Genomic DNA, 114,241 nt, shown 5'->3' with positions numbered 1-114,241 from the left:
TTGTCCGGCAGGTCCCCCTTGCCGGCCCCGTTCCGTGGGGCCGGGGGGTCAGATGCGCGGCGGCCTGGCCTCGTACGGGGTGGAGAGGACGACGGTGGTGCGGCTGGAGACACCGGCCTGGGAGCGGATGCGGCTGAGCAGGTGCTCCAGCTCCAGGGGGGTGGCGACGCGGACCTTGAGGATGTAGTTCTCGTCACCGGCGACGCTGTGGCAGGCCTCGATCTCCGGGATGTCGGCGAGCCGGTCGGGGGTGTCGTCGGGGGCACTGGGGTCGAAGGGTTTGACCGAGATGAAGGCGGTCAGCGGCAGCCCGACGGCCTCCGGGTCGACCACGGCCGCGTAGCCGCGGATGACTCCGCGCTGCTCCAGACGGCGGACGCGCTGATGCACCGCCGACGTGGACAGGCCGGTGGCCTTGCCCAGGTCGGTGTAGCTCATGCGCCCGTCCTTGACGAGCAATTCTACGATCTGACGATCCAGCTCCTCCATGCGGTGACCCTATTGCTCCCGGAGAGGAGCGGCACCGCCGGGGTCGACCACTATCAGGCGGTATGGGGCATCACGGGGCACCTGCGCCGGGCATGTGACGAACGCCACAGGTTTGCGTCCGCCCTGAGGTGCTGCCACACGGTTATGCGGACGGCCGCATGGGAAGTGCTTGCTGTGGTCGAGGCCGTACAGATCCGGCCGACCCACCCGAGGGGGAGATTCTCCATGCAGGAGCCTGTTGATTCGGTCGACACGCCCGACGAGCTCGACGCGTACGACACCTTTGAGATGTTCCGGGTCATCTGCCCGGAGTGCGTGCAGCCCATCGCGCTGCTCGCGGACGAGGACGTGCTGCCGGAGCACGCGCTCTGCCCGACGCCGTGGAACCCCTTCGTCCTGACGGTCTGCTCGGGTACGGGCCTGTCGGCGAGCGAGGCCCGTCCGGCCGACGACACCCTGGAGGTCCAGGAGCAGGACACCGCGTTGCTCCTGACGCTTCCCCAGGGCCTCGACTGGCGCACGCAGCCCTTCTCGCACGTCGGCGGTCCGGGCTCGCGTCCGATGCGGGTACCGCAGATGCGGCGCGCGGCCTAGGGAAAGGCCCGCCGATCAGGCCGGGCTCGCCGAGTCAATGGCCGGCGGGGCCTCCGGGCCCCTCCGTTCACCAGTAGCTTCCCCGCACCATCGCCGCGAGCGTGGCGTGGTGCAGGATCAGGCCGTCGGGGTCCCCGGGCACCTCGACCTCGCCGAAGTGGGCCTGCCGGTACGCGATCCTGAGCATCACGATGGCGTGCCGCAGCGCCGCGTAGAGGGTGTGGAACTCCATGTCGCGCGGGGTGTGTCCGGTCAGTTCCGCGTAGCGCCGTTCGATCGCGTCGCGCCGCAGGAAGTCCGGCAGCCCGGGCTGGCCGAAGCTCACCGTCAGGTCCTGGAAGAAGCGGTGGAGGTAGACCGTCCAACCGAGGTCCACCTCGCGCGGGACGCAGGCCGCCATCTCCCAGTCGAGGACGGCGGCGGGGGTGAATCCGTCGTAGACGATGTTCCCGATGCGGGCGTCGCCCCAGCCGAGGACGGCCGGGCCCTCGTCGGCCGGCCAGTGCGCCTCCAGCCAGTCGAAGGCCGACTCGATGAGCGGTGAGGGCGCGAGTCCGTCCACCACCCATGCGTAGTACGCGCGCTGGGCGTCGACATGGCGGCGCAGCGGGGTCCCCGCACCGTCCGGCAGCAGGAATTCGGCCTCTTTCGCCGGGAACTGGTCGTGGAGCCGGGCGAGTACGGAGACGGATTCGGCTTCGAGCAGGGCGCGTTCGGCGTCGGTGGCGGCGTGCAGCCAGTTCCCCTCGTACGTGTAGGGCATGACGTCCGGCGGGACGCGGCCCTCGGCGCGGGCCATCACGAAGAAGGGCGCACCGAGTGGCTCGGGGTCCTCTTCGAGCCAGAGCACGCGCGGTACGGGAATGTCGGTGTGCTCGCCGACCAGGTGCATGACCCGGTGCTGGCGGGCCATGTCGTAGACGGGGAAGACGGTGTACGCGGCGGGGTCGGCGGCCAGCCGCAGGGCGCAGCCCCGTACCGGGGCGTCCGGGTGGTCGAGGTCGAAGAGCAGGGTCTCGCTGGACATGCCGTTGGAGCCGGGCACGGCGAGGCCGGTGACCCGGGCGCCGGGCAGGTGCCGGTCGAGCCAGGCGGTGAGCCTGCGCCCCAGCTCCTCGGGGTCGCGGGTGGTGGTGCGGGGGCGGGGCGCAGAGGTCAAGGGGAGCTCCTCGGAGGGCCGTTGACGTAGGAGGGTTCGGCGCACGGGACCGTGGAGGAAGGGAGCCGACGGTCCGCTCGACGCGGAGGGAGAAGGTTCCTCAGCGGGCGGTGGAGGTGTGGTCGGCGAAGCCGCTGGGGTCGTGGCGGCCGAAGGAGCCGTGCTCGAAGATGCCGTAGCCCGTACGGCCGTCGAGGGTGAAGCGGGCCGCGTGGTCGGTGACGCCGTAGGCCGCCATGGGGTGGGCGGCGGGGTCGGAGAGGTCGTACACGCGCCGGTCCGTCCAGCCGCGGCCCTGCCAGGTGCCGTGCTGCCAGTCGGTGGCGGGCGGATAGCCGGCGCCGACGGCCAGCGGGGAGGAGGCGAGGATCTCGACGCCGATCTCCAGGGGCTTGCCGGTCGGATCGGCGAGGTGGACGACGGCCCGTTCGGGGTGACGGCTTCCCGTGCGGTACGTGATCTCGGTGCGGGGCCAGCCGAGTTGGGTGTCGCGGTGGCCGTTCCGGACGAGCAGGGCCTCGTTGAGGGTGCGGTAGCCGTCGGCGTCCTCCTGGGCGATGACCATGAGGAAGCGGTCCTCGAAGCGCATCGGGATCCAGAGCCAGTGGAAGCCCTCGGGCCGGAACTCTGCGGCGCGGCCGGGCTCCTCGCCGGGGATGGGGCGGACTCCCCAGCTGCGGTCGCGGGTGCCGGTCCACTCCCCCGGGGTGACCGCGAACTCCTGGCCGGCGGCCCTGATCGTGCCCTCGCAGTGTCCGGCCTGGACGAAGCGGCGGCCTTCCAGGGTGAGCCGGCCGCCGTGGCGCTGGGTGTGGTGGGGTTCCCAGACGGCGGGGAAGTCGCCGGTCCAGGTGAGGTCGTACGACAGGCCCTCGGGGTCGTCGGGGTCGGCGGCGCAGCGCAGGGAGAGGCGCTTGAGGGGCTCGTCGACGGTGATGGCGAACGGCCCGACGGAGAGGTTCATCCGGTCGTCTCCGAGGGCGTCGGAGGCCCGGACGGCGTGCAGCCGGTCACCGACCCGCAGGGTGGCGTAGGCGTCGACGACGCCGGTGTTGGGGTAGACCCCGAGGCCGGCGATGAGCAGGGCGCGGCCGGTGTGGTCGAAGACATGGAAGATGCACCGGTCGTAGGCGTTGCGGTCGCCGCTGACGTGGTGCTTCATCGAGAGCGGGGCCTGGTGCACGGGGTATTCGTCGAGTGCGACGGGCCGGTCGTCGACGTGCCGGTGCACGGACATGGCTGACCTCCTGGTCGGCGAGCGCTTGTTCCGCGAAGGAACCTGACGGTACGTCAGGTCTGCGTCGGGAGGCCAGAGTCGTGCACCGGGTACCGGACGAACTGCCGCTCGAATCCGTTCGGCGGTGACCACGGCCGCCGGGGCGCGTTGGTCCGGGCATGACCACGCTGTACACGACACCCAGCGGAATCGGTCGGCACCGGCAGGCCGAACCCAGCGTTGAAGAATCGGTTCACCACGCGATGTCGGCGCCGACGTCGGGATCGGCACCGGCACCGGCACCGATGTCCGGCGCCCCCGGCTCCGGCCCCGTGCCCCTGCCCGCGCCCGTCCCCGTGCCCGTTCCGGCGCAGGCACCCGCCCCGGCTCCCCTCCCCGCCGACCCGCCCATCTACAAGGCCGTGCTCTCCCTCTGGGCCAGCCAGGGCCGCACCCTCCCGGGCCACCGCGACCAGGAGTGGGCGCGGCTCGCCGCCGGACCGGTCTGGGCGGACCGCACGGTGCGCGTCAGCGGGATTCTGGTCCGACCAGGTGACGCGCGATGACCACCCGCTGGATCTGATTGGTCCCCTCGACGATCTGGAGCATCTTCGCCTCCCGCAGATACCGCTCCGCGGGGAAGTCCGCCGTGTAGCCGTACCCGCCGAGCACCTGCACCGCGTCCGTCGTGATCCGCATGGCGGCGTCCGTGCAGAACAGCTTGGCCATCGCGGCGATCCGGCCGAAGGGTCGCCCCTCGTCCCGGAGCCGCGCCGCCTCCAGGTACAGCGCCCGGCCCGCCTCGACCCCGGTCGCCATGTCGGCGAGGAGGAAGCGGAGCCCCTGGAAGTCGGCGATCGGCCGGCCGAACTGGCGGCGCTCCTTGGCGTACCCGACGGCCTCGTCCAGGGCCGCCCGGCCGAGCCCGACCGCGCAGGCGGCGATGCCGAGCCGCCCCGAGTCCAGGGCGTCGAGCGCGATCGCGAAGCCCTGCCCCTCGGCACCGAGTCGCCGCTCGTCGGGGACCCTCACCCCGTCGAAGTGGAGCTGCGCGGTGGGAGAGCCCTTCATGCCCATCTTCCGCTCGGGCGGGGCCGCGCTCAGCCCCGGCGCGTCCCCCGGCACCAGGAAGGCGGTGATGCCCCGCGCGCCCGCGTCGCCGGTCCGGGCCATCACCGTGCAGAAGTCGGCGATGCCGCCGTGGGTGATCCACGCCTTGGTGCCGTCGATCACCCAGTCGCCGCCCTCGCCGGAGGAGCCGCCCTCCCCGGGAGACCGGACCGCCCGGGTGCGCAGCGCCGCCGCGTCCGATCCGGCGGAGGGTTCGGAGAGGCAGTACGCGCCGAGGAGACCGCCGCCCAGCATCGCGGGCAGATGGGTGGCGCGCTGCTCCTCGGTGCCGTAGCGGGCGAGCGCGTGGCAGGAGAGGCTGTGGACGCTGACGCCGAGCCCCACGGTGAGCCGGGCCGCGGCGAGCTCCTCCAGGACCTGGAGGTAGACCTCGTACGGCTGACCGCCCCCGCCGTACGCGGGGTCGTAGGGCAGTCCGAGCAGCCCGGAACGGGACAGCAGCGCGAAGAGCTCGCGGGGGAAGTGTCCGGCGGCCTCTTCCTCGGCGGCACGCGGGGCGATCTCCCGCCGGGCGATGTCCCGCGTCAGGGCGAGCAGCTCGCGGGCCTCGTCGGTGGGCAGGCGGCGTTCCACGCCGTCCGGGGTGCTGTCGGCCATGGCCGGGCGCTCCTCCCTGCCGGGCGCGGGCACGGCACGGGCGTGCGGGCCGCGCGCGGGGTCGCGGGGAGTATGCCCGTTCGGGGCGCCGGGATCACGTGGCCGACGGGAGATCACACGGACGCCGGGCCCCGGACCCCCGACTACATGAGGCCGGCCCCTGTGACGAAGACGGCCAGGAGGACGACCAGCGTCCAGCCGAGGACCTGCTCCAGGAGCTCGGCGCCCCGGTCGTCCTTGGGGCCGCCCGTACGGGCACGGAGGAAGAGGCGGGTGGCGGTGGTGGAGGTCATGGCGACCACCTTGCGGTACGGGGGCGGTCCCGGGGTAGAGACGTCGGTCACGTCCCCCGGGGCCGCGCGGTGACGCCGGCCGATGACGAGGGCCGCGAGGGCCTTGCGCCGTGCGGGCCAGGGCGGTCCGGGAGGTACGGGCGGCGGACGCTTCCTGTGCCGGAGACCACTGTCCCGGTCGCGTCGCAGCACTTCATGCGGAGCGAGGTTCTCCGGACCGAAGGGCGTCGCCCGTCTGCCACGAAATGGACCGGCCGCGACCGTTTGGAAAAGGCGGATTTCGGCCAGGGGCATAATTCTTCGACCCCGGCAAGTGAATTTTCGCGATTTGCGTGCACACGCCAAGGAACCTTGACGAGCCAGGATGATCTTTGCCTATCATCCCCTGTCGCTTTCGCGGCACACACAGGGGACCAAGGGGATTCAATGCGCAAGCTCCACATTCTCGGCATAGCCTCCGCCGTGCTCGGCATTACAGCATTCGCAGCACCGGCCCACGCGGCCTCGTACGACGGTGTCTGCAACTCTTCGAGCGGTGGGGAAATCTGTCTCTACCGCGACAAGGATGCGCAAGGGCCCATCTACGACACGCTCTACAGCAAGCCCTCGTACACGGGCACGTACTACGGAACAGGCACTTCGATCAACGACAGCGTGACGTCGATCAAGAACCTGGACCCCGACACCGACGCCATGGTCTTCACCAATGCCAATTACACGGGCGACGATTCGATGATCTGGTCGGGCGCCACGTTCCATGACATGGGCTACGGTTCGCCGTGGATGAACGACTCGATCTCCTCGCACTGCTTCATAAACAACTCGGCCTGCCCGTACTAGAGCACACCGACGCGGCGGATGCCATGGAAGGCTCTTCCATGGCATCCGCCGACGTTTCGTCCACACTCACCAGAGAGTGAATCAAGATGATTCCGCAGCGCCGAGCGGCCGCATTCAGTTCACTTGCCGTACTGGCAGTGCTCGGAATATCCGGCTGCACCGAAGGTGCCGTTCACGCCGGGGAGAAGAGCGGGGCAGGGACCGTGTCCGGCCCGACGCCGACGACCTCCACCACGCACACCTCGCGAACCCTGGAACTGCCGCTCGACTCGTACAAAATGAGCACCAAGGATCGGACGTCCCTCACGTGGGCGCAGTACGTCCTGGCGGAAAAGTGCATGCGGCAGCGCGGAATGAAGTGGCCGGCCCCGCTCACTCCTCGCGGAGAGAATCGCGATCCGAACCAGCGCCGCTACGGCATCAGCGACGCGACCGTCGCAGCCTCGTACGGGTACCAGCTGCCTCCGCCTCCCGGCGTCTCGCGTGCGGAGGAATTCACGTCGGAGCGGCGCGGCAAAGAGCGTCTCAAGACCGTGGACCGCGCCACGATGAACGCCTACACAGGCGAGGGTGGCAGCGGTCCCGGCTGCCAGGACCGGGCGCGCGAGACACTGCACATGCAGTGGATGTTCACGGCCGATCCGGTGTCGGCCGCGTCGCACACCGCTTGGGTCCGCTCGAAGAACGACGGCAGGGTGCGGACGCTGGACAGCGAATGGAGCGCCTGCATGCGGGCCTCCGGGCACACCCAGCCGGATCCCCTTTCCGCGGCCGAATCCTGGGCCGGATCCGGCACGGTCCCGGGAAAGGAGGGACCCCTCCGGGCTCCGAGTGCCGCAGAGGTGTCCATGGCGCGCGCGGATGTGACGTGCAAGGACAAGGTCGACTACATCGAGCGTCGGCAGGCGGTCGAAGCCGGCTACCAGACCGCGGAGATCACCGCCGGTTCGCAGAAACTCAAGGCCTACTGGTCCGCCTTGCAGCGCAGCCTCAGCACGGCGCGTGAGGTCACCCCTCGATGAGGATGCCGTAGTCGTGGTTCCGGGACCACGAGTTGACGCGTCCGACTGCTGCCTGCCCGGCTCGGGGGTCGGGCAGGCAGCAGTGTCTCGTGCCGTCCCTCAGTCCTCCATGAAGACGATGCGCCGCGGCCCGGCGCTGCCGGGTGTCGCCGCCGCCATCGCCGACCGGCCGGCCGGGACGGCCCTCTCCCGTCCCCATGCCCGGATCTCCTCGATCTGCTCCGGGTTGACCCTGCTCAGCGGGACGGTGTTGGCGAAGGTGTCCACGATGAACGAGGGCTTCAGGTTCTCCACGCCGCCGCTCAGGTGCGCCTCCGCGCCCACGTCGTGCAGGGCCGCGGCGATGTCGGAGCCCGCGAAGCCCTCGGACAGGTCGACCAGCCGGTCCAGCTGCTCGGGCTCGGGCCGCCGCTTCAGATAGAGGCCGTGGTACAACTCGATGATCTCCCTGCGGTCCTGGGAGTCGGGCAGGTCGACGAAGAACAGCTCGTCGAACCGGCCCTTGCGCAGCAGCTCGGGCGGCAGGCTGCGGACGTCGTTCGCGGTGGCGACCACGAACGCGCGGGAGTCCGACTCCTGAAGCCAGAAGAGGAACTGGCCGATGATCCGTTGCGGCACGCCCGAACCGTCATCGCGGCCGGCCAGCCCCTTCTCGATCTCGTCGATCCACAGGATGCAGGGGGCCACCCGGTCGGCCATGCCCAGCGCCTCCCGGAAGCGTCCTTCCGACTCGCCCAGGTACTTGCCGTGGATGCTGCCCATGTCCAGCCGGTAGAGCGGCAGCTGCCACTCGTGGGCGATCGCCTTGGCGGACAGCGACTTGCCGCAGCCCGGCACACCGACGAGCAGCACCCCACGGGGCGGCCGCAGCTTCGTGTCGCGCAGGTCCTCGTGCATCAGTCGGTGTTTGCGCTGGAGCCACTCGCGCAGGCTCGTCAGACCGCCGACGGTGTAGTCCTCGTCCTTCAGCTGGACGCGCTCCAGGCCGGTCAGATCGCTGAAGATCCGGTCCTTCGCCTGGGCGAGCCCCAGCACGTCCTCCTGCTCGATGGCGCCCTTGGCGGCCACGGTGGCCATCAGGTTGACCGCCTCCGCCTCGGTGACCCCGCGCAGGAACTCGGCGGCGCGGCGCGTGTCGCTCTCGTCCCATCGGATCGGAATGATCCCCTCGTGGTCGGAGAGGAAGGCCCTGAGGGTCTCGTACGTCTCCTCCGGATGGGGCAGGTCGAGGTGCAGGCTCATGCCGAGCCGCTGCAGACCGCTCCAGATGGGGCTGTCGGTGATGACGACGATGCTGCCCATGTTGTTGCCGGCCAGCCGGGCGAGCTCGGACATGTGCCGGGCGACCGGGGTGTCCGTTTCGAGGTCGGCGGGGTCGACGAAGACGACGGTGGCGTTGGCCCGGCTGGTGAACTGTGCGGCGGCGAAGTCCATCGCACCGGTCAGCGAACGGTCGTCGATGACCGTCGTGTTGGTGCGCAGGTCCCGCAGGCCCGTGGCCCTGGTGTAGATCCAGAAGGGCAGGCTGCTGCGGCGAGGCTGGGTGGCGGCCTCCCTGAGCAGCCGCAGCGCCCGCTCCTGCTCGATGGTGCGCATGCCGATGACCGGCACGCGCGCGGAGATATAGCTGTCGAGGTGCTTCAGACAATCTTCGTAGTTCGACATCGCGGACCTTCGGGACTCGGGAAGGGAACAGAACGTGAAGAGCGGGTCAGTCCCGTAGGACGCGCCGGCGGGGTGCCGCCGCCGGGTCGTAGGACCAAGCGTCCGCGCCCCCCGGGGGCGGCGCCGTCGCGGACGGCTGGGCCAGGACGGCGGTGAGGGCGTTGTCGCGCAGAGTGCGGCGGCGCTCCTCGACCCAGCGGGCCTCGGGTTCCTCGCGGGCCGCCTCCTCCAGGAGTCGCTCCAGCTGTGCCTGGAGCTCGGGGATCTGACGGTCCACCACCTCGGTCAGCCGCTCGCGCAGCCGCTCGGGCAGCCCGTGGTGGCCGGCCAGGTCCCGGATGGACCGCAGCCCGGTGCGGGCCTGGGCCAGCTCCCGGCCGGCCGAGAACTCGTCGGTGGCCGCGTCCACAGCCCGTACGAGCGTGTCGGCCCAGGCCTGCAGCCGGGTGTCCAGGGCCGCGGTGAGGTGCGTGGCGAGGCGGGCCACGGTGGCGCCGTCGTACGCCTCCGCCTCGATCGCGGGCAGCCGTGCCGGGTCCACGGGCTCGAACCCGGCCCAGCGGCGCAGGAACTCCACCCACTCCTCGTACGGGCCTCCGTGCCCCCAGAACCCGCTCATCGGTCGCTGCCGGGGCGGCGTACCAACGTCTCACCGGGGGGCAGCGGCTCCCAGTCGGGCAGGCCTTCGACGACTCGGCGCAGCCGGCTGGTCGCCCGCTCGGTGGCCGCGGGGCGGTGGGAGGCCCACGGCGAGTCGGTGACGGGTCTGCGGACGGTCGGCGGGACCGAGGCGGGCTGCAGTGGGGCCGTGGGCTGCGGGGGCACGGCCGACTGCCCCGGCGGGGTGGCGGGCTGCCGCGGGACGTACGGGGTGCTCACCGGTGGTCCTCCTTGAGTACGGTACGGCCCTCGAACGGCGAGGCGCCGTGGTTGGCGGTGGCGAGTGAGGTGATGAGCTCCCGGCACCGGGCCTCGACGGCGTCGGCCGCCCTGAACTTCTCGTACCAGTCCGTCAGTTCGGCGGCGGCTCCCCGGAGCTGGTGCAGCGAGTCGAGCCGGGCCTGCCCCAGGAGCCTGCCGGCGTTGTCCTGGTGGTTCTGCGCGGCCTTGGCCTGCTTGTCGAGGGCCAGACCCCAGATGCCACCGGTGATCAGGGCGGCGACGAACGCGAAGCCCAGGTCGATCTGGCCGATGACGAGCAGGATGCCGAGGACCACGAGCACGGGAGGCACCAGCTTCTTCACCATCGGGAAGGCGAGCGCGTCGATGAACGGTCTCATGTGCTGGTCCCAGTGACGGGCGAGCGAGGCCTCGTTGTCGGCCAGCGGCTGGGCGAAGGAGCCCTGCCAGGGGGGAAGCTGGAAGGTCTGCGCACCGACGGTGTGCGCCGTGCCGAACACCGCCCGCACGTCCTGGGGGACGGCGCCCCGCGCGTCGCGGGTGAAGCCGGTGTGCGCCTGGAAGAACCACTCGTGACAGGCGGCGACGGCCATCCGCTGGGTGGCGCCGGACGTGCCGATGGCGGCGGGGTTGAGCGCGGCGGCGCTCTGCACCGTCAGGTAGTCCAGGGTCTCCTCGTACGAGGCGGAGTCGGCGTCGGACTCCTTCCGGGCCGAGTCGAGGTCGCCGTCGTGCTCGACGATCTTCTTGTTGAAGGCGAGATCCCGGCGGAGCGGCAGCTCGTCGTTGTCGTACTCCGATACGAGCCGGTCGAGAATGTCGTCGACGGTGTCCTCAAGCCGCCCGGAGAGCTCGGGTTCGCGCTCCAGGATCGCCTGGTACTTGTCGAGCAGGTGCTGATGGGTGCGGGCAGCGGACAGGACGGCGTCGAGTTCCGGCCACTGCGGGGAGACCACCGACAGCCTGGGGAACTCGGCCTTGGCCGAGGGCGCGCGCAGGGACTCGATCTCGTCGCGCCAGCGCTGGACCTGGCGGGCCCGGGTGTCGGTGTCCGCCATCAGCACCTCGCGCCACTCGCGCAGGGTCCGGTCGAGCATCGCGCGCCCCTCGGGGCCGAAGGCGCCCTGCGCGATCGACTCCAGGATGACCGCGAACTCGCGTCCCAGACGGTTCGGGTCCTGTGCGAGGAGGTAGTGCCTGAGCCAGCGGGCGGCCGACTGCCTCCTGTTCTGCCGACGCAGGACGAGCGCGAAGAACAGGGACGTACGGTCCGGGGAGCGGCGGAACGCCTCTTCGACGGCGCGTTCGCACAGCTCCCGGTCGTCGGAGGACCAGGTGGCGAGCGCGACCAGGGCGGGCGCGAGCCAGTAGCGCGGGGTCTGCAGCATCAGCTGGTCGCTCACCGCGTGGAAGCTGTCCTCGGAGACGATGCCGACGTCGAAGGCCTGGAGCGTGCCGACCGCGGTGCGCCGCACCACCTTGTGGTGGCCGAACTCGTGGTCGAGCTCGTCCTGGAGGACGCCGATCCGGGTCTCGGCCCGCTGTACGTTGGCGATGAGCTGGGACTGCTGCATGAAGGCCTGGAAGTCGGCGCGCAGCTGCTGGAGTTCGTCGGTGGTCTGCTGCTGCCTGGCCTCGACGGAGTGGACCTGGCCGGACACCGATCCCACCTGTTCGCTGAGCCGGGCCACGAGGTTGCCCACCTCCCGCACCTTGTTGTGCAGGGCGATGTCCACGTCGACCATTGCGTCGTTCTCCGTTCGGGATAGTCGGGCCGGGGCCCGCACGCTGGTACGTGTGCGGCGGATCGCCCGGTCAGGGGTGTACGACGGTGCCGTCGGTGAGGACGGGGAGGATCAGTCCGCTGTCGTAGATCTCGATGTAGGCGTAGCCGTCCGAGCGCGCCAGCATGCGTGCCTTGGCGAAGGGTTCGGGCATCTGCTCGGCCGGCGAGAAGTGCTGGACGATCACCCGGAAGAGGTTGAGGATGTGGTCGACGTAGGGCGGGCCGAGGAAGCAGCGGGCGACGAAGCCAAGGGGCACGTCACCGTGGGCGCCCGCGTACTCCTCGCGGGCCCAGTCGGCCAACTGCCTGCGCGCGGCCTCGTCGAGACCGGCGTCGAGCCGTCCGACGGCCCCTCGCAGTCCGTCGGACCGGCGTTCGTACAGCTCGCGCGGCGTGCCCCGTCCGCCGGGCGTGGCGGCCGGGCGGACCGCCGGGCCGGTGGTCAGGCGCCGGGACGTGCCGATCCTGCGCGCCTGGCCGGGCGATTCGGTGCCGCCGGACTCCACGACGCGTCGTGGACGCTCGATGTGACCCATGTGTCCCCCGAGATGTGCTGTGTTCTGTCACCGCTGGTCACGAACCCGGCCGTGCCGTCGGCGGAATCGCATGACGCTTCATCAATAGTGGTCCGCGGAGGGCACATTGTGTCGGCGTCGGACAGGGTGCGCCCAGAACACGACCCGTTTCCAGCCGCCCTGAAGGTACGTCGTGCTCCGTGGTGCTGGAACACTCTCCCGTATGGGTTTGATCTACGCACTGCTGGTGGGGATCGACGACTACCCGTCGCGCATCGCTCCGCCGCTTCTCGGCTGTCGCAACGACATCGCGGAGGCCCGTCGTCTCCTGGTGGAGCGGATGTCCGCATCCGGCGAGGCGGTCGTCCGGGTGCTGCTCGACGCCGAGGCCACGCGCGAGTCGATCGAGGACGCCGTCGTGAACCATCTGGGCCGGGCGGGCGCCGGGGACACCGCGCTCTTCTGGTTCTCCGGGCACGGCACGCAGTCCCGTGCGGAGGAGGAGGCCCACCTTCGGATCGAGGCGACGGGCCGGAATCAGGCCCTCGTCTGCGTCGACGGCCCGCTGCTCGACAAGCGGCTCGGCCGGCTCCTCGACGGGGTGGCGGCGGGCGGCGCGCATGTCGCCGCCGTACTGGACTGCTGCTACTCGGGCGGCGCCACGCGCGGGGACGGGCCGACCGCCCGTTACGCGCCGCCCGCCGCGGACTGGGACCTGAGCGGCTCCGACGACGCTCCCCCGGCGGCCCGGGACGTCTCGGCCACCGGCGGGCAGGGCGCGCCCCGCCATGTCCTGCTGGCCGCCGCGCGGCTCGACCAGTACTCGTACGAGGGCGACTACGACGGGCGTCGACACGGCGCCTTCACCCACGCCCTGCTGGGCGCGGTGCGCGCCGCCGGGCCGGCGGCCACCTACCGAGAGCTGCTGTCCGCCGCCGACGCCCGGCTGCGGCGCTCGGGCGGACGGCAGCAGCCGGTGCTGTATCCGGCGGAGCCCGGAGGCCCGGCGGACACGCCGTTCCTCGGGGGGCGCGTGGCCCGGCCCGTGGGCCCGTATCTGCTGCGCCTCGGTGCGCACGGTTGGGAGGTGGACTGCGGCGCTGTCCACGGTCTCGCCGACGGCACGGGGCTCGACGGCACCACGTTCACGGTGGTGCCGGAGAACGGGCCGAGGCCCGGCCTCCCCATGCCCTCCGTCCGGGCCCGCGCGGTGCACGCGGCGCACACCCTCGTGGAGCCCGTCGACTGGGTGCCGTCGCCCACCCGTGTCTACCCGGTGGCGCTCTCCGCCCTGCCGCAGCCGCCGGCCACGGTGTCGCTGATCGCCTCGGGGCCGGGCGAAGGACTGCTCGGCCCGGTCCGGGAGGGCCTCGCCGCCGCCCCGCTGCTGCGGGTGCTCGACGATCCGCGCGAGGCGGCCGACCTCCACTTCCGGGTCGAGGTGGACGGCGGTCTGGCGCACGTACGGCGCCGCGACGGTACGCCGTTCACCGAACCCCTGCCGCTGAGCGGCCCCGGTGACGCCGGGCGGGTGGCCGACTGTCTGACCCATCTGGCGCGCTGGCATCAGATCCGCGATCTCACGCCGGGGCCTTCGCTGTTGGACGGTCTGGTGCGTGTGGAGATCTCGCCCTGGGGCGCTCCGGACGGCGAGACGCTGCCCCCGGACGGCAGCGGCGAGATCGTCTGCCCGTACACCCTCGGCCCCGGCGGGCTCCAGGAGCCGCGGGTCTCCATCCGGCTGCACAACCGCTCCGTCGACCGGACCCTGTGGTGCGCCCTGATCGATCTGACCGACAGCTACGCCAGTCATGCACTGCTCTACCCCGGGCACTTCATCGGCCCCGGCCGCACGGGTCACGCGCTCGACGGCGAGCCGGTGCAGCTGTCCCTGCCGCCGACCCGCCCCGCGGTCCCCGGAGCGAGCGCTCGGGATTGGCTGAAACTTATCGTTGCCGAGAGTGAACTGAACATCGTCCCGTACCAGTTGGACGCCTGGGAACCATGGGCTTCCGGTTCGCGGGTGATGAGCCGCGTGACCGGGCCGACGGGCCGGTGGACGGCCCGTACGATCCAGCTGCGCACGGTGGTGCCTACTGGCCCAGGTGCGTGAAACCCGCCCAGCTGCTCAGATCGCCGGGATCCACCCGCCGGGCCCGCTCGGCGATCAGCGGGGGGAGCCCCGCGGGCAGCTTCCGCGCCGGATCCAGCATCCACAGCTGGGCCCGGCGCAGAGCCTTCGCGGGTGGCTCCCCCTCACGGCGCAGATAGTGGTGCGTCAGGAACATGAGGACCGACGTCGCGTCGTCGGGCACCGGCCACAGCGAGCCGATCACCGAGCGTGCCCCGGCCACCAGGAAGGCTGTGGCGAGGCTGTACGCCTCGTTGTGGCCACGCCCCGACACATGGCTGCGGCAGGCGGCGAGCAGGACCAGGCCGAGCCGTCCCCGGCCGCCGCCGATCGCCTCGGTCAGCTCCTCGGCGGCCAGATCACCGTCGTGCAGCGACAGATAGGCGGTACGCCGGGCATCGCGCGCGATGCCCGCATGGCAGGCGAGATGCAGCAGCCCGCCCTCGTCGGCCCCGGCGTCGGCCAGCCACGACACCACCTCGCGGGGCGTGCCGGGCCCGTCGGCCGTGCCATCCGGCCGCCGCCCGAGGAAGGTGCCCTGCGGGTAGAAGGCCCGCTGTACGGCGTCTGCCTCCTCACCCGCATACTGCAGGCCGCCGGTGGGGTTGCCCACGACGAGCGCGCCGCCCGTGTGCTTCCCGGCGCTGCGGGCCGCCACCTCGCACAACAGCCGCGCCGACGCCGCGTACGAGATCTCCGCCTCCTCCAGGGCGTACCGGCGCCGCCCGTCGGCGTCCTCCCCCCAGGCCGCGTGCCAGGGGACGAGACCCAGCGCCCCCATCGGTACGAACACAAGACGCGGGACACGTCCGGCGGGGGCGTCGAAGGCGTCGAAGAGCGGTCTGACGCCCGCGTACCAGGCCCAGCCGCACAGCCGCTCCAGCTGCCGACGGAGGGGCTCCGCCCTCCGATCCGCGGCTGACGGACCACCGGGTACGGGCCCGAGGTCACGGCCGGATTCCGGCTCGGGCGGCCCGGGCTCGCGGCCGTCCCCCGGCTCGGCCCCGGGGTCCTCACGCCCGGCGCCCGGCTCGGGCGCGTAGTTCTTCAGCGGCGCGGCGTCCTCGGTGAGCCGGGGCAGGGGTACGACGTGGACGTCGCCGCCCGACGTGACGACGACGGCGGAGCCGCCCGCGTCGTCGGAAGCGGGCACCAGGTAGACCAGGGCGTCCTTGCGCAGCGAACGCAGCCCTGTGGCGATCTCGTCGACGGCGGGCGGGTCGAGCAGCCGGTCCTGGAGGCCGTCCGCTCCCGTCGTGAGGGCGGCGAGGACGCGGCGACGCAGCGTGCTGGGCACCGACAGCGGTGTCTGCGCGGCGGACAGCCCGTCGGCGGAAGGCTCGGCGGTGACCCCGGCCGCCCGCCACTCGTCGGCGAGGTCCTGGTGACCGGCCGCGATCAGCCGCTCGGGCACCTCGCGGGAGGTGACGGCGGCGTGCAGGACGAGGCCGCGGCAGGCGTCGAGGGCCTGGACCGCCTCCTCCAGGGCGTTGTCCCGGAGACACCAGGCGGCGACCTCCAGGGCGGTCGAGGTGGCCTGGACGGCGGCCATCGTGGCGTGGTCGGTGCCGGACTGCAACAGCGCGGCCCAGGCGTGACCGCGCAGGGCGTCGAGGCCGATGCGCCGCCCCTTCGCCCGGTCGTCGCGGCGGAGTTCGCCCCGGGTGCGGTAGGCGCGGGCGAGAGCGAGCGCCGCGCCGGCGTACAGGCGGTGCTCGGGGCCTCCCGCCGTGCCGAGCGCGGCCTCCAGGAGGGTGATGCCCTCGGCGAGTCCGCGCGAACGCGCGACCGGGTTGCGCTGCCCGGAGGCGAGCCCGCAGTGCGCGGAGCCGAGGGTGTAGGCGTACCGCAGTCTGCTGTCCGAGCCCTCGTCGACCATGTCATGGGCTTCCCTCATCAGCTCCATGGCCTCGTGGATCGCCCTCGCGTCACCGGTCGACGCGGCACGGTGGTAGCGGGCGATGCCGTTGTCCCCCAGGACCCAGGCCCGGTGGTCCCGGGGCAGCCGGCCCGCGGCGCGTCGCAGCACCGCCAGGGTGGGGCGGCCCACCAGGGGAGGGCCGGGCGGGGCGCCGAGCCGACGGGCGAGATCGTCGCGGGCCATCCGGGCATTCTCGATCGCCGTCCACACTTCGATACGGGAGGGGTCGTCGGGGTCGAAGGAGGCGTGTGCCTCCACCATCCGCGCGATATGGGTGTCCGCCGCACCGAGGTCGCCCAGCTGTGCGGCCCGGTGCGCGGCCAGGCTGGCCTGATGAGCTTCCATGGCCCGCCGCACGTACGGGGAGAGACCCGCGTCGTCGCGCAGGCGCCGCCAGGTCTCCCCGGCGTCCTCGACGTCGTCGGCCGCGCCCAGGGTCTGTCCGCGGTGTTGGGTGGCCATCATCCGGATGAGGTCGATGCTCGTGCCCATGGTTCGAGTCGTGCCGTCCGTGGCCTGCGCCCGGGTGAGGTGCTCCATCACGTCGTCGGTGCCCTTGCTGCCCAGGCCGGTCATCTCCTCCCAGAGCCGTACGTGGGCGATGGTGGCATGCACACGCCGCTGCCACGCCGGATCGTCGTTGTCGGCCTCCAGGACGCAGGTGGTCAGCGCGGCCTTCTGCTCGGCGGTGACGTGCGTGCCGTGGGCGTCGAAGAGCATCAGGTGCGTCAGCAGCGTGACGGCGAACTCGGCGCGCGGTCCCGCCGGTTCCGTGGCGAGCCAGCGTGCGTACGCCGCGTCGAAGACGCCCGTCAGCCGGGAGGGGTTCGAAGTGCCCCGGATGAGGCCGGGGAAGTCGTCGTCGGTCTCGCTGAAGTCGAGGAAGTTCCGCCCCTGGCCCAGGTTTTCGTAGATCCTGCGCCCCATCCGGCCCAGGTCGGCCATGCTCATGCGCGACGGACCGCCGTCCGCGGTCTCGGGCGTGAAGCCGTGCTCCTGCTCCAGCGTGATCCAGGCCCAGCCGCCGATGAGTTGCACCATCTCGCGTACGCCCGTGTCGAGTTCGTCGTCCTGGAGAACCAGGTCGGCCGCCCGGGTGATCTCGTGCAGCCGGTCGGGGTCCGGGTCGTCTTGGTAGCGGCCCTGCTGGAAGGCCGCGAGGAAGAAGGCGGTGGCGTTGACCTTGCCGTCCCTGGCGGGCCGCCACGCCTCGACGGCCCGCCGCATCAGACCGATCGCCCGGTCCTGTCCGGCGGTGTCGCCCCGGGCGCTCGACCGCTCGAACAGGAGCCGCCCGAAGGCGTCGAGATAGTGCGGCGGGAGCCGGTCGACGGCGTCCGGGGCGGCGAGCAGACCGCTCAGCTCCGCCTCCGCCGCGGCGGCGTGGGCCTGATCCTTCCAGTTGGACCAGATCACGGCGCGGATATAGGCGGCGCGGATCTCCGACTCCCAGGCCCAGGAGGGCTGTTCGCCGCTCCGCCCGGCTTCGTGGAGCGCGGCCCCGAGCTCGGCCCGCGCCTCCTCCAGTACGTCCCGGTCCCTGGTGGCCGTCCCCTGGATCATCAGCGCCAGGCCCACGCTGTGGCGTACCAGCGGCAGGTCGCTGGTCGGCAGCGCCGCGTCGAGGACCGCACGGTAGTGCCCGGCCGAGGCGACGGCGTCGTCGAGGTCGCCACCGTCCGAAGCTCGCACGAGATGCAGGTAGCCGAGGGATTCGCGCAGGTCGGTCTCCTCCTCGCTGCCCGGTTCGAGCAGCTGCCGGAACTCGTCGTGGAGCTCCAGCGACTCGGCGAGAAGCTCGGCCCGACGGCGGCCGCCGTCTCCCTGCTCCGGCAGGCTCATCACGCGGGCCTTGGAGCCGTTCGCCAGGAGGTGCCGGCCAAGGGCCCGCTCCTGGTCGTACTCCTCGTCCGCAGGAAGCTCCGCGAGCCCCTCGCAGACAAGGTCCAGAGCCTCCTCCAGGCGCTCGGGGTCCTCGCCCTCGTCGTACTGGCAGGCGCGTACGTACGCGTACCGGATGCGCCAGGCGTGCCACGGGCCGAGGTCCCCGGGCGGACGATAGGCCCGGTCGAAGGCGTCGAACGCCAACTGGAAGGCCTCGGCGGCCAGTTCCAGATCATCCTGCCGGCTCAGGCGCGCGAAGAGCACGGCGCTGAGCGCGCCGACGTGCGCGCAGAGCTCCGGCGCCTCGGGGTCGTCGGGTGCCGTCCGGGCAAGTACGTCGAGGAGCTCGTCCCGTTCGGCCCGCAGTTCGTCGTCGCTGGGTTCCGGCTGTCCGGTCATGTTCAGGTCGCGAGCCTCACGTGGTACGGCTGGAGTACGGAGTTGAGCCATTCCTCGCCCTCGGGCGTGCCGAAGTCCACGGACCCGTCCGGGACGGCCTCCAGGGCCGTGGGCGGGCAGCGGTCCCCGAAGAGGAGGACGGTACGGTCGCCAGGCTCCCGTTTGGACGACCAGATCAGGCCCTGTGCCCAGGGCTCGGTGTGCCGCCGGATCCAGTGCGCCCAGTCCCGGGTGTAGGCGTAGTCGTGCGCCTCGGTGTGGACGAGCCAGCTGTCCTGGTGCACGGCGGCCAGGTCGCGGGCGGAGACCAGGGGGACGATGTCCAGGTCGGCGGCGAGCCGGAGCCGGGACAGCTTGCGCCGGGCGACGCTCACCCGCGGCAGCAGCCGGGGACCGCCCGCGGGGTCGAACGGCAGCGAACGCAGCAGGGTCTCGCAGAGCGCGGCCTCGGCGCCGAGACCCGCGTACAGATAGCCGTACGGGTCGCATGCGGTGCCGTCGAACCGGCCGCCGCCGTACAGGCAGTGCGACGGCACCGGATTGAAGGCGGTGGCCTCACGGTGGGCCGCGTGGACACGGTAAAGGGCGGTGCCCCGCGGCAGGGTGACCTTGCCCGGGGATCCGGTCATCCGGGAGGGCGGCCGGTAGTGGGGCATGGCTACTCCCCCTCCATCAGCAGCAGGGCCACGTCGGCCAGTTGGCGCTCCCTGGGGCCCCCGAGGAGCTCGGCGGGCGTGGCGCCAAGCCAGGCGTTCGCGGACAGCCACCAGTCGGCGGCGCCCCACGGGTCACGGTCGGCCTCCAGGAGCCGGTTCACCTCGAGAACGGCCATCCAGGGCAGGCTGCCCTCGGAGAACTGGAACCGGGGCAGCCGAAGCACTCCCCCGGCGCCCCGCAGCCGGATCAGCTCGGGCGCGTACGGGTCGCCGCCGCGGCGCAGCACGGTGTCGGCGTTCAGCGCGGGCGCCGCGAGCAGTCTCTCGCGTACCGGCCCGAGGACCGGTCCGACCATGCGGTGCCCGTCGAGGAGCAGGACCGCGAGGTCCTCCATGCGGAAACCCAGGTAGGCGTCGTCGAGGACATCGGCGGAGAGCCGCGCCTGTGCCACGGCGCCGAACTCGTCCGGCAGGCCCTCCAGCAGGACCTGGGCGGCGGCTTCGACCGCGGTCCCGCGCCCCTCCTCGTCCTTCGCCCGGCGCACGGCGTCGAGTCGTCCGGCCAGGCGCTCGCGGAGCGGGCTGCCGAGGCGGTCGGCGACGTGTTCCCAGCGGGCCGCCGCGGCAGCGAGCACGGCGTACGGATTCATGCTGTCCCCCGGTCGTGGTCGGTCGTGTCGGCGAGTGGCGCGAGCATCCTCTCGATGAAGTCCGCGCGGGCGTGGGCGCGTACGACGAAGTGGATCTGCCAGTCGCGGCGCCGGGCGAGCTCGGCCTCCACGGCGGGCCAGAGGGCACCGAAACTCTCCAGCGGAGTGAGACCTCCCCGTCCGGCGCCGAGCAGCGGGAGACACACGGAGGTGAGGGGCGGGTCGTGCCGGGCGGACTCCTCGGCGAGCAGGGCGAAGGCGCGGGCCACGCCTCGGGTGACGTCGGCCGGCAGGACGTCGTAGTCGTTGGTACCGGGGCGGGGCTGGGCGACGGCCACGTGGTAGATCCGCCGTACCCCCTGGCCGGCGAGGGCTCCCGCCGAGGTGACGGCGACGGTGCCCGGAAGGGCCGCCCGGCCTTCTGTTCCCTGCCGGGCGGCCCATTCCCGTAACTCGTCGTGGAGGTGGTCCGCGACGAGTACCCCCGTGGGATCGAGGCGTGCCGCGGCGCGCCGCAGCGTCGCGGCGACGGACGACTTGTAGGCGGCGGGCAGCACGAAGTACGTGTTGGAGGGCGAGAGGACGACGTCGACGTCACGCAGCAGGTCCACCGAGTGGACGTGGATCCGCACGGTCGCGGGATCCGGCCGCCCGTGGATCCGCAACCGGAGGGCACGGTGTACAGGCGGCAGCGGGGCGGCGTCGTCCGACGGGTCCGCGGTGACGTCGGCCGGTTGCCGACCGGCGAGGACGATGATCTGCTCCGTGATCTGCCCCAGGACCATCAGCTCCTGGTTCTTGCGGAACCTCTCCACGCTGACGCCGTAGACCTGCGCCGCCCTTCGACGCCGGTCGGAGGCCGGCCAGTCGCGCGTGCCCTGCGCGAGGCCGAGGCTGTACTGGGCGGCGGTCTGGAGGCTGCCGCCGCCGATGCGGGAGACCGCCATCCGTAACAGCCGTTCAATGCCCACGACGGCTGTCAGCTCGCCCGTCGCGTCCGGTGCCGCGGCCAAGTCCTGTGCGATGAGGGAGAGTTCCGGAAGTCTCAGCTCTCGCAGTCTGACGAGACCGGCTCGCCTCACCTGTCTCACCTCCGCAAGGACCGATCCGTGTCTTGATGGGAGGGAGTGGGCTGGCATGGCGGCAAGGATCGCACCGCGCCCGCCGGGGTCACAAGCCAGGCTCCCCTGTCCATTGCACCGGACCCACCGGTCGGAGACCGGCCGGTTCCGGGTCGGAATCGGGTCGGAACGGAGACGGCCGCCGCCGCGTCGTACTGCGGCGGAGTCAAGAAGATCAGCTCAGGTTCCGGTTCGGTCGGGTTCGATCGAGGACGCTGGACCTGCACGCGAAGCTCGGCGAGCCCGAGATCAAGAGCACGCCGAGGGGCGACATCGAGGTGTGGCAGCTGTCCGACGATCCGAAGGCGACCGTCACGTACCGGTCGTTCAGCAAATCCGGTGGAACAACCATCGACTACAACGGTGTGGACGGTCCGGACATGAAGCGAATCCACATTCCGCAACACGGAGAAAACCGAGTGGTGGTGAACCAGGACGCATACCGAAGCGAGCTGGAGTACCTGACACGGTACGCGCACGACGACTGGATCGGCTTCTCGGTCGTCAGCGGTTCCGTGGGCAGCCTTCTCGGGCGCGGCGCCTCGTTCCAGGAGCAGCTGACTCTCCTGCTGCGCATCATCGGCGACCTGTACGACGCCGGAGTGCGGGCCGGCGAACTGACGGAGTCGGCGGCAGAGCCCTTCCTGCCGTGGCCCCTGGAGAAGGCCGACGCCCTCGGGCGGATCGCAGCGGAGGTGCGACACCTGTCCCAGTTGCCCGATTCCGGTGACATCTGTTGGTTCATGGTGCCGTGATGCCGCGAACGCCCCCGGGGGGAAGCTGCCTACCCGGCATGTCAGTCGGATGCGTGGCCGGTCCCGACCGATTGTCAGGTGCCCACCATCACCGTCGCGCAATTCGCTCCCCATTACGACGAGACCCATGCCCGTGGTCGGCTGGGCATCGGCTGTCCCATGGCGATCGCTGCGACCACACTCGTACCTGAGCCACGAGCAGTGACCGGCAAAGCCCAGTTCGACGCGGTGATGTCGGCCCAGGACCGGAACAGGCCGCACGGCAGCGGGGGCCAGCGGCGCAAACCGCGGAGAGCGTAGGCTCCAGCAGCCCGAGGGCGCTTCGACCGGCCCGCCGTGCCATCCGGCTACAGTGGGTGAGCCCGTTGAGTGGCATAGCGAATCCGTGCAGAGAGGGGCAGCGGGGAATGAGTGTGGTGGAGAGCTGGTCCCGCGTGATGAGTCTTCTTCGGGAGTGCGCCCCGGCCGATCACGCGGATCTGCCCGGTCCGGCCACGGAACAGATGATCGCGGCCGCCGAGGAGCGGATGGGAATCTCCTTTCCCCAAGACCTGCGGGCGTGGCTGCTTCTGAACAATCTGGATCTTCCTGAGGAAGACTTCGACGACGACGTGGCATGTTGCGGCTTCGACGGGTTCCCGGACGAGGGAATCTTCTTTCTGGGCATCCGGGCAATGGAGAAACTCCACGCGAACCGGTACATGCCCGGTGGATTCGATCCTCCGGACCAGCCGGAAAATCCGTTCTGGCGTAATGAGTGGATCCCGTTCCTGTCAAGCCAGGACGGCTGGAGAGGAAAGTTCATTGATGCGCGGGACGGGCGTGTCGGGCGCTGGTTCGTGGGTGCCCCTACGGTCACAGGCGAGTACGAATCCATGGCCCAGTATTTCGACTCCGTAGCGGAGATACTGACAAGTATCGCCGACGGAGACAATCCGATCTGCAAGGTCGCCGAAGGGCGCCTCGTCTGGTCGTGAAGCTGACCTATGAGAAAAATGCCCCCCGAGCTCACGGGGGGCATTTTTTGTTACTCGGCTACGGTGTGGGTGCGGTGAACCCGTCTAGGTCCATCCAGTAGTTGTCGTCCTCCAGCAGGCGCTGATTAGCGATGAAGGTGCCGAACGGTTGCATTGATTGGCCGTTTTGCCAATTCGACATCGAGGATCGCCCGCAGGGCTCCTTCCAGGTTGGCGCCGGAGCATCCGGGCGCAGGTGGAGGGTCATGGTGTCGTCGGGGTTGCGGCTGAGGTAGGTCTGCACACATTCCTTGCCGCTGTACGACACGAAGTTCGGCCCATTGGAATTTCCGGCACTCTGGAAGGAGTTGGCAAAAGCGAACTCGTCGCAGCTTCTCTGGTCGGTGCGTGGCGCCCCTGCATCCAAGCTCCACATGTCACTGAACAGGCCGGTACCCGGATAGGTTTTCCACCGCCTCTCGCAGATGATCTGGCGATTGCGATCCTGTTGCGTCTTGTCGGGATTTCGGGGATCGTCGGTGGAAAGCTTATTGGCCAGGTAAGTGAGAGGCTTTCCGCCGTTCTTGTTTCCCCACTTGATGTTGGTCTTGCGCCACATCATGTCGATGTGGGCCGCGGCTCCGGGGAATTTCTTGGAGTTCATGACGTAGGTCGGCGTGTATCCGGAGAATACGCAACCGGTACCGGCGGCTTCCTTGTCACAGCGGATGTCCAGCTTGGTGTTTTCGAACTCGGACGGATTCACGACCTTAGTGGTGTTGACCTTACCGCCGAGAGACAAGTACGGGGTGATCGTGTTCTTGGTCGCGCCGCTGGGCGCCCACTTGAACCGCGTGGTGACGGTCCGCAGGAGCGTGTCGCCCTTGGCGAAGGTCTTCGACCCGTTCCAGTCGACGCTGGTGATGTCGCAGTAGCCGCGGCACTTGGCCGCGTAGTCGAAGGTGGCGTTGTTCACCGTGCCGTCCATCGACTTCAGCCGGATCTCGGCGACCTGCGAGAATTCGGCGCTCTTCGGGTCGAGGTAGTAGGTGATGTAGAGGTCGAAAGCCGCGCTTCCGGTCGGGACGGTGTTCGTGTACTCCGTCATTGCGTAGTCGCTGTGGATACAGGCGGTGGTGCGCTTGCGGGTGAGGTTGTGGATGACCAGCGAGCATGTCGCGGTGCTCGTGGCGGCCATCGTCATCGCCCTCGGCGCCGCCGTGGCGGTGTTTGCCGAGGAGCTGCCGGCCGCGGAGAAGGTGCTGCCGGTGATGTCCTCGTCCGGCTCGACCGGCGCCGGATCCGGAGCGGTCGGGTTGGCCCTCATGTTGCCGGTCAGGGACAAGCCGTTGTACGTGCCCGGGACGAATGCCAGCGCGTCGAAGGCGATGTCCGCGCTGCCGTCGCCGCCGCTGAAGTTGTCGAGCCGCACCTCGGGGATCTGGTCACCGAAGGTGTAGGCGCCCAGGTCCACCCACTTGTTGGCCTGGTTCGCCGTCTGCGAGATCTCCGCCTCCTCTTCCCCTTCGGGCGTCTGGATCCGGTACACGGCGTTGGTGGTCTGCGCCCCGTGGTCGGGTATGTGCGCGAAGATCTTCGCCTGGCGCGTGGTGTTGGTCAGCGGAGCGTTCAGCTTCCACGTGCCGGTCACCTTCAGGCGCTCGGCGTTGGCCGGGGACGCCTCGGGCGAGCGGGTGTGCGTGAACCAGAAGTGGTTGCCGTAGCCCGCACCGATCTGATGCGTGTCGATCTTCCCCGGATACGTGGTGACGGTGGTCGGGTTGTCCGTACCGTCGTTGGTGAGATCCATCTGGGTGTCCCACGGGACATACGTGAAGTTGAACGTGCCGCTCGACTTCACCGCCCCGCACCCCCGCTTGGCGTCCACGCCGGCGGGTATGGTCCCGTCCGCCAGATCGTCGACCACGAGGGCGTTGGCGGGCAGAGGCGTGGTGGCGCAGTTCGGCGGGTAGGAGCCGGCATCCGGCTGCTCGCCGTAGGTCGTCGGGAAGCGGTGCACACCGTTGCCGCACTTGGCCCCCGTGGTGCAGTTCTTCCACTGCGCCTCGGTGACCGGCTGGTTCCACCAGCAGTGCAGCCAGTGCGGGTTGGTTTTGCTGTTGCCCGCGTCCAGGGTGCAGGCACCCTGGCCCTGGTCGTTGGAGTCGTTGTCGCCGATCTTGGCCGGGTTGCAGTTGTTCGACGCGTTGCAGAACAGGTCGACCGGAGGCTTGGCGCTCGCGCGGTCCGCGTTGGAGTTCCACCATGCGCCCTTATAGCCCGCCTGGAAGTCACCGGGAGCGAACAGCGCTGAGATCGGGCGCGCCGCCCAGCCGATCACCTTCTCCTGGTACGGCCAGTCCTGCGGGTGCGCGGCGTGGCTGTAGTCGTCCTTGGACGAGTCGGTGGCGTGCTGCAGGAACGGCACCCGGTTGGCCTTCCACAGCGGGTTGGCCGGGTTGTTCGTCCAGCCCACGCCCGAGTGCCCCGCGGAGTCGGCGGTGGCGTAGAAGCCGGAGTTGTACGCCCACAGGGCGAAGAACCAGTTCTCGATCCACTTGGGGTGGCCGCCGTTGATCTTCATGCCGGCGTTGTACGTCAGGTTCCACTTCTCCGACAGGATCCGCACGCCGGCCGCGACGTTCGCGGTGTAGTCCAGCGCGACCGCTTCCTGGGCGACCGTGGACAGGGCGGTCTCGCCCGGCTTGGTCTTGCCCGCCAGGCGCATGCCGTCGGTGGCCTGGGTGATGCCGTAACCGCAGTCGGCGTCCGCCCAGTCGATCCGCCAGGGGTCGAGCTGCTCGCCCGAGGCGGCGTAGTCGACACCGTAGTAGTTGCCGATCAGGGAGTTGGCGGTGACACCGGGCACGGCGAAGCGGGTGGCCTGCCACATGTTCGACTCCTGCGCGGTGATGCCGAGCATCACCTGCGCGGGAATGTGCCACTTGTCGGTGACGGCCGGGTCCTCGTTGTCGAGCTTGCCGTTGGGGTCACCCGCGAGGACGGTCGGCGGGAACAGGCCCTGGGGCTGGTAGCCGCCGGCGATGCCGGTGTTCTTCCAGTTGCTGTCGCGGTAGAAGTTCAGCTCACCGACGACGGCCTGGTCCACGGCCCATTCGACCTGGCGCGGTGTGGGCTGGAACGCCTGCTTCTTCACGTCGTTGCGGGCCACCGCGCAGTAGCGTTCCCCGGTGCCTTCGCTCGGGCTGTCGGCCTGCGCGGTGAGGGCCTGGGTACGGACGGTCTGTGTGGACAGGCCGTCTGTGCTCTTCTTGCCCATGTCCGGGCCGGAGTCGACCGGGCCGCCGGTGGGTAGAGCGGGGGAGAGAGCGTGCCCCTGTGCCTCGCCCCCCACGCGGTGCGCGCCGGGGCGCAGGTCGAGGGTGACGGACTTGCCCGAGTCCAGCATGCGCAGGGCCGTACGGGCGGAGCGCGGCTTGGCGGCGTCCTCCGGGTTGACCAGGGTGGTCTTCCCGTCGGACCAGGTGGTGGTCAGGGCCGCCTGGGCGTGGCTGGAGATCGCCGCGCCCTTGGGGAGCTTGCCGGGGTTGTGCACCCGCTTGGGCAGGGCCTTGGACGTGGCGTCACCGGTGACGAACACCTCGCCGCGTGCAGAGCGGGTCAGGTCCCAGGCGTACAGCCCGCCGGAGGCGACGGTGACGGGCTCGGTCTTCTTGCCCTGCCTCACCTTCGTACGGTCCAGGTGCTTGGCCCAGGCGGCCGGCTTGTCGGACGCCTTCTTGTCCAGCTCGCGGTCGATGAAGGTGATGCCGCCGTCGGCGTCGGCGGTGATCTGGAACGGCACCGTGGTGGTGGACGCCAGGGTCTTCTCGGCCGTGCCGTTGATCCGTACCAGCTTGTTGCCGTGGGCGGCGACGATGCCCGCGCCGGTGGGGATCGCCGCGGTGATCTGGCCGGCGAGCGTGACCGGCTTCGACTGCTTGCCGGTGGCCGCGTCGACGGTGATCAGACGGGTCTGCTGCTTGTCGTCGCCGTCATGGGTGAGCTGGGTGAACACCGCCTGGTCGCCCTGGCCGCAGCCGGGCGAGAAGTAGGCGAGCGACGACTGGAACGGCAGCTTGGTGACCTTGCCCGAGGTCAGGTCGACCACTGCGGTGAAGGCACCGCGCACCATCAGCTCGGGCTTGTTGGTGAACATCCGGGGCGCGTACGAGACGGCCGCGTACTTGCCGGACTCGGTGACGCAGTGGTTGCCGATCCAGGTGTCCGAGGCGAAACCGTCCTCGAACAGACTGGCCACCGTGCGGAGTTGGTAGCCGTCCTTCTCCTTGCCCGCAAGGAGGTGGAAGCCGGTGCCGTCACCGGTCGTGGTGACCGCAGTGTCCGCGGACTTCTCGTAGCCCTTGCCGAGCAGGCCGACGCGGTCCTTCGCGGGGATCGCGGAGGGCTCCAGGGAGGGCTTCTTCCGCTGCTGGGTGGTGTCGCTCCACCCCTGCGCCGCTCCCTTGGGCGGCTTTGGTTCCTTGGCCTGCGCGGGCAGGCTCAGCGGTATCGCCAGCGCGGTGGTCACCACAAGGGTGATCGGCACGCGCAGGCGACTACGTATCGGTCTCAACTGTGTTCCTTCTCTGGTTACTTGACTGCTTTCGCGGCCGCAAGGGCCTCGCCCATCCGCTTCTTGACGGCGGCAAGCTGGTCCTTGTTCTCCTCGATCAGCCGCTTCTGGACGGCCGACTCCTCCTTGAACCAGACCTCGATCAGACGGGTCTGCTCCTTGCAGTCGATGTCGTCCAGCGCGAGCTCGATCGCGTTCTTGGTGGTGCCGTCGCCGTCGGCGTAGCCCTGCTCCATCGCCCGGTACGGATCGGCGGCCTTGCGGCCCTTGCCCTTCATGCAGGCCGACCAGCTCTTGAGGGCCTTCTCGACCGGCTTCAGCGGCCGGGACTCGGAGATGCTTGTCGAGGCGAGCCCGGAGACGAAGCCCGCATCCGCCTCGTTCACATTGAGCCGCCGCTTCGACCAGCCGGCGCAGCCGCCCTCGTGCAGCTTCTTTCCGTTGTGCTCCGCGCGTGCGGGCTCCGGGACCCCGCCGAAATGGCCGTCGGCGCCCTTGGCACCCTTGGGCGGGGCGAACTCGGGCTTCTTCCGCCCGGTCAGAACCTCCACCTCGATGCCTGAAAGCCCCTCCTCGACGGATTCGAGGCTCCGGGTCAGCTCCTTCGGCAGCCCGTACCCGTACTTCTGTGCCTGTGCGCGGTCGCTGAGGCCGTAACGCCGCTCGATCGAGACGGCGTTGCTGTAGGGCGGCGGGTTCGCGCCGGGACGCGGCAGATCTACGGTCAGCCCGTACTCGGACATGCACCGCGTCTGCAGGGTGCGCAGCGCGGTGTCGACGGCGACCTGATCCGCGTAGGAGGGCAGGTAGGACTCAAGCGGCAGCTCCAGGCCCTTGACCAGTCCGGAAGTGGGCACCTCCGCAGGCCAGTTGGCTTGGTCGACCGGGGCCTTGTCCTTCGGGGCCTTGTCCTTCGCCGAGTCGGAGGCCGATCCGGACGAGGAGCAGGCACCGAGCGAGATTGCCGCGAGCATGACAGTAGTGGCGACGGTCGTTCGCCTGAGGACGTGCATGGGTTTTCCTTCTCTACGTGACGTGAGGTGGTCCACGTGCGTGGCGCATGCCGGCCACGCTCCTTACGCTCAGCGGCGCAGCGCCTCTACCGGCGTGATGCGGGAAGCTCTCCAAGCCGGATACAGGCCGGCCGGCAGACCAGTCGCCAGGCCGATGGCGGGAGTTGTCACCGTCATGGAATGGATGACGGGCGTCCAGTCCCGGGCGATCGCGACTCCAACGACAGTCGGCGCGCCAAGGGAGGTACCAACGAGGCCACCCAGGGCCCCCAAGGTCGCGGATTCCGTGAGGAACTGAGTGGTGATGTGCCGACCGCGTGCTTGCTCCCCATCAGCTGGGAATGCGAGATCCCCAAACTCGTTGTGGTCTCTTGCAACGTCCTCGATGGTCACTTCCGTCGCGCTCAGGGCGCTGAAACGCTTGTCGGTCTGCGACGAGGCTGTAGAAGTCAATCCCAGGACGGCCACGAAGGTGCCCACTCCCAGAACCGTCCCCATGGACGTGGGCAATGAGCGTGCGGGACGCTGCGGCATGCCGGCACTCGACTCCGCCGGCACGTCTCGTACGGAGAATCGCGTGACGGGTATGGACCGAGCATTGTGGCGACCTCGGCGCAGCCGCACCATTGACATGGGTCTGCGCCTCACCTCCTCACCTCTTCCGTGAGTCGTCCGTCGCCGATAGTGATCGTTCGTTCGCCTTGCTGGGCCACTGCCAGATCGTGCGTAATGACAAGAACGGTCATGCCGGCCCCGCGCAAACGGCTTCTTCCAATTTCACTCAAGCCGAGGGGGATCGTGCGCATCTGAGCGAAAGCTGCACGGCCAGCGTCAACACTCGCACGAGTTGCGATACAGGCCGCATGAGCCCCCCCGGCCTGCTGAAATCCAAGTGGATCCACCCTACACTCCGGGGCGACCAATTCAAGATATATAAAGCCGACCTGTCGTGCGATCAGGGGCATACGGGATGACTGCTGATCTTTGGCGCCGCTTTGATGGGCCCTCGACTACGGAATCCCGAATTCGCGGAAGTCTGGCACGAATTGTGCCGCAGCGGCCGCGGACCCGTTCGGACAAGGGATGGGGCGATACAAGGCCGCGTACGTGGTCAGGGCGACGCCGCACGCAGTCAGCGGTGCAGGGCTCCGTCGTTCTCGTGCTTGGCCCGACGTAGTCGGCATGGGCCCGGTGCGGCATTCGTGATGGTTCGGTAGATGCACGCGCAGGCACAGCCTCCAGCGATCACAGAGTGTCGAGTTCACTGATCACCACGACCGAGGACCGTGCCTGCCCGGTTCACACCCCTTGTCGCTGAGGTTGAAAGGGTGGGGTGACAGCGGACGTCGGCGGTGCTACGTCGTCGTCATGAGGTATGCGGATGGCGGCGGTCTGACCGCTGCGGGGCGGGCGAAGCGTGAAGCGCTGCGTTTCGAGGCCGCGGAGATGTTCGAGCAGGGGGTGCGGCCGCCGGAGGTGGCCCGCAGTTACGGGTGTCGCCGAAGTCGGCGCACGCCTGGCACGCCGTCTGGCGGGGACGGCGGCAGGCCGGCCCTGGCCTCCAAGGGGCCCGGCGGATCGGCGGTATCGACGCGACGAGCGGCTGGAGAGCGAGACTGTCGCGAGTGTTGGCCGCGGAGACGGCGACCGCGACGGGCAGGCCGGACCGGTCGGTGACGAGGTGGATCCTCGATCCGTTCTTGCCGCGGTCGGTCGGATTCGGTCCGGTCAGCAGCCCCCTTCGAGGGCCCGGACACTCACCGAGTCGATGGCGAAACGCGACCAGTCCAGGTCTCCCTGCGCGCCGAGTTCGTCCAGGATGACCCGGTGGAGACGGGCCCAGACCCTGTCCTTGCTCCAGCGGGCGAAACGCCGGTAGACCGTCGGCCAGGCCGGCCCGAACAGCGGCGGGATCCTCGCCCGGCTCACCTGGGGACCGGGGACCTGGAGGTCCGCCTCGCCTCGGCGGCCGACCTGGAGAGGGCGGCGCCGCTGATTCGGCGAGCGTTCGAGGCAGCCTGACGCAACGAGAAGGGCGGCCGGCGCATCGGTCATTCGATGCACCAACCGCCCTTGGGCGTCTGCGGCCCGCCCGCCCCGGGATCTCTCCGCTCTCATGATCACGCCTCCGGCCCGGCCAGGTCGAAGTCGTCCTTGGTCAGCTCGGCGAGGAGCGCAGGTCACCGCGGCGGACATCGAGGGTCTGTACGCACGTTGGAGCCGGGACGGGGCGGCCCTCGACACCATCGAGTCCCGGCACATAGCCCTCTCGGCGCTGTTCTCCCACGCTGTGCGCCGCAGGCGGATTCCCGTGAATCCCATGACGCAGGCCGAGAAGCTGGAGAACCCTGTCGTTCCTGTCGACGACAGGAAACTTCCCAGCTTCGACGAGATAACCGCCATCGCAAAGGAGATCGGACGTCGCCTGTCTCCGGCGACATGACTCATGACGTATTGTGGACTTCGTATAGGGGAATCTCTGGGAGTCTTCCCGGAGGACATGCGCGACGGAACCCTGCGAATCCGGCGGCAGGTTATTCGCTACGAGGACACCTCCGGAAAGTACACACCGAAATACGCCCCGTTGAAGCATCGGAAAGAGGGCGAGTGGCGCGACACACCCGTGCCTGCTTCCCTTGAGCCATTCATCGACCGGCTTCCGATCCGAGACGACCGTCGGGCCGCACATGCTCACACCAGGCCGAGCGACCGCAGCGCGCGGTGCCGGCCCGATACCGGCGTGGCCGGCCAGAAGATGTAGCAGACACCGCCCGTGCCGCTTCTGACCTTGCCGTTCGCGTCGTAGCGCTTGGTGCGGAGCCAGATGTTCTCCCATTCGCGTCGCTGGTAGACCCGGCGGACGGCCCCGTTGCTGGGCGAGGCGGGGTCGTTGGCGATGACGTCGCCGTCGGCGGTGAAGCCGATGACGGTCATGAGGTGGCCGGAGGTGCCGTATCCGGCGCCGGTCAGCTCCTCCTTGCGGAAGGACTGGGACGTTATGGCCGGGATGCCGGCCCGGATCAGGCTCTCCAGTTCGGTGAGGGAGTTGAGTCGGGTGACCACGGCGTTCATGTCCGGGTACGTGGCCGCGTAGGCGGCGTTGAAGGGCCAGTTCCCACAGCCCTCGTACTGGTGGTCGAAGGTGAAGCGGGCCGCGTGGCAGACCTGGGGGTCGTCGAAGGCCGGGTTCACCCAGGCCAGTTCCTCCGGCGACGGCCGGCGGCCCCAGTACTCGACGATCATCTGGGAGGAGGTCGGGCTGCACCACGCCTCGCCGCCGTTGTCGTACTCGGGGTACTGCCCGACGTGGGTGTTCTGCGAGTAGCGCGGCACGGTCAGCTCGCGGGCGAGGCCCGGCGTGGAGGCCGGGACCGTGAAGCGGTCCGGGACGTCGGAGGCCATCGCGCCGAGCCGCCACACCGTGGGCGTGAGGCCGCTGCCCGGGGTGCGGTACAGCGTCAGACGCAGCCGGTACGAGGCCAGCCGCAGCCCGCTCGTCGCGTCGTCGATCGCGAAGGTGTCCGTCCAGACGGTGCTTCTGCCGTCGGTCTGGTCGTCGACCGAGGTGCGCCGGATGTCGTCGTCGCCGGCGGCCCAGCGGCCCAGGACGTACCAGGGGGTGGCGGTGGCGTCGGAGTACGTGCCGGACAGCTCGACCTGGAGCCAGGTGCCCGGCGGGGTGTGGGCGTTCCAGGAGGCGATGACCTCGGTGGCGGGCACGGTCGGGGTGTGGACGGGCGAGGTCCAGCTCGCGTACTCCCAGGCGGAGGTCCGCCCGGTGTGCGGGTCGGTGTAGTCGGTGCGCCCGACGGGGGCGGCGAGGACGAGGCCGGGGCGGTGCCCGGCGACCGCCTTCGTGCCGGCCGCGCTGCCGCACCTCCAGTCCGTGTACGAGGACCAGAAGCGGTTGTCGACGAGGCCGGGCACGGGGGCGTGGCCCCGCCCGGCGCCGTCGACCGGGGCAGCAGGCGGACAGTCGGTGGCGCATTCGGGAACGGCGGCCACGGCGGGAGCGGCAGTGGCGGCGGCCGTTCCGGCGGCCGCGAGCGCCGCCGCGAGAACGGTTCTGCGCGGGGTGGAGCTGGTCATGGACGGTGACCCCCAGTCGAGAACGGTGGGCGTACGGACCTGTGGACGAGCGGCCGGCGGTACGCGCGCGTACCGCCGTGCGGGCGGACGATCCTGCGGGCGGACGGGGAGGACGTACGAGCGGGGGCGCACGCACAGGGGCGTACGCACCTGCCCGAGCGCACGGACGGGGCTTCGCGCGCCCCACTATCTCGGCTTCCGCCACGCCTCCGCCAGCACTTCGCCTCGCGTCGCCGCATCAATATTGGTCTCGACCACTGACGGCGGTACCTCCCTGACCTGCGACGGTCCCCCGCTCCCCTACCCTGGGCCCATGAACGACCTCGACCGCGCGGCCCACGCGCTGCTCCGGCTGCCGCCCTCTTGCGGGCCGGTCCGGCTGATCGCGGTCGACGGGCACGCGGGTTCCGGCAAGTCCACGCTCGCGGCCCGTCTCGCCGCCGCACTCGGCGACGCCCCCGTCCTCCACCTCGATGACCTCGCCACCCACGAGGAGCTGTTCGAGTGGACCGACCGGCTGTGGGAGCAGGTGCTCGACCCCTTCTCGCGGGGCGAGACCGCGTCCTACCGGCCGTACGACTGGCACCTCCGGCGCTTCGGCGAGGCACGGGAGCTCCCCGCGGCCCCGGTCGTCCTCGTCGAGGGCGTCGGCGCGGGCCGGGCGGCGGTGCGGCCGTTCCTGGCGTGGCTGCTGTGGATGGAGCGCGGGCCCGAGGAGTCCTGGGCGCGGGGCCGTCACCGGGACGGCCCGGACCAGGCAGCCTTCTGGGACGGCTGGACCGTGGCGGAGACTCGCCATTTCGCCGGGGACCCCTCCCGGCCCTTCGCCGACACCCTGGTACGGGAGTGCCGAGAGGGGTACGACTGGCTCCCCGGGCCGGGTGTGACAGCGGGCGCGCACCAGATCATCACGCACCGTGACGGCTTCATGTCCGTGAACTGAGGGGCTGAAAGTCCGCTTTCGCAAGTGCTTCAACTCCGCTTGACCCAAGGGGCGTACAGGTCTTACGTTCTGAATGTGCGGCTTTTCGGAGCCGCTGCGGACGCGAAGCCCCCGGTTGTTCCCCCGTGATCGGGGGCTTCGTTCTGCCGCTGACAGCCCTCTCCGGACCCCTCCGCGACCCCTGACGCTCACCCAGGGTCACCGCTTCCGGATCATGCGCTTCTCCTTAAGTACGCACCCCCTGCGCAGGTACGATGCCCCCAGGTGCGGTCAAATCCCGTCCATGCGAAGACGGTTGTGGGGGACCCGATGGACATCGGCACGCAGGGCGCGCAGGCCCCGGCCGAGCTCGCCTGGCTGCGCGGAATCGACGCCTACACGATGGGCGCGTATCCGCAGGCGGAGGACGAGTTCCGGACGGCGGTACGGATCGACCCCGGGATGGCGGACGCCTGGCTCGGGCTGCACGCGCTCCGGGTCGACACCACGACCGCGCTGCTGCGCATGTACCGCAACCGCGACCGCTTCGGCGAACAGCGGACCCGGTACCGGCGCACTCTCAACTCCTGGTACTGGCTGGGCTGGTGGGTCCAGCCGGTCCTGGAGAGCCCGCGCGACCTGCTGCTCGCGCACGCCTCCCACTGGCTCGACGGACGCCATGTGCCGGAGCTGGACCGGGCCCTCGCGGGGCTCCCCCCGGTCGACACCGACCCCCAGGTGCGCTTTCTGCACGCCTGCCGCGCCTATCTCGTCAAGGACTGGGACCAGTTGGTCCGGCACACCGAGACCCTCGTCGACGACCCGCTGCTCGGCATCGAGGCCGGGCTCTTCGGCGGCATGGCCCGGGTGCGTCTGGAGATGTACGGGCAGGCCGAGCCGCTGCTGTCGGCCTCGCTGATGCGCTGCCGCAGCGAGCAGCCCCAGCGCAAGGAGCTGCGGTACTGGCTGGCCCGCGCCCATGAGGGCACCGGGCGCAGCGCCGCCGCGCTTCCCCTCTACCGGGCCGTGCACCGGATCGACCCCACGTTCATGGACACGGCAGCACGGCTCGCGGCGATCGCCGAGTACGACGGCTTCGAGGGATACGACGGCGTGGACGACCCGGCCGGGCTGGCGACGGTCGCCCTGGGCACGGTCGGCGGGGGCCTCGGCCAGGACGCCGTGGACACCGTGCCGGGCGCCGACCCCGACGCCGGCGGCCCGCTGGGCGACGGACTGCGGCTGGCGCCCGAGCCCGTACCGCCGCCGGCCCCGGTCCCGCCGCCGGAGACCGTACGGCAGAAGGCCCCGCTGCCCTCCCAGCCCGTGCCACCGCGCTTCCCGGCGGGTCCCACCGATCCGGTCCTGCTCGCGGAGGCGCTCGCCGAACTGGAGGGCATGGTCGGCCTGGAACCGGTGAAGCGGCAGGTCAAGGCGTTGTCGGCACAGCTGGAGATGGCGCGGCTCCGCGCCGGGCAGGGCCTTCCGGTCCAGCCGCCCAAACGCCACTTCGTCTTCTCCGGCCCCTCGGGCACCGGGAAGACCACGGTCGCCCGGATCCTCGGCCGGGTCTTCTACGCCCTCGGACTGCTCGGCGGCGACCATCTCGTGGAGGCCCAACGGGCCGATCTGGTCGGCGAGTTCCTCGGTCAGACCGCGGTCAAGGCGAACGAGCTGATCGATTCGGCGGTCGGCGGGGTGCTCTTCGTGGACGAGGCCTACGCGCTCTCCAACACCGGCTACAGCAAGGGCGACGCCTACGGGGACGAGGCCCTCCAGGTGCTCCTGAAGCGGGCCGAGGACAACCGCGACCACCTCGTGGTGATCCTGGCCGGCTACCCCGAGGGCATGGACCGGCTCCTCAACACCAACCCCGGTCTCTCCTCCCGGTTCACCACCCGCGTCGACTTCCCCTCGTACCGGCCGCTGGAACTCACCGCCATAGGCGAGGTCCTCGCGGCGGCCAACGGCGACGGCTGGGACGACGAGGCCCGCGAGGAGCTGCGCTCGATCAGCGGGCACGTCGTCGAGCAGGGCTGGATCGACGAGCTGGGCAACGGCCGCTTCCTGCGCACCCTGTACGAGAAGTCCTGCGCCTACCGGGACCTGCGGCTCTCCGGCTACGCCACCACCCCGACCCGGGAGGATCTCGCCACCCTCCGGCTCGCCGACCTCATGCAGGCGTACGGCGAAGTCCTGTCGGGCCGCGGTCCGGTCGACCGCGGCCCCCAACAGGAGCCCCCGGGGTACTAGGGGGTGTCTGAGCCCCGTCGGGGCCGGACCCACTGCCCCCGGGGGCCGTCCTGTCGGTCAGGCCCCAGGGGGTGGCTTGCCCACCAGGCCGGGCTCGCCCTAGCTCTCCCACGCGGCGGCGCCGCGCAGGAGGTGGTGGTCCGCCACGCCCGAGCAGGCGACGGCGTCGCCGCGCACCGTCGTGGACCAGTGGTGGCTCAGGAAGATGTAGTCGATCTTCTTGTTCGACTTGGTGTGCTCCGAGCAGGCCGTGGTGGCAGTGGGTTCACCGCTGCGGCACCGGTCCGCGGTCTGGGGGCAGTCCGCGCCGGTGAACCGGTCCTTGTCGTTCTCGTCGACCTCCCGGAACACGCCGGTCGACCCCGTGCCGTGGTCGTAGAGGGGGTTCATGTCCGCGTGCTGGGGGGACTGGTTGAAGTCCCCGGCGAGCACCACGGGCTCCGCGGCGGCGAAACCGCGGGTGATCGCGGCGACCTGGGCGATCTGGGCCGTGGTGTTGTCCCTGTTGAAGTCGATGTGGGTGTTGCAGGCGCGGACGGAGCGCCCGGCCACCAGGGTCTTGGCGCAGAGGAGGATGCGGTTCTCGGCGTTGATGGGGCTGGGGGGCTTCGTGGGGTCGGGGCGGTAGTCGGGGTTGTTCGTGGGTTCGGGGAGGAAGGTGACGCTCCGGGTGGACCCGTCGATCGTGCCGGGGCCGCCCTTCGCGAAGATGGCGAGGCCGAAGCGCAGGTCGGGCGCGACGCCGTCGTTCGGGTCGGGGTCCCACCGGGCGCAGCCTGCGGCGGACGGGAGCGCCGCTCCCCAGACGGTGTCGTACCTGACGCCGGAACGGTTCGCCAGGTGGTCACGGAGCAGCTTCCACTGCTCGTAACAGACCTCCTGGAGCATGACCAGATCGGTCTCCCAGTAGTCGACGGCGTGGACGACGGCGTCCCGCCACTCCGCCTTCTCCGCGGGGCCCACCCGGTCCTCGCACGTGGAGGAGGCTCCGCACACGTTGTACGTGATGAAGCGCGGCTTGGGTGCGGTCTCCTCGTCGACGACGTCCGCCTGAGCGGGGACGGACACCGCCGCTATCAGGAGGCCGGCGGAGAAGACCGCGGCGAGCAGCGCTCTGAGTGTCGCGCGCACAACACGCCCTTTCATGATCGATTGTGAGGACGGGCATCGTCCCACAGCCCGTTCGTCCCACAGCCCGATCGCCCCACAGCCCGTTCATCCCGCTGCGCGAGGGCACACGGAGCGAGGGGGCCCATAGACCGACGGGGCGGGCCCCGGAGGACCCGCCCCGCTGTGCGCGGTTCCTACGCGGTGGGCACCCGGTCCGGCGCGATCCGGTGGGCGGGGTCGCGGACCTCGCCCACCAGCATCTCCAGGACGTCCTCCAGGGCGACCAGGCCGAGAACCCGGCCCGAGCCGTCGGCGACCTGCGCCAGATGCGTCGCGGCGCGGCGCATCACGGTGAGGGCGTCGTCGAGGGGCAGTTCGGCGCGGAGCGTCGCCATCGGCCGCCACAGCCGCTGGGGCACCGCCCGCTCCCGTTCCTCCAGGTCCAGGACGTCCTTCACGTGCACGAAGCCCATGAAGGCGGCGCCCGCCTCGGCGCGGACCGGGAAGCGCGAGTACCCGGTGCGTACGGTCAGCTCCTCGATCTCGCGCGGGGTGACCGTCGGCGGAACGGTGATCAGGGAGGCCGGGCCGATGAGGACGTCCGTCACCGGGCGGGTGCCCAGTTCGAGGGCGTCCTCCAGCCGCTCCTGCTCGGCCGGGTCCAGCAGACCCGCCTGCCCGGCGTCCTCGACGAGCCGGCCGAGCTGGGCGCTGGTGAAGACCGCCTCCACCTCGTCCTTGGGCTCGACCTTGAACGCCCGCAGGACCAGCCGGGCACACGCGCCGAGCGCGGCCGTCACCGGCCGGCAGACCCGGGCGAAGCCGACCAGGCCGGGGGCGAGCCAGAGCGCGGTCCGCTCGGGCGCGGCCATCGCCAGGTTCTTCGGGACCATCTCCCCGATGACCAGGTGGAGGAAGACGACCGCGGCGAGGGCGATGACATACCCGAGCGGGTGGATCAGCCCTTCCGGGACCCCGACCGTGTGGAAGACGGGTTCGAGGAGACGGGCGACGGTCGGCTCGGCGACGGCGCCGAGCGTCAGCGAGCAGATGGTGATGCCGAACTGCGCGGCCGCCATCATCTGCGGCAGGTTCTCCAGACCGTGCAGGACCTGCTTGGCACGGGCGCCGCCGAGCGGTTCGATCTGGCTGCGGCGGACGGAGACGAGCGCGAACTCCGCCCCGACGAAGAAGCCGTTGGCCAGGACGAGGAGGACGGCGAAGAGGAGTTGCAGGGTGCTCATCGGACGGCCTCCGCCGGGACGGGAGCCTGGGCGGGAGCCGGAGCCGCGGAGGCCGCGACCGGCTCGGGGGCCGGGGCGGCGGTGGCCGCCGCGGGGTCCGGGTCCGGGGCGGTACGGACGATCCGGACCCGCTCTGCGCGGTAGCGGTCGACCTGACGCACCGAGAGCCGCCAGCCGGGCAGTTCGGCCCGGTCGCCGGGGGCGGGGATGCGCCCGAGGAGATCGGCGACGAGCCCGGCGACGGTCTCGTACGGCCCGTCGGGTACGTCGAGGCCTATCCGGCGCAGGGTGTGGACCCGGCAGGAGCCGTCGGCCTCCCAGGCGGGCCGGCCGTCCTCGGCGGGAGCGGCGGCCAGCTCGGGGCGGCCGTCGGCCACGGTGTCGTGCTCGTCGCGGACCTCGCCGACGAGCTCCTCGACGATGTCCTCCAGGGTGACGACCCCGGCCGTACCGCCGTACTCGTCGACGACCACCGCGATCGGCTGCTCCCGGCGCAGCCGCTCCAGAAGGGTCTGGGCGGGCAGCGTCTCCGGCACGAGGAGCGGCGGAACCGCGATCCGGCCGACGGGAGTGCGCAGCCGGGCGTGCGGGGCGACGGCGAGCGCGTCCTTGAGGTGGACCATGCCGACGATCTCGTCGATGCGGTCGCGGTAGACGGGGAAGCGCGAGAGACCGGTGGCCCGGGTGAGGTTGAGGACGTCGGCCGCGGTGGCGTCCCACTGGAGGGCGCTCACCTTCACGCGCGGTGTCATGACCTGCTCGGCGGTGAGGCCGCCGAGGGACAGGGTCCGTACGAAGAGGTCGGCGGTGTCCTGTTCGAGTGCGCCGGCCAGGGCGGAGTGCCGGGCCAGGGAGACCAGTTCGCCGGGGGTGCGGACCGAGTCCAGCTCCTCGGTGGGCTCGACGCCCAGGAGCCGTACGAGCCGGTTCGCGACCCGGTTGAGCAGGGAGATCACCGGCCGGAAGAGGGCGGAGAAGCGGCGCTGCGGGGTGGCCACGAAGCGGGCCACCTGGAGCGGCCTGGAGACCGCCCAGTTCTTCGGCACGAGCTCGCCGACCACCATCTGGACGGCGGAGGCGAGCAGCATCCCGATCACCACCGAGATCCCGGAGACGGCCCCGGCGGGCAGTCCGGTCGCGGTGAGCGGTCCGTGCAGCAGTCCGGCGAGCGCGGGCTCGGCGAGCATGCCGACGACGAGGGAGGTGATCGTGATGCCCAGCTGGGTGCCGGAGAGCTGGAAGGACAGCTCGCGCAGGGCGGTGACGACGGTGCGGGCGCGCCGGTCGCCGGCGGCCGCGGCCCGCTCGGCCTCGGCGCGCTCGACGGTCACGAGACCGAACTCGGCGGCCACGAAGAAGCCGTTGGCGAGGATCAGGACGAAGGCCGCGAAGAGCAGCAGAAGGGAGATGATCATGCCGCCGCCTCCTGGGAGGGGGCGGCGCAGGTACTACCGGACGATCCGTCCATTGCTGGAGGGAGTCACTCCTCGGGTCGAAGGGTGGCCTCGCGGGCCGCGATTCCGCGGCCCTGCACATGCGAGGCGGTGGTGCCGCTCGGCACCACCGCCTCCAGAGTAGTCACGCGAAGGCCCCGAGGGGCAGGGGGTCGGCCCCGGATGGGGGACGGATCAGGGTCCACCCGGATCCCGACCGGGGGTCGGATCGCCCGCGTGTCAGGCCGACCGCCCGTTCCGGGCCCCGTTCGTCAGGCCGTCTGCTCCGGGACCGTGCCATGGCTGTCGACCAGGGCACGCAGCGCGCGGGCGTCGCGGATGGCCGCCTCCTTGGCGATGCCCGGCTGGATGCCGAGCGCGGGCAGGCTGGTGCCGTCGCTCAGGTCGAGGAAGACCCAGGGGTCGCCGGGGCGCAGGTTGACCTTGAGGATCTCCGCCCACGCCAGCCGCCGGGTGCGGGTGATGTTGACGACCGTGACGCCCTCGTCGTCGGCGACGACCTTGGGGCGGCTCAGCATCACGAGGCCACCGGAGATCAGCGCGGCGGTGAGGAAGAAACTGCTGCGCTCCCCCGGTCCCAGCCGCTCAAGCATCACCGCGACGACGCTGATGACGACGAAGATCGCGACGCTCATCGTGATCAGGACCGCACGGGTGCGCCCGGGACGGAAGGTGACCGGCAGAACGGGCGACTGCGCTTGGGACATCGGGGGTTCCTCGGGGCCTTCGGAGCGGACGGTCCGTGCCGTCAGAGGCGGCAGGCGTGGATGGCGGTGGTGAGGATGGCGCGGGCACCGATCTCGTACAGGTCGTCCATGATCCGCTGTGCTTCCTTGGCGGGGACCATCGCGCGGACCGCGACCCAGCCCTCGTTGTGCAGCGGGGAGACGGTCGGCGACTCCAGGCCCGGGGTGAGGGCGACGGCCTGCTCCAGGTGCTCGGCGCGGCAGTCGTAGTCCATCATCACGTACGAGCGGGCGACGAGGACGCCCTGGAGGCGGCGCATGAACTGCTGGACCTGCGGGTTGTCGTCCGTGGCGCCGTGGCGGCGGATCACGACGGCCTCGGAGGTCAGGATCGGCTCGCCGATGACCTCCAGACCGGCGTTGCGCAGGCTGGTGCCGGTCTCGACGACGTCCGCGATGATCTGGGCGACGCCCAGCTGGATCGCGGTCTCGACGGCGCCGTCCAGGTGGACGACGGAGGCGTCGATGCCCTGGTCGGCGAGGTGCTTGGCGACGATGCCCTCGTAGGAGGTGGCGATCGTCATGCCGCCGAAGTCCTCGGGGCCGTTCGCGGTGCCGGGACGCGTGGCGTACCGGAAGGTGGAGCGGCCGAAGTTCAGCGCGAGGATCTCCTCGGCGCTGGCGCCGGAGTCCAGGAGCAGGTCACGGCCGGTGATGCCGATGTCCAGCTTCCCGGAGGCGACGTAGATCGCGATGTCCTTCGGGCGCAGGTAGAAGAACTCGACCTCGTTGTCGGGGTCGATGACCACGAGCTCCTTGGACTCCTTGCGCTGCCGGTAGCCGGCCTCATGGAGCATTGCCGACGCAGGTCCGGAGAGGGAACCCTTGTTGGGAACGGCGATGCGCAGCATGAGGTGAGCTTCCTTTGCCTGGGAGTGGTGGGGAGTCCGGGTCGGTGGGTGCCCGGAGGGGTGTGCTCAGAGGTGGGCGTAGACGTCGTCGAGCGAGATCCCGCGGGCGACCATCATCACCTGGACGTGGTACAGCAGCTGCGAGATCTCCTCGGCGGCGGCTTCCTTGCCCTCGTACTCGGCGGCCATCCAGACCTCGGCGGCCTCCTCGACGACCTTCTTGCCGATGGCATGGACGCCCTTGTCCACCAGCTCCGCGGTGCGGGAGGTGGCCGGGTCGCCGGTCTCGGCCTTGAGCTTGAGCTCGGCGAAGAGCTCTTCGAAGGTTTTACGGGTTCCGTTCGCCATGATGGTCCTAAGAGTACGGGGTAAGGGTCGCGTCATCAGCGCCAGGGTTCGCTCACCGTGCGCAGCGTCGTCGCGGTGGCGACGGCGGCGGTGACGGCCTCGTGGCCCTTGTCCTCGCTGGATCCTTCGAGGCCGGCCCGGTCGAGGGCCTGCTCTTCGTTGTCGACGGTGAGGACGCCGAATCCGACGGGTACGCCGGTGTCGATCGAGACCTGGGTGAGGCCGTGGGTGACGCCCTGGCACACGTACTCGAAGTGCGGCGTTCCGCCGCGGATGACGACGCCGAGCGCCACGATGGCATCGTAGCCGCGACCCGCGAGGACCTTCGCCACGACCGGGAGCTCGAAGCTGCCGGGGACGCGGAGGAGGGTCGGCTCGTCGATGCCGAGCTCGCTCAGGGCGCGCAGGGCGCCGTCGACGAGACCGTCCATGATCTTCTCGTGCCACTGCGCCGCGATGACCGCGACCCGCAGGTCGCCGCAGTTCTTCACGCTGAGGACGGGTGCGCCCTTGCCGCTCATGTCTCTCCTTGAACCGTTTTGAAGCGTCTTGAACCGTACGAAAGGAAGGATTTACTGGTTGCCGCAGGTGGAGGCCGGGGAGCCGTCCAGCCAGGGCAGGTCGTGGCCCATCCGGTCCCGCTTGGTGGTCAGGTACCGGAGGTTGTGCTCGCCGGCCGTGACCGGCATGGGCTCGCGACCCAGGACCGTGAGGCCGTGCCGGGTCAGGGCGTCGATCTTGTCGGGGTTGTTGGTCATCAGGCGCAGGCTCCGAACGCCGAGGTCGGCGAGGATCTGCGCGCCGGCCGCGTAGTCGCGGGCGTCGGCGGGCAGCCCTAGTTCCAGGTTGGCGTCGAGGGTGTCGCGACCGCGCTCCTGGAGCTCGTACGCGCGGAGCTTGGACAGCAGGCCGATGCCCCGCCCCTCGTGGCCCCGGAGGTAGACGACGACGCCGCGGCCGGCCTCGGTGACGCGGTCCATGGACGCCTGGAGCTGGGGGCCGCAGTCGCAGCGCAGCGAGTGGAAGATGTCGCCGGTCAGGCACTCGGAGTGGACCCGGACCAGGACGTCCTCGCCGTCGCCGATCTCGCCGTGGACGAGGGCGACGTGCTCGACGCCGTCCACGGTGGAGCGGTAGCCGTACGCGGTGAAGTCGCCGTGCGCGGTGGGGAGCCGGACCTCGGCCTCGCGGCGGACGGTCGGTTCGGCGGAGCGCCGGTAGGCGATCAGGTCCTCGATGGAGATGATCGTGAGGCCGTGCTTGCGGGCGAAGGGGACCAGCTCGGGCAGGCGCAGCATGACGCCGTCCTCGCCGGCGATCTCGACGATCGCGCCGGCCGGGCGGAGGCCCGCGAGGCGGGCGAGGTCGACGGCGGCCTCGGTGTGACCGTTGCGGGCCAGGACGCCGCCGGGCTTGGCGCGGAGCGGGAAGATGTGGCCGGGCCGCACGAAGTCGGAGGGCTCGTGGCTGCCGCTCGCGAGCATCCGCAGGGTGGTGGCGCGGTCGGCGGCGGAGATGCCGGTGGTGACGCCGTGGGCGGGGGACGCGTCGACGGAGACGGTGAAGGCCGTGCGCATCGACTCGGTGTTGTGCGCGACCATCTGCGGGAGTTCGAGGCGCTCCAGCTCCTCGCCCTCCATGGGGGCGCAGATCAGGCCGCGGCACTCGCTCATCATGAAGGCGACGACCTCGGGCGTGGCCTTCTCGGCGGCGATGACGAGGTCGCCCTCGTTCTCGCGGTCCTCGTCGTCGACGACGACGACGGGGCGGCCTGCGGCGATGTCGCGGATGGCCTGCTCGACGGGGTCGAGAGCCAGGTCGGTGGCATCCCAGAGGGGAAGGGCGGCGCTCATGCGTGGGCTCCTTCCAGAGCAGCGGAGGTCGTACGCGTCCGGAGCCACCAGTCGCGCATGCCCCAGACGACGAGGGCGAAGTAGATGACGTAGACCAGGCCGGAGAAGGCGAGGCCGCTGTTGAAGGCGAGCGGGACGCCGACGAGGTCGACGAGGAGCCAGGCGAACCAGAACTCGACCAGGCCGCGGGCCTGGGCGACCATCGCGACGAGGGTGCCGACGAAGATGTACGCGTCGGCCCACGGGCTCCAGGAGAGCGACGGGTAGAGGGTGAAGAGGCCGCCGACCGCGAGGGTGCCGAGGACCGCGCCGGCGAGGAGCAGGCCGCGCTCCTTCCAGGTGGCGAAGCGGACGGCGATGGTGCCGTCCTGGGCCTGCTGCCTGCCCCGGTTCCACTGCCACCAGCCCCAGGCGGCGACGCCGATGACGAGGAGCTGCTTGCCGACGCCGCCGGAGAGGTTCGCGGAGGCGTAGGCGCCGACGAGGATCAGGCCGGAGAGCAGCTGGGCGGGCCAGGTGAGGATGGAGCGGCGCCAGCCGAGCGCGAGGGCTATGAGTCCGATCGTGTTGCCGATCATGTCGGACCACATGATGTGCTGACCGAAGGCGCTGAACGCCTCGGAGTTGAGCCAGCTCACTTGTCGCTCTCCTTGGCGTTCGGGCCGAGCAGCCGCTCGACGTACTTGGCGATGACGTCCACTTCGAGGTTGACCGGGTCGCCGGACTGCTTGATGCCGAGCGTGGTCAGGTCGAGGGTGGTGGGGATGAGGCTGATGGTGAACCAGTCGTCGGTGACCTCGACGACGGTGAGGCTGACGCCGTCGACCGTGATCGACCCCTTCTCGACGACGTAACGGGAGAGGTGGGCGGGCAGACCCACCTTGACGAGTTCCCAGTGCTCGGACGGGGTCCGCTCCAGGATCGTGCCGGTGCCGTCCACATGGCCCTGGACGATGTGACCGCCGAGGCGGCCGCCGACGGCCATGGGCCGCTCCAGGTTGACGCGGGTGCCGACCTCCAGTGCGCCGAGGCTGGACCGCTTGAGGGTCTCGGCCATGACGTCGGCGGTGAACTCGCCGTCGCCGAACTCGACGACCGTGAGACAGACACCGTTGACGGCGATGGAGTCGCCGTGCTGGGCGCCTTCCATGACCAGGGGGCCGCGCAGTCGGAAGCGGGAGGCGTCCTCCAGCTGCTCGACGGCGACGACCTCGCCCAGTTCTTCGACGATTCCGGTGAACACGGTCAGGCTCCCTTGGGGGTGACGGAGATCTTGGGGGTGGCGGTGACGCGAAGGTCGGATCCGATGCGGACGGTCTCGGTGACGTCGAGCCGCAACGCTTCGGTGATGGTGGAGATTCCGGCGTCGGCAAGGGCGTTCGGGCCCGCGCCGAGGAGGACGGGGGCGAGATAGCCGACGACCTCGTCGACGGCGCCCGCGGCGACGAAGGCGCCCGCGAGGGTGGGGCCGCCTTCGAGGAGGACGGAGCGGACTCCGCGTGTGTGGAGGGCGTCCAGGAGGGCGGGTACGGACAGGCCGCGCTCGGCCCTGGGAAGGCGTACGACCTCGGCGACCCCGTCGATGGGGTTCTCGGCGTCTTCGGCGATCGCGACGAGGGTCGGTGCGGCGTCGTCCAGAACCCGGGCGCCCGGCTTCACGGCGGTCGCCTCGGTGTCGACGACGACCCGGAGCGGCTGGACGGCACCCTCGATGCCGCGTACGGCCAGATGGGGGTCGTCGGCGCGGGCGGTGCCGGAGCCGACCACGACGGCGTCGGCCTCGGCGCGCAGCCGGTGGACGTCTGCGCGGGACTCGGCGGAGGTGATCCAGCGGGAGGTGCCGTCGGCGGCGGCGATGCGGCCGTCGAGGGTGGCGGCGTACTTCCAGCGGACGAAGGGGCGGCCGTGGCGTACGGAGGCGAGCCAGGCGATGTTGACCGCTTCGGCCTCGGCCTCCAGGAGGCCCTGCTCGACCTCCACACCCGCGGCGCGCAGGGTGTCGGCTCCGCCGGTGGCCTGCGGGTTCGGGTCACCGACCGCGTACACGACCCGACTGACGCCGGCCTCGATGAGGGCCTGGGCGCAGGGGCCGGTGCGGCCGGTGTGGTTGCAGGGTTCGAGGGTGACGTAAGCGGTGCCGCCGCGGGCGAGGACGCCTGCCTCTCGCAGGGCGTGGACCTCGGCGTGGGGGCCGCCGGCGCGCTGGTGGAAGCCTTCGCCGACCACGTGTCCGGAGGCGTCGGTGATGACGCACCCGACGACCGGGTTGGGGCTGGTGGCGCCGAGACCGCGTGCGGCGAGCTCGACGGCGCGTCGCATGGCGGTGATGTCGGCCGGCTGGGCCACCGGGTCCTCCTGCCTCTTCGGGCACGGACTCCGGGGCCTGTCGATGACGACAGAGAGCGGAACGACACTCACGCAGGGTGCGCCGAGGCCGCGTCCTCCGGGTACGCCGATCGATGTCGATACGGCGACCAGCGGACGTACGGCCGGCACACCCCTGACAGGGGTCGCCCGCCGCGCACTGCCTCCCATCCGGACTTTCACCGTCGGTCCAGGAATTTCACCTGATCAACCGGCCGCTGGCTGCGGACGGGTCGCGGACTATACCGCCGGTTCGGAATTACACCGACCCCGGAGTGCGCTGCTGCTGATACAGGGCCAGTGTGCCACGAGCCGCGCCGGGCGATGTGGCCGAGATCCTGTGGTCTGGCTCACAGACTCCCAGAGAACTCTTCGATGGTCCAGACCTATTGACGCACTGGTCTAGTCCTCTTAATCTCCGTGTCACCTCCTAGGAACGGCCCGGCGGCGTGCGCACTCCACGGGCCCAACACGACCCACCCCTTTGTTCGTTGTGTTCCACGACCTCCCCAGGAGGACCCGATCGTGTTGTCCCCCACCGCGAAAAGAGCCTCGCTGCTCTCCTCCGGCGCAGCCGTCGCCGGGCTGCTGCTCAGCTCGCTCTCCGGCGGCGTCTCGTACGCGGCCGACAACGAGTCCTGTCGCCCCGACGGGCTTTACAAGACCCCGGGCGTCGACGTCCCGTACTGCTCGGTCTACGACACCGAGGGCCGCGAGAAGATGGGCGCGGACCACCAGCGCCGGGTCATCGGCTACTTCACCGGCTGGCGCGACGGCAAGAACGGCCAGCCCGCGTACCTGGCCAAGGACATCCCGTGGGAGAAGATCACCCACATCAACTACGCCTTCGGCCACATCGGCGGCGACAACAAGCTCTCCGTCGGCAAGGACGGTCCGAACAACGCGGCCACCGGGATGACCTGGCCCGGTGTCGCCGGCGCCGAGATGGACCCCGCGTACGCCTACAAGGGCCACTTCAACCTGCTCAACAAGTTCAAGAAGCAGCACCCGAACGTGAAGACCCTGATCTCGGTCGGCGGCTGGGCCGAGACCGGCGGCTACTTCGCGGACAACGGTGACCGGGTCGACTCCGGCGGCTTCTACTCGATGGCCACCAACGCCGACGGTTCGGTCAACCAGGCCGGGATCGACACCTTCGCCGCCTCGTCCGTCGACTTCATCCGCAAGTACGGCTTCAACGGCGTCGACATCGACTACGAGTACCCGACGACCATGAAGGACGCCGGAAACCCGCTCGACTGGCAGCTCGCCAACGCGCGCCGCGCCGGACTCGTGCAGGGCTACGCGGCCCTCATGAAGTCCCTGCGCGAGAAGCTGGACGTGGCGGGCGCCGCCGACGGCAAGCACTACCTGCTGACCGTCGCCGCCCCCTCCTCCGGCTACCTGCTGCGGGGCATGGAGACCTTCCAGATGCAGAAGTATCTGGACTACGTCAACATCATGTCGTACGACCTGCACGGCGCCTGGAACGAGTACGTCGGGCCCAACGCCTCCCTCTTCGACGACGGCAAGGACGGCGAGCTCGCCGCCGCCAACGTCTACGGATCGGCGCAGTACGGCAACATCGGGTACCTCAACACCGACTGGGCGTACCACTACTTCCGCGGCTCGATGCCGGCCGGCCGCATCAACATCGGCCTGCCCTACTACACCCGCGGCCACAAGAACGTGCAGGGCGGCACCGACGGTCTGTGGGGCAAGGCCTCCGCGACCACCTGCCCGGCCGGAGCCGGTCTGACCAAGTGCGGTGACGGCGCCACCGGCATCGACAACCTGTGGCACGACAAGGACACCAACGGTGTCGAGTCGCCCGCCGGCTCCAACCCGATGTGGCACGCCAAGAACCTCGAGAAGGGGATCGTCGGCGACTACGTCACCCAGTACGGCTTCCCGGCGAACACCACCCTGACCGGCACCTACGCCCGCAAGTACGACTCGACCCTGGTCGCGCCGTGGCTGTGGAACGCACAGAAGAAGGTCTTCCTCTCCACCGAGGACGAGCAGTCGGTGGCCGCCAAGGCCGACTACGTGGTCAACAAGGGCATCGGCGGCACCATGGTCTGGGAGATGGCCGGCGACTACGCCTGGAACGCCACCAAGGGCCAGTACGAGATGGGCTCGACGCTCACCTCGCTGATGTACGACAAGTTCAAGGCGGCCACCCCGTACGGCGCGAAGAAGTCCAACGCGACCCTGCCGACCCAGGCCGTGAAGATCGACGCGCAGTTCACCGAGTTCAAGCTGGGCGACTCGAACTACCCGATCACCCCGAAGATCAAGATCACCAACAACACCGCGGCCACCCTCCCCGGCGGCACGGAGTTCCAGTTCGACTACGGCACCTCGGCCCCGGCCAACGCCTCCGACCAGTCGGGCTTCGGCACGAAGGTGATCAGCAGCGACCACACGGGCAGCAACGTGGGCGGCCTGAAGGGCGACTTCCACCGCGTCTCCCTGAAGCTCCCGGCCTGGCAGTCGCTGGCCCCGGGCGCCACGGTCGACCTGGCGTTCAACTACTACCTGCCGGTGTCCACCCCCTCCAACTGGACGGTGAACATCAACGGCACGACGTACGCCCTCGCCGGTGACCTGGCGCGCGGCACGACGGTGGTCGAGCCGGGCACGACGACCCCGCCGACCACCCCGCCGACCACGCCTCCCACCACGCCGCCGACGACCCCGCCGACGACTCCCCCGACCACGCCTCCGACGACGCCGCCCACGGGCTGCGGCACGGTCCCGGCGTACGTGGCCAGCACCGTCTACAACGCGGGCAACGAGGTCTCCCACAACGGCCGCAAGTACAAGGCCCAGTGGTGGACCCAGAACGAGGCGCCGGGCACGACCGGCGAGTGGGGCGTCTGGAAGGACCTCGGTCCCTGCTGACCCCACCCCTCTGAAACCCCCGGCGGCGGAACTTCACGGCCCTTGCCGCCGCCGGGCTCCCACAGCGCCGCGCCCCCCTGTCCGGGGCGCGGCGCTCCGCGTGTGCGGAGGACGCCGAGGGCGGTCAGTCTGGAGGCATGAGCACGATCCTGGTGACCGGCGGCACGGGGACCCTCGGCCGGCCCGTCTGCGAGCGTCTGCGCGCCGACGGCCACGAGGTACGGGTCCTCAGCAGGCACTCCCCGCCGTACGCGGTCGACCTGCGGCAGGGCGGGCCGCTGCTCGACCGGGCGGTCGACGGGGTGGACACGGTCGTCCACTGCAGCAACATCCTGCGCGGCGACAAGGACGCGGCCCGCCTCCTGATCGAGGCGGCGCAGCGCGCCGAGGTGCCGCACCTGCTGTACATCTCGATCATCGGCGTCGACCGGGTACCGCTCGGCTACTACCGCACCAAGTACGCCGTGGAGCGCATGATCCAGGGCTCGGGCCTCGGCTGGACGCTGCTGCGCACCACCCAGTTCCACGACCTGGTCCTCCAGCTGCTCCAGGGCCTGGCCAAGCCGCCCGTGATGCTGCTGCCCAAGGACGTGCGGGACCAGCCGCTGGAAGTGGCGGAGGCGGCCGCGCGCCTCGCCGAGCTGGCCGCGGGGCCGCCGGCGGGCCGGGTGGAGGACATGGCCGGCCCCGAGATCCGGACCTTCGTCGAGCTGGCCCGCTCCTACCTGCGGGCGAGCGGGCGCCGGCGCCGCCTCGTCGAGGTGCCGCTGCCGGGCAAGGTCTACCGGGGACTGCGGCGCGGCGAGCACCTGGCGCCGGACCGCGCGGTGGGCCGGGTGACCTTCGACGAGTTCCTGGCGGGACGGTTCGGCGGACCGGGCGGCCCGGCGGCGGGCGCCTGAAGCCGGGTGCCGCCCGGAGCCCTGTTCTGGAGTCCCGGCGTTCTAGAGTCCCACCGTCGGCGCTCCGAAGAGCGCGTCCTGCGCCGCGTCCCGGGCGAGGAGCAGGGCGCCGCGCAGAACCGCCGCGTCGCCCAGGGCGGTCGGGCGGACCTCCGTACGCAAGGGGGAGAGGGTGGCGAGTTCGGCCTCCACGCGCGCGGCGAGTCCGGCGCCGCCCTGGTGGCCGGTCTCCCCGGCGAGGACCACGCAGCCGGGGTCCAGGACGGAGGCGACCGCGGCCGCGCCGATGGCGAGGCGTCGGGCGAGGGCGTCGAGGAAGGGGGCGTGGTCCGAGGCGAGGGCCTCCGCCGGGGCCAGGCCGTGCGCGGCGGCGAGGGTCTCGACGGCGGCCGCGCAGGCCAGCTCGTGGAAGCCGCCGTCGCAGCCGGTGGACGAGGGGACCCCCGAGGTGCCGGGTACCGGCAGGAAGCCGATCTCGCCCGCGCCGCCCGAGGCTCCGCGGCGCAGCCGCCCGTCGAGGACGACCGCGGCGCCGACGCCCTGGCCGAGCCAGAGGAGGACGAAGTCCTCGCGGTCGCGGGCCGCGCCCTCGCGCAGTTCGGCGACGGCGGCGAGGTTGGTCTCGTTCTCGACGAGGACGTGGGCGGGGAGCCGTTCCTGGAGGACGCCGACGAGCCGCCGGTGCCAGGCGGGCAGTCCCGAGGAGTCGCGGAGTTCGCCGGTGGCCGGGTCGATGAGGCCGGGGGCGCCGACGGCCACGGTGTGCAGCCGGTCTGCGCCGGCCTCCTTCACGGTGCGCTCCAGGAGCGCGACCGCCTTCTCGACGGCGGGTCCGGTGCCGCTGTCGTCGCCGACGGGTACGGAGGCCTCGGCGAGGGTGGTGCCGAGCAGGTCGGCGACGGTGACGGAGACGGAGCTGGTGCGTACGTCGAGGGCGGCGAGGTGCGCCCGGTCGGCGACGAGTCCGTACAGCTTGGCGTTGGGGCCCCGGCGCTCGGCTCCGGACTCCCCGACGACATGGACGAGCCCGGAGCCCTGGAGGCGCTCGACGAGGTCGGCGACGGTGGGCCGGGAGAGTCCGGTGAGGGTCTTCAGCTGAGTGGCCGTCAACGGGCCTTCGTCCTGGAGCAGTCGCAGGGCGAACCGGTCGTTGATGGCTCGTGCGGTGCTCGGGGATGCGGCCATGCGGCGATCCTCTCAGACGGGCTCCGGCGCGGATGCCATCCCGTGATCTATTTATCAGGCAGGGTTCCTGATAGTTTACGCGCCACACCACCCGACAGAGCCACACCACCACCCCCAGGGAGGGCCCATGGCGGCGGAGACCGTCTCCAGCATCGATCGCCTGCGGCGCGCGCGTTTCGCCGTCGCCGCCGTCTTCTGCGTCCACGGCGCCGTGACCGGCAGTTTCGCCACCCGTATCCCCTGGATCCAGGAGCACGCGGGCGTGAGCGCCGGACAGCTCGGGCTCGCGCTCGCCTTCCCCGCCCTCGGCGCCTCCGTCGCCATGCCGCTCGCCGGGGCCGTCTCCCACCGCTTCGGTGCCCGCACGGCCCTGCGCGGACTGCTCGCCCTGTGGACGCTCGCCCTGACGCTGCCCTCACTCGCGCCCAACATCTGGGGCCTGTGCGCCGCGCTCTTCGTGTACGGCGCGACCGCCGGCATGTCCGACGTGGCGATGAACGCGCTCGGGGTGGAGACCGAGAACCGGCTCGGCAAGTCCATCATGTCGAGCCTGCACGGCATGTGGAGCGCGGGCGCCCTCGTCGGTTCCGCGGCCGGCACGGTCGCCGCGCACCTCGGCGGCGACGCCCGCCTCCACCATCTGATCGCGGCCCTGGTCCTCACCGCCCTCGGCCTGTTCTTCTGCCAGGGCGTCCTCGACATGCGCAGCACTCCGGACGAGGAGCCGCCGCCGCGCTTCTCCCTTCCGCCGAAGTCCGCACTGGTCATCGGCGCGATCGGCTTCTGCGCGGTGTTCGCGGAGGGCGCCAGCCTCGACTGGTCGGCCGTCTACCTCCGGGACGAGCTGGGCAGCTCCGCGGGGCTCGCGGCCGCCTCCACGACCGCCTTCGCCCTGACGATGACCGTCGCACGGCTGGCGGGCGACCGGGTCGTGGACCGCTTCGGCGCGGTCCGTACCGTACGGGTCGGGGGCGCCGTCGCCACCCTCGGCGGTGTCCTGGTCGTCCTCGCCCCGCACGCCGCCGTCGCGATGGCCGGATTCGGTCTCATCGGACTCGGGGTCGCTGTCGTCGTCCCGCTCGCCTTCGCCGCGGCCGGGCGCAGCGGCCCGAACCCCAGCCAGGCCATCGCGGGCGTCGCCACCATCACGTACACCTCGGGACTCATCGCGCCCTCGGCGATCGGCGGCATCGCGGACGCGACCTCCCTGGTCTTCTCGTTCGGCCTGGTCACCCTGCTCGCGCTGGGGCTCGTCCTCGGCGCGGGCGTCCTCAGGTCCGGTGGTGCCGGCGGGCGGGAGCCGGCGTCGGCGAAGCCCGCTCCGGAGAAGACCCCGGGCCCGGTCGGCTAAGGCCTGTCCGGCCCTCGTCCGCGGTCCGGGCCCTGGCGGGACCAGGGCCCGGACGGACGCTCCCCTCTCCTGCGGCGCATAGCATGTGGCTGATCTTTTGCGGTCGTGACACGGCCGCCGGAACCGGAGAACGGGAGCGACCTCATGAACCTCGGCGTGCGCTGGACCTTGCACGGCGACGGGAAGACACCCGCTCCCGGAGCCGTCGTCCGCCCGGACGAACGGCTCTCCTGGCCCCGTACGGTCGGCCTCGGCGCCCAGCACGTGGTCGCGATGTTCGGTGCGTCCTTCGTCGCTCCGGTGCTCATGGGTCTGGACCCCAACCTCGCGATCATGATGTCCGGTGTCGCGACCGTGATCTTCCTCCTCGCGACCCGCGGCACCGTCCCCTCCTACCTGGGCTGCTCACTCTCCTTCGTCGGCGTCGCCGCCGCGATCCGGGCGTCCGGCGGCACCAGCGCCACCGTGACCGGCGCGGTCCTGGTCGTCGGCGCGGTGCTCTTCCTCGCGGGTCTGGCGGTCCGGAAGTTCGGCGCGCGGATCATCCACGCGGCGATGCCGCCGATCGTGACCGGCGCCGTCGTCATGCTGATCGGCTTCAACCTGGCCCCGGTCACCGCGGCGACGTACTGGCCGCAGGACCAGTGGACGGCCCTCCTCGTGATGCTGTTCACCGGCCTCGCCGTCGTCTGTCTGCGCGGCTTCTGGTCCCGGATCGCGATCTTCCTCGGCCTGATCTTCGGCTACGGCATCTCGTGGATCTTCGACCTGGTCTTCGGCCAGATCCACTCGATGTCCGCGAGCGGCCAGGTCACCGACCACTGGCGGCTCGACCTCTCCGGCGTCTCCCAGGCCGACTGGATCGGCCTGCCCTCGTTCCACGGCCCGAGCTTCGAGTGGTCCGCGATCCTGGTCGCGCTGCCCGTCGTCATCGCCCTGATCGCCGAGAACGCCGGGCACGTCAAGGCCGTCGGCGAGATGACCGGCGACTCGCTCGACGACAAGCTCGGCACGGCGATCGCCGCCGACGGCGCCGCCTCGATGCTCTCCACGGCCGTGGGCGGCCCGCCGAACACCACGTACTCCGAGAACATCGGCGTCATGGCCGCCACCCGGGTCTACTCCACGGCCGCCTACTGGGCCGCCGCCGGCTTCGCCCTGCTCTTCGGCCTCTGCCCGAAGTTCGGCGCGGTCGTCGCCGCCATCCCCGGCGGTGTCCTCGGCGGCATCACCGTGATCCTCTACGGCATGATCGGCCTGCTCGGCGCCCAGATCTGGATCAACGCCAAGGTGGACCTGCGCAACCCGCTCAACCTGGTGCCGGCCGCCGCCGGCATCATCATCGGCGTCGGCGGGGTGAAGCTGACCTTCACGGACACCTTCGAGCTGGGCGGCATCGCGCTCGGCACGATCGTCGTCATCACCGGCTACCACGTGCTGCGGGCCTTCGCCCCGGCCCACCTCAAGCAGCAGGAGCCTCTGCTCGACTCCGGCACCAGCTCGTACGAGAGCACTTCCAGCGAGGAGCCGCTGTCGAAGAACTGAGTGATTCGCCCGTTCTGGGTAAGCCGGGCCCGAGGAGTTCCCTCGCGGGCCCGGCGACTGGGAGCCTGCCCGCATGGCGCAGACCCATCAGATCGGGCAGACCCGGCGGACCGAGCAGAGCGGGCAGACCGGAAGGATCGGGCCGTCGCTCGGCCCGTTCCTCGCGGTCGACCCCGTGGTGGACCGGATGCGGGCGCTGCGCTCGGCCTGGCATCCGGCCGACGGGGTCGCCGTCTTCAACCGGGTCTATCTGACCGTCACCGAGGAGATCGGCCACGCCGTCGAGTCGGGCGGCTTCGCCGACCGGCGGGCCGCAGCGACCCTCGACGTGCGGTTCGCCGAGCGGTACCTGGCGGCGGTCGACGCCGTCGCCACCGGCCGTCCCGCCCCCGCCTGCTGGCGGCCCCTCTTCCACTCGCGGCGCCATCCCGGCGTACGGCCGCTGCAGTTCGCACTGGCCGGGATCAACGCCCACATCGGCCACGACCTCGCCCTCGCGGTGGTCGACGCCTGCCGGATCCTGGAGTGCGCACCCGCCGACCTGGAGGACGAGTTCGACCGGGTCGGCGACATCCTCGTCCTCCTGGAGGAGCGCATCCGGGAGGAACTGATGCCGGGCCCGGACCTCCTGGAGGTCGCGGACCCGCTGACGCATCTGCTCGGCTGCTGGAGCCTGGACCGGGCCCGCGACGGGGCCTGGTTCGCCGCGCGCTCGCTCTGGCAGCTGCGCGGCCTTCCCGAGCTGGCCGAGGAGTTCACCGAACGCCTCGACCGCTCGGTGGGCCTGGTGGGACGGATGCTCCTCACGCCCCTGACCAGGCCCTAGAGAGCTGTGATCAGTCCTCCGGCAGCTCGACCGGGGCGATCTCGTCGTACACGTCGCCCGGGCCCGGGTTGGTGGCGTCGGTGCCGCCGCCGAAGTGGTGCATCACACCCCAGACCGCGTTGAGCGCCGTCTGCACCGCGCCCTCGGCCCAGCCGGCCGTCCAGGAGATGTCGTCGCCCGCGAGGAAGATGCCCCGCTTGTCCTCGGGCAGCCGGTCCTGCATGAAGTGGGTGAACAGGCGGCGCTGGTAGCGGTAGTGGCCCGGCAGGTTCGCCTTGAACGCGCCCATGAAGTAGGGCTCGTTCTCCCAGGAGACCGTCACCGGGTTGCCGATGATGTGCTTCCGGATGTCGACCTTCGGGTAGATCTCGCCGAGCGACTTCAGCATGACCTCCATCCGCTCGTTCGCGGACAGCGGCAGCCACTTCAGGCTGTCGTCGCACCAGGTGTACGAGAGGCAGATGGTGGCCGGCTTGTCCGGGCCGTCGTCCAGGAGGTACGTGCCACGGGTCATCCGGTCGGTCAGCGTCATCGACATGACGTCACGGCCGGTCTCCTCGTCCTTGTCCAGCCAGAACGGCCGGTCCACGGGCACGAAGAGCTTCGAGGACTCCATGTAGTGGGTGCGCTCGATCGCCGTCCAGTGGTCGATCGGGAAGAGCGAGTCGTCACAGGCGATCTTGGAGAGCAGCATCCAGGACTGGGCGGTGAAGATCGCCGCCTGGAAGGTGCGGATGTCGCCGGAGGCGTCGGTGACGGTGATCCGGTTGCCGGCGGTCCGGTTCAGCCGCGTCACGGCCGGCTTCGGGGTGCCCTCGTGCAGGGAGCTGAGCGAGGTGCCCTGCGCCCAGTGGAGGATCTTCTCCGGCTCGCGCTCCCACAGCCGCACCGGCAGCTGCTGCGAACCGCCGACGATGCCGCGGTGGTGGTCGTCGGCCTCGGTGTAGACGACGCGGAGGATCTCCAGGATGGAGTTCGGGAAGTCGGTGTCCCAGCCGCCGGTGCCGAAGCCGACCTGGCCGAAGATCTCGCGGTGCCGGAAGGACTTGAAGGACTCGGACTCGCAGAGGAAGCCGTAGAAGGTCTGGTTGTCGAGCTTCTCGACGAGCTTCGACCAGATCTCGCGGATGCGCGGGACGTCGCGCTCGCGCATGGCCTGGTTCATGTCGGAGAAGTCGGCGCCCTCGTCGAGACAGGCGTTCCACGCGTTCATCACGTCGCGGTAGACCTGCGGAAGGTCGTCGACGGTGGTGGCGTAGTGCGACTCGCCCTTGAGGTCGACGACGGTCGACGGGGTCGACTCGGCCAGCGGGTTCGGGAACGGCGTGGTCTCCAGGCCGACCAGGTCGATGTAGTGCTGGAGCGCGGTCGAGGAGGGCGGGAAGCGCATGGCGCCCATCTCGGCGGTGAGACCCTCGGTGGCGGTGCCCTCGAAGCCGACGGTACGCAGTCGGCCGCCGATCTGGTCGGCCTCGTAGACGACGGGCTTGAGGCCCATCTTCATCAGCTCGTACGCGGCGATGATGCCGGAGAGCCCGCCGCCGATGACGGCGACCTCGGTGCCGTGCTCGGTCGCCGGTATCTGGCCGAGCCCGGCCGGGTGGGCCAGGAAGTCGTCGTAGGCGTACGGGAAGTCCGGACCGAACATGGTGATCGGCGGCTGGCCGTCGCTGTGGGGGACGGCGGTCGTGGGCACCGTGGACGTCATGGGGTACGGACTCCTTGCACGGAAAAGGTGAGGCAGGTCGGGGAGGCGGGGAGGCGGCGGCTCAGACGAGGGGGCCGTAGAGGCCCGGGCGCCGGTCGCGGAGGTAGGGGTTCTCCGCGCGGGAGGCCGCCAGGAAGTCGGGGTCGACATCGCCGATGACGAGGTCCTCCCCGCGCCCGGCACGGGCGCGGGCGGTGCCGTCGGGGCCGGCCAGGGTGGAGAGGCCGACGAACTCGAACCCGCCCTCGGGGCCGGTCCGGTTGGCGTACGCGATGTAGAGCTGGTTCTCGAAGGCACGGACCGGCACCACGGACAGCGGCACGATCTCGGCGGGGTGCATGAGCGCGGTCGGTACGAGGAGGAGGTCCGTACCGGTCAGCGCGTGCGCCCGCACGTTCTCGGGGAACTCGACGTCGTAGCAGATCATCAGGCCGACGGTGACGCCGTCGACCTCCGCCTGGACGACCGCCCGGTCACCGGGGGTGAACCACTTCAGCTCGAAGTCGCCGAAGAGGTGGGTCTTGCGGTACCGCGCGAGCGGGACGCCGTCGGCGCCGATGAGCTGCGCGGAGTTGTAGAGGACCCCGTGCCGCTCGGTGTCCCGCTCCGGGTAGCCGTAGCCGACGGCCAGGCCGTGGCGCACGGCGATCGCCGCGACGGCGCGGAAGGAGGGGCCGTCGGCCGGCTCGGCCAGGCGCGCCATGTCGGCGCCGATGGCGTAGCCGGTGAGGAACAGCTCGGGGGCGAGCAGCACGCCCGCTCCGGCGGCCGCGGCGCGGGCGGCGGCCTCGTCGAGGATCTTGAGATTGGCGGCCACGTCACCGAGTTCACCGGAGCTCTGGAGCAGGGCGGTGCGCAGCGCGGGCATGCGTGATCCTCGGGGGTCGGAGTACAAGGGGAAGACGTCAAAAACGGTACGGTTTCGCGCCGCGCGGGGACAAGACGGCAGCGTTGCGGACCGACCGTCGAACCGTTGCGCGATCCGCGGCCACCGCGGCGATTCGTTGCGTACGCCCCCGGCGTGGAGCCGTACACCTCCGCCCCGGGGGCGGACGGCTCCGCCCGGGGGCGGACGGCTCCCCCGCCGCGCGGCGGAGACGAGGACCGTCCCACGGCGCGACGTCCCGGCGCGGTCCGCGCGGAAGAGTGGTGGTCGTCCGGAGGAACCCCGGACGACCTGCCGAAAGGACCGAGTAGCCATGAACCGCCGCACGAAGATCGTCGCCGTCGCCGCCGCCGTCCTGCTCACCCTGGGGGCCGGGGGGATCGCCGCCGCCTCGGCGGACGACGCTCCCGCCCCGGCCGCGGCCCCCGCCGCCGTCTCGGAGGCCGCCGCGCTGACCGGCACCGCGAAGCTGTACCGGCCGGCCGGGGACGACATCACGTTCACCTTCGACGCACACCTGGCGGAGAAGAACCGGCAGGATCCGATGAAGGCCACCGGCACGTTCCGCTTCAGCCACTACAAGGGGGACTGGGGCGGGTACGCGAAGGTGAAGGTCGACTGCCTCACCACGGGCGGCAAGGTGGCCGTCGTGTCGGGTGTCGTCGTCGAGACCGACGTGAAGGAGTTCCGGAAGGCGCGCGTCGGCGTCACGGTGCACGACGACGCGGCCGGCGACCGGCTCGGCTACACGTGGATGACCGCCGACCCGAAGAAGGACAAGGTGCCGCCGTGCATCAGCGGCGCACCGTTCGAGAAGGTCAAGGAGGGTACGGGCGACTTCAAGGTCGTGCCCTGGGAGTTCGTCTACCCGACCGAGTAGTCCGCCCCACGGGGGTGGGCGGGCGAAGGGCGGTGCGGGAACCACGGCCCGCACCGCCCCGGCCCACGGGCCGTCCCTACGCGGGCGAACCCGAGGAGAAGCGCCGCAGCAGCGGCGAGAGCACCAGGACGGACTTGGTGCGCTCCACGAAGGGCTCACCCGCGATCCGCTCCAGGACCCGCTCGAAGTGGCGCATGTCCGAGGCGAAGACCTGGACGACGGCGTCCGCGTCACCGGTGACGGTCGACGCGGACACCACCTCGGGATACCGCTCCAGACCTCGCCGGATGTCGTCCGGCGAGGTGTTGTGGCGGCAGTAGATCTCGACGAAGCCCTCGGTCTCCCAGCCGAGCGCCGCCGGGTCCACCCGTACGGTGAAGCCGGTGATGGCGCCTTCGGCCCGCAGCCGGTCCACACGCCGCTTGACGGCGGGCGCGGAGAGCCCGACGAGGGAGCCGATGTCGGCGTAGGAGCGACGGGCGTCCTCCGCGAGGGCGTGGACGATGCGTTCGTCGAGGTCGTTGAGTCGCACTACGGGTGGATCACTTCTCTGCTGATGCTGCTGACGCTGCGGTGGCCAGTCGGGAGCGGCTCATGCCGTACAGGAAGTAGAACACGAGTCCCGCGGCCATCCAGCAACCGAAGACCACCCAGGTGACGGCGTCGAGGCTGAACATGTTGTACGCGCAGAAGATGAAGCCCAGGACCGGGAAGACCGGCCCGAACGCCACCTTGAAGGTGCGCGGCATGTCGGGGCGCGTGTAGCGGAGCACGATGACGGCGATGTTCACCAGGCCGAAGGCGAAGAGGGTGCCGATGCTGGTGGCGTCGACGAGCTTGCCCAGCGGGATGACCGAGGCGAGGGCGCCGCAGAAGACGGAGACGATCACCGTGTTGACGCGCGGGGTGCCGGTCTTGGCGCTGACCTTGCCGAAGGCCTTCGGCACGAGGCCGTCGCGGGACATGGCGAAGAGGATGCGGGTCTGGCCGTAGAGCACGGTCAGGACGACGCTGGCGATGGAGATGACGGCGCCGGCGGCGAGCAGGGTGCCCCAGAAGGTCTGGCCGGTGACGTCGTTCATGATCGCCGCAAGGGTGGCCTCGGAGCCGTCGAACTTCTTCCAGTTCCACGCGCCGACCGCGACCGCGGCGACCAGCACGTAGAGCGCGGTGACGATGATCAGCGAGAGCATGATCGCCCTCGGCAGGTCGCGCTTGGGGTTCTTGGCCTCCTCGCCGGCCGTGGAGGCGGCGTCGAAGCCGATGTACGAGAAGAACAGGCTCGCTCCGGCGGCGCTGACGCCCGCGGTGCCGAGCGGCATGAAGTCCTTGTAGTTGCCGGACTTGAAGCCCATGAAGCCGATGGCGCAGAAGAGGACGAGCGCGGCGATCTTCACCACGACCATGATCGTGTTGACCACGGCGGACTCACGGGCGCCGCCGAGCAGGAACACCATGGCCAGCATCACGACGATCAGACCGGGCAGGTTGACGATCCCGCCCTCGCCCGGAGCCGAGGAGAGCACGTCGGGGATGGTGACCCCGATCGTGCCGTCGAGCAGCTCGTTGAGGTACTCGCCCCAGCCGACCGCCACGGCGGCGACGGAGACGCCGTACTCCAGGACCAGGCACCAGCCGCAGACCCAGGCGACGAGTTCACCCATCGTTGCGTAAGCGTACGAGTACGAGGAGCCCGCGACCGGTATGGAGCCGGCCAGCTCGGCGTACGAGAGCGCCGAGAAGAGGGCCGTGAGGCCGGCGATGACGAAGGCGATGGTGACCGCGGGGCCGGCCTTCGGAACGGCGTCGCCGAGGACGACGAAGATCCCGGTGCCGAGCGTGGCACCGATGCTGATCATGGTCAGCTGCCACATGGAGAGCGAGCGGCGGAGATTGCCACCCTCACCCTGTCCACCCTCTGCGACCAGCAGTTCCACCGGCTTGCGCCGGGTCAGTGCGCCGAGGGCGGAGGTCTTGCGGGTGGTCGATTCCTCGACCGGTGGGGCTGCGCCGTGGTCCAGCACTGCGGAGGCTCCTTATCGCTGCCTGTAGGCGGGGCGTGGGACCGCGGCGGCACGCGGGCATGACGAGGCAAGCCCGCGAAGGGAGGGGAACCGCCGAGCAGGCGGTCCCCGCCACTCCTGGTACGAGGCATGAGCCTAAGGGTCCGGGGTTCGCACTCGTAATGCAGGGTTGTTGCGCACTGCCGGATGATCATTGCGCGCTTGGGGCACGGACGGGGAAACATTGCGCTCCCCCGCATGAATCCACACATTGGGGGTGTGAACCGGTCCCCGCGCGCGCATTGACTCCTCGTGCCCCATGACCCACGCTGCGAGCCCTCGACGACCCGACGATCGGAGGCCCAGGTGGGCTGGCTCGACCCGGCACCGTTCCTGCGCGGCACGGCCTGGCTGGACGGGGACCGGCCGGTGCGCGCCGACCCGGACGACCTGGAGCGGTTGCCGTGGGACATCGCCGAGCGGGCCGCGCTGCCCATCGGCGTACGGATCGAGTTCACGGCCGCTCCCGGCACGCGCGCGGTGCGGCTGCGCTACCGGGCGGCCGTCCCCGAGCCCGACGACCCGCTGGCCGAGCTGCGCCACAGCTTCGCCCTCTGGAGCGGTACGCGGCTCGTGGGCGAGGCCTGTGTCGCCCCGGCCCCCGAGGCCACCGTGACGCTCCCACTGCCCCCTGGCGGCGGCGTCTTCACCGTCCACCTCCCGGAGGGCCAGGCGCCGGTGCCGCTCGCCCTGCGGGCCCTCGGCGGCGCCCTCTCCCCCGCCCCCGCCCGGCCGCGCTGGCTGGTCCACGGCGACTCGATCACCGAGGGCTGGTGGTCGACCCGTCCCGCCCACTCGTGGCCCGCCACCGCGGGCCGGCTCCTCGGCCTCGACCCGGTGAACCTGGGGTACGCGGGCGGGGCACGCGGCGAACTCCCGCTCGCCGAGCACCTGGCGCGGCTCCAGGGCGAGGTGATCACCCTCGCGTTCGGCACCAACTGCTGGTCCACGGTGCCCGCGACGGCCGACTGGCTCTATGCCACGGTCCGGGCCTTCGTGGGCCTGGTCCGCAGAGGCCACCCGGACACCCCGCTGCTGATCGTCTCCCCCGTCCTGCGCCCGGCGGCCGAGCACACCCGCAACGCCCTCGGAGCGACCCTCACGGAGCTGCGCAGGGCCATGGAGCGGGCGGGCCGGGACCTGGCGGCCGAGGGCGACGGGCGGCTCCTGGTCCTCCCGGGACGGCCGCTCCTGGGCCCGGAGCACCTGGCGGACGGACTGCATCCGGACGACCGGGGCCACGCCCGGATCGCGGCAGCGGTCGCGGAGGCCCTCAGAGGGGCCCTGGAACCGCCCCTGCCGGTCGGGCGCTCGGCGGCACCAGGTTCCTGACCAGGAAGGTGCAGGCGTCGGCGTACGCGTGCGTGCGGCCCTCCGCGTCCGTCCGGCTCCAGCGGTCCGTGTAGGCCACGGCGGGCTCGTAGCCGAGCCGCGCGTACAGCGCCGCCGCTCGCGGGTTGTCCCGCCCCACCCCGAGCCCCAGGACCGTTCCGCCGCGCCCCCGCGCCAGCTCCTCGGCCGCGTGGATCAGGGCCGTACCGATGCCCTGTCCGCGGAGCTCCGCCCGTACGTCGAGGCCGTTGAACTCCGGGCACGCCCCGACCGCCGCCCGCACCTCGGGGGCCGCGCAGCCGTCCCAGCGGACCTGTCCGTGGCCGACGGGCACCCCGTCCCGCCAGGCGAGGAGGTACGTGCCCGTCCCGGCCTCCTGGCGCGCGAACCGGTCCGCGTGGCGCGTCGGCGCCCCGGGCGCGGGAAGGTGGCGGTCGAGCAGGGGCACGTCGACGGCGCGGCAGGGCCTGATCTCCGTGCGACCCATGCCGTCCATGCCGTCCATGCCGTCCATGCCGTCCATGCCGTCCATGCGGCGACCGTACGGGACGACAGCGGGCCCCCGGGAAGGAATTTCCCGGGGGCCCGCTCCTGTCACGATGTGACGGGACTAGCTCCAGCTGGCGTGCAGCGGCTTGCCCTCGGCGTAGCCGGCGGCGGACTGGATGCCGATCACGGCCTTCTCCTCGAACTCGGCGAGCGAGCCGGCACCGGCGTAGGTGCAGGAGGAGCGGACGCCCGCGATGATCGAGTCGATCAGGTCCTCGACGCCCGGGCGGGCCGGGTCGAGGAACATGCGCGAGGTGGAGATGCCCTCCTCGAAGAGACCCTTGCGGGCACGGTCGTACGCCGACTCCTCGCTCGTGCGGTTCTGCACGGCGCGGGCCGAGGCCATGCCGAAGGACTCCTTGTACGGACGCCCGTCGGCGGTGTGCTGGAGGTCGCCCGGGGACTCGTACGTCCCGGCGAACCAGGAACCGATCATGACGTTGGACGCGCCCGCGGCGAGCGCCATGGCGACATCGCGCGGGTGCCGGACGCCACCGTCGGCCCAGACGTTCTTGCCGTACTTCTTGGCCTCGGCGGCGCACTCCAGGACGGCGGAGAACTGCGGGCGGCCGACACCGGTCATCATGCGGGTGGTGCACATGGCGCCGGGGCCCACGCCGACCTTGATGATGTCCGCGCCGGCCTCGATGAGGTCGCGCACACCCTCGGCGGCGACGATGTTGCCGGCGACGATCGGCACCTGCGGGTCAAGGGCGCGCACGGCCTTGATCGCGGCGATCATCGACTCCTGGTGGCCGTGCGCCGTGTCGATGACGAGCGTGTCGACGCCCGCGTCGAGCAGCTGCTTGGCCTTGCCCACGAAGTCGCCGTTGACGCCGACGGCGGCGGCGATGCGCAGCTTGCCGTTCGCGTCGGTGGCCGGGGTGTACAGGGTCGCGCGGAGGGCGCCCTTGCGGGTCAGGATGCCGGCCAGGCGGCCGTCCTTGTCCACGGCCGGGGCGTAGCGGCGGTTGGCGTGGTCGAGCGTGTTGAACGCGTCGCGCGGCTCGATGTCGGCGTCGAGGAGCAGCAGGTCCTTCGACATGACCTCGGAGAGCTGCGTGAAGCGGTCCACCCCGGCCAGGTCGGCGTCGGTGACGACACCGACGGGACGGCGGTCCTCGTCGACGACGACGGCGGCGTCGTGCGCCCGCTTGGGCAGCAGCGAGAGCGCGTCGGCGACGGTCTGGTGGGGGGCCAGGACGATCGGCGTGTCGAGCACGTGGTGACGGCTCTTGACCCACGAGATGACGTCGGTGACGACCTCGATCGGGATGTCCTGCGGAATGACGACCAGTCCGCCACGGCGGGCGACGGTCTCGGCCATGCGGCGGCCGGCGATGGCGGTCATGTTGGCCACGACCAGCGGGATCGTGGTCCCGGTCCCGTCCGGCGAGGAGAGGTCCACCGCCTGGCGGGAACCCACGGCCGAGCGGCTCGGCACCATGAACACATCGTCGTACGTCAGGTCGTAGGGCGGCTTGACGTCATTGAGGAAACGCACGTGCTGACATCCCAGTCGTTCGGATCGGCCCCTAGGCATTTCAGCCAGGGGAAAAAGCACGTAGTTCATTGTCCCACGCCAGTACGAATACCAGCCCCGGGCGATTCATCCGAGGCTTGCGGCAGGGCTTTCGTCGGATCCTCCGAATGCCTCCCCGAGGGAGAGGAGGACCGTGAGGCGGGTGGGGCGCTCGTCGACGGCCGTGGCGAAGACGTCCTGGGCGGTCCCCCACTCGCGGGGGCGCGTCCTGGCGTACTCCCGCCAGCCGGTGACGACGAGGGTGACCGGCTCGGGCAGATCGGTGAGGCAGTCGGCGAGGGCGTCCCAGTTCCGGCCGAACCAGTCGGGCAGGGCGAGGGCGGTGGCACACCGGTCCATGAGGGCGGCCTTGTCCGTGACGCCGGCCAGATCGAGGACGACGGCATCGTCAATCCTCATCCGTGATCACCTCCCGGAAGCTGTCGTAGTGGTCGTCGGTCCAGTAGATCTCGCCGCTCCGCCCGGTGACGATCCGGCGTGCCCCGCGATCGCGTTCTCCGGGGGTCTTCACCGTGTACTCGCGGTAGTAGCCGCGTTCCTCGCGGGGCAGGATCCGCTCGAAGTTCGAGAAGACGGTGCCGTCCTTGGCGTACGGGTAGGGCCCGCCGCGCGCGATGAGGTCGAGTGTCCTCCGCGCCTCGGGCGGCAGGTCGGCGGCCCGTACGGTGGGCAGTCCCGAGGTTCCGGTGGGCCCGGCGGACTCGGCGGTGCCGGTGGTGCGAGCGGGGGCGGCGGGGGCGGCCCCGCCGCTCGCCGAGGAGCACCCGGCCAGGAAGACGCACAGGACGAGCGCGAGGAGCACGCGCAGGGGCCGGAGCAACATGTCCCGAACATACCGTTACGGGATGGCTCCGGCCCCTGGATCGCCCGGGTCGACGACGGTGGTTCTCAGCTGCCGTCGGGGTCCGTCCGGTCGAGCGCCGGGTGCGTGCCCGGGCTGGACTCGGTGAGCAGGTAGTCCGCCGCCGCGCGGTCGGTGACGAGGCTGGTGACGAGCCCGGAGCGGAGCACCGCACCGATCGCCGCCGCCTTGCGCTGGCCGCCCGCGATGGCCACGACCTCGGGGATCCGGCGCAGCCGGTCCGCCTCGACGGTGATGCAGCGCTCGCCCAGGTCGCGGCCGACCCGGCGCCCCTCGGCGTCGAAGAGGTGCGCGGACATCTCGGCGGCGACGCCGAGCGAGGCGTAGTGGGCGCGCTCCTCGTCCGAGAGCATGTCGTGGACGGTGGAGATGCCCGGCTCCCAGGAGCCGATGGAGACGCAGGCGACGGTCACCTTGTCGAAGTACTCGAAGGCCCGCGCGATACCGGTCTGGCTGCGCAGCGCGGCCGCCGTCGCCGGGTCGGGCAGCAGCATGGGCGCGTAGATCGGGTGCGCCTCGCCGCCGGAGACCTGGGCGGCGCGACGTACCGCCTCGACGGAGCCCCGCTCGGCGGTCCCGGCGTCGTACACCCCGGTGAGCTGGACGACCGTGCACGGGGGCAGCCGGTCGAGGGCCGCGGCCATGTGGATGGTGGAGCGTCCCCAGGCCAGGCCCAGGACGTCCCCTTCGGTGACCAGTTCGCCGAGCAGGTCGGCCGCCACCTCGCCGAGGTTCTCGGGGTCGGGCGACTCGTCCTCGCCCTCCGCCGGGGACTCGACGACGACGGCGTGGCGGAGCCCGTAGCGGGCGCGGAGCGCGTCGGAGCGCTCGGCGTCCAGCTCGGCCGGTACGCGGATCTCGATCCGTACGAGATCGCGCTCCAGGGCGGTCTCCAGGACCCGGGCCACCTTGAAGCGGCTCACGCCGAACTCCTCGGCGATCTGGATCTTGGACTTGCCCTCGAGGTAGAAGCGGCGGGCCATGGCCGCCGCCTGCACCAGCTCCGCGGGGCCCATCCGCAGGGCTGATCGTCCCGCCGACATACCCGCCACCGCGATCTCCTCACTGCTGTTCACGTACCGCTGTTCACGTACGACGTTCATGTACCGCTGTTCGCGTACCGCTGTCGTTCACACTCTGGACTCGCCGTCCATCCTGTCAGATCCGGCGAGCCTTGATCAGTCCTGTCGGCGGCCCGACGGACCGCGTTCATCAGCCGGAGGCTCAGTGGCCACATGCCCACGGGGCGGTGGCGGTCACGGCGTCGGCGCGGGCTCGCAGCGAGGCGACGGCGGCGGCCGGGTCGGCCGCGCCGTAGACCGCGGAACCCGCCACGAAGACGTCGGCGCCGGCCTCGGCACACCGCTCGATCGTGGACTCGGCGACCCCGCCGTCGACCTGGAGCCACAGCTCCAGACCGTGCTTGGAGATCAGCTCACGAGTGCGGCGGATCTTGGGCAGCATGATGTCGAGGAAGGCCTGCCCGCCGAAGCCGGGCTCGACGGTCATGATCAGCAGCATGTCGAGCTCGGGGAGGAGATCCTCGTACGGCTCGATCGGCGTGGCCGGCTTGAGCGCCATCGAGGCACGCGCACCCTTGGCCCGGATCTCCCGCGCGAGTCGCACGGGCGCGGCGGCCGCCTCGACGTGGAAGGTCACCGAACCGGCGCCCGCCTCGACGTACTGGGGCGCCCAGCGGTCGGGGTCCTCGATCATCAGGTGGCAGTCGAGGGGGGTGTCGGTCGCGCGGGCGAGCGACTCCACGATCGGCACACCCAGGGTCAGGTTGGGCACGAAGTGGTTGTCCATCACGTCGACGTGCAGCCAGTCGGCACCGTCGACGGCCTTGGCCTCATCGGCGAGCCGGGCGAAGTCCGCGGACAGGATGCTGGGGTTGATCTGCGCCATGAGGCAAGCCTCCCACGTTCTTGGGTACTTCTTTGCCGCCGAGCGGTTTCGGTTGCGGTCCAGACCATTTTCGGTACGAAGCGACGAGACCGGGACCGGCGCAGACCGGGATATTGCGGTCAGGTGATCGAAGGGTCGGGCCCGGTCGCCCCTGCCTCGACCCTCCGCCGCCGACCGTGACCACCCGGCTACGGCTTCGGCCGCGTCACGCCCTCGCGGATCACCCGGGGCCCGACCCGGTCTCGTCGGTCGCTCCGACCGCGTCGGGCTCGCCGGACCGCCGGACCGCCGGACCGCCAGGCCACCGAACCGCCGAACCGCCCCGATCGAGCGCGGTGCACCCGCCCCGGCCTCGGCGAACGCCGGCCCGGCGGCTTTGCGCCACCGCGTCGATCTCACCTGACTGCTTATCAACTTCCTTTCCCTAAAGGCGAATTGTAGGTTGCAGCGCGCGACGCGGCGTCGTGCGACCGAGGGGCGGGGAGACCGGCATGACGGTGCACAACCCTGATCTACGCGTGCCCGAGGACGACGGGCTGACCAGACTCGCCGACGATCTCGACGCCATGCAGCGTCACCTGAACATCCAGGTGCAGCGGATGGACGGGATCGTGGACCGGATCCAGGCGCGCTGGCGTGGCGCCACCGGGGACGCCTATCGCGTCCTGCACACGGAGGCCGCGCAGGACGCCGTACGCATCCGGGAGCAGCTGCGCCTCCTTGAGGAGGCGGTCCGGCTCAGCCGGGACGGGTTCAGCGAGCAGGAGCTGGAGGGGCTGTCCCGGCTGCGGAAGGCCCAGAGCCAGGTCGACGTGGCGCGGGAGGCGAACGCCCTCCAGGCGCCGCCGCCGGGCGCTCCGCCCGCCGAGTCCGGGGCCGTGCCGCGCAGCCGTATCGAAGACCTGTAGGGGAGGAACGGACGTGGCGGGCGACGAGCACATAGCCGTGGACATCACCGCGTTACAGGCGATGTCCGGGGAGCTGGAGGAGATCCTCAGAAAGCTGAACGAAGAGCTGAGCCTGCTGTACGAGCGCACGGAACGGGTCGTGCTCGGCTGGCAGGGCGAGGCCCGCGAGGCCTTCGTGCTCACCCTGGACGGGTGGAGCGCCGAGATGGCCGACCTCAAGGGCAGGCAGGCCTGGCTGCACGCCTCGGTCACCACGGCCCACGCCAACTACTCGGCCGCCCACCAGGCGGTGCTGCGCGGCTGGGGTGCCGCCTGATGGCCATGCCGCCGCCGCCCGTCGGAGGAAGCGGGAACGGGAACGGCCAGCCGAACGTGCCCGCGGTCCCGTCCCCCTCCCCGGGCAAGCTGTACGACCCCCAGGGCAAGGACATCTCCCAGGGCCAGCCGCCGCCCGACCCGAACAAGCAGGTCCAGGACCTCAAGCCCTCCGTGGACCCGGGAGGGTTCGCCGGCGGCTTCGATGTCGACCCGACGCACGTCTGGTACACGTCGTACCTCATACGGAACCACCAGACCGGGTTCCACCAGGCCCCGCAGAGACTTCTCAGCACCCTGGACGGCCACGAGCGCGTGTGCGGGGTCGGCTCGGGTCCGGAGGCGTTCGCGAAGGCCTACGAGGACGTCTCGGGCCGCTACCTGGAGGTGTGGGCCGCCGCGGTGGCCGCGGTCGGCGGGGTCTCGGCCGGCCTGACCATCACGGCGAACAACTACGTCAAGGCGGAGTACGCCTCCAACCCGGCCCTGGGCACCCCGACCAGCCTGAAGCCCGTTCCGGACGTCATCCGGACCCCGCCCACGTACGGGAAGGCGGCGTATCTCGGCTGGCGGGCCGGGGGCGGGGGCGGCAACTTCGCCGAGCGGATCATCAACAACGTCCTCGGGCAGATCGGCAACGCCGTCCAGGGGCTGATCCGCGAGGCGATGGACAAGGCCCTCAATCACGGGAAGGTCGGCCAGATCACCCCGGGCGGCGACGATCTCGAACTGCCCAAGGTCAGGGACGCCTGGCGGAAGATCTCGGACGACGCCAAGGAGTCCGGCAAGAACCTGGACGACGCGATCGGCTACCTGCGGAACCCGGACGCGGCGGCCGTGGAATGGCAGTCGGCCATGCATCAGTTCACCGCGAGCCTGTGGGGGACCGCGTCCTGGGGCAAGGGTGCCAACAGCCCGGTCGCTCACGGCTACGACTGGAAGCACCCCCTGCCGGTGCACCAGGGCCGGAGGCCCGTACTCCAGATTCTGATCGACATCGCATGGAAGATCGCCGACATCCTCCAGCTGTTCACCAAGGAGGTGGAAGACGTCCGCGACGTGATCGAGAAGGAGTACCTCCATGCGGCCAAGGAGTGCATGGAGCTGGACAGTGTCAAGGACTTCCTCAAGGACGTCGGCTCACTGCTGCTCGGCGGGCCGGCGGGACTCGCCAAGCAGTTCCTCGACAACCTGGACGAAGCCAAGCTCAACGGGGGCGTGGACAGGTACAACAACAACACCCACCAGCTCGCCGATCAGCTGAACGCCCTCAGACCCGTACTGGACGAGGCCCGGAGGAGCGTCCCCAGCTACCAGGCCGAGGAAGCCCGCGCCCAGACCGTCGGCGCGCGCACCATCGAGGGCTACGAAACCACGCACAACTGGACGGTCCCCGGGGACCTGAAGACGAACCACCGGTACCCCATCGACCTGGCGAACCAGGAGGACATGAAGGTCGGCAACCAGACCGCGCATGCCATCGACCGGCACGTGGGGCTGACCCCGGAGGAGCTGCAGCGGCGCATGCGAGACGCCAGCCCGACCCCTCCTCGCGCCTCCACCTTCTACGATCTCGCCACCGCGCAGCACTACGTTCAGGCAGCCATCGACCGGGAGACGGCCCAGATAGCACACAAGATCCTGAACGACGAGAACGGCGACCTCGTGTTCAACGTCGACTTCTCTCCGGCCGTCACGGGTGTCACCGTGACCGGCCCCAACGCCCAGCCCGTACCCGTACACAATGTGAAGGTCCGTCTCCAGTTCACCGATGACGGGCGGCAGCCACCGTTCATCGTCGTCACCGCCTTCCCGGAAACGCCCTAGCACCGTCAGGAAACCGCCCGTGCATCAGAACCACTTCCGCTACGCGGCCGCGCGCACCCTGCTCGCTCCGTTCTTCTCCCGCGCCACCCGGGGCGTGCCCGTCGATCCGGCGCCGCGGGAGGCCGCGCTCCAGGCTCCGTTGCGGGTCCTGTGGGACCGGTCCGAGCGCGGTGGCCCGACGGTGTACGAAGCCGCCGCTGAGGTACGGGCCCTGGCGGACGCACTCGCCGAGGGCGAGGCGACGACGTCAAGGATCCCCGACGACCTGCGGGAGCTGGCCGCCCGGTCCGGTGCCGGCGGGGAGCCGGCGGTGTTCCTGGACATCGCCGCATACGTCGACGAGTGGCAAGTCGGCATGAACCCGAAACTCGCCGCCGCCGTCCCGACCGCCTGGGAGCTGGCTCAGCGGTTCCCGCTGCTGCACGGCATGCTCGACGCGTACTTCGGCCAGGACGGCATCGCCATGGAGGACGAGGAGCTGTCCGACGTCGAACGGATCGGCCTCTACGTCGCGTACTGGCACGGGCGCGGAACCTGTCCGTGGCGGCTGCCCCCCGTCGTCGCCGAGTGCTCCGAAGCCCTCGCCCTGTTCCAGGACGACGACACCCTGCGTCGCTTCTTCGCCCGCGACCTCGGCCTCGGTTCCGGCTCCCACGACTCCTGGTCCGACTGGCTGACCCTGATCGCCGACACCCTGACCACCCACCTGCGCCGGGAGCACGGGCCCCTCACCTGGACCGGCGGCCGAGAGGAGCAGTCCCCTTGCTGACACGTTCCGCCACCTACCCCGACCGGGAGACCGCCCAGTGGGCCACTCAGGCGGTGGTCTCGCAGAACGAACAAGCGGTGCACCGGTGGCTGACCCGATCGGACCGGCAGCGGCTCACGATCGAGGCCTGCTGGCCGTCCCGGCCCGAGCCGGTCGGGCAGGTACTGCCCCAGGCGACGATGCTGGCCGGCCACCCGCCGGTGGACGTGCGGGCCGCTCGGGTGGTGCTGAGGCGGGCCCCGGACACACCGCTCGGGTTCACCGTGCACGCCACCTTCCCGATCCTCCCGTGACAGGAGAACGCCTCCGATGCCGCTGACTCCCCTCCAGCACGACCACCTGTACGGCGAGATGGACCAGGTGCTCCGCGCGTACGCCGGGCAGCCCGCGGACGACACCGAGGAGAAGCCCAGCGAGGCCCTGACGGCCTACCTGCGGCACACCTGGCACACCCGCCCCTGGGCGGTCGGGGTCGCCGAGAGCCAGCTGCGCGAGTACGCCCGCCATCCCCCGGGGCCGTTGCGGCTGCGCCTCGGGGAGGTCTACCCGCTGCCCGACCCGGGACTCGACGGGCCGTCGATCCAGGCGTGGCTGCTGACCGTCGCCGGGCATCTGCGCCGTTGTCTGGCGGAGGGCGACATGCCGCCGCCGGGGGCGCCCCGGACCCGGTGGGAGTGGCAGGCCCGGTTCCCCGAGCTCGGGCAGCTGCTCGGCGGCTGGTTCTCGCAGGACTTCGGCGAGGAGTTCGAGGACCACGAGGAGGCGCTGCGCGACTACCTGGAGGGCACGGACCGGTCGCTGGTGGCGCGGCTGTGCGGGGAGGTGCACGAGCTGCTGGCCCTGCGGCTGGACGAGGCGGAGTACGCGTACGGGCTGGCGCTGCTGGGTCTCGAGGTGGACCCGCCCGTCCCGTACACGCACGGCGCGTGGCTGGGGACGCTCGCCGAGGACGTCCTGCGGGGCTGACCGGCGGCCCGCGCTTCCGGGCGCCCCCGGTCGGTCCGGGGGCGAAGGCGGAACGCTCAGGCGGTCCGGCGGATCAGCGCCAGATACATGGCGTCCGTACCGTGCAGGTGCGGCCAGAGCTGGACGTCCGGTCCGTCGCCGATCGCCGGTACGCCCGGCAGCAGCGGACGGGCGTCGATCAGCTCGGCGCCGCCGACCTTCTTCAGTACGTCGTCGACGACGACCCGGGTCTCGGCGAGGTGCGGCGAGCAGGTCGCGTACCCCACGACACCGCCGACGCGGACGGCGCTCAGCGCCTCCGTGAGGAGGGCGCGCTGGAGCGGGGCGAAGCCGTCCAGGTCCTCGGGGCGGCGACGCCAGCGGGCCTCGGGGCGGCGGCGCAGGGCGCCGAGGCCCGAGCACGGCACGTCCATGAGGACCCGGTCGAAGGAGCCGGGGCGCCACGGCGGGCGGGTGCCGTCGGCGGCGATGACCTGGTACGGGCCCGGGTTGCCGGCGAGGGCGCGTTCGACGAGACGGGCGCGGTGCGGCTGCTTCTCGGAGGCGAGCAGGGCGGCGCCCCGTTCGGCGGCGAGGGCGGCGAGGAGCGCGGCCTTGCCGCCGGGGCCCGCACAGCCGTCGAGCCAGCGGGCGTCGGGGCCGTCGAGCGGGGCGTTGGCCAGGGCGATCGCCACGAGCTGACTGCCCTCGTCCTGGACGCCCGCCCGGCTCTCCTTCACCGCCTCGATGGCACCGGGCTCGCCGCCCTCGGCCATCCGGACGGCGTACGGCGACCAGCGGCCCGGCAGGCTCTCGGTGGCCGCGGCGAGCTCCTCCGTGGTGGAGCGGCCGGGGCGGGCGACGAGGGTGACCTCGGGGCGCTCGTTGTCGGCCTCCAGGAGGTCCTCGATCCCGGCGCGGCCGCCGCCGAGGGAGTCCCAGAGCGCCGAGACGACCCAGCGGGGGTGCGAGTGGACGACGGCGAGGTGGTCCTCGGGGTCCTTGTCGTACGGCGGGGCGACCTGCGCCACCCAGGCGTCGAGGTCCTGGGCCGAGATCTTCCGCAGCACGGCGTTCACGAACTTGGCCCGCCCGTCACCGAGCACCACCCGCGCCAGCTCGACGCTGGCGGAGACGGCGGCGTGGGTGGGGATCCGGGTGCCGAGCAGCTGGTGCGCGCCGAGCGCGAGCACGTCGAGCACGGGCGGGTCGACCTCGCGCAGGGGCCGGTCGATGCAGGCGGAGATGATCGCGTCGTACGTGCCCTGGCGACGCAGCGTCCCGTACACCAGCTCGGTCGCGAGCGCCGCGTCCCGGGCGTCGAAGTTCCCGCCCTCACGGGCCTTCCGCAGCAGCGGCGGCAGCACCAGGTTCGCGTAGGCGTCCCGCTCGTCCACCGCCCTCAGGGCCTCGAAGGCGAGCATCCGGACGGGGTCCTTCTGGGGCCGCCGGTAGGGCTTGTGGGGACGGCGACTTGCCTGCTCGCTCAAAGGTGCTCCGCGTGACGAAATGAAAGAGGTCGAACCCCCCAAGCCTACGTCCGCCGCGCCCCCACCCGCTCCCGGGCCCGTGACGGCCGCGTAGACGCCCCCTAGGCGCCGAGGAGCTCGCCGGGCGCGATGCGCACGCCGCGGGCCCAGTCGGCGGCCTTCATCGGCTTCTTGCCCTGCGGCTGGACCCAGACGAGTTCGACGGCGTACGAGCCGGTGCCCACGTACACGTTGTTCTTGCCCGCCGCGAGCTCGCCCGGGGCCAGGTCGGTGCGGTCGGGCAGCGGGGTGACCTGGATCAGCTTGAGGCGCTCGCCGCGGAAGAGCGTCCAGGCGCCGGGGGCCGGGGTGCAGCCGCGGACCACGCGGTCCACCCGGAGGGCGGGGGCCGCGAAGTCGACCTGGGCGTCCTCGACCTGGATCTTCGGGGCGAGGGTGAGGCCCTCGATGGGCTGCGGGACGGCCTTGAGCGTGCCGTCCTCGATGCCGTCCATGGTGGCGGAGAGCAGCCCGGCGCCCGCGAACGCGAGGCGGGTGAGCAGATCGCCGCTGGTGTCGGTCGGCCGGATGTCCTCGGTGACGACGCCGTAGACCGGGCCCGAGTCGAGGCCTTCCTCGATCAGGAAGGTGGAGGCGCCCGTCACCTGGTCGCCCGCCATCAGCGAGTGCTGCACCGGCGCCGCGCCCCGCCAGGCCGGCAGCAGCGAGAAGTGCAGGTTGACCCAGCCCCGGGAGGGGATGTCGAGGGCGACCTTGGGCAGCAGCGCGCCGTACGCGACGACCGGGCAGCAGTCCGGGGCGATCTCGCGCAGCCGGGCGAGGAAGTCCTCGTCGCGGGGCCGGTTGGGCTTCAGGACCTCGATCCCGGCCTCTTCGGCCCGCTGGGCCACCGGGCTGGCGACGAGCCGCCGGCCGCGACCCGCCGGGGCGTCCGGCCGGGTGACGACGGCGGCCACCTCGTGCCGGCCGGAGGCGAGCAGGGCGTCCAGGGCGGGTACGGCGACCTCGGGGGTGCCTGCGAAGACGAGCTTCATGGGTGGCGACTGCCTGTCTGTCCGGGGGCTTTACGGGCAGCGCACCAGTCTAGGTGCCCCGTACGGAGGGGGCGTACGGAAGGACGAGCGCCCCGCGCATATGCGTGTACGCCCCCGATGCGTGACCCAACTCCGGGTGGCGCGTTGGTCAAGAGAGATTGACCGAATCGGGTCGCCGTTCCCCCCTGCGGCCCTTCCCCTTACATGCCGGTTCGAGAGGCTTTCACATGGCCGACCACGCAACCCACGACGCCCAGGCTCGGGCGAGTCTGCACCTTCTGGTGCGGGACATCGAGCGGGTCCGGCGGCAGGTGGACGCACTGCGCACGCTCACGGCCCAGCTGGGCAATGTCTACCGCCCTCGCCGCTCCGGCCCGTCCACGGGCTTCGTCGTCTACGGGCGGGCCCCCGCCCCCACCGTCCGTCTCGCCCAGGAGCTGCGGGACAGTGTCGAGACCCTGGTGACCGCCGCGGTCGACTTCGACCGCTCGCTCGGGTTCTCCTGGGACGCGGTGGGCTCCGCGCTCGGAGTCACCAAGCAGGCCGTCCACCGCCGTTACGGTGCCCGGCGGGCGCCCCAGCCGGGCGTCGGCCTCGACCAGGAACCGATGGTGGAGCCGACGGCGACCCGCACGCTCCCCTCGGTGCCCGCGGCCCGCTCGATGCCTCCTCAGCCGACCTCGGGCAGCGCGTCGCTCCGCGAGGAGCCGCGGACGTCGGCCTTCCCCGGCCCGCGCAACGGCTGACCCGCGAGCGCCCCACGGCCGTCCGCCCCCACCGGGGACGGACGGCCGTCCCGTGTGCCGGGTCCACGCCCGCCTGCCTGCGCACCCCAGTCGCGCACGCGGGACCACCCGAGTCGCGCACGCGGCCCCACCCGGGTCGCCCACGTCGGCCGCCCCCCACCGCGCCGAGCGCCGCTCGTCAGCCGATGTCCGGCGGGTCCACCCGGATCCGCACGGAGTCGCCGCCGCCCCGTGCGAGTCGGGCCGCGCGGGCCTGCTTGAGGGCCGCCGCCAGGGCCGCGCCGCTGCCCGGCGGGACCCGGACCAGGGCGCGGTCCCACTGCTCGCCCGGCGGCGGGTCGCCGGGCCTGCGCGGCCCGCCGGGGCGGACCACCGGCAGCGGCACCGGGCCGAGCACCTCGGCGTCGGTGGGCAGCCCGGCCGTCGCGAGGAAGCCTTCGACGGCCTCCGGGAGACCCGTCACCGCCGCCATCCGGGAGACCGGCGGGAAGCCCAGTTCGGCCCGCTCGGCCAACTCGCGCTGGGCGTGCCCGACCGGGTCCCAGCGGACGAGCGCCTGGACCGGCCGGAGCGTCGGCTCGGCGACCACGACGACGGTGCCGCCCTCGGGCTGGCCGCGGACGAGCGAGGCCGCGTCGATCCAGCGGCGCAGGGCCTCCTCACCTGCGCGCAGATCGGGCCGGCCGAGCATGGCCCAGCCGTCGAGGAGCAGCGCGGCCGCGTAGCCGCCCTCGGCGACGGGTTCGGCGCCGGGGGTGGAGACGACGAGCGCGGGGCGCCCGGGCACGGTGTCCAGGACGTGGTCACGTCCCGAGGTCCTCACCGGCACCGCCGGGAACGCCCGGCCGAGTTCCTCCGCCGTCCGCCGCGCGCCGACGACCTGGGCGCGCAGCCTGGTCGAGCCGCACTCCACGCAGTGCCAGTCGGCGGCGCCGCGCCCGCACCAGGCACAGTGCAGTTCCCGCTGTTCGGGGGCCTCCAGGGGACCTGCGCAGTGGCGGCAGCGGGCGGGCGTCCGGCACCGCTCGCAGGCCAGCCGGGGTACGTAGCCCCGGCGGGGCACCTGGACGAGCACGGGCCCGGTCTTGAGTCCTTCGCGTACGGTCTGCCAGGCCAGCGAGGGCAGCCGGGCCGCGCGCGCGGCCTCGTCGCGGGCCAGTTCGCCGTCGCCGACGGTCCGGATCAGCGGGGCCGCCTTGCGGATCTGTTCGCGTCCGGCGCTCAGCGGCTTGGCCCAGCCGGACTCGACGAGCTGGGCGGCCTCGACGGTGCAGCTGGTGCTGCCGAGGAGGAAGGCGCACCGGTCGTGGGCGGCGCGGAGCAGCAGCACGTCGCGCGCGTGGGGCTGCGGGGCGTGCAGTTCGCTGTGGCTGCCGTCGCCGTCGTCCCAGATGACGACGAGCCCGAGGTCCCGGACGGGGGCGAACATCGCGGCCCGGGTGCCGACCACGGCCCGCACCGCGCCGCGCCGCACGGCGAGCCACTGCGCGTACCGCTTCTCGGGGCCCGCCTCGGCGGTGAGCAGCGCGTGCCGCCCCTCCCCCAGGACCGCGGTCAGGGCCGCGTCGACCCGCCCCGCCGCACGACCGTCCGGTACGACGACGAGCGCGCCCCGGCCGGAGGCCAGGGTGGCGCCCACGGCGCGGGCGATCTCCTCGGCCCAGAACGGTCCCGGCAGCGCGTTCCACACGGCCCTGGGCGCCCCGCCGCGTGCGAGGGAGTCCAGGAACCCGGGCCCCCGCTCGTACCGCGTCCAGGTACCCGGCTCCGGCGCGGCCGGTGGCGGCAGCGGCTCCGGGGAGGGTCGTCCCTCGGCGCGGGCGCTGCGCGGCGGCACGGCGAGCTGGAGCACGTCCGCGAGGCTTCCCGCGTACCGGTCGGCGACGGCACGGGCGAGCCCCAGCAGCTCGGGGCCGAGGACCGGCTCCGGTGAGACGACGTCGGCGAGCGCGGCCAGTGGCCCCGAGTAGTCCGAGGTGGCCAGCCGCTCGACGAGGAAGCCGTCGATGAGCCGTCCGCCCTCCCGGCGCCCGTTCTTGACCTGGTGCGCCCCCGCGCCGAACCGCACCCGGACCCGCACCCCGGGTCGTGCCGCCTCGTCCAGCTCCTCGGGGACCGCGTAGTCGAAGAACTGGTCGAGATGGAGCGAGCCCTTGTTCACGACGACCCGTGCGACGGGCAGCTCCTTGGCCAGCGCGGCCCCCCGCCAGGTCCGCGGCTTGGCCCGCGGCACCTTCGCCTTCCGGACGGTCTCCCGGATGAGGGCGAGCTGCTCGGGCTCCTCGGCCTTGTCGGGCCTCTCGTTCTCGCTGCTCACAGCCCCATACCTACCAGACGCCACCGACAACCGGGCACGGCCGAAGCCCGGCACCCCCACGGGGTACCGGGCTTCGGTCACCTACAGCCTGGGACTACAGGCCGGCGGCCTTCTTCAGGGCGTCGACGCGGTCCGTGCGCTCCCAGGTGAAGTCCGGCAGCTCGCGGCCGAAGTGGCCGTAGGCGGCGGTCTGGGAGTAGATCGGGCGGAGCAGGTCGAGGTCGCGGATGATCGCGGCCGGGCGGAGGTCGAAGACCTCGGCGATGGCGTTCTCGATCTTCTCGTTCTCGACGGTGTTGGTGCCGAAGGTCTCGACGAAGAGACCGACGGGCTCGGCCTTGCCGATCGCGTAGGCGACCTGGACCTCGCAGCGCGCGGCGAGGCCGGCGGCGACGACGTTCTTGGCGACCCAGCGCATGGCGTAGGCGGCCGAGCGGTCGACCTTGGACGGGTCCTTGCCGGAGAAGGCGCCGCCACCGTGGCGGGCCATGCCGCCGTAGGTGTCGATGATGATCTTGCGGCCGGTGAGGCCGGCGTCGCCCATCGGGCCGCCGATCTCGAAGCGGCCGGTCGGGTTCACCAGGAGGCGGTAGCCGTCGGTGTCGAGCTTGATGCCGTCCTCGACGAGCTGCTTGAGCACGTGCTCGACGACGAACTCGCGGATGTCGGGCGCGAGCAGCGACTCGAGGTCGATGTCGGAGGCGTGCTGCGAGGAGACGACGACCGTGTCGAGGCGGACGGCCTTGTCGCCGTCGTACTCGATGGTGACCTGGGTCTTGCCGTCGGGGCGCAGGTACGGGATGGTGCCGTTCTTGCGGACCTCGGTCAGCCGGCGGGAGAGCCGGTGCGCGATGTGGATCGGCAGCGGCATCAGCTCGGGGGTCTCGTCCGACGCGTAGCCGAACATCAGGCCCTGGTCGCCGGCGCCCTGCTTGTCCAGCTCGTCCTCGTCGCCCTCGACCCGCTTCTCGTACGCGGTGTCCACGCCCTGGGCGATGTCCGGGGACTGGGATCCGATGGACACCGACACGCCGCAGGAGGCGCCGTCGAAGCCCTTCTTCGAGGAGTCGTAGCCGATCTCGAGGATCTTGTTCCGGACGAGGGTCGGGATGTCCGCCCACGCCTTGGTGGTGACCTCACCGGCGACGTGCACCAGGCCGGTGGTGATCAGCGTCTCGACGGCGACGCGCGAGGTGGGGTCCTCTCGCAGCAGTGCGTCGAGGATGGTGTCGCTGATCTGGTCAGCGATCTTGTCGGGGTGTCCCTCGGTGACGGACTCCGAGGTGAACAGACGACGGGACACAACGCTCCCTGGGGTTGCAGCGGCTGCTGGCTACTCGTGACGCGGACCGGCAGGGGGCTGCGCCCCGCGACGTTCCACGAACAGTCTATCGGTCGTGGTCGCGCTATGGACCAGGTGTCTCGCCTGGCGAATACGCGTGGGCGCGCGAAATCGGCCTCCGGCAAGGCGGAGGCGCCCGCCCCGGTGGGGCGTAAATCACTCGCGACTCGGCGTTTCGCCTCCACCGGGAAGTCGTGGAACGCCGAAAATCAGCCGCCGCGCAGCCGGATCACCGAAGGCCGGAAACGCGCCACATGCGTCAGGTCGTGGCGCGCAGCCGCGGCAGGACCAGGTCCCAGACCGTCTCGGCGAGCGCTTCCTTCGGACCGTACGGTACGGGAGTCTCGGCGCCGTCCGACGCGAGCACGACGGCCTCGTTCTCCTCGGAACCGAAGGTCTTGCGCTCCCCCACCTCGTTCACGACGAGGAGGTCGCAGCCCTTGCGGCGGAGCTTCTCCCGGCCGTTGGCGAGGACGTCGTCGGTCTCGGCGGCGAAGCCGACCACGACCTGGCCCGGCAGGGCGCGGTCGGCCGAGATCTCGGCGAGGACGTCGGGGTTGCGGACGAGCTCGACGGTGGGGGCTCCGCCGTCGTCCTTCTTCTTGATCTTCCCCGTGGCGTAGACGGCCGGTCGGAAGTCGGCGACGGCGGCCGCCATGACCACCGCGTCGGCGTCGGCGACGGCCTTGAGCACGGCCTCACGGAGCTGGACGGCGGTGCCGACGTGGACGACGTCGACGCCGGCCGGGTCGGGGATGCCGGTGTTGGCCTCGACGAGGGTGACCCTGGCGCCGCGGGCGGCGGCGGCCCGCGCGAGGGCGTAGCCCTGCTTGCCCGAGGAGCGGTTGCCCAGGTAGCGGACGGGGTCGAGGGGCTCGCGGGTGCCGCCGGCGCTGACCACGACGTGCCGTCCGGCGAGGTCGGGGGCGGCGGTACCGCGGGCGAGGACGCGCCGGCAGATCTCGAAGATCTCCGCCGGGTCGGGCAGTCGGCCCTTGCCGGTGTCGACGCCGGTGAGGCGACCGACGGCCGGTTCGATGACGACGGCGCCGCGGCGGCGCAGGGTCGCCACGTTCTCCTGGGTGGCCGGGTGCTCCCACATCTCGGTGTGCATGGCGGGGGCGAAGACGACGGGACAGCGCGCGGTGAGCAGCGTGTTGGTGAGCAGGTCGTCGGCCAGGCCGTGGGCGGCCTTGGCGAGCATGTCGGCGGTGGCGGGGGCGACGACGACGAGGTGGGCGGCCTGGCCGATCCGGACGTGCGGCACCTCGTGGACGCTCTCCCAGACCTCGGTCGAGACGGGATGGCCGGAGAGCGCGGACCAGGTGGCCGCGCCGACGAAGTGGAGGGCGGAGTCGGTGGGAACGACACGGACGTCGTGTCCGGACTCGGTGAGCCTGCGCAGCAGCTCGCACGCCTTGTAGGCGGCGATACCGCCGCTGACCCCCAGAACGACCTTCGGCTTGGCTGCTGCGCCCACTGCTGCTCCCCGCACTCGGATGCGTACGACTCCATGAGACACCACAGGCCCGGCGGATGTTCCGCCGGGCCTGTGGTGACGAACGTTACGTGCTTACGTAGCCGGGCCCTCGATGGCCTCGGACGTCAGCAGACCCGCGTTGATCTCGCGCAGGGCGATCGAGAGCGGCTTCTCGTGGACGTGGGTGTCGACCAGCGGACCCACGTACTCCAGCAGGCCCTCGCCGAGCTGGGAGTAGTACGCGTTGATCTGACGCGCGCGCTTGGCCGCGTAGATCACGAGGCTGTACTTCGAGTCCGTGGCCTCGAGCAGCTCGTCGATCGGCGGGTTGATGATGCCCTCGGGCGCAGTGATGGAAGAGGACACGCTCTACCTTCCGAAGAATGGAAAAAAGATCAGACAGCCGTTGGGTGTCCGGGGATCAGTGGATCATTCCCCAGAAGTCAACAGCATCAACGTTAGCAGCTCGCGTGCCACGTCCTCGACGGAGGTGTTGACGAGGGTGGTGTCGAACTCCGACTCGGCGGCCAGTTCGATCTTCGCGGCGGCGAGACGGCGCTCGATGACCTCGGGCGACTCGGTGCCGCGGCCGGTGAGCCGGCGGACCAGCTCCTCCCAGCTCGGCGGAGCCAGGAAGACCAGCTGGGACTCGGACATCGAGTCCTTCACCTGACGGGCGCCCTGGAGGTCGATCTCCAGGAGTACGGGCTCTCCCGCGTCGAGGCGGTCGAGGACCGCGCGGCGCGGGGTGCCGTAACGGTTGCCCGCGAACTCGGCCCATTCGAGGAGCTCACCGTTGGCGATCAGCTTGTCGAACTCGTCGTCCGTCACGAAGAAGTAGTGGACGCCGTGCTTCTCGCCGGGGCGGGGCTTCCGTGTCGTCGCCGACACCGAGAGCCAGACCTCGGGGTGGACCTTGCGCATATGAGCGACGACCGTGCTCTTGCCGACCCCTGAGGGGCCGGAGAGCACGGTCAGCCGCGGACGTACCTCTGCTGCCATGCAGCGATTATTCCAGCTTTGACGGTGTGCCCGGGACGCGAGTCCCGGATCCGAAGCCGGACCGGTCGCCGGATCAGGCGCCGGTGCTGCCGAACTCGCGCTCCAGGGAGGCGATCTGGTTGGAACCGAGACCGCGAACCCGGCGGCTCTCGGAGATGCCGAGGCGCTCCATGATCTGCTTGGCGCGGACCTTGCCCACGCCGGGGAGGGACTCGAGCAGCGCGGAGACCTTCATCTTGCCGATGACGTCGTTCTCCTGGCCGGTCTTGATGACCTCGTGGAGGGATGCGCCGGAGTGCTTGAGTCGATTCTTGACCTCGGCCCGCTCCCGGCGAGCCGCGGCGGCCTTTTCGAGCGCGGCTGCGCGCTGTTCAGGGGTAAGGGGCGGAAGAGCCACGCCTACGTCACCTCGGATGTCGATCTGTCGGATACGGACCGGTGAGGAACCCTGCGCCCCACACCAGTGGAGCAACGCTCAACGGAGTGGTCGTTGAACGCCTGCTCTGCCCCGGAGACTAGCGGCCGAGGCCGCTCCAGTCAGCGAGAACAGCGGAAAAGTCCTGGTCAGCATCGACCGACCGGGACTTTTCCGGCAAAACGACCCGGTTTTGAGCCAAGTTTTCGTCAAGGAGTGAGACGGCCCGGCGGGACGAGTCGTCCCACCGGGCCGAAACAGCTCGGAATCCGGGGTCGATCCGCTCCGACCTGCGGAGAGACCGTGGAGCTCCGTGGCGCCCCTTACCCGCCGACGGCCGCGCGGATCTCGTCCGCGTACCGGTGAGCCGAGTCCCGCAGGGCGGCCGCGTCCGGGCCGTTCCGCAGGACCCCGCGGCTGACGTTCGGGACGACGTTGCCGACCGCGGCGCCGAAGACGGCCGGGAGGTCGGCCGGGGTGGCTCCCTGGGCGCCGATGCCGGGGGCGAGGAGGGGACCGTTGATGTCCAGGTCGAACGAGGAAAGGTCGCCGAGGGTGGCACCGACGACCGCGCCGAAGGAGCCCATCGGGGTCTCCCCCGCGTTCTCCGCGGCGAGGTGGGCCAGCATGGTCGCGCCGATGGTGCGGCCGTCCTCACGGACGGCCCGCTGGACCTCGGCGCCCTCCGGGTTGGAGGTGAGGGCCAGCACGAAGAGACCGGCGCCGGATTCGCGTGCCAGGTCGACGGCCGGCTTCAGGGAGCCGTAGCCGAGGTACGGGGAGACCGTGAGCGCGTCGGAGAAGAGCGGGGAGTCCTTGCGCAGGTAGGTCTCGGCGTACGCGGCCATGGTCGAGCCGATGTCGCCGCGCTTGGCGTCCATCACGACCAGGCCGCCCGCCGCGCGCAGATCGGCGACGGCGCGCTCCAGGACGGCGATGCCGCGCGAGCCGAAGCGCTCGAAGAAGGCGGACTGGGGCTTGAAGACGGCCACGGTGTCCGCGAGCGCCTCGACGACGGTGAAGGTGAACCGCTCCAGACCGGCGATGTCGTCGGTCAGGCCCCAGGAGTCGAGCAGGGCGGCGTGCGGGTCGATGCCGACGCAGAGCGGGCCCCGCTCGTCCATGGCGGAGCGCAGCCGGGTACCGAAGGAGAGAGTCACTTGGCGGCCTTTCGGGAGTCGGCGCCGACGGCCTCGGCGAGGGTGGCGTACGGGGAGGCCGCGAGGCGCGCGGCGAGGCCCTTGTGGATCGCGCGGGCGTAGAACGGGCCCTCGTAGATGAAGGCGCTGTAGCCCTGGATCAGGGTGGCGCCGGCGAGGATGCGCTGCCAGGCGTCCTCGGCGTTCTCGATGCCGCCGACGCCCACGAGGACCAGTCGGTCGCCCACGCGCGCGTGGAGGCGCCTGAGGACCGCGAGGGAGCGCTCCTTGACGGGCGCGCCGGACAGGCCGCCGGTCTCCTTGATCAGCGCGGGGTCGGACTTCAGGCCCAGGCCCTCGCGCGCGATGGTGGTGTTGGTGGCGATGATGCCGTCGAGGCCGAGCTCCAGGGCCAGGTCGGCGACCGCGTCGACGTCCTCGTCGGCCAGGTCGGGGGCGATCTTGACCAGGAGCGGGACCCGGCGGTCGGTGACGGTGCGGTCGGCGGCTTCCCGTACGGCCGTCAGGAGCGGGCGCAGGGACTCGGTGGCCTGGAGGTTGCGCAGGCCGGGGGTGTTGGGCGAGGAGACGTTCACGACGAGGTAGTCGGCGTGCGCCGCGAGGCGCTCGGTGGACTTCACGTAGTCGGCGGCGGCCTCGGCCTCGGGGACGACCTTGGTCTTGCCGATGTTGACGCCGACGACGGTCTTGAAGACCGGTACGCGCGCGTGGAGGCGGGCGGCGACGGCGGCGGAGCCCTCGTTGTTGAAGCCCATGCGGTTGATCAGGGCGCGGTCCGGGATCAGCCGGAAGAGGCGCTTCTTGGGGTTGCCGGGCTGTGCCTCGCCGGTGACCGTACCGATCTCGACGTGGTCGAAGCCGAGCATCGACATGCCGTCGATGGCGACGGCGTTCTTGTCGAAGCCGGCGGCGAGCCCGAAGGGGCCGTGCATCCGCAGGCCGAGGGCCTCGGTGCGCAGCTCCTTGTACCGGGGGGCGAGGACGGCGGCGACGAAGGTCCGCAGGACGGGGACGCGGGCGGCGAGGCGGATCCAGCGGAAGGCCAGGTAGTGGGCCTTCTCGGGGTCCATGCGCTTGAAGACGAGGTCGAAGAAGAACTTGTACATGCGGGGAGTCCAGGTCTGCTCATGACGAGGGGGACACCGCAGGTCCTGCCGGTGTCCCCCTCCTCGTACGGGCTGCTAGTCGCGGGCCGCGGTCAGGTGCTCCGCGTGCTCCTGGAGCGAGCGGACGCCCACGTCGCCCCGGTTGAGCGCGTCGATGCCCTGGACGGCCGCGGCGAGTGCCTGGACCGTGGTGAGGCAGGGGACGCTGCGCGCCACCGCGGCCGTACGGATCTCGTAGCCGTCGAGGCGGCCGCCGGTGCCGTACGGGGTGTTGACGATCAGGTCGACCTGGCCGTCGTGGATGAGCTGGACGATCGTCTTCTCGCCGTTCGGGCCCTCGCCCTCGGACTGCTTGCGGACGATCGTGGCGTTGATGCCGTTGCGCTTGAGGACCTCCGCCGTGCCCGAGGTGGCCATCAGCTCGAAGCCGTGGGCGACCAGCTCGCGGGCCGGGAAGATCATCGAGCGCTTGTCGCGGTTGGCGACCGAGATGAACGCGCGGCCCTTGGTGGGCAGCGGGCCGTAGGCGCCGGCCTGCGACTTGGCGTACGCCGTGCCGAAGACGGCGTCGATGCCCATGACCTCGCCGGTGGAGCGCATCTCCGGGCCGAGGACGGTGTCCACACCGCGGCCGTGCACGTCGCGGAAGCGCGACCACGGCATCACGGCCTCCTTGACGGAGATCGGCGCGTCGAGCGGCAGTGTGCCGCCGTCGCCGGTCTTCGGCAGCAGGCCCTCGGTGCGCAGCTCGGCGATGGTGGCGCCGAGCGAGATACGGGCGGCGGCCTTCGCGAGCGGGACGGCGGTCGCCTTCGAGGTGAAGGGGACGGTCCGGGAGGCGCGCGGGTTGGCCTCCAGGACGTAGAGGATGTCGCCGGCCATCGCGAACTGGATGTTGATCAGACCGCGCACGCCGACGCCCTTGGCGATGGCCTCGGTGGAGGCGCGCAGGCGCTTGATGTCGAAGCCGCCGAGGGTGATCGGGGGCAGGGCGCAGGCCGAGTCGCCGGAGTGGATGCCGGCTTCCTCGATGTGCTCCATGACGCCGCCGAGGTAGAGCTCGTGGCCGTCGTAGAGGGCGTCGACGTCGATCTCGATGGCGTCGTCGAGGAAGCGGTCGACCAGGACCGGCCGGGTGGGGCTGATCTCGGTGGACTCGGCGATGTACGACTCCAGGCGGGCCTCGTCGTACACGATCTCCATGCCGCGGCCGCCGAGCACGTACGAGGGGCGTACGAGAACGGGGTAGCCGATCTCGTCGGCGATGGCCTTGGCTCCGGCGAAGGTGGTCGCGGTGCCGTGCTTGGGGGCCGGGAGCCCGGCCTCGGCGAGGACCTGGCCGAAGGCGCCGCGGTCCTCGGCGGCGTGGATGGCCTCCGGAGAGGTGCCGACGACCGGCACGCCGTTGTCCTTGAGCGTCTGCGACAGACCCAGCGGGGTCTGGCCGCCGAGCTGGACGACGACACCGGCGACGGGGCCGGCCAGCGTCTCGGCGTGGACGATCTCCAGCACGTCTTCCAGCGTCAGCGGCTCGAAGTACAGGCGGTCGGAGGTGTCGTAGTCCGTGGAGACGGTCTCCGGGTTGCAGTTGACCATCACGGTCTCGTAGCCGGCGTCGCTGAGGGCGAAGGAGGCGTGGACGCAGGAGTAGTCGAACTCGATGCCCTGGCCGATGCGGTTCGGGCCGGAGCCCAGGATGATCACCGCGGGCTTGGTGCGGGGGGCGACCTCGGTCTCCTCGTCGTACGAGGAGTAGAAGTACGGGGTCTTGGCGGCGAACTCGGCGGCGCAGGTGTCGACCGTCTTGTAGACCGGGCGGACGCCGAGGGCGTGCCGGACCTCGCGGACGACGTCCTCGCGCAGACCGCGGATCTCGGCGATCTGGGCGTCGGAGAAGCCGTGCCGCTTGGCGTCGGCGAGGATCTCGGGTTCGAGCTTCTCGGCGGCGGCCAGCTCGTCGGCGATCTCCTTGATCAGGAAGAGCTGGTCGACGAACCACGGGTCGATCTTCGTGGCGTCGAAGACCTCCTGCGGGGTGGCTCCGGCGCGGATCGCCTGCATGACGGTGTTGATGCGGCCGTCGGTCGGGCGGACCGACTCGCGCAGCAGCTCCGCCTTGTCACCGGGCTCGCCCACGAAGGTGAACTGCGAGCCCTTCTTCTCCAGGGAGCGCAGGGCCTTCTGGAGCGCCTCGGTGAAGTTGCGGCCGATCGCCATGGCCTCGCCGACCGACTTCATGGTCGTGGTCAGCGTGGAGTCGGCGGAGGGGAACTTCTCGAAGGCGAAACGCGGGGCCTTGACGACGACGTAGTCGAGCGAGGGCTCGAAGGACGCCGGGGTCTTCTCCGTGATGTCGTTCGGGATCTCGTCCAGCGTGTAGCCGACGGCGAGGCGGGCCGCGATCTTGGCGATCGGGAAGCCGGTCGCCTTGGAGGCGAGCGCCGAGGAGCGGGAGACGCGCGGGTTCATCTCGATGACGATGATCCGGCCGTCGACCGGGTCGATCGCGAACTGGATGTTGCAGCCGCCGGTGTCGACGCCGACCTCGCGGATGATCGCGATGCCGATGTCGCGGAGCCGCTGGTACTCGCGGTCGGTGAGCGTCATCGCCGGGGCGACGGTGATCGAGTCACCGGTGTGGACGCCCATCGGGTCGAAGTTCTCGATGGAGCAGACGACCACGACGTTGTCGTTCTTGTCGCGCATCAGCTCCAGCTCGTACTCCTTCCAGCCGAGGATGGACTCCTCCAGGAGCACCTCGGTGGTCGGGGAGAGCGTGAGTCCCTGGCCGGCGATGCGGCGCAGCTCGTCCTCGTCGTGGGCGAAGCCGGAGCCGGCGCCGCCCATGGTGAAGGAGGGGCGGACGACGACGGGGTAGCCGCCGAGGGTGTCGACGCCCTTGATGACGTCGTCCATGGTGTGGCAGATGACCGAGCGGGCGGACTCGCCGTAACCGATCTTGGCCTTGACGGCCTCGACGACGCCCTTGAAGAGGTCGCGGTCCTCGCCCTTGTTGATGGCCTCGACGTTGGCGCCGATGAGCTCGACGCCGTACTTCTCCAGGACGCCCTGCTCGTGCATGGAGATCGCGGTGTTGAGCGCGGTCTGGCCGCCGAGGGTGGGCAGGAGGGCGTCGGGGCGCTCCTTGGCGATGATCTTCTCGACGAACTCGGGGGTGATCGGCTCGACGTACGTGGCGTCGGCGATCTCCGGGTCGGTCATGATCGTGGCCGGGTTGGAGTTGACCAGGATCACCCGCAGGCCCTCGGCCTTGAGGATGCGGCAGGCCTGGGTGCCGGAGTAGTCGAACTCGGCGGCCTGTCCGATGACGATCGGGCCGGAGCCGATGACCAGGACGGACTGGATATCGGTGCGCTTAGGCACGCTCGGCCTCCATGAGGGATACGAAGCGGTCGAAGAGGTACGCGGCGTCGTGCGGGCCCGCGGCCGCCTCGGGGTGGTACTGGACGGAGAAGGCCGGCTGGTCGAGCAGCTGGAGGCCTTCGACGACCTGGTCGTTCAGACAGACGTGGGAGACCTCGGCGCGCCCGTAGGGCGTGTCGGAGACCTTGTCGAGGGGCGCGTCGACGGCGAAGCCGTGGTTGTGCGCGGTGACCTCGACCTTGCCGGTGGTGCGGTCCTGGACCGGCTGGTTGATGCCCCGGTGGCCGTACTTCAGCTTGTAGGTGCCGAAGCCGAGCGCGCGGCCGAGGATCTGGTTGCCGAAGCAGATGCCGAAGAGCGGGGTCCTGCGCTCCAGGACGGCCTGCATCACGGAGACGGGACCGTCGGCCGTGGCCGGGTCGCCGGGGCCGTTGGAGAAGAAGACGCCGTCCGGGTTCACCGCGTAGATGTCCTCGGCGGTGGCGGTGGCGGGGAGCACGTGGACCTCGATGCCGCGCTCGGCCATCCGGTGCGGGGTCATGCCCTTGATGCCGAGGTCGACGGCGGCGACGGTGAACTTCTTGGTGCCGATCGCGGGGACGACGTACGTCTCCTTGGTGGCCACCTCGGCGGAGAGGTTCGCGCCCTTCATCTGGGGCTGCGCCTTGACCTTGTCGAGCAGGGCCTCGTCGCGGATGCCCGTCCAGGCGTCGCCGGAGAAGATGCCGACGCGCATGGCGCCGCGCTCGCGCAGGTGGCGGGTGAGGGCGCGGGTGTCGATGCCGGAGATGCCGACGACGCCCTGGCGCTCCAGCTCCTCGTCCAGCGAGCGCTGGGCGCGCCAGTTGGAGGAGACGCGGGCGGGGTCGCGGACGACGTAGCCGGAGACCCAGATCTTCGAGGACTCGGGGTCCTCGTCGTTGACGCCGGTGTTGCCGACGTGCGGGGCGGTCATGACGACGACCTGGCGGTGGTACGACGGGTCGGTGAGGGTCTCCTGGTAGCCGGTCATGCCGGTGGAGAACACGGCCTCGCCGAAGGTCTCCCCCACGGCCCCGTAGGCGCGACCGCGGAAGATGCGGCCGTCCTCCAGGACGAGTACGGCGGGAACCTTGCTGGTTCCCCGGGTGGAGGTCGTCATCGTGCGATGCCTTCCGTCGTGTTGATCATGGAGTTGATGGTCTCGACCCAGGCGGTGTGCTCGGCCGCCCGGTCGGACCGGAAACCGGAGTCGAGCAGCTTGTCGCCGTGCGCCCAGGTGACGACCAGCAGGCCGCCCTCGGCGAGGACCTTGCCGGCGATGCCCTTGTCGAGGCGTGCCTCGCGCAGGGCCTCGGCAGGGACGAAGAAGTCGTTCGCCCCGGGGCGTACGACGGCCATCCCGGCGTCGGTGAGCGTGAGCTCGACGCGGCTGCGGGTGCCGAGCCCGTGGGCGACGATCCGGTCGAGCCACTGCCCGGCGGTCGTGGACCCGTGGTAGCGCCCGCTGAGAGTCAGTCTCGCCGGACCGGCCGCCTCGGGCGCGGTGGGGAGCTCGGGGAGGTCCGACTGGAGGCTGCCGCGCCACTTCCAGCCCTGGCGCATCAGCCAGTACACGAAGGCGACGAAGAGCAGCAGTCCGGCGACCCAGCCGAGCCGTCCGGCCCATTCGGTCACCTCCGCCGACTTCTGATCGGCAGCCTCTGCGGCGATTGCGATGAGTGGTGTCACGCCAGCTTCCCGTCCACGACCGTTGCCCGGCCCCGCAGGAAGGTGTGGGTGACGCGTCCCGGCAGCTCACGGCCCTCGTAGGGGGTGTTTCGGCTGCGGGAGGCGAAGTCCGCGGGGTCCACGACACCACGGTAAGCCGGATCGACCAGCGTCAGGTTCGCGGGCTCACCAGCCGAGACGGGGCGTCCGTGGCCCTTGGCCCGTCCGATGCGGGCGGGCGCGAAGGACATCCGGTCGGCGACGCCGGCCCAGTCGAGGAGGCCCGTCTCGACCATCGTCTGCTGGACGACGGAGAGCGCGGTCTCCAGGCCGACCATGCCCATGGCGGCCGCGGCCCACTCGCAGTCCTTGTCCTCGTGCGGGTGAGGGGCGTGGTCGGTGGCGACGATGTCGATCGTGCCGTCGGCCAGGGCCTCGCGGAGCGCGAGGACGTCCTTCTCGGTGCGCAGCGGCGGGTTGACCTTGTAGACCGGGTTGTAGCTCCGGACCATCTCGTCGGTGAGGAGGAGGTGGTGCGGGGTGACCTCGGCGGTGACGTCGATGCCGCGGGACTTGGCCCAGCGGACGATCTCGACGGAGCCGGCGGTGGAGAGGTGGCAGATGTGGACGCGGGAGCCGACGTGCTCGGCGAGGAGGACGTCGCGGGCGATGATCGACTCCTCGGCGACGGCCGGCCAGCCGCCGAGCCCGAGCTCGGCCGAGACGATGCCCTCGTTCATCTGGGCGCCCTCGGTGAGGCGGGGCTCCTGGGCGTGCTGGGCGACGACGCCGTCGAAGGCCTTCACGTACTCCAGGGCGCGGCGCATGATCACGGCGTCGTCGACGCACTTGCCGTCGTCGGAGAAGACGGTGACGCCGGCGGCGGAGTCGTGCATGGCGCCCAGCTCGGCGAGCTTCCTGCCCTCCAGGCCGACGGTGACGGCGCCGATGGGCTGCACGTCGCAGTAGCCGGATTCCTTGCCGAGCCGGTAGACCTGCTCGACGACGCCGGCGGTGTCGGCGACCGGGTGGGTGTTGGCCATGGCGAAGACGGCCGTGAAGCCGCCCGAGGCGGCGGCGCGGGTGCCGGTGAGGACGGTCTCGGAGTCCTCGCGGCCGGGCTCGCGCAGGTGGGTGTGGAGGTCGACGAGGCCGGGCAGCAGGATCTGGCCGTCGGCCTCGATCACGGTGGCGCCCTCGGCGGACAGACCGACACCGACCTCGACGATGGTCTCGCCGTCGATGAGGACGTCCTGGACCTCGCCGCCCAGCACCTGCGCACCGCGGATAAGGATCTTGCTCATGGTTACTTGTTCTCCTCGGTGCGGGTGTGGGTGACGGCGGAGTCGTTGCCGCCCAGAAGCAGATAGAGGACCGCCATCCGGACGGAGACGCCGTTGGCGACCTGCTCGACGACCGTGCAGCGGTCGGAGTCGGCGACCTCGGCGGTGATCTCCATGCCGCGGACCATGGGGCCGGGGTGCATGACGATGGCGTGCTCGGGCATCTTGGCCATCCGCTCGCCGTCGAGCCCGTACCGGCGCGAGTACTCGCGCTCGGTGGGGAAGAAGGCGGCGTTCATCCGCTCGCGCTGCACACGCAGCATCATGACCGCGTCGGACTTCGGCAGCACGCGGTCGAGGTCGTACGAGATCTCGCAGGGCCAGGTCTCGACGCCGACGGGGACCAGGGTCGGCGGGGCCACCAGGGTGACCTCGGCGCCGAGGGTGTGCAGCAGGTCGACGTTGGAGCGGGCGACCCGGCTGTGCAGGACGTCGCCGACGAGCGTGATCCGCTTGCCTTCGAGGTCGCGGCCGAGCCCGGCGTCCCGGCCGACCAGGCGGCGGCGCATGGTGAAGGCGTCCAGGAGGGCCTGGGTGGGGTGCTGGTGGGTGCCGTCGCCGGCGTTGATGACGGGGGCGTCGATCCAACCGGAGGTGGCGAGGCGGAACGGGGCCCCGGAGGCGCCGTGGCGGATGACGACCGCGTCGACGCCCATGGCCTCCAGGGTCTGCGCGGTGTCCTTGAGGGACTCGCCCTTGGAGACGCTGGAGCCCTTGGCCGCGAAGTTGATCACGTCGGCGGAGAGGCGCTTCTCGGCGGCCTCGAAGGAGATCCGGGTCCGGGTGGAGTCCTCGAAGAACAGGTTGCAGATGGTCCGGCCGCGCAGGGTCGGCAGCTTGCGGATGGGCCGGTCGGCCACCCGGGCCATCTCCTCGGCGGTGTCGAGGATCAGGACGGCGTCGTCGCGGGTGAGGTCGGCGGCCGAGATGAGGTGACGCATCATCGGTGAGTCTCTCCGTGGTGGGGAGGTGTGAGGGCATGCGGGGGCGCAGGGGGGTGCCCCGGCCCCGCGGGGGAAGCCGGTCCGGCTAGGCGGTGGGCCTGGCACCGAGCAGGACGGTGTCGCGACCGTCCTCCTCGGAGAGCTGGACCTTGACCGTCTCCCGCAACGACGTGGGGAGGTTCTTGCCGACGTAGTCGGCGCGGATCGGAAGCTCGCGGTGGCCGCGGTCGACGAGGACGGCGAGCTGGACCGCGCGGGGGCGGCCGATGTCGCCGAGGGCGTCGAGGGCGGCGCGGATGGTGCGGCCGGAGAAGAGCACGTCGTCGACGAGGACGACCAGGCGGCCGTCGATGCCGTCACCGGGGATCTCGGTGCGGCCGATGGCGCGCGCCGGCTTCATCCGCAGGTCGTCCCGGTACATGGTGATGTCGAGGGATCCGACCGGGACCTTGGTGCCGGTGATCGATTCGAGCTTCTCGGCGAGCCGGCGGGCGAGGAAGACACCGCGGGTGGGAATGCCGAGGAGAACCACGTCGTCCGCGCCCTTGGCGCGCTCGACGATCTCGTGTGCGATGCGGGTCAGGACCCGCGCGATGTCCGGGGCCTCGAGAACGGGCCGCGCGTCGTCGCCGTACTGCTGCTGAGTGTCCATGAAGAAACGGACCTCCTTCTCCGCCTCACGGGACGGCTCTTAAAGGACGTCGGATTTGCGACGTCAACGATACCAGGGGCGGACGGAAGCCTCCCTCGCACCCCTGCCGCCACTCCGGGCGCCGTCCCCCGGGAGGGGGCGGTACGGACCATTCGGCTTGACGGGAAAGAGTAACGCTGCGTAACCTCACAGTGAGTTACCAGCCGCGCGGCGCAGCCGCATGTCGTCACAGCGTCCGGGAGCGTTATGTCCAGCGAATACGCAAAGCAGCTCGGGGCCAAACTCCGTGCCATCCGCACCCAGCAGGGTCTCTCGCTCCACGGGGTGGAGGAGAAGTCCCAGGGCCGCTGGAAGGCCGTGGTGGTCGGTTCGTACGAGCGCGGGGACCGCGCGGTGACCGTGCAGCGTCTTGCCGAGCTGGCCGACTTCTACGGGGTGCCGGTGCAGGAGCTCCTGCCGGGCACCACTCCGGGCGGGGCCGCCGAGCCGCCGCCGAAGCTCGTCCTGGACCTGGAGCGCCTGGCGCACGTCCCCCAGGAGAAGGCGGGCCCCCTCCAGCGCTACGCCGCGACGATCCAGTCGCAGCGCGGCGACTACAACGGCAAGGTGCTGTCGATCCGTCAGGACGACCTGCGCACCCTCGCCGTCATCTACGACCAGTCCCCCTCGGTCCTCACCGAGCAGCTGATCAGCTGGGGCGTCCTCGACGCGGACGCGCGCCGCGCGGTCGCCCACGAGGAGAACTGACCCCCTTCCGGGGACCCAGCAGAAACGTACCGCCGGGCCCGTGGACGTCATCCGACGTCCACGGGCCCGGCGCTTTTTTCACCCTCGCGCACCCCGGTGCGTTTCGCCGTAGCGAACGATGAGCCGGAGATACGCCGAAGGGGCCCGCAGCACGTGTGCTGCGGGCCCCTTCGACTGCCGGTGACGTTCTGGGACTCAGGCGTCCGTGTCCCGGCGCAGACGCGGCTTCAAGTCCTTGAAGCGCGCCAGCAGACCGTTGACGAAGGTCGGGGACTCGTCCGTGGAGAACTCCTTGGCGAGCTGGACCGCCTCGTCGATCGCGACCGCGTCCGGCGTGCCGTCCTCCCAGATCAGCTCGTACGCGCCGAGGCGCACGATGTTCCGGTCGGCGACGGGCATCCGGTCGAGGTCCCAGTCCACCGCGTAGGTCGCGATGAGCTCGTCGATCCGCGCCACGTGGCCCGCGTACCCCTCGACCAGCTGCATGGTGAAGTCGTTCACCGGCGGCTGGCGGTCGTCGGACCGCGCGTGCCGGACCTGGTCCGCGAGAACCTCCTGGACGGAGGCACCGCGCTGGTCCGCCTCGAAGAGGATCTGGAAGGCGCGCTTGCGGGCCTTGCTCCGAGCGGCCACGGTTACTTGTTCACCCGGCCGAGGTAGTCGCTGGTGCGGGTGTCGACCTTGACCTTCTCGCCGGTGGTGATGAAGAGCGGGACCTGGATCTCGTGGCCGGTCTCCAGCGTGGCGGGCTTGGTGCCGCCGGTGGAGCGGTCGCCCTGGACGCCCGGGTCGGTGTGCTGGATGACCAGCTCGACGGCGGCCGGGAGCTCGACGTAGAGCACCTCGCCCTCGTGCTGGGCGACCGAGGCGGTGAAGCCCTCGATCAGGAAGTTGGCCGCGTCGCCGACCGACTTGCGGTCGACCATCAGCTGGTCGTAGGTCTCCTCGTCCATGAAGACGAAGTAGTCGCCGTCCATGTACGAGAACTGCATGTCGCGGCGGTCGATGGTGGCCGTCTCGACCTTGGTGCCGGCGTTGAACGTCTTGTCGACGACCTTGCCGGAGAGCACGCTCTTCAGCTTGGTGCGCACGAAGGCCGGGCCCTTGCCGGGCTTGACGTGCTGGAACTCGACGACGGACCAGAGCTGGCCCCCGTCGAGCTTGAGCACCATGCCGTTCTTGAGGTCGTTCGTGGAAGCCACGGTTGCGAAATCTCCTGGACTGACGTGGGACCGCGGAGGCGTACGCGCCTTACAGCGCGAGCAGCTCCTTGGTCGTAATGGTGAGTAGCTCGGGTCCGCCGTCCGCCTCCTGGCGCACGACGAGCGTGTCATCGATCCGGACCCCGCCCCGGCCCGGGAGGTGGACCCCCGGTTCGACGGTGACCGGCACACAAGCGTCCAGTTTACCCATGGCCGAGGGTGAGAGCTGCGGGTCCTCGTCGATTTCGAGCCCCACCCCGTGCCCGGTGAGGGGTACGGCGGCCTCCCCGTGGCCCGCCGCGTCCAGGATCTGGCGGGCGGCCCGGTCCACGTCCCGGTACTCGGCGCCCGGCGCGAGGGACTCCCGCCCGGCCCGCTGAGCGGCGAAGACGAGCTCGTACAGCTCGATCTGCCAGTCGGCCGGAGTGGTGCCGATCACGAAGGTGCGGCCGATCTCGCACCGGTATCCGCGGTAGTCGGCGCCCAGGCAGACGGAGAGGAAATCCCCCTCCTCGACCCGGCGGTCGGTGGGCCGGTGTCCACGGCGTCCGGAGTGCGGGCCGGTCGCCACGGAGGTGGGGAAGGCCGCTCCGTCGGCACCGTGGTCGACGAGCCGCCGCTCCAGCTCCAGGGCGAGATGGCGCTCGGTCCGCCCCACCAGGATCGACTCCAGGAGCTCACCGAGCGCCTGGTCGGCGATCTCGGCGGCGATCCGGAGGCAGGCGATCTCGTCCTCGTCCTTGACGATCCTCAGCTGCTCCACGGCGCAGGCGAGGTCCGCGAGGCGCAGTGCGGGCGCGACCGAGCCCATGGCCCGGTGCCGGGCCACGGTCAGGTCGTGCTCCTCGACGGCCAGCGCGTCGGCGCCCGCCCGGCGCGCGAGGTCGACCGCGGCGACGGCCGGATCGCCGCCCCCGGCGGGCAGGACCTGCCGGCGGAGGAGTTCGTCGAGCCGTCCGTCGGCCGGTTCCCCGGTGGGCGCGACCGGGCAGAGCAGCACGTCCGCGTCGGGCTCGGGCCCGACGAGGAGGACGGCGCCCGGGGGCGAGCCGCCCGCGAGATAGCGGACGTTGGCGGGGCGGGAGACCAGGGCCGCCGGGCTGCCCGCGGCCGCGCACCGATCGCGCAGCCGTACACGGCGGTCCGCATACACCTCTGACATGCTCCGAGCCTACGAGCAGCGCGGCGCGGTGGCCTGTTCAGCACCGCCGACCGGGCAGCGGCCCCCGGGACGTCACCAGGTGGGCGGGCTGGCGATCGCGCGGGCGAGGATGTCGTCGAGGACCCGGGCGGTGGTCTCGACGTCGTACGTGGAGTTGTCGATGATCGGCAGGCCCGAGCCGTACCAGCCGGCCATCCGGCCGTGGATGGCGGCGACCTCCTCGTCCGAGAGGCGCCGGTTGCCGCTTCGCTCGGCGTTGCGCTCCAGGACGATCTCCAGGCCGGGCAGGAGCACCACGGGCAGCAGGCCGGGGCCGACATGGCGCTTCCAGCCGCCGAGGCCGACGACGGGCCGGTCGGGGAAGACCGCGTCGTCGACGATGCAGGAGATGCCGTTGGCGAGGAAGTTGCGCGCGGCGAAGCCACAGGTGCGGCGGGCGAGCCGGTATTGCGCCTCGGAGTTCTCGTTCCACCCGGACTGCGGGTCGGCGAAGCCGGAGCAGACCCACTCGCGGACGTCGTCGAGGCTGATGTGCGCGGTGGGCACGCGGCGGCGCTGCGCCCAGTGCCGGGCGACGGTCGTCTTGCCGGCCCCGGCGGGGCCGATGAGCAGCACGGCGAGGGTCGCGGCGCCCGTACCGATGCCGTGCTCCACCGGGGGCGCGAGCGGCGCGCTCACGGGCGGCAGGGGGACGTGGCCGGTGAGGTCGGCCCGCGGGGGCTGCCCGCCGGAGTGCTGCGGTACGCCTCCGGGGCCGTACCGGCCGGGTGTCCCCGCGCCCGTGGGGGGCGCGGAGTACGGAGGCGGCGCCGAGTGCGGGGGCGGCGCGGAGTGCGGGGGCGGCCCCGCGTGCGGAGGCCGGGGGGCTCCGCCCTGGACGGCCGGGTGCACGCCGAGCCGGGATCCGGCGGGCGGACCCGGGTACGGGGAGCCGGGCGGAGGCGGCGGTATGGGCGGACGCCCGCCCGGGGCGCCGCCGGCGGCGGCGGACACGGGCACAGGTCCGGGGTTGTGGCCCGGCCCGGAAGCGGCTCCGGAAGCGGGCACGGAGCCGGCCACAGGTCCGGCTCCGGGAGCGTGGCCGGATCCGGGAGCAACTCCGGAAACGGGTCCGGGGCCGGTTCCACTCCCGGGAACAGCCCCAGGAACAACCCCGGGAACAGCCCCGGAAACGGGTCCGGTGCCGGGAACAGATCCCGGGCCGGTGCCGGGGACGGGCGCCTGGCCCGGTCGCTCGGGCGGTGGCAGCGGACCCCCCACTGCGTGCTGCATCCGGTCCCACTCCGTCTCGTACGCCTGATGTATCCGGTGCGCCGGAACGTTACCGCCCCCGGCCCCCACAAGGGGAACGGCCGGGGGTCGCGCCAGGTGCCCCGTCAGCCCGTCAGTTCCTCGGCGAGCGCCCGCAGGGCCAGCCGGTAGGAACCGATCCCGAACCCGGCGACCGTCCCGGTCGCCACGGCCGCGACGACCGAGGTGTGCCGGAACTCCTCCCGGGCGTACGGGTTCGAGATGTGCACCTCGATCAGCGGAGCGGTCCGCTGGGCGGCCGCGTCGCGCATCCCGTACGAGTAGTGCGTGAACGCCCCCGGGTTGATCACGACGGGGGTCGAGCGGTCCGCGGCCTCGTGGAGCCAGCGGATCATCTCGCCCTCGTCGTTCGTCTCCCGCACCTCGACGTCGAAGCCGAGCTCCGCGCCGAGGGTCTTGCAGGACTCGACGAGCCCCTTGTAGGACGTGGCGCCGTAGATGTCGGGCTCACGGGAGCCGAGCCGGCCCAGGTTGGGGCCGTTGAGCACCAGAACCGGACGGGGCTCGCTCACGCGGACACCTCGCCGTACGCCGCGATCAGGACCGCCGGGTCGGGGCCCTCCAGGACGGTCGGCTTGCCGATCCCGTCGAGGACGATGAAGCGGAGCAGGTCGCCGCGGGACTTCTTGTCGACCCGCATGGTCTCCAGGAGCTTGGGCCACTGGTCACCGCGGTAGGTGAGCGGCAGTCCGACGGACTCCAGGATCGCCCGGTGCCGGTCGGCGGTGGCGTCGTCGAGCCGCCCGGCGAGGCGGCCGAGCTCGGCGGCGAAGACCATGCCGACGGAGACGGCGGCGCCGTGGCGCCACTTGTACCGCTCGTTCTTCTCGATGGCGTGGGCGAGGGTGTGGCCGTAGTTGAGGATCTCGCGGCGGCCGGCCTCCTTGAGGTCGCCGGAGACGACCTCGGCCTTGACCCTGATCGAGCGGACGAGCAGCTCGGCGGTGTGCGGACCGGCGGGGGTGCGGGCGGCCTGCGGGTCCTCCTCGATGAGGTCGAGGATCACCGGGTCGACGATGAAGCCGGCCTTGATGATCTCCGCGAGGCCGCTGACGTAGTCGTGCACCGGCAGCGAGTCGAGCGCGGCCAGGTCGCAGAGGACCCCGGCGGGCGGGTGGAAGGCGCCGACGAGGTTCTTGCCCTCGGCGGTGTTGATCCCCGTCTTGCCGCCGACGGCCGCGTCGACCATGGCGAGGACGGTGGTCGGTACGGCGATCCAGCGGACGCCCCGCAGCCAGGTCGCGGCGACGAAACCGGCCAGGTCGGTGGTGGCACCGCCGCCGACGCCCACGATCACGTCGCTGCGGGTGAAGCCGGTCTGGCCGAGCGCCTTCCAGCAGTAGGCGGCGACCTCGACGGTCTTCGCCTCCTCGGCGTTCGGCACCTGGATGGCGACCGTCTCGTAGCCCTGCTCGGCGAGGTCGGCGCGGAGCGCCTCACCCGTGTCGGCGAGCGCCTCGGGGTGGATGACCGCGACCCGCTTGGCCTGGGTGCCGATCAGGGCCGGGAGCTCACCGAGCAGCTGCCGGCCGACCAGCACCTCGTACGGATCCGTGCCGGCGGAGCCCGCGACCTGGATACGGGTGACTTCCTGGTCCGTCGTCATGCGTCCTTCTTCAGATCCAGTGCCGCGAGGACCGCGTCCGCGACCTCTTCGGGGGTGCGGTCGTCGGTGGAGACGACGGCCCGCGCGACTTCGGTGTACAGGTGGCGGCGTGCCTCCATCAGCTCGCGCCACTGGCGGCGCGGGTTGACGGCGAGCAGCGGCCGCGCGGTGTTGAGGCCGACGCGCCGGACCGCCTCGTCGACGTCCATCGAGAGGTACGCGACGGGCAGTCCGGAGAGCAGGGCGCGGGTGCCGTCGTCGAGGATCGCGCCGCCGCCGAGGGCGAGGACGCCCTCGTGTTCGGCGACGGCCGCGGCGACCGCGTCCCGCTCCAGGGCGCGGAAGTGCTCCTCGCCGTCCTCGACGAAGATGTCGGAGATCTCGCGTCCCTCGGCGGCGACGATGTCGGCGTCGGTGTCCCGGTAGGGCGCGCCGAGCCGTTCGGCCAGGAGCGCGCCCACCGTGGACTTGCCGGAGCCCATGGGCCCGACGAGGACGACCAGGGGACCGGCGGTCACCGGATGGTCAGGTTCTCGAGGTACGACCGCACGTTGCGACGGGTCTCCGGGACGCTGTCGCCGCCGAACTTCTCGACGACCGCGTCCGCGAGGACGAGCGCGACCATGGCCTCGGCGACGATGCCGGCGGCCGGGACGGCGCACACGTCGGAGCGCTGGTGGTGGGCCTGGGTGGCCTCGCCGGTGGCGACGTCGACGGTGGCGAGGGCGCGCGGCACGGTCGCGATGGGCTTCATCGCGGCGCGGACCCGCAGCAGCTCACCGGTGGTCAGACCGCCCTCGGTGCCGCCGGAGCGGCCGGAGGTGCGCTTGAGGCCCTCCTCGGTCTTCACGATCTCGTCGTGGGCCTTGGAGCCGGGCACGCGGGCCAGCTCGAAGCCGTCGCCGACCTCGACGCCCTTGATGGCCTGGATGCCCATGAGGGCGGCGGCGAGCCGCGCGTCGAGACGCCGGTCCCAGTGGACGTGGGAGCCGAGGCCGACGGGCACGCCGTACGCCAGCACCTCGACGACGCCGCCGAGGGTGTCGCCGTCCTTGTGGGCCTGGTCGATCTCGGCGACCATCGCCTTCGACGCGTCGGCGTCGAGGCAGCGGACCGGGTCGGCGTCGAGCTTCTCGACGTCGGCGGGGGTCGGGTAGACGCCGTAGGGCGCCTTGGCGGCGGCCAGCTCGACGACGTGCGAGACGATCTCGATGCCCGCGGTCTCCTTGATGAAGGAGCGGGCGATGGCGCCGAGGGCGACACGGGCGGCGGTCTCCCGGGCGCTGGCGCGCTCCAGGATCGGCCGGGCCTCGTCGAAGCCGTACTTCTGCATGCCGGCGAGGTCGGCGTGTCCGGGACGCGGCCGGGTCAGGGGGGCGTTGCGGCCCGTCTCCTTGAGCTCGGAGGGGTCGACGGGGTCGGCCGCCATGACCTTCTCCCACTTGGGCCACTCGGTGTTGCCGACCATCACGGCGATCGGGGAACCGAGGGAGAGCCCGTGCCGGACTCCGCCCAGGAAGGTGATCTCGTCCTGCTCGAACTTCATCCGGGCGCCACGCCCATAGCCGAGGCGTCGCCGCGCGAGGTGGTCCGCCACCAGCTCAGTGGTGACCGGGACGCCGGCGGGAAGGCCCTCCAACGTCGCGACCAGCGCGGGTCCGTGGGATTCCCCAGCGGTCAGCCAACGCAACCTGCTCAACGATGCTCCTCATGCTCGCGCCTGGGTACTGCGACGGCGCGACCGGGTGCGCGGCCCTGGCCCGCCATCCCCGATCCTCCCACGTCCGGGGGGCGAACCCGCCCTCCGGTCCAGCTATCGGACGCGGGTCCCGCTGTTCTCGACGATCTCGTCCGTCGTCCCGGACGCGACCTCCACCGTCCCGCCGGATCCTCCGGGCGTGCCACCGAGCTCGCGCGAGGCCCGGAAGCGGTCGCGCAGCCGGACCGCGGCGAGCCATCCGAAGCCCGCGGCGATGACGCCCAGGACGGTGTACCGCACCCACGCGGGCAGATCGTTGAAGATCACCCCGAAGAGGAAGCGCACCACGTCGAAGGCCGCGTCCCCCTTCGACGCCAGCTGTATGTCCCCGCCCATTTCTGTCGTACTCCGCCTTGCTCCTGTTGCTCCCCCTGCGGCCGGCCCTAACGGGCCGCCAGGGCCTGCTCCCCCGCCGCCCGCATGGCGGCCAGCGGCGCCTCGGGGACGCCCGTCATCTGTTCGACCTGGAGGACCGCCTGGTGGACGAGGAGGTCGAGGCCGCCGACCACCTTGCCGCCGCGGTCGGACCAGGCCGCGGCGAGTGCCGTCGGCCAGGGGTCGTACAGGACGTCGAAGAGGGTACCGACCGTGTCGGGCACGGCGGTCGCGAGGGCGTTCGTCGTGCCGGCCGGGGTGGTCGCGACGACCAGTGGGGACGCGAAGGCCTCCGCCGCGTCGTCCCAGTCGGCGGTACGGACGTCCACGCCGAGCCGCTCGCCCCAGCCGCGCATCTCCTCGGCACGCGCCTCGCTCCGTACGTACGCGGTCACCGGCCCCGCGCAGATCCGGGCGAGCGCGGCGAGCGCGGAGGAGGCGGTGGCGCCGGCGCCGAGGACCGCCGCCGACTCCACCTTGTCGACGCCCCGCTCGCGCAGGGCGGCGAGCATGCCGGGGATGTCGGTGTTGTCACCGACCCGGCGCCCGTCCTCACGGAGGACGACCGTGTTCACCGCCTCGACCGAGGCCGCCGTGTCGCTGATCTCGTCGAGCAGCGGGATGATCGCCCGCTTGAGCGGCATGGTCAGCGAAAGACCGGCCCAGCTGCCGTCCAGCTCGCCCACGAACGCGGGCAGCCCGGCCTCGTCGACCTCGAAGCGCTCGTACGACCAGTCGTCGAGGCCGAGCTCGGCGTACGCGGCCCGGTGCAGGACCGGGGAGAGCGAGTGGGCGATCGGCGAACCGAGGACGGCCGCGCGGTGTTGCTTGCTCACTGCCCCTGCTTCCGTTCCTTCTCGTACTCCGCGACGTTCTGGTTGTGTTCCTTGAGGGTCACGGAGAAGACGGTCTTGTTCTCGTTGATCGACACGAAGTAGTACCACGGGCCGTCGGCGGGGTTCATCGCCGAGTTCAGCGCCTCGATGCCGGGGTTGCTGATGGGACCGGGGATGAGGCCCTTCACGTCGTACGCGTACGTGTTGTACGGGTCCTTGATCTTGCGCATCTCTTCGACGGTTCCGACGTCGAGGGTGCTCTCGCCCTTGAGGTAGTTCACCGTCGAGTCGAACTCCAGTCGGCCCACGGTCTCCACGTTGTTCGGCTTGAGGCGGTTGTAGACCACCCGCGCCACCTTGTCGAAGTCGTGCTTGTACTTGCCCTCGACCTGCACCAGGCTCGCGACCGTCAGGACTTCCCACGGCCCCTTCAGACCGTGTTCCTTCGCCTTCGCGTCGAGGTCGAGCTTCCCGTACTCCTGGTTCGCGCGGCTGACCATCTTGCGCAGCGCGTCCTCGGGCTTCGTGCCCTTCGCGACCGGATAGCTCGCCGGGAAGAGGAAGCCTTCCAGCGGGTCCTTGATGTCGGGGTGGTTCTCGGCCCAATCGGGCAGACCCAGACTCTTCGCCTTCGCGAAGGCGACGTCCTTGGTGGTGCCGGGCTTCAGGTCGAGGCGCTTGTCGAGCTGGTCGTAGACCCAGGCGTTCCGCTTGCCCTCGGGGACGACCAGGTTCGCCTGGCTCGCCGGGTTGAGCATCAGCGTGACCGCGCTCTCGGCGGACATCCCCTTCTTCAGGGTGTAGACCCCGGCCTGGATCGCTCTGCCCTTGGGGTTCTGCTGCTGCGCCGAGACGAAGGCGTCGACGCTCTTGACGACGCCTTCCTTCTTCAGGATGTTGCCGATGTCGGAGCCGAGCGCGCCCTTGGGGATCTCGACCTGCACCTCGCCGGAACCGGAGCCCGCGAAATCCTCGGCCGCGCCGAACTGGCCCTGCCAGAACTGGTAGCCGAAGTAGCCGACGCCACCGACGACGCCCGCCATGACGACCGCGACGACGAGGCAGGCCACGCCGTTCTTGCCGTTGCGTTTCTTCGCTTTGCTCCGGCGTTCGCGATCGCCGCCGCGGGAACCGCGGCCGCGGCCGGGCTCCTCCTCGTCGTCGTACTCGTCGTCCGGGTCGTCGCCCTCGCCGGTGAAGAAGGGGTGCTTCTCCTCCTCCGGCTCCGGACGCGCCTCTTCCTCCGGCGCCCAGTCGATCACCGGCTCCGGCGGGTTCTGCCGGCGACCGGGAGGCTGGGGCGGGGGGTACGCCTCGGGCGTGCCGTAGAGGTCGGGGTTCTGGCCGCCGTACGGATCGGCCGGAGTCCCGGCGTACGGCATGGCCGCCTGGCCCGTCTCCCAGTTGCCGTCGTACTGCTGTCCGAGGTGCCCGGGCGTGTCGTAACCGCCCTGGTACCCCGTCCCGTACTGCTGCTGCTCGTACGGCTGCTGCTGTTCGTACGACTGCTGGTACTGCTGCGGCTGAGGCTGCTGCTGGTACTGCTGCGGCTGAGGCTGCTGATACTGCTGCTGCACGTGCTGCTGGTACTGCTGCGGGTCGACGTACTCCTGCGACTGCTGCTGGTACTGCTGCTGCGCATGCTGCTGCTGGTACGGGTCGCCCTCGTATCCCTGAGCGGCCTGACCGCCCTGCCCGTACGGGTCCTGGTAGTCGTGACCGCCCTGGCCGTACTGGTTCGCCTGCTGCGGGTGCGGGTACTGCTGCTGGCCCTCCCACCCCTGGTCCCCGTAAAGCGGGTCCCCGGGGTGCCACGGTTCGGAGCCGGGGCTCCGGCCATACTCAGTCATCGATCCCCAAAACAGCCGCGAGGCTTCCGGACGATCCGCCTCTACGTAGTGCGGCAGCTGTTCGAACACCGCCGCATCGCGCGGAACGTTACCGTATCGCGATCAGATGACCACTTCGACGCCCTCGCCGGGCGGATTACCTGATACCCGTTCGGACTCAAGAGCGTTCTGAAGGATGATCACAGCGGCGGCCTGATCGATGACGGACCGCCCCTTCTTGGCCTTCACACCGGAGGCCCGCAGCCCCTGGGTCGCGGTGACCGTGGTCATCCGCTCGTCGACCAGACGGACCGGCACCGGGGCGATGCCCTTCGCCATCTCCCCTGCGAAAGCACGGACCTTGGTCGCGGCCGGACCCTCCCGCCCGCTGAGCGAGCGGGGCAGGCCCACGACGACCTCGATCGGCTCGTACTCCTCGACGATCTGGCGGAGCCGCCGGTGGGCGGCCGGGACGTCACGTCCCGGCACGGTCTCCACCGGCGTGGCGAGGACCCCGTCGGGGTCGCACGAGGCGACCCCGATCCGGGCGTCCCCGACATCGACCGCGATACGGCGGCCGCGGCGCATCGTCACGCCGTCTCCACCACGAGGCGCTCGACGGCGGCGATGGCCTCGCCGACGGCCTGCGGGTTCGTACCGCCGCCCTGGGCGACGTCCGGCTTGCCGCCGCCACCGCCACCGAGGGTCTTGGCGGCCGTGCGGACCAGCTCGCCGGCCTTGAGACCGCGCTCACGGGCGGCCTCGTTGGTGGCGATGACCGTGAGCGGCTTGCCGTTGGCCGTGGTGAACAGGGCGACGACGGCCGGACGGTCGGACGGGAAGCGGCCGCGGATGTCGAGGACCAGCTTGCGCAGGTCGTCGGCGCCGGTGCCGTCCTGGACCTGACCGGTGACCAGGGCGAGGCCGCGGATGTCCTGGGCGGAGTCGACGAGACCGGCGGCGGCCTGGAGGACCTTCTCCGCGCGGAACTTCTCGATCTCCTTCTCGGCGTCCTTCAGCTTGCCGAGCATGGCGGAGATCTTCTCCGGCAGCTCCTCCGGACGGCCCTTGACCAGCTCCTGGAGCTGGGCGACGACCGTGTGCTCGCGGGCGAGGAAGTTGTACGCGTCGACACCCACGAGGGCCTCGATACGGCGCACGCCGGAGCCGATGGAGGACTCGCCGAGCAGCTTCACCAGGCCCAGCTGGGCGGTGTTGCCGACGTGCGTACCGCCGCACAGCTCCTTGGAGAAGTCGCCGATGGTGACGACGCGGACCTGCTCGCCGTACTTCTCGCCGAACTCGGCGATGGCGCCCTGGCGCTTGGCCTCGTTGATCGGCATGACCTCGGCGTGGACCTCCAGCTCGCGCGAGAGGACCTCGTTGATCTTCTGCTCGACGTCGGTGAGGACCGCGCCGGGGACGGCGTTCGGCGAACCGAAGTCGAAGCGGAAGCGGCCGGGCTGGTTCTCGGAACCGGCCTGGGCGGCCGTCGGGCCGAGGGCGTCGCGCAGCGCCTGGTGGGTCAGGTGGGTGGCCGAGTGGGCGCGGGCGATGGCCCGGCGGCGGCGCACGTCGATGGTGGCGTAGGCGGTCGCGCCCACGGTCACCTCGCCGACCTGCACGGAGCCCTTGTGCACGGAGACGCCCGGGACGGGCTGCTGGACGTCACGGATCTCGATGACCGCGCCGCTGTGCAGCTTGATCCGGCCCTGGTCGGCGATCTGACCGCCGCCCTCGGCGTAGAACGGGGTGCGGTCGAGGACGACCTCGACCTCGTCGCCCTCGGAGGCGGCCGGCGAGGAGACACCGTTGACGAGGAGGCCGACGACCGTGCTCTCGCCCTCGGTGTTGGTGTAGCCGGTGAACTCGGTGGCGCCGTTGCTGTCGGCGATCTCCCGGTACGACGTCATGTCGGCGTGGCCGGTCTTCTTCGCCTTGGCGTCGGCCTTGGCGCGGTCCCGCTGCTCCTTCATCAGGCGGCGGAAGCCGTCCTCGTCCACGGAGAGGCCCTGCTCCGAGGCCATCTCCAGGGTGAGGTCGATCGGGAAGCCCCAGGTGTCGTGGAGCAGGAACGCCTTGTCGCCGGAGAGGATCGTGCCGCCGGCGGCCTTGGTCTCGGTGACGGCGGTGTCGAGGATGTTGGTGCCGCCCTTGAGGGCCTTGAGGAAGGCGGCCTCTTCCGCGAGGGCGACGGTCTCGATCCGCTTGCGGTCGGTGACGAGCTCCGGGTACTGCTCGCCCATCGTGTTGATCACGGTGTCGACGAGGTCCTGGACGACCGGGCCGGTGGCGCCGAGCAGGCGCATGTTGCGGACGGCGCGGCGCATGATGCGGCGCAGGACGTAGCCGCGGCCCTCGTTGCCGGGGGTGACGCCGTCGCCGATGAGCATCACGGAGGTGCGCATGTGGTCGGCGACCACGCGCAGCGAGACGTCGCTGTCGTGGGCCTTGCCGTAGGCGACGCCGGTGAGCTCGGTGGCCTTGTCGATGACGACCTGGAGGGTGTCCGTCTCGTACATGTTCTGGACGCCCTGGAGGATCATCGCCAGGCGCTCGAGGCCGAGGCCCGTGTCGATGTTCTTCGACGGCAGCTCGCCGAGGATCGGGAAGTCGTCCTTCCCGGTGCCCTCGCCGCGCTCGTACTGCATGAAGACCAGGTTCCAGATCTCCACGTAGCGCTCGTCGTTGACGGCCGGGCCGCCCTCGACGCCGAACTCGGGGCCACGGTCGTAGTTGATCTCGGAGCACGGGCCGCAGGGGCCGGGGACGCCCATCGACCAGTAGTTGTCCTTCTTGCCGAGGCGCTGGATGCGCTCGGCGGGGACGCCGACGACGTCGCGCCAGATCTGCTCGGCCTCGTCGTCCTCCTGGTAGACGGTGATCCAGAGCTTCTCCGGGTCGAGGCCGTAGCCGCCGTGCTCCACCGAGGTGGTCAGCAGCTCCCAGGCCAGCTTGATGGCGCCTTCCTTGAAGTAGTCGCCGAAGGAGAAGTTGCCGCACATCTGGAAGAACGTGCCGTGGCGGGTGGTCTTGCCGACCTCTTCGATGTCCGGTGTGCGCACGCACTTCTGCACGCTGGAGGCGCGCGTGAAGGGCGGCTTGACCTCACCCAGGAAGTAGGGCTTGAAGGGCACCATGCCGGCGGGGACGAGCAGCAGAGTCGGGTCGTCCGCGATGAGCGACGCCGAAGGGACGACGGTGTGCCCGCGCTCCTCGAAGAAGCTCAGCCAGCGGCGGCGGATTTCAGCCGACTCCATCAGTGGTCCTCATTCCGGTTGTACGAGATCGTGGGAATTGAATGCGTGGTCGAGTACGGGGTGGGGCCGAGCGCGCCCCTGCGGCGCGGCTCCGGAAGCTCCCGGCCCTGGGCCGGGCCCGGGTCGACGGGTGCGTCGAGGCCGAGCGCCTCCTCCAGTTCGGCCTCCCGCTGGACCATGCCCGCCCTCACGTCGAGGGCGAAGTCCTTGAGGCGGTGGCCGGTCTCGATCGCCTTGTTCGCGGCCTGGGCCGCGAGGCTCTCGGGGGTCAGCTGCTTCAGCTTCCGGTTGACCTTGGTGGTGGCCCACACGCCGGCGGCTGCGCCGGCCGTGAACCAGAACGTGCGGCGGAACATCGCGGCTCAGCCCTTCTGCTTCCGGCGTCGCGAGGACGGCACGGTACGGCCGACGATCACAGTACGTCGCGAGGAGGCCCGCGGCGCGTCCGCGCCGGAGGCGCCGTCCCCGGCCCGGCCGAGCGCCTTGCGCACCCCGTAGCCGAAGGCGGCCACCTTGACGAGCGGGCCGCCGAAGGTGGAGGCGACGGTCGAGGAGAGCGCCGAGGCGTTGGAGGTGACCTCCTGGACGTCCGAGGCGATGGCGTCGACCCGGTCGAGCTGGGTCTGTGCCGAGCGGACGGTCGCGGAGGCGTCGGCCAGCAGGGGAACGGCCTGCTCGGTCACGTCCGCCACCATCTTGGTGGTCGCCCTGAGCGTCTGCGCCAGCCTCACCAGCACCACGGCGAGGAAGGAGACCAGGATCGCCCAGAAGACGGCCACCAGGATCCCGGCAACCTCTCCACCGGTCACTCTGCACCGCTCTCTGCTGTCGTTGGGCCCTTGCGAAAAGTCGTCCCCCGACCCTATCGCGCCCGGGCTGTCGCGCCGTACCGCATTACCGCCCGTGGGACGGGAGTTACGGGAACCGATTGTACGGAGCGCGCGGGGGTGAGTACGCTCCGTGTCCCATGCGACGGAGCAATCTCCCGGCGGAGCTGAACCGGTTCATCGGACGGGCCGCCGAGCAGGCCGCACTGACGGCGCTCCTTGAGGCGTCCCGCCTGGTCACGGTCGTGGGCGTGGGCGGGGTCGGCAAGACCCGGCTCGCGCTGAGGGCTGCCGCGGGGGTGCAGGAACGCTACGGCGACGGGGTCCGCCTCGCCGAGCTCGCGCCGCTGCGCGACCCCGACCTGATCGAGTACGCCCTGGTCGAGTCGCTCGGCCTGACCGACCACACGCCGAGGCCCCCGCGCGAGGTGCTCGTCGAGCATCTCGCGGAGCGGCGGACCCTGCTGGTCGTGGACGGTTTCGAGCACCTCGTGGAGGAGTGCGCGCCCCTGGTGCGGGAGCTGCTCGAACACGCTCCCGGGCTCACCGTCCTCGCGGCCGGCCGGCGGCCGCTGCGGGTGGCCGGCGAGGCCGTCTTCCCGCTGGCGCCGCTGGGCGAGGAGGACGCGATGACGCTGCTCGCCGAGCGGGCGGCGGAGGCCGGCGCGCCGCCGCTGCCGGGGGCGGCAGCGGGGACCTTCCACGGGGTTCCGGCGCTGACGGGCGCTCCGGCCCGCCCGGGGGCCACGGCCCTGCCCGGAGTACCGGCGCTCCCCTGCGGGTCGGCCCACGACGACGGGTCCGCACAGGCGCGCGGCCGGGACGCCGTGCGGGAGTTGTGCCGACGGCTCGACGGGATTCCGCTCGCCCTCGAACTGGCGGCCGGGCGGCTCCCGCTGCTCTCCGTCGAACAGATGCTGTGTCGCCTCGACGACCGCTTCCGGCTCCTCACGGACGGCGCGCGCGGGGCGCTCCCCCGTCACCAGACGCTGCGCACCGCCATCGGCTGGAGCCATGAGCTGTGCAGCCCGGAGGAGCGGCTCCTCTGGGCGCGGCTCTCCGTCTTCCCCGGCCCCTTCGACCTGGAGGCGGTGGAGTACGTGTGCGCGGGTCCGGAGCTGCCTCCGGAGCGGATCCTCGATCTGCTCGGCGGGCTCCTCGCGCAATCGCTGCTCACCCGCGAGGACACCCCGGCGGGTCCCGCGTACCGGATGCTCGACACGGTCGCCGCGTACGGGTCGGAGTGGCTCGCGGCGCTCGACGACACGGAGCGGATGAGGCGGCGGCACCGCGACTGGTACATGGGCCTGGCCACCTGGTGCGAGCTGGAGTGGTTCAGCCCGCGCCAGCCGGAGGTCGCGGCCCTGACGGAGGCGGCGCTGCCGCATCTGCGGGCGGCCCTCGACCTGTGTCTGGAACTTCCGGAGGACGCGCATCTCGCCCAGCACCTGGCGGGCACGCTCTGGTTCGCGTGGGTCGGCTGCGGGCGCCTCTCGGAGGGCCGGCACTGGCTGGACCGGGCGCTCGCGCTCGAATCCGGCCACGAGGAGGCGCGGCTGAAGGCGCTCTGGGTGCTCGGGTACGTCTCGGTCCTGCAGGGCGACGGTACGGCGGCGGTGGCGGCGCTCCACGAGTGCGGGGAGCGGGCCAGGTCCTCGCGGAACGCGCTGGCGGAGGCGTACGCGACGCACCGGATGGGCTGCCTCGCGCTGCTCACGGACGACATGCCGCGCGCCGAGGAGCTGATCGGGCGGGCGCTCGTCGCGTACCGGGAGCTCGGCGAGCTGAACAGCAATGTGCTGATGGGGCAGATCGAGGTGGGCCTGGCGCGCGCCTTCCAGGGCGATCTGGAGGGGGCGGTCGCCCTCTGCCGCGAGGTCAAGGACATCTGCGAGGAGCGGGGCGAGCTCTGGGCCCGGGCGTACGCCCTCTATGTCCTGGGGTACGCGGCCTGGACCAGGGGGGCGTACGCGGAGGCGCGGGAGCTGCTCACCGAGTGCGTGTCCATCAACCACGCCTTCCGCGATCTGGTCGGGACCGTCCTGGCGATCGAGATGCTCGCCCTGGTGGCGGTGAGCGAGGGCGATCCGAGGGAGGCGGCGGTCCTCCAGGGGGCCGCGGTGCCGCTGTGGGAGACGGTGGGTGTACGGCTCTTCGGCTCGGCGGCGTTCGACGCGCCGAGGACGCTGTGCCAGCAGCGGGCCGAGGAGGCGCTGGGGGTGGAGGCGTACGCCGCCGCGTTCCGGGCGGGCCAGGGGCTCTCGGCGGCGGAGGCGGTGCAGCGCGCGCTCGTGGCCGGCCGTCATCCGGCCATCGATGCCCCGGCGGAGGGGGCCGCCCCGCGTCCGTTCCGTACGGCCGGTTCGACGGCGGTCCCGGGAACGCGGAAGCCCGCCGGCTCCCCCACCGGAAAGGGTGGGGAAGCGGCGGGCTGAACACCGCGAGGGTGGTACTACGCCATTGCCGAGATCAGCGGGCGTAGTACTCGACGACCAGCTGCTCGTCGCAGATGACCGGGATTTCCTTGCGGTTCGGGTCGCGGTCGAGACGGAAGGCCAGGGCCTTCAGGTTGACCTGCAGGTAGCGCGGGGTCTCACCGTCGGCGGCGAAGCCACCCTCACGGGCAACCTCGAACAGCGGCTTGGTGCGGCTGCGCTCGCGGACCATCACGACGTCGTCGGGACGGACGCGGAACGACGGCTTGTCGACCTTGCCACCGTTGACCTGGATGTGGCCGTGGACGACCATCTGGCGGGCCTGGTAGATGGTGCGGGCGATGCCCGAACGCAGGACCAGGGCGTCGAGGCGACGCTCGAGCTCGACGACCAGCGCCTCGCCCGTCTTGCCTTCGGCCTTCTTGGCACGGTCGTAGGCGCGCGCCATCTGGCGCTCGCTGATGTCGTACTGGGCGCGCAGACGCTGCTTCTCGAGCAGACGGACCTTGTAGTCCGAGTTCTGCTTGCGGCCACGGCCGTGCTCGCCCGGCGGGTAGGGGCGGGCCTCGAAGTACTTGACGGCCTTCGGGGTCAGCGCGATGCCGAGGGCACGCGACTTCTTGACCTTGGGACGGGACTGGTTCGGCATGAACCAACCTCTCTACTGTGTACGAAACGGCTTCACCAGGGTTAGGGGAGGTCGCATCCGCAGCCGGGAAACCCGCCTGGTCCGTACGAGACGGACCTGTCGGGCAGCCGCTCCCAGGTCTGGGCACATACGTGCAGCACGCGAACGACCCACCGCCGCTCCCGGGATCCGGGTGGTGGTGGGTTGCCCGCGACACCTTCGAAGGTGCGCGACGCTCCTGGAAACCCCGCCCGAGGGCGGGATCTCCGGCTGACTGTCCCGTTCTGGTGGTGCCGACCGGAGCCGGACACGGGACGCAGCAATCTGGACCAGTGTACCGGGTCCGCCGGGCACTCTCGCCCGGGGTCCGACGGCCTCAGCGGCAGGGGTCCAGGAGCTCCCGGACGGGGCGGTCTACTCGTTGCCCTTCAAGCGGGCTCGCACCCGGTCCACCACGTCCGCGTACCGCGCTTCCGCGCCGTAGCGGGTGGGCTCGTAGTACTGCTTGCCGTGGATGGTGTCCGGGGCGTACTGCTGGGCCGCGATGCCGCCGGGGACGTCGTGGGGGTACACGTATCCCTGGGCGTGGCCGAGCTTGGCGGCGCCCTTGTAGTGGCCGTCGCGCAGATGCGGCGGGACCGAACCCGCGAGGCCGTTCCGCACGTCCGCCAGGGCGGCGCCGATCGCGGTCGTCGCCGCGTTCGACTTGGGGGCCAGGGCCAGGGCGATCGTCGCGTGGCTGAGGGTGAGTGCCGCCTCGGGGAAACCGATCATGGCGACGGCCTGCGCGGCGGCGACGGCGATCGGCAGCGCGTTGGGGTCGGCGAGTCCGATGTCCTCGCTCGCGGAGATCATCAGGCGCCTGGCGATGAACCGCGGGTCCTCCCCCGCCTCGATCATCCGCGCCAGATAGTGCAGGGCGGCGTCCACGTCGGAGCCGCGGATCGACTTGATGAGCGCGCTGGCCACGTCGTAGTGCTGGTCTCCGTCCCGGTCGTACTTCACCGCCGCGCGGTCGACGGTCTCCTCGACCGTCTCCAGCGTGATCTCCGGCTCGCCCTTGGCGATGGCCGCGCCCGCGGCCGCCTCCAGGGCGGTCAGGGCGCGCCGGGCGTCGCCGCCGGCGACGCGCAGGAGGTGGGCCTCGGCATCCTCCGGCAGGGTCACGGCCCCGCCGAGGCCGCGCTCGCCGGTGAGGGCCCTGGCCATCAGACCGCGCAGGTCGTCGTCGGTCAGCGGCTCCAGGGTGAGGAGCAGGGAGCGGGAGAGGAGCGGCGAGATGATCGAGAAGTACGGGTTCTCGGTGGTGGCGGCGATCAGCGTCACCCAGCGGTTCTCGACGGCGGGCAGCAGCGAGTCCTGCTGGGCCTTGGAGAAGCGGTGGATCTCGTCGAGGAAGAGGACGGTCTCCTTGCCGTAGCCGCCGACCGCGCGGCGGGCGCCCTCGATGACGGCCCGGACCTCCTTGACGCCCGCGGTGATCGCGGACAGCTCCACGAACCGCTTGTTGGTCGCCTTGGAGACCACGTACGCCAGGGTCGTCTTTCCGATGCCCGGCGGCCCCCAGAGGATCACCGAGGAGGCGCCGGCGGGGCCGCCGTCCCCGTCGCCCACGAGTCGGCGCAGCGGCGAACCGGGCTTGAGCAGGTGCTTCTGGCCCACCACCTCGTCGAGGGTGCGCGGGCGCATCCGGACGGCCAGCGGGCTGCCGGCGGGGTCCTTCTCCTGGCGGTCTTCGGCTGCTGCGGTAAAGAGGTCGGGCTCCACAGTCATGAAGCCTAGGTCACCGCACTGACAGCACTGCCGCCGCCGACGGTCCGCCGGCCGTCCGTGAGCGGTCGGTCAGCTGGTCCAGAAGTCCCACCAGCGGGTCAGGATCAGCATGCCGATGATCCCGATGTGCAGGACGGGCAGGATCCAGGTGAATTCGTCGAAGAAGGTCTTCAGGCCGCGGGGGGCGGGGATGACGCCGTTGCGGACGTTGTGCGAGGTCACGTACCAGAACATGACGATGGTGGCGACCCAGGCCAGGCAGCACCACAGGCAGAGCGAGTTGATCTCGTACAGCGACTGGTACATGAGCCACGTGCAGAAGCCGACACCGAAGAGCGTGCCGGCGTTGAGGCCGAGCCAGTACCACGTGCGGTAGCGGGCTCCGGCGAGCAGGGCCACACCGATCGCGATCACCATGGCGTACGTGACGAGGCCGAGCATCGGGTTCGGGAAGCCGAAGACCGAGGCCTGCTCGCTCTTCATGATGTTGCCGCAGGAGACGATCGGGTTGAGGCTGCAGCCCGGGACGAAGTTCGGGTCTTCGAGGAGCTTGAACTTGTCGATCGTGATGACCCAGGCGGCGAGCACCCCGGCCGCTCCGGTGATCACGAGCAGCCAGGCGAAGGCCCGGCTCGCGCCGATCGTGCCGCTCGTCCCGTCGCCGTCCCGGCCGGACGCGGCCTCGTCCACCGCTGCCTTCGTCATATCGCCTTTTCCCTCGCTCGCGGGCCTTGTGGGCACGGTCATTCTGCCGTACGGGGGACGGCGCCCACCGTTCGCCGGGGATAAGTGAAGCGAACATAAGAGCGATGGGAAGGGGCCCGGACCCACGCACGCGCGTGGGTCCGGGCCCCTTCTCCCGAACGGTCCGTCAGGCCAGCTTGGTCCGTACCGCGTCGAGCAGCGCGTCCACGGCGACCGCCTGCTGCTCGCCGGACTCCATGTCCTTGAGCTGGACGACGCCCTCGGCGAGGTCGCGCTCACCGGCGACGACGGCGAGGCGGGCGCCCGAGCGGTTGGCGTCCTTCATCGCGCCCTTGAGGCCCTTGCCGCCGAACGAGAAGTCCGCGGAGATGCCCTCCCTGCGCAGCTCGGTGACCTTGCCGAAGAGGATCCGGCGCGCCTCCTCGCCGATGGCCACCGCGAAGACGCTGGTGACGGCGGGGAGGTCGAGCTCGACGCCCTCCGCCTCCAGGGCGAGGACCGTACGGTCCACACCGAGCGCCCAGCCGACGGACGGCAGCGCGGGGCCGCCGATCATCTCGGAGAGTCCGTCGTAGCGACCGCCGCCGCCGACCGCCGACTGCGAGCCGAGACCGCCGTGGACGAACTCGAAGGTCGTGCGGGTGTAGTAGTCCAGGCCGCGCACCAGCTTGGCGTCGTCCTCGAAGACCACGCCCGCCGCGGTGATCAGGGCGCGCACCTCCTCGTGGTACGCCTTGCACGCGTCGCACAGGTAGTCGCGCAGCAGCGGGGCGCCGACGAGCTGCTTCTGCACGGACTCGCGCTTGTCGTCGAGGACGCGCAGGGGGTTGATCTCGGCGCGGCGCAGGGTCTCCTCGTCGAGGTCGAGCCCGCGCAGGAAGCCCTGGAGCGCCTCGCGGTAGACGGGACGGCACTCCTTGTCGCCCAGCGAGTTGAGCAGGATGCGGAAGTTCCGCAGGCCGAGGGAGCGGTACGCCTGGTCGGCGAGGATGATCAGCTCGGCGTCGAGAGCCGGGTCCTCGGAGCCGATCGCCTCGGCACCGACCTGGGAGAAGTGGCGGTAGCGGCCCGCCTGGGCCCGCTCGTAACGGTAGTACGAGCCGGAGTACCAGAGCTTGACCGGCAGGTTGCCCTGCTTGTGCAGGTTGGCCTGGAGCGCCGCCCGCAGCACGGACGCGGTGCCCTCCGGACGGAGGGCGAGGTGGTCGTTGCCCTTCGTGGTGAGGGTGTACATCTCCTTGGTCACGATGTCGGTGGACTCGCCGACACCGCGGGAGAACAGCTCGACGTTCTCGAAACCGGGCGTCTCGATGTAGCCGTAGCCGGAGTTCCTCAGCGGCGTGGAGATCGCGTCCCGGACCGCCAGGAAGGTGGCGGAGCGGGGCGGGATCAGGTCGTACGTGCCCTTGGGGGCCTGAAAGGTGCTCACGAAAGTCTCGTCACATTCCTCGTCGGGGAGCGTCCGTGCTCCCGAGACCGGCGGCCACGTCCCGCAGATAGGGGTTCGTGGCGCGCTCCTGGCCGATGGTCGTCTGGGGACCGTGTCCCGACAGCACCACGGTCGAGTTGTCGAGCGGCAGGCACACACGGGCCAGCGAAGCGAGCATCTCGTCCATGTCACCGCCGGGAAGGTCGGTGCGTCCGATGGAGCCGGCGAACAGCAGGTCCCCGGAGAAGAACACGGAGGGGATCTCCGTGGTCTGCGGCATCCTGAAGGTCACCGACCCCTTGGTATGACCGGGCGCGTGGGCGACGGAGAAGTCCAGACCGGCGAGCTTCAGCTCGGCACCGTCGGTGAGTTCTCGCACGTCGTCGGGTTCGCCCACGGTCAGCTCGCCCATGAGGGGCATCCCGATGGAGCGGCCGAGGGCCTTCTCCGGGTCGCTCATCATGTAGCGGTCGGACGGGTGGATCCACGCGGGGACGTCATGGGCGCCGCACACCGGGACGACGGAGGCGACGTGGTCGATGTGTCCATGGGTGAGGACGACGGCGACGGGCTTGAGCCGATGCTTCTTCAGCGTCTCCTCGACACCCTGGGCGGCCTGGTGGCCCGGGTCGATGATCACGCACTCCTCGCCTGCGGCGGGGGCGACCAGATAGCAGTTGGTCCCCCAGGCCCCGGCGGGGAACCCGGCAATCAGCACGTTCGTCCTTAGATGTCGTCCGGCACAGGGGCGCGGAATTCGGCAGAGATCACGGAATGCGGCAGATCAGAGCCTACCGGCGGTGCCGGTTCCACAGCCAACCCGTATACGGTACGGGCACATCCGGCCCGGACGGGAACAGACGAGCGACAGGAGCGGAACCGGTGGTCACCAGCGATCAGCGGCGGCGGCAGCTTGCCAGGGAGAAGTACGCGCGGCAGCAGCAGCGGCGGGAGGAGAACCGGCGCAAGGCGAAGCGCCGCAACACCGTCGTCGCGGCCGCCCTCGCGGTGGTCCTCGCGGCGGGCGGCGCGGTCTACGCGTCCGTGGCGCTGACGGACGACGACTCGCCCAAGGACAACGCGGGCTCGGACAACTCGGCGAGCAGCTCGCCCAGCAGCCCGGCGCCCTCGCAGAGCGAGTCGGCGGGCCCGGAGCCGGTGATGTCCGTGGACGCCAAGGCCACGTACGCCATGGCGCTCAAGACGAACGAGGGCGACATCACGATCACCATGGACGCGGCGAAGACCCCGCGCACGGTGAACTCCTTCTCGCACCTCGCGGCGAAGAAGTACTTCGACGGCACGAAGTGCCACCGGCTCACCACCCAGGGCATCTTCGTGCTCCAGTGCGGTGACCCCAAGGGCGACGGCACGGGCGGCCCGGGCTACAACATCCCGGACGAGAACCTGGGCGCGCTCGGCAAGGCGGGCTCGGACGGCACCGTGACCTACCCGGCCGGCTCCGTGGCGATGGCCAACACCGGGCAGCCGGGCAGCGGCGGCTCGCAGTTCTTCCTCGTCTACAAGGACACCAAGCTG

Annotated in this window: 102 protein-coding genes, 3 pseudogenes and 1 riboswitch (1 of these 106 only partly in view); of the genes and pseudogenes, 29 read left to right on the top strand and 76 right to left on the bottom strand. The window is 71.2% G+C overall.

Translation table 11 applies throughout. From position 1 onward, the window contains the following. Positions 1 to 48 precede the first annotated feature (48 nt). Entirely contained in the window at positions 49 to 489 is a 441-nt protein-coding gene (locus OG259_RS33985; protein ID WP_017242178.1) for an Lrp/AsnC family transcriptional regulator, read from the bottom strand. 225 nt (positions 490 to 714) lie between these two features. Here OG259_RS33985 and OG259_RS33980 point away from each other — a divergent pair, with 225 nt between their 5' ends. After that, the gene (locus OG259_RS33980; protein ID WP_328945716.1) at positions 715 to 1,083 is read left to right on the top strand and encodes a hypothetical protein; all 369 of its coding nucleotides are present in this window, start codon (positions 715 to 717) and stop codon (positions 1,081 to 1,083) included. Positions 1,084 to 1,150: 67 nt separating this feature from the next. On the opposite strand, the gene OG259_RS33975 is transcribed toward OG259_RS33980, so the two are convergent. Both OG259_RS33975 and OG259_RS33970 read right to left on the bottom strand, forming a co-directional pair. Next, positions 1,151 to 2,242, bottom strand: coding sequence for a phosphotransferase family protein (locus OG259_RS33975; protein WP_328945715.1), 1,092 nt, complete (start codon positions 2,240 to 2,242; stop codon positions 1,151 to 1,153). 100 nt (positions 2,243 to 2,342) lie between these two features. Further along, a complete protein-coding gene (locus OG259_RS33970; RefSeq protein ID WP_328945714.1) occupies positions 2,343 to 3,479 on the bottom strand; it encodes a DUF7064 domain-containing protein in 1,137 nt (378 codons plus the stop codon). Positions 3,480 to 3,763: 284 nt separating this feature from the next. Here OG259_RS33970 and OG259_RS33965 point away from each other — a divergent pair, with 284 nt between their 5' ends. Beyond that, complete coding sequence (locus OG259_RS33965) at positions 3,764 to 4,024, top strand: hypothetical protein (RefSeq protein WP_328945713.1); 261 nt, start codon at positions 3,764 to 3,766, stop codon at positions 4,022 to 4,024. Here the strand turns inward: OG259_RS33965 and OG259_RS33960 are convergent. Together OG259_RS33960 and OG259_RS33955 are read right to left on the bottom strand one after the other, a co-directional pair. Next, on the bottom strand, positions 3,987 to 5,186 hold the full coding sequence (locus OG259_RS33960) for an acyl-CoA dehydrogenase family protein (protein WP_328945712.1): 1,200 nt from the start codon (positions 5,184 to 5,186) through the stop codon (positions 3,987 to 3,989). The two genes, OG259_RS33965 and OG259_RS33960, sit on opposite strands and share 38 nt — an antisense overlap. A gap of 143 nt (positions 5,187 to 5,329) precedes the next feature. Further along, positions 5,330 to 5,479 (bottom strand): SCO1431 family membrane protein, encoded by a 150-nt coding sequence (locus tag OG259_RS33955; protein ID WP_328945711.1) that lies wholly within the window; start codon positions 5,477 to 5,479, stop codon positions 5,330 to 5,332. 426 nt (positions 5,480 to 5,905) lie between these two features. Here OG259_RS33955 and OG259_RS33950 point away from each other — a divergent pair, with 426 nt between their 5' ends. Beyond that, positions 5,906 to 6,319 (top strand): peptidase inhibitor family I36 protein, encoded by a 414-nt coding sequence (locus OG259_RS33950; protein ID WP_328945710.1) that lies wholly within the window; start codon positions 5,906 to 5,908, stop codon positions 6,317 to 6,319. A gap of 86 nt (positions 6,320 to 6,405) precedes the next feature. After that, positions 6,406 to 7,341 carry a hypothetical protein gene (locus OG259_RS33945; protein WP_328945709.1) on the top strand — a complete coding sequence of 312 codons (936 nt, stop codon included), beginning with the start codon at positions 6,406 to 6,408 and terminating at the stop codon, positions 7,339 to 7,341. A 99-nt stretch (positions 7,342 to 7,440) separates the two neighbouring features. On the opposite strand, the gene OG259_RS33940 is transcribed toward OG259_RS33945, so the two are convergent. The 5 genes from OG259_RS33940 to OG259_RS33920 form a co-directional block, all read right to left on the bottom strand. Continuing rightward, positions 7,441 to 9,006: an AAA family ATPase gene (locus OG259_RS33940; protein ID WP_328945708.1), complete on the bottom strand. Its 1,566-nt coding sequence runs from the start codon at positions 9,004 to 9,006 to the stop codon at positions 7,441 to 7,443. A 46-nt stretch (positions 9,007 to 9,052) separates the two neighbouring features. Then, a complete protein-coding gene (locus OG259_RS33935) occupies positions 9,053 to 9,625 on the bottom strand; it encodes a hypothetical protein (protein WP_328945707.1) in 573 nt (190 codons plus the stop codon). Beyond that, positions 9,622 to 9,885: a hypothetical protein gene (locus tag OG259_RS33930; RefSeq protein ID WP_328945706.1), complete on the bottom strand. Its 264-nt coding sequence runs from the start codon at positions 9,883 to 9,885 to the stop codon at positions 9,622 to 9,624. The genes OG259_RS33935 and OG259_RS33930 overlap by 4 nt, the downstream gene beginning before the upstream one ends. Continuing rightward, on the bottom strand, positions 9,882 to 11,651 hold the full coding sequence (locus OG259_RS33925; protein ID WP_328945705.1) for a hypothetical protein: 1,770 nt from the start codon (positions 11,649 to 11,651) through the stop codon (positions 9,882 to 9,884). The genes OG259_RS33930 and OG259_RS33925 overlap by 4 nt, the downstream gene beginning before the upstream one ends. 70 nt (positions 11,652 to 11,721) lie before the next feature. Then, positions 11,722 to 12,228, bottom strand: coding sequence for a hypothetical protein (locus OG259_RS33920; protein WP_328945704.1), 507 nt, complete (start codon positions 12,226 to 12,228; stop codon positions 11,722 to 11,724). Positions 12,229 to 12,430: 202 nt separating this feature from the next. Between OG259_RS33920 and OG259_RS33915 the strand changes: the two genes are divergently transcribed. Further along, on the top strand, positions 12,431 to 14,320 hold the full coding sequence (locus tag OG259_RS33915) for a caspase family protein (RefSeq protein ID WP_328945703.1): 1,890 nt from the start codon (positions 12,431 to 12,433) through the stop codon (positions 14,318 to 14,320). Here the strand turns inward: OG259_RS33915 and OG259_RS33910 are convergent. Genes OG259_RS33910 through OG259_RS33895 form a run of 4 tightly spaced genes read right to left on the bottom strand, consistent with a single transcriptional unit; the run spans position 14,301 to position 20,930 of the window. Next, positions 14,301 to 18,542, bottom strand: a complete 4,242-nt coding sequence (locus OG259_RS33910; protein ID WP_328945702.1) for a CHAT domain-containing protein — start codon at positions 18,540 to 18,542, stop codon at positions 14,301 to 14,303. The two genes, OG259_RS33915 and OG259_RS33910, sit on opposite strands and share 20 nt — an antisense overlap. A 2-nt stretch (positions 18,543 to 18,544) precedes the next feature. After that, complete coding sequence (locus OG259_RS33905; RefSeq protein WP_328945701.1) at positions 18,545 to 19,198, bottom strand: RES family NAD+ phosphorylase; 654 nt, start codon at positions 19,196 to 19,198, stop codon at positions 18,545 to 18,547. A 2-nt stretch (positions 19,199 to 19,200) separates the two neighbouring features. Beyond that, positions 19,201 to 19,848: a hypothetical protein gene (locus tag OG259_RS33900; protein WP_328945700.1), complete on the bottom strand. Its 648-nt coding sequence runs from the start codon at positions 19,846 to 19,848 to the stop codon at positions 19,201 to 19,203. Beyond that, the gene (locus OG259_RS33895) at positions 19,845 to 20,930 is read right to left on the bottom strand and encodes a hypothetical protein (RefSeq protein ID WP_443052164.1); all 1,086 of its coding nucleotides are present in this window, start codon (positions 20,928 to 20,930) and stop codon (positions 19,845 to 19,847) included. Before OG259_RS33895 ends, OG259_RS33900 begins: the two co-directional genes overlap by 4 nt. Before the next feature lie 317 nt (positions 20,931 to 21,247). Here OG259_RS33895 and OG259_RS33890 point away from each other — a divergent pair, with 317 nt between their 5' ends. Together OG259_RS33890 and OG259_RS33885 are read left to right on the top strand one after the other, a co-directional pair. After that, a complete protein-coding gene (locus tag OG259_RS33890) occupies positions 21,248 to 21,724 on the top strand; it encodes a hypothetical protein (RefSeq protein WP_328945698.1) in 477 nt (158 codons plus the stop codon). A gap of 407 nt (positions 21,725 to 22,131) precedes the next feature. Continuing rightward, on the top strand, positions 22,132 to 22,701 hold the full coding sequence (locus tag OG259_RS33885; protein ID WP_328945697.1) for an SMI1/KNR4 family protein: 570 nt from the start codon (positions 22,132 to 22,134) through the stop codon (positions 22,699 to 22,701). Positions 22,702 to 22,759: 58 nt separating this feature from the next. Here OG259_RS33885 and OG259_RS33880 read toward each other — a convergent pair whose 3' ends face one another. The 3 genes and pseudogenes from OG259_RS33880 to OG259_RS41830 all read right to left on the bottom strand — a co-directional run. After that, the gene (locus OG259_RS33880; protein WP_443052155.1) at positions 22,760 to 27,214 is read right to left on the bottom strand and encodes a hypothetical protein; all 4,455 of its coding nucleotides are present in this window, start codon (positions 27,212 to 27,214) and stop codon (positions 22,760 to 22,762) included. A gap of 59 nt (positions 27,215 to 27,273) precedes the next feature. Then, positions 27,274 to 28,269 (bottom strand): hypothetical protein, encoded by a 996-nt coding sequence (locus OG259_RS33875; protein WP_328945695.1) that lies wholly within the window; start codon positions 28,267 to 28,269, stop codon positions 27,274 to 27,276. 69 nt (positions 28,270 to 28,338) lie between these two features. Then, positions 28,339 to 28,590 (bottom strand): annotated as a pseudogene (locus tag OG259_RS41830) (ABC transporter permease); the annotation flags it as partial. A 1,047-nt stretch (positions 28,591 to 29,637) separates the two neighbouring features. Between OG259_RS41830 and OG259_RS41825 the strand changes: the two are divergent. The 3 genes and pseudogenes from OG259_RS41825 to OG259_RS33860 form a co-directional block, all read left to right on the top strand. After that, positions 29,638 to 29,850 (top strand): annotated as a pseudogene (locus OG259_RS41825) (helix-turn-helix domain-containing protein); the annotation flags it as partial. A 345-nt stretch (positions 29,851 to 30,195) separates the two neighbouring features. Continuing rightward, a pseudogene (locus OG259_RS41820) lies at positions 30,196 to 30,291 on the top strand (DUF5655 domain-containing protein); the annotation flags it as partial. Positions 30,292 to 30,589: 298 nt separating this feature from the next. Continuing rightward, positions 30,590 to 30,712 (top strand): hypothetical protein, encoded by a 123-nt coding sequence (locus OG259_RS33860; protein WP_328945694.1) that lies wholly within the window; start codon positions 30,590 to 30,592, stop codon positions 30,710 to 30,712. 248 nt (positions 30,713 to 30,960) lie between these two features. On the opposite strand, the gene OG259_RS33855 is transcribed toward OG259_RS33860, so the two are convergent. After that, positions 30,961 to 32,358, bottom strand: coding sequence for a peptidase C39 family protein (locus OG259_RS33855; RefSeq protein WP_328945693.1), 1,398 nt, complete (start codon positions 32,356 to 32,358; stop codon positions 30,961 to 30,963). 313 nt (positions 32,359 to 32,671) lie between these two features. Here OG259_RS33855 and OG259_RS33850 point away from each other — a divergent pair, with 313 nt between their 5' ends. Together OG259_RS33850 and OG259_RS33845 are read left to right on the top strand one after the other, a co-directional pair. Next, entirely contained in the window at positions 32,672 to 33,301 is a 630-nt protein-coding gene (locus OG259_RS33850) for a uridine kinase family protein (RefSeq protein WP_328945692.1), read from the top strand. A 309-nt stretch (positions 33,302 to 33,610) separates the two neighbouring features. After that, the gene (locus OG259_RS33845) at positions 33,611 to 35,533 is read left to right on the top strand and encodes an AAA family ATPase (RefSeq protein WP_328945691.1); all 1,923 of its coding nucleotides are present in this window, start codon (positions 33,611 to 33,613) and stop codon (positions 35,531 to 35,533) included. 99 nt (positions 35,534 to 35,632) lie between these two features. Here OG259_RS33845 and OG259_RS33840 read toward each other — a convergent pair whose 3' ends face one another. The 11 genes from OG259_RS33840 to ribD form a co-directional block, all read right to left on the bottom strand. Then, complete coding sequence (locus OG259_RS33840) at positions 35,633 to 36,664, bottom strand: endonuclease/exonuclease/phosphatase family protein (RefSeq protein ID WP_328945690.1); 1,032 nt, start codon at positions 36,662 to 36,664, stop codon at positions 35,633 to 35,635. 173 nt (positions 36,665 to 36,837) lie between these two features. Continuing rightward, positions 36,838 to 37,887 (bottom strand): hemolysin family protein, encoded by a 1,050-nt coding sequence (locus tag OG259_RS33835; RefSeq protein WP_328945689.1) that lies wholly within the window; start codon positions 37,885 to 37,887, stop codon positions 36,838 to 36,840. Further along, positions 37,884 to 39,302, bottom strand: a complete 1,419-nt coding sequence (locus OG259_RS33830; protein ID WP_328945688.1) for a hemolysin family protein — start codon at positions 39,300 to 39,302, stop codon at positions 37,884 to 37,886. Before OG259_RS33830 ends, OG259_RS33835 begins: the two co-directional genes overlap by 4 nt. Before the next feature lie 290 nt (positions 39,303 to 39,592). Further along, positions 39,593 to 40,048: a PH domain-containing protein gene (locus tag OG259_RS33825; RefSeq protein ID WP_328945687.1), complete on the bottom strand. Its 456-nt coding sequence runs from the start codon at positions 40,046 to 40,048 to the stop codon at positions 39,593 to 39,595. A 41-nt stretch (positions 40,049 to 40,089) separates the two neighbouring features. Beyond that, on the bottom strand, positions 40,090 to 40,938 hold the full coding sequence (gene hisG, locus OG259_RS33820) for an ATP phosphoribosyltransferase (RefSeq protein WP_030316372.1): 849 nt from the start codon (positions 40,936 to 40,938) through the stop codon (positions 40,090 to 40,092). 66 nt (positions 40,939 to 41,004) lie between these two features. After that, positions 41,005 to 41,286 (bottom strand): phosphoribosyl-ATP diphosphatase, encoded by a 282-nt coding sequence (locus tag OG259_RS33815; protein WP_030316370.1) that lies wholly within the window; start codon positions 41,284 to 41,286, stop codon positions 41,005 to 41,007. 35 nt (positions 41,287 to 41,321) lie between these two features. Beyond that, on the bottom strand, positions 41,322 to 41,807 hold the full coding sequence (ribH, locus tag OG259_RS33810) for a 6,7-dimethyl-8-ribityllumazine synthase (RefSeq protein ID WP_024760819.1): 486 nt from the start codon (positions 41,805 to 41,807) through the stop codon (positions 41,322 to 41,324). A 51-nt stretch (positions 41,808 to 41,858) separates the two neighbouring features. Then, positions 41,859 to 43,139 (bottom strand): bifunctional 3,4-dihydroxy-2-butanone-4-phosphate synthase/GTP cyclohydrolase II, encoded by a 1,281-nt coding sequence (locus tag OG259_RS33805; RefSeq protein ID WP_328945686.1) that lies wholly within the window; start codon positions 43,137 to 43,139, stop codon positions 41,859 to 41,861. Next, entirely contained in the window at positions 43,136 to 43,729 is a 594-nt protein-coding gene (locus OG259_RS33800) for a nicotinamide mononucleotide transporter family protein (protein WP_266900705.1), read from the bottom strand. The genes OG259_RS33805 and OG259_RS33800 overlap by 4 nt, the downstream gene beginning before the upstream one ends. Positions 43,730 to 43,773: 44 nt before the next feature. Beyond that, positions 43,774 to 44,382 (bottom strand): riboflavin synthase, encoded by a 609-nt coding sequence (locus OG259_RS33795; RefSeq protein WP_328945685.1) that lies wholly within the window; start codon positions 44,380 to 44,382, stop codon positions 43,774 to 43,776. A gap of 2 nt (positions 44,383 to 44,384) precedes the next feature. Continuing rightward, the gene (gene ribD, locus OG259_RS33790) at positions 44,385 to 45,485 is read right to left on the bottom strand and encodes a bifunctional diaminohydroxyphosphoribosylaminopyrimidine deaminase/5-amino-6-(5-phosphoribosylamino)uracil reductase RibD (protein ID WP_328945684.1); all 1,101 of its coding nucleotides are present in this window, start codon (positions 45,483 to 45,485) and stop codon (positions 44,385 to 44,387) included. A gap of 171 nt (positions 45,486 to 45,656) precedes the next feature. Continuing rightward, positions 45,657 to 45,786, bottom strand: a riboswitch (FMN riboswitch). A gap of 242 nt (positions 45,787 to 46,028) precedes the next feature. On the opposite strand from ribD, the gene OG259_RS33785 reads away from it, so the two are divergent. Together OG259_RS33785 and OG259_RS33780 are read left to right on the top strand one after the other, a co-directional pair. After that, on the top strand, positions 46,029 to 48,410 hold the full coding sequence (locus OG259_RS33785; protein WP_328945683.1) for a chitinase C-terminal domain-containing protein: 2,382 nt from the start codon (positions 46,029 to 46,031) through the stop codon (positions 48,408 to 48,410). Between the two features lie 137 nt (positions 48,411 to 48,547). Beyond that, entirely contained in the window at positions 48,548 to 49,312 is a 765-nt protein-coding gene (locus OG259_RS33780; protein WP_328945682.1) for an SDR family oxidoreductase, read from the top strand. A gap of 42 nt (positions 49,313 to 49,354) precedes the next feature. On the opposite strand, the gene OG259_RS33775 is transcribed toward OG259_RS33780, so the two are convergent. Then, entirely contained in the window at positions 49,355 to 50,497 is a 1,143-nt protein-coding gene (locus OG259_RS33775) for an ROK family transcriptional regulator (RefSeq protein ID WP_328945681.1), read from the bottom strand. 127 nt (positions 50,498 to 50,624) lie between these two features. Between OG259_RS33775 and OG259_RS33770 the strand changes: the two genes are divergently transcribed. The 3 genes from OG259_RS33770 to OG259_RS33760 all read left to right on the top strand — a co-directional run bounded on the left by OG259_RS33770 (position 50,625) and on the right by OG259_RS33760 (position 54,219). Then, positions 50,625 to 51,848, top strand: a complete 1,224-nt coding sequence (locus tag OG259_RS33770; protein WP_328945680.1) for an MFS transporter — start codon at positions 50,625 to 50,627, stop codon at positions 51,846 to 51,848. Positions 51,849 to 51,992: 144 nt separating this feature from the next. After that, positions 51,993 to 53,393 carry a uracil-xanthine permease family protein gene (locus OG259_RS33765; RefSeq protein ID WP_328945679.1) on the top strand — a complete coding sequence of 467 codons (1,401 nt, stop codon included), beginning with the start codon at positions 51,993 to 51,995 and terminating at the stop codon, positions 53,391 to 53,393. Between the two features lie 73 nt (positions 53,394 to 53,466). Then, entirely contained in the window at positions 53,467 to 54,219 is a 753-nt protein-coding gene (locus tag OG259_RS33760; RefSeq protein ID WP_328945678.1) for a DUF5995 family protein, read from the top strand. A 10-nt stretch (positions 54,220 to 54,229) separates the two neighbouring features. On the opposite strand, the gene OG259_RS33755 is transcribed toward OG259_RS33760, so the two are convergent. Together OG259_RS33755 and OG259_RS33750 are read right to left on the bottom strand one after the other, a co-directional pair. Beyond that, entirely contained in the window at positions 54,230 to 55,927 is a 1,698-nt protein-coding gene (locus OG259_RS33755; RefSeq protein WP_328945677.1) for a flavin monoamine oxidase family protein, read from the bottom strand. Positions 55,928 to 55,988: 61 nt separating this feature from the next. Then, entirely contained in the window at positions 55,989 to 56,795 is an 807-nt protein-coding gene (locus OG259_RS33750) for a carbon-nitrogen hydrolase family protein (protein WP_328945676.1), read from the bottom strand. 331 nt (positions 56,796 to 57,126) lie between these two features. Between OG259_RS33750 and OG259_RS33745 the strand changes: the two genes are divergently transcribed. Continuing rightward, complete coding sequence (locus OG259_RS33745) at positions 57,127 to 57,693, top strand: Repetin (protein ID WP_328945675.1); 567 nt, start codon at positions 57,127 to 57,129, stop codon at positions 57,691 to 57,693. 76 nt (positions 57,694 to 57,769) lie between these two features. On the opposite strand, the gene OG259_RS33740 is transcribed toward OG259_RS33745, so the two are convergent. After that, positions 57,770 to 58,225: an Lrp/AsnC family transcriptional regulator gene (locus tag OG259_RS33740; protein ID WP_015032260.1), complete on the bottom strand. Its 456-nt coding sequence runs from the start codon at positions 58,223 to 58,225 to the stop codon at positions 57,770 to 57,772. Positions 58,226 to 58,235: 10 nt separating this feature from the next. Next, a complete protein-coding gene (locus OG259_RS33735) occupies positions 58,236 to 59,717 on the bottom strand; it encodes an amino acid permease (protein WP_328945674.1) in 1,482 nt (493 codons plus the stop codon). Positions 59,718 to 60,062: 345 nt separating this feature from the next. Between OG259_RS33735 and OG259_RS33730 the strand changes: the two genes are divergently transcribed. Next, positions 60,063 to 61,088 (top strand): GDSL-type esterase/lipase family protein, encoded by a 1,026-nt coding sequence (locus OG259_RS33730; protein ID WP_328947256.1) that lies wholly within the window; start codon positions 60,063 to 60,065, stop codon positions 61,086 to 61,088. On the opposite strand, the gene OG259_RS33725 is transcribed toward OG259_RS33730, so the two are convergent. From OG259_RS33725 to rpe, 6 genes are all read right to left on the bottom strand, one after another. After that, positions 61,030 to 61,611: a GNAT family N-acetyltransferase gene (locus OG259_RS33725; RefSeq protein ID WP_443052154.1), complete on the bottom strand. Its 582-nt coding sequence runs from the start codon at positions 61,609 to 61,611 to the stop codon at positions 61,030 to 61,032. The genes OG259_RS33730 and OG259_RS33725 overlap by 59 nt on opposite strands. An 87-nt stretch (positions 61,612 to 61,698) precedes the next feature. Then, positions 61,699 to 63,141, bottom strand: coding sequence for a GuaB1 family IMP dehydrogenase-related protein (locus OG259_RS33720; RefSeq protein WP_328945672.1), 1,443 nt, complete (start codon positions 63,139 to 63,141; stop codon positions 61,699 to 61,701). Between the two features lie 105 nt (positions 63,142 to 63,246). Continuing rightward, positions 63,247 to 63,579: a barstar family protein gene (locus tag OG259_RS33715; protein ID WP_328945671.1), complete on the bottom strand. Its 333-nt coding sequence runs from the start codon at positions 63,577 to 63,579 to the stop codon at positions 63,247 to 63,249. Next, positions 63,569 to 64,003: a ribonuclease domain-containing protein gene (locus tag OG259_RS33710; RefSeq protein ID WP_328945670.1), complete on the bottom strand. Its 435-nt coding sequence runs from the start codon at positions 64,001 to 64,003 to the stop codon at positions 63,569 to 63,571. The genes OG259_RS33715 and OG259_RS33710 overlap by 11 nt, the downstream gene beginning before the upstream one ends. A 65-nt stretch (positions 64,004 to 64,068) precedes the next feature. Then, entirely contained in the window at positions 64,069 to 65,085 is a 1,017-nt protein-coding gene (locus OG259_RS33705) for a sugar-binding transcriptional regulator (RefSeq protein WP_041662133.1), read from the bottom strand. A gap of 181 nt (positions 65,086 to 65,266) precedes the next feature. Next, on the bottom strand, positions 65,267 to 65,950 hold the full coding sequence (gene rpe, locus OG259_RS33700) for a ribulose-phosphate 3-epimerase (protein ID WP_266889584.1): 684 nt from the start codon (positions 65,948 to 65,950) through the stop codon (positions 65,267 to 65,269). A 491-nt stretch (positions 65,951 to 66,441) separates the two neighbouring features. Here rpe and OG259_RS33695 point away from each other — a divergent pair, with 491 nt between their 5' ends. From OG259_RS33695 to OG259_RS33670, 6 genes are read left to right on the top strand one after another with little or no spacing between them, the layout of a single operon-like run. Then, positions 66,442 to 66,858, top strand: a complete 417-nt coding sequence (locus tag OG259_RS33695; RefSeq protein WP_328945669.1) for a WXG100 family type VII secretion target — start codon at positions 66,442 to 66,444, stop codon at positions 66,856 to 66,858. A 13-nt stretch (positions 66,859 to 66,871) separates the two neighbouring features. After that, on the top strand, positions 66,872 to 67,174 hold the full coding sequence (locus tag OG259_RS33690; protein ID WP_328945668.1) for a WXG100 family type VII secretion target: 303 nt from the start codon (positions 66,872 to 66,874) through the stop codon (positions 67,172 to 67,174). Then, positions 67,174 to 69,000, top strand: a complete 1,827-nt coding sequence (locus tag OG259_RS33685) for an RNase A-like domain-containing protein (protein ID WP_328945667.1) — start codon at positions 67,174 to 67,176, stop codon at positions 68,998 to 69,000. The genes OG259_RS33690 and OG259_RS33685 overlap by 1 nt, the downstream gene beginning before the upstream one ends. Positions 69,001 to 69,019: 19 nt before the next feature. Then, a complete protein-coding gene (locus OG259_RS33680) occupies positions 69,020 to 69,769 on the top strand; it encodes a hypothetical protein (RefSeq protein WP_328945666.1) in 750 nt (249 codons plus the stop codon). Then, complete coding sequence (locus OG259_RS33675) at positions 69,763 to 70,062, top strand: RNase A-like domain-containing protein (RefSeq protein WP_266889595.1); 300 nt, start codon at positions 69,763 to 69,765, stop codon at positions 70,060 to 70,062. Before OG259_RS33680 ends, OG259_RS33675 begins: the two co-directional genes overlap by 7 nt. Before the next feature lie 16 nt (positions 70,063 to 70,078). Beyond that, a complete protein-coding gene (locus OG259_RS33670; protein ID WP_328945665.1) occupies positions 70,079 to 70,735 on the top strand; it encodes a contact-dependent growth inhibition system immunity protein in 657 nt (218 codons plus the stop codon). Between the two features lie 56 nt (positions 70,736 to 70,791). Here OG259_RS33670 and OG259_RS33665 read toward each other — a convergent pair whose 3' ends face one another. Together OG259_RS33665 and fmt are read right to left on the bottom strand one after the other, a co-directional pair. Further along, positions 70,792 to 72,204 (bottom strand): RsmB/NOP family class I SAM-dependent RNA methyltransferase, encoded by a 1,413-nt coding sequence (locus OG259_RS33665; protein WP_328945664.1) that lies wholly within the window; start codon positions 72,202 to 72,204, stop codon positions 70,792 to 70,794. Between the two features lie 101 nt (positions 72,205 to 72,305). After that, entirely contained in the window at positions 72,306 to 73,238 is a 933-nt protein-coding gene (gene fmt, locus OG259_RS33660) for a methionyl-tRNA formyltransferase (RefSeq protein WP_328945663.1), read from the bottom strand. Positions 73,239 to 73,465: 227 nt separating this feature from the next. Here fmt and OG259_RS33655 point away from each other — a divergent pair, with 227 nt between their 5' ends. Further along, complete coding sequence (locus OG259_RS33655; protein WP_328945662.1) at positions 73,466 to 73,984, top strand: hypothetical protein; 519 nt, start codon at positions 73,466 to 73,468, stop codon at positions 73,982 to 73,984. Between the two features lie 178 nt (positions 73,985 to 74,162). Here OG259_RS33655 and OG259_RS33650 read toward each other — a convergent pair whose 3' ends face one another. The 14 genes from OG259_RS33650 to pyrR form a co-directional block, all read right to left on the bottom strand. Beyond that, positions 74,163 to 76,301, bottom strand: a complete 2,139-nt coding sequence (locus OG259_RS33650; RefSeq protein ID WP_328945661.1) for a primosomal protein N' — start codon at positions 76,299 to 76,301, stop codon at positions 74,163 to 74,165. Positions 76,302 to 76,395: 94 nt separating this feature from the next. Next, complete coding sequence (gene metK / locus OG259_RS33645) at positions 76,396 to 77,604, bottom strand: methionine adenosyltransferase (RefSeq protein WP_328945660.1); 1,209 nt, start codon at positions 77,602 to 77,604, stop codon at positions 76,396 to 76,398. A gap of 298 nt (positions 77,605 to 77,902) precedes the next feature. After that, entirely contained in the window at positions 77,903 to 79,123 is a 1,221-nt protein-coding gene (gene coaBC / locus OG259_RS33640; protein WP_328945659.1) for a bifunctional phosphopantothenoylcysteine decarboxylase/phosphopantothenate--cysteine ligase CoaBC, read from the bottom strand. 93 nt (positions 79,124 to 79,216) lie between these two features. Then, on the bottom strand, positions 79,217 to 79,489 hold the full coding sequence (gene rpoZ / locus OG259_RS33635; RefSeq protein ID WP_030316319.1) for a DNA-directed RNA polymerase subunit omega: 273 nt from the start codon (positions 79,487 to 79,489) through the stop codon (positions 79,217 to 79,219). A 63-nt stretch (positions 79,490 to 79,552) separates the two neighbouring features. Continuing rightward, positions 79,553 to 80,125, bottom strand: a complete 573-nt coding sequence (gene gmk / locus OG259_RS33630) for a guanylate kinase (protein ID WP_328945658.1) — start codon at positions 80,123 to 80,125, stop codon at positions 79,553 to 79,555. 73 nt (positions 80,126 to 80,198) lie between these two features. Continuing rightward, entirely contained in the window at positions 80,199 to 80,522 is a 324-nt protein-coding gene (locus OG259_RS33625) for an integration host factor (RefSeq protein ID WP_030204477.1), read from the bottom strand. Between the two features lie 341 nt (positions 80,523 to 80,863). Continuing rightward, positions 80,864 to 81,700 (bottom strand): orotidine-5'-phosphate decarboxylase, encoded by an 837-nt coding sequence (gene pyrF, locus OG259_RS33620; protein WP_328945657.1) that lies wholly within the window; start codon positions 81,698 to 81,700, stop codon positions 80,864 to 80,866. Further along, a complete protein-coding gene (locus tag OG259_RS33615) occupies positions 81,697 to 82,806 on the bottom strand; it encodes a quinone-dependent dihydroorotate dehydrogenase (protein WP_328945656.1) in 1,110 nt (369 codons plus the stop codon). The genes pyrF and OG259_RS33615 overlap by 4 nt, the downstream gene beginning before the upstream one ends. A 75-nt stretch (positions 82,807 to 82,881) precedes the next feature. After that, positions 82,882 to 86,190, bottom strand: coding sequence for a carbamoyl-phosphate synthase large subunit (gene carB, locus OG259_RS33610; RefSeq protein ID WP_328945655.1), 3,309 nt, complete (start codon positions 86,188 to 86,190; stop codon positions 82,882 to 82,884). Continuing rightward, positions 86,183 to 87,331, bottom strand: a complete 1,149-nt coding sequence (carA, locus tag OG259_RS33605) for a glutamine-hydrolyzing carbamoyl-phosphate synthase small subunit (RefSeq protein ID WP_266889627.1) — start codon at positions 87,329 to 87,331, stop codon at positions 86,183 to 86,185. The genes carB and carA overlap by 8 nt, the downstream gene beginning before the upstream one ends. Further along, on the bottom strand, positions 87,328 to 87,900 hold the full coding sequence (locus OG259_RS33600) for a PH-like domain-containing protein (RefSeq protein ID WP_328945654.1): 573 nt from the start codon (positions 87,898 to 87,900) through the stop codon (positions 87,328 to 87,330). The genes carA and OG259_RS33600 overlap by 4 nt, the downstream gene beginning before the upstream one ends. Further along, complete coding sequence (locus tag OG259_RS33595) at positions 87,897 to 89,183, bottom strand: dihydroorotase (RefSeq protein ID WP_328945653.1); 1,287 nt, start codon at positions 89,181 to 89,183, stop codon at positions 87,897 to 87,899. Before OG259_RS33595 ends, OG259_RS33600 begins: the two co-directional genes overlap by 4 nt. 2 nt (positions 89,184 to 89,185) lie before the next feature. Next, complete coding sequence (locus OG259_RS33590) at positions 89,186 to 90,166, bottom strand: aspartate carbamoyltransferase catalytic subunit (protein WP_266889635.1); 981 nt, start codon at positions 90,164 to 90,166, stop codon at positions 89,186 to 89,188. A gap of 85 nt (positions 90,167 to 90,251) precedes the next feature. Next, positions 90,252 to 90,818, bottom strand: coding sequence for a bifunctional pyr operon transcriptional regulator/uracil phosphoribosyltransferase PyrR (gene pyrR / locus OG259_RS33585; protein ID WP_266889638.1), 567 nt, complete (start codon positions 90,816 to 90,818; stop codon positions 90,252 to 90,254). 246 nt (positions 90,819 to 91,064) lie between these two features. On the opposite strand from pyrR, the gene bldD reads away from it, so the two are divergent. Then, a complete protein-coding gene (gene bldD, locus OG259_RS33580; RefSeq protein WP_015032294.1) occupies positions 91,065 to 91,565 on the top strand; it encodes a transcriptional regulator BldD in 501 nt (166 codons plus the stop codon). A 195-nt stretch (positions 91,566 to 91,760) separates the two neighbouring features. Here the strand turns inward: bldD and nusB are convergent, their stop codons facing one another. The 15 genes from nusB to OG259_RS33505 form a co-directional block, all read right to left on the bottom strand. Further along, positions 91,761 to 92,198 (bottom strand): transcription antitermination factor NusB, encoded by a 438-nt coding sequence (gene nusB, locus OG259_RS33575; RefSeq protein ID WP_328945652.1) that lies wholly within the window; start codon positions 92,196 to 92,198, stop codon positions 91,761 to 91,763. 2 nt (positions 92,199 to 92,200) lie between these two features. Then, positions 92,201 to 92,767: an elongation factor P gene (gene efp / locus OG259_RS33570; protein WP_328945651.1), complete on the bottom strand. Its 567-nt coding sequence runs from the start codon at positions 92,765 to 92,767 to the stop codon at positions 92,201 to 92,203. Between the two features lie 49 nt (positions 92,768 to 92,816). After that, the gene (locus OG259_RS33565; RefSeq protein WP_328945650.1) at positions 92,817 to 93,929 is read right to left on the bottom strand and encodes an aminopeptidase P family protein; all 1,113 of its coding nucleotides are present in this window, start codon (positions 93,927 to 93,929) and stop codon (positions 92,817 to 92,819) included. Between the two features lie 72 nt (positions 93,930 to 94,001). Continuing rightward, on the bottom strand, positions 94,002 to 94,928 hold the full coding sequence (locus OG259_RS33560; protein WP_443052062.1) for an AAA family ATPase: 927 nt from the start codon (positions 94,926 to 94,928) through the stop codon (positions 94,002 to 94,004). Between the two features lie 377 nt (positions 94,929 to 95,305). Continuing rightward, positions 95,306 to 95,752, bottom strand: coding sequence for a type II 3-dehydroquinate dehydratase (gene aroQ / locus OG259_RS33555; protein WP_328945649.1), 447 nt, complete (start codon positions 95,750 to 95,752; stop codon positions 95,306 to 95,308). After that, the gene (aroB, locus tag OG259_RS33550; protein WP_328945648.1) at positions 95,749 to 96,846 is read right to left on the bottom strand and encodes a 3-dehydroquinate synthase; all 1,098 of its coding nucleotides are present in this window, start codon (positions 96,844 to 96,846) and stop codon (positions 95,749 to 95,751) included. Before aroB ends, aroQ begins: the two co-directional genes overlap by 4 nt. Next, the gene (locus tag OG259_RS33545; protein WP_328945647.1) at positions 96,843 to 97,364 is read right to left on the bottom strand and encodes a shikimate kinase; all 522 of its coding nucleotides are present in this window, start codon (positions 97,362 to 97,364) and stop codon (positions 96,843 to 96,845) included. Before OG259_RS33545 ends, aroB begins: the two co-directional genes overlap by 4 nt. Further along, complete coding sequence (gene aroC, locus OG259_RS33540) at positions 97,361 to 98,545, bottom strand: chorismate synthase (RefSeq protein WP_328945646.1); 1,185 nt, start codon at positions 98,543 to 98,545, stop codon at positions 97,361 to 97,363. Before aroC ends, OG259_RS33545 begins: the two co-directional genes overlap by 4 nt. Before the next feature lie 114 nt (positions 98,546 to 98,659). Continuing rightward, positions 98,660 to 98,941 (bottom strand): hypothetical protein, encoded by a 282-nt coding sequence (locus OG259_RS33535; RefSeq protein ID WP_328945645.1) that lies wholly within the window; start codon positions 98,939 to 98,941, stop codon positions 98,660 to 98,662. 47 nt (positions 98,942 to 98,988) lie between these two features. Further along, positions 98,989 to 99,816 carry a shikimate dehydrogenase gene (locus OG259_RS33530; RefSeq protein ID WP_328945644.1) on the bottom strand — a complete coding sequence of 276 codons (828 nt, stop codon included), beginning with the start codon at positions 99,814 to 99,816 and terminating at the stop codon, positions 98,989 to 98,991. After that, the gene (gene mltG / locus OG259_RS33525; protein WP_328945643.1) at positions 99,813 to 101,666 is read right to left on the bottom strand and encodes an endolytic transglycosylase MltG; all 1,854 of its coding nucleotides are present in this window, start codon (positions 101,664 to 101,666) and stop codon (positions 99,813 to 99,815) included. The genes OG259_RS33530 and mltG overlap by 4 nt, the downstream gene beginning before the upstream one ends. Positions 101,667 to 101,768: 102 nt before the next feature. Then, entirely contained in the window at positions 101,769 to 102,233 is a 465-nt protein-coding gene (gene ruvX / locus OG259_RS33520) for a Holliday junction resolvase RuvX (RefSeq protein WP_030316278.1), read from the bottom strand. A gap of 2 nt (positions 102,234 to 102,235) precedes the next feature. Next, a complete protein-coding gene (alaS, locus tag OG259_RS33515; RefSeq protein ID WP_328945642.1) occupies positions 102,236 to 104,905 on the bottom strand; it encodes an alanine--tRNA ligase in 2,670 nt (889 codons plus the stop codon). Further along, entirely contained in the window at positions 104,905 to 105,261 is a 357-nt protein-coding gene (locus OG259_RS33510; RefSeq protein WP_328945641.1) for a DUF6167 family protein, read from the bottom strand. The genes alaS and OG259_RS33510 overlap by 1 nt, the downstream gene beginning before the upstream one ends. A gap of 6 nt (positions 105,262 to 105,267) precedes the next feature. Then, positions 105,268 to 105,714: a DUF948 domain-containing protein gene (locus tag OG259_RS33505; RefSeq protein ID WP_328945640.1), complete on the bottom strand. Its 447-nt coding sequence runs from the start codon at positions 105,712 to 105,714 to the stop codon at positions 105,268 to 105,270. 158 nt (positions 105,715 to 105,872) lie between these two features. Between OG259_RS33505 and OG259_RS33500 the strand changes: the two genes are divergently transcribed. Beyond that, a complete protein-coding gene (locus OG259_RS33500) occupies positions 105,873 to 108,167 on the top strand; it encodes an ATP-binding protein (RefSeq protein ID WP_328945639.1) in 2,295 nt (764 codons plus the stop codon). A 34-nt stretch (positions 108,168 to 108,201) separates the two neighbouring features. Here OG259_RS33500 and rpsD read toward each other — a convergent pair whose 3' ends face one another. The 5 genes from rpsD to OG259_RS33475 form a co-directional block, all read right to left on the bottom strand. Further along, the gene (gene rpsD / locus OG259_RS33495; RefSeq protein ID WP_024758279.1) at positions 108,202 to 108,816 is read right to left on the bottom strand and encodes a 30S ribosomal protein S4; all 615 of its coding nucleotides are present in this window, start codon (positions 108,814 to 108,816) and stop codon (positions 108,202 to 108,204) included. A gap of 393 nt (positions 108,817 to 109,209) precedes the next feature. Then, a complete protein-coding gene (locus tag OG259_RS33490; RefSeq protein WP_328947254.1) occupies positions 109,210 to 110,562 on the bottom strand; it encodes a replication-associated recombination protein A in 1,353 nt (450 codons plus the stop codon). Between the two features lie 75 nt (positions 110,563 to 110,637). Continuing rightward, positions 110,638 to 111,273 carry a vitamin K epoxide reductase family protein gene (locus tag OG259_RS33485; RefSeq protein ID WP_328945638.1) on the bottom strand — a complete coding sequence of 212 codons (636 nt, stop codon included), beginning with the start codon at positions 111,271 to 111,273 and terminating at the stop codon, positions 110,638 to 110,640. A 166-nt stretch (positions 111,274 to 111,439) separates the two neighbouring features. Continuing rightward, the gene (gene hisS, locus OG259_RS33480) at positions 111,440 to 112,702 is read right to left on the bottom strand and encodes a histidine--tRNA ligase (protein ID WP_328945637.1); all 1,263 of its coding nucleotides are present in this window, start codon (positions 112,700 to 112,702) and stop codon (positions 111,440 to 111,442) included. A gap of 10 nt (positions 112,703 to 112,712) precedes the next feature. Continuing rightward, positions 112,713 to 113,420 (bottom strand): MBL fold metallo-hydrolase, encoded by a 708-nt coding sequence (locus OG259_RS33475; RefSeq protein ID WP_266889683.1) that lies wholly within the window; start codon positions 113,418 to 113,420, stop codon positions 112,713 to 112,715. Between the two features lie 164 nt (positions 113,421 to 113,584). Between OG259_RS33475 and OG259_RS33470 the strand changes: the two genes are divergently transcribed. Next, positions 113,585 to 114,241, top strand: partial view of a peptidylprolyl isomerase gene (locus tag OG259_RS33470; RefSeq protein WP_328945636.1) — the 5' portion only. Its footprint extends 150 nt past the window's final position; only the first 657 of its 807 coding nucleotides appear in the window; the start codon lies at positions 113,585 to 113,587; its stop codon lies beyond the right edge, outside the window.

Origin of the sequence: Streptomyces sp. NBC_00250, assembly GCF_036192275.1 — a bacterium.
GTDB lineage: Bacteria > Actinomycetota > Actinomycetes > Streptomycetales > Streptomycetaceae > Streptomyces.
The sequence above is the reverse complement of the archived record's forward strand: the minus strand, read 5'-3'. Positions and strand labels throughout refer to the sequence as shown.

Bases quoted from the DNA above. Each gene is read 5' to 3' on its own strand.
- OG259_RS33815 (WP_030316370.1), bottom strand. From the start codon at position 41,286: ATGGCGAACGGAACCCGTAAAACCTTCGAAGAGCTCTTCGCCGAGCTC.
- OG259_RS33875 (WP_328945695.1), bottom strand. From the start codon at position 28,269: ATGCACGTCCTCAGGCGAACGACCGTCGCCACTACTGTCATGCTCGCG.
- OG259_RS33905 (WP_328945701.1), bottom strand. From the start codon at position 19,198: ATGCCCCACTACCGGCCGCCCTCCCGGATGACCGGATCCCCGGGCAAG.
- OG259_RS33920 (WP_328945704.1), bottom strand. From the start codon at position 12,228: ATGGGTCACATCGAGCGTCCACGACGCGTCGTGGAGTCCGGCGGCACC.
- alaS (WP_328945642.1), bottom strand. From the start codon at position 104,905: ATGGAGTCGGCTGAAATCCGCCGCCGCTGGCTGAGCTTCTTCGAGGAG.
- gmk (WP_328945658.1), bottom strand. From the start codon at position 80,125: ATGGCAGCAGAGGTACGTCCGCGGCTGACCGTGCTCTCCGGCCCCTCA.
- OG259_RS33845 (WP_328945691.1), top strand. From the start codon at position 33,611: ATGGACATCGGCACGCAGGGCGCGCAGGCCCCGGCCGAGCTCGCCTGG.
- OG259_RS33910 (WP_328945702.1), bottom strand. From the start codon at position 18,542: ATGACCGGACAGCCGGAACCCAGCGACGACGAACTGCGGGCCGAACGG.
- OG259_RS33960 (WP_328945712.1), bottom strand. From the start codon at position 5,186: ATGGCCGACAGCACCCCGGACGGCGTGGAACGCCGCCTGCCCACCGAC.
- OG259_RS33695 (WP_328945669.1), top strand. From the start codon at position 66,442: ATGACGGTGCACAACCCTGATCTACGCGTGCCCGAGGACGACGGGCTG.
- OG259_RS33715 (WP_328945671.1), bottom strand. From the start codon at position 63,579: ATGAGGATTGACGATGCCGTCGTCCTCGATCTGGCCGGCGTCACGGAC.
- OG259_RS33925 (WP_328945705.1), bottom strand. From the start codon at position 11,651: ATGGTCGACGTGGACATCGCCCTGCACAACAAGGTGCGGGAGGTGGGC.
- OG259_RS33535 (WP_328945645.1), bottom strand. From the start codon at position 98,941: ATGGGCGGGGACATACAGCTGGCGTCGAAGGGGGACGCGGCCTTCGAC.
- OG259_RS33940 (WP_328945708.1), bottom strand. From the start codon at position 9,006: ATGTCGAACTACGAAGATTGTCTGAAGCACCTCGACAGCTATATCTCC.
- OG259_RS33565 (WP_328945650.1), bottom strand. From the start codon at position 93,929: ATGTCAGAGGTGTATGCGGACCGCCGTGTACGGCTGCGCGATCGGTGC.
- OG259_RS33685 (WP_328945667.1), top strand. From the start codon at position 67,174: ATGGCCATGCCGCCGCCGCCCGTCGGAGGAAGCGGGAACGGGAACGGC.
- mltG (WP_328945643.1), bottom strand. From the start codon at position 101,666: ATGACTGAGTATGGCCGGAGCCCCGGCTCCGAACCGTGGCACCCCGGG.
- OG259_RS33935 (WP_328945707.1), bottom strand. From the start codon at position 9,625: ATGAGCGGGTTCTGGGGGCACGGAGGCCCGTACGAGGAGTGGGTGGAG.
- OG259_RS33485 (WP_328945638.1), bottom strand. From the start codon at position 111,273: ATGACGAAGGCAGCGGTGGACGAGGCCGCGTCCGGCCGGGACGGCGAC.
- ruvX (WP_030316278.1), bottom strand. From the start codon at position 102,233: ATGCGCCGCGGCCGCCGTATCGCGGTCGATGTCGGGGACGCCCGGATC.
- OG259_RS33885 (WP_328945697.1), top strand. From the start codon at position 22,132: ATGAGTGTGGTGGAGAGCTGGTCCCGCGTGATGAGTCTTCTTCGGGAG.
- OG259_RS33860 (WP_328945694.1), top strand. From the start codon at position 30,590: ATGACGCAGGCCGAGAAGCTGGAGAACCCTGTCGTTCCTGTCGACGAC.
- OG259_RS33755 (WP_328945677.1), bottom strand. From the start codon at position 55,927: ATGACGTCCACGGTGCCCACGACCGCCGTCCCCCACAGCGACGGCCAG.
- rpsD (WP_024758279.1), bottom strand. From the start codon at position 108,816: ATGCCGAACCAGTCCCGTCCCAAGGTCAAGAAGTCGCGTGCCCTCGGC.
- OG259_RS33985 (WP_017242178.1), bottom strand. From the start codon at position 489: ATGGAGGAGCTGGATCGTCAGATCGTAGAATTGCTCGTCAAGGACGGG.
- aroB (WP_328945648.1), bottom strand. From the start codon at position 96,846: ATGACGACGGACCAGGAAGTCACCCGTATCCAGGTCGCGGGCTCCGCC.
- OG259_RS33915 (WP_328945703.1), top strand. From the start codon at position 12,431: ATGGGTTTGATCTACGCACTGCTGGTGGGGATCGACGACTACCCGTCG.
- OG259_RS33750 (WP_328945676.1), bottom strand. From the start codon at position 56,795: ATGCCCGCGCTGCGCACCGCCCTGCTCCAGAGCTCCGGTGAACTCGGT.
- OG259_RS33980 (WP_328945716.1), top strand. From the start codon at position 715: ATGCAGGAGCCTGTTGATTCGGTCGACACGCCCGACGAGCTCGACGCG.
- OG259_RS33855 (WP_328945693.1), bottom strand. From the start codon at position 32,358: ATGACCAGCTCCACCCCGCGCAGAACCGTTCTCGCGGCGGCGCTCGCG.
- OG259_RS33710 (WP_328945670.1), bottom strand. From the start codon at position 64,003: ATGTTGCTCCGGCCCCTGCGCGTGCTCCTCGCGCTCGTCCTGTGCGTC.
- OG259_RS33615 (WP_328945656.1), bottom strand. From the start codon at position 82,806: ATGTACAAGTTCTTCTTCGACCTCGTCTTCAAGCGCATGGACCCCGAG.
- OG259_RS33775 (WP_328945681.1), bottom strand. From the start codon at position 50,497: ATGGCCGCATCCCCGAGCACCGCACGAGCCATCAACGACCGGTTCGCC.
- OG259_RS33655 (WP_328945662.1), top strand. From the start codon at position 73,466: ATGGCCGACCACGCAACCCACGACGCCCAGGCTCGGGCGAGTCTGCAC.
- OG259_RS33670 (WP_328945665.1), top strand. From the start codon at position 70,079: ATGCCGCTGACTCCCCTCCAGCACGACCACCTGTACGGCGAGATGGAC.
- OG259_RS33765 (WP_328945679.1), top strand. From the start codon at position 51,993: ATGAACCTCGGCGTGCGCTGGACCTTGCACGGCGACGGGAAGACACCC.
- OG259_RS33825 (WP_328945687.1), bottom strand. From the start codon at position 40,048: ATGTCCCAAGCGCAGTCGCCCGTTCTGCCGGTCACCTTCCGTCCCGGG.
- OG259_RS33850 (WP_328945692.1), top strand. From the start codon at position 32,672: ATGAACGACCTCGACCGCGCGGCCCACGCGCTGCTCCGGCTGCCGCCC.
- OG259_RS33590 (WP_266889635.1), bottom strand. From the start codon at position 90,166: ATGATGCGTCACCTCATCTCGGCCGCCGACCTCACCCGCGACGACGCC.
- OG259_RS33945 (WP_328945709.1), top strand. From the start codon at position 6,406: ATGATTCCGCAGCGCCGAGCGGCCGCATTCAGTTCACTTGCCGTACTG.
- OG259_RS33595 (WP_328945653.1), bottom strand. From the start codon at position 89,183: ATGAGCAAGATCCTTATCCGCGGTGCGCAGGTGCTGGGCGGCGAGGTC.
- OG259_RS33805 (WP_328945686.1), bottom strand. From the start codon at position 43,139: ATGAGCGCCGCCCTTCCCCTCTGGGATGCCACCGACCTGGCTCTCGAC.
- OG259_RS33705 (WP_041662133.1), bottom strand. From the start codon at position 65,085: ATGTCGGCGGGACGATCAGCCCTGCGGATGGGCCCCGCGGAGCTGGTG.
- ribH (WP_024760819.1), bottom strand. From the start codon at position 41,807: ATGAGCGGCAAGGGCGCACCCGTCCTCAGCGTGAAGAACTGCGGCGAC.
- hisG (WP_030316372.1), bottom strand. From the start codon at position 40,938: ATGCTGCGCATCGCCGTTCCCAACAAGGGTTCCCTCTCCGGACCTGCG.
- pyrR (WP_266889638.1), bottom strand. From the start codon at position 90,818: ATGGACACTCAGCAGCAGTACGGCGACGACGCGCGGCCCGTTCTCGAG.
- OG259_RS33780 (WP_328945682.1), top strand. From the start codon at position 48,548: ATGAGCACGATCCTGGTGACCGGCGGCACGGGGACCCTCGGCCGGCCC.
- OG259_RS33835 (WP_328945689.1), bottom strand. From the start codon at position 37,887: ATGAGCACCCTGCAACTCCTCTTCGCCGTCCTCCTCGTCCTGGCCAAC.
- OG259_RS33770 (WP_328945680.1), top strand. From the start codon at position 50,625: ATGGCGGCGGAGACCGTCTCCAGCATCGATCGCCTGCGGCGCGCGCGT.
- OG259_RS33800 (WP_266900705.1), bottom strand. From the start codon at position 43,729: ATGTGGTCCGACATGATCGGCAACACGATCGGACTCATAGCCCTCGCG.
- fmt (WP_328945663.1), bottom strand. From the start codon at position 73,238: ATGAAGCTCGTCTTCGCAGGCACCCCCGAGGTCGCCGTACCCGCCCTG.
- OG259_RS33955 (WP_328945711.1), bottom strand. From the start codon at position 5,479: ATGACCTCCACCACCGCCACCCGCCTCTTCCTCCGTGCCCGTACGGGC.
- OG259_RS33830 (WP_328945688.1), bottom strand. From the start codon at position 39,302: ATGATCATCTCCCTTCTGCTGCTCTTCGCGGCCTTCGTCCTGATCCTC.
- rpe (WP_266889584.1), bottom strand. From the start codon at position 65,950: ATGGCGCAGATCAACCCCAGCATCCTGTCCGCGGACTTCGCCCGGCTC.
- OG259_RS33745 (WP_328945675.1), top strand. From the start codon at position 57,127: ATGAACCGCCGCACGAAGATCGTCGCCGTCGCCGCCGCCGTCCTGCTC.
- OG259_RS33900 (WP_328945700.1), bottom strand. From the start codon at position 19,848: ATGAATCCGTACGCCGTGCTCGCTGCCGCGGCGGCCCGCTGGGAACAC.
- OG259_RS33500 (WP_328945639.1), top strand. From the start codon at position 105,873: ATGCGACGGAGCAATCTCCCGGCGGAGCTGAACCGGTTCATCGGACGG.
- OG259_RS33725 (WP_443052154.1), bottom strand. From the start codon at position 61,611: ATGGACGGCATGGACGGCATGGACGGCATGGACGGCATGGGTCGCACG.
- carA (WP_266889627.1), bottom strand. From the start codon at position 87,331: ATGACGACCTCCACCCGGGGAACCAGCAAGGTTCCCGCCGTACTCGTC.
- OG259_RS33950 (WP_328945710.1), top strand. From the start codon at position 5,906: ATGCGCAAGCTCCACATTCTCGGCATAGCCTCCGCCGTGCTCGGCATT.
- OG259_RS33760 (WP_328945678.1), top strand. From the start codon at position 53,467: ATGGCGCAGACCCATCAGATCGGGCAGACCCGGCGGACCGAGCAGAGC.
- OG259_RS33970 (WP_328945714.1), bottom strand. From the start codon at position 3,479: ATGTCCGTGCACCGGCACGTCGACGACCGGCCCGTCGCACTCGACGAA.
- OG259_RS33510 (WP_328945641.1), bottom strand. From the start codon at position 105,261: ATGTTCCGCCGCACGTTCTGGTTCACGGCCGGCGCAGCCGCCGGCGTG.
- OG259_RS33965 (WP_328945713.1), top strand. From the start codon at position 3,764: ATGTCCGGCGCCCCCGGCTCCGGCCCCGTGCCCCTGCCCGCGCCCGTC.
- bldD (WP_015032294.1), top strand. From the start codon at position 91,065: ATGTCCAGCGAATACGCAAAGCAGCTCGGGGCCAAACTCCGTGCCATC.